We start from the raw sequence: 115,343 nt of genomic DNA on the forward strand, positions 1-115,343 counted from the left end.
CGTAGAATTTTGGAGTCAAGCATTAATCAAAACTATTGTACGTAGCTGCTATATAGATAGAAGCAACCGAAGGTTGCGCACTATATTGCACATCGCGCATTAGTTAAGCATGATGCTCAACTCGACCTCTAGCCCTCCAGACCCCCAGGCTCTCTACGTAAATGACTAAGCTCTCCCATAGCCTCTCGTCGACGCTATTACCTGTCGGCTTACTGCTGATCGCCATGGCCTCGATACAATCCGGCGCATCTCTGGCCAAAAGCATGTTCCCGATTGTGGGCGCCCAGGGCACAACCACCCTGCGCCTGATATTTGCCAGCATCATCATGCTGCTGATACTGCGGCCCTGGAGAGCAAAGTTCACCGCAAAATCCCTGAAGACCGTCATTGTTTACGGCGCAGCCCTGGGAGGGATGAACTTCCTCTTCTATATGTCATTGCGCAGTGTGCCACTGGGCATTGCTGTGGCACTGGAGTTCACAGGGCCTCTGGCCGTTGCCATTTACGCCTCCCGCAGACTGATCGACTTTATCTGGATCGGTCTGGCTATCACCGGACTGCTATTGCTCATACCCACAGGTGATAGCACACAAGGGATTGACCTGACAGGTGCCAGCTATGCATTGGGCGCGGGTGTCTGCTGGGCGCTATATATCCTTTTTGGGCAAAAGGCCGGAGCTGACAACGGTGTTCAAACAGCAGCCCTGGGCGTGATGATTGCCGCCCTGTTTGTGGCGCCCATCGGAATAGTTCACGCCGGGTCAGCGTTATTGACTCCAGGCTTGATCCCCATCGCCATTGCTGTAGCCCTATTGTCGACCGCCCTGCCCTACACACTCGAGATGGTCGCTCTGACACGCATGCCCACCCGCACATTCGGCACGCTGATGAGCATCGAGCCGGCCTTTGGCGCCCTCTCAGGCTTGTTGTTCCTGCACGAGGTTCTGTCTTTCGCTCAATGGATGGCCATCTCTTGCATCATACTGGCCTCGGTCGGTGCGACGTTAACGATGCGCAACCATTCAAAACCCATTATTGCGGACAAAAACTCACCTGTTTGACACAGTTCTGGTAATTGACTCTTATTTAAGCGATGTTTATCCCTCGTAAGATCGCCTGGGGTGGTTTCAGATAAGGCTATCGACAAGATCCATCAGAAAGATGGCTGACAGATACGCGCATCCCGCAAATCCGACGCAAACGCTTAAGGACAGGAATGAAACGATTTTTGGTAGCTTTGGCCGTGCTAGCTTTAACCGGCTGTGCTGCAACCTCGGAAACCTCTGTCAGGCACGGCAAAAGAGGCTTGCATATCAACTGCTCTGGACTGTCCTCATCCTGGAGCAAGTGCGACGCCAAAGCTGTCAAGGCCTGCGGGAAGAAGGGTTACCGGGTGATCGCCAAATCGGGTGACTCGGCCGAAGAGCCGGGTGACTATCCTTTCGGGTTGAACCCTGCCGGTTACACCAGCCGCAGCATGATTGTCATCTGCAAGTAAGCACCCATCCCTGTCGCGCAGTCGATCGAGACAACTGCGCAACAAGGGTGCGGTATCAAGCGGTGATCGAAAGCGGTACGGTTCTGGCCAGCAACCACTCCAGCGCAGCCCCTTCAAGCAACGGGCTCAAGCGGGCACGAACCTGTGCGTGATAAGCATCAAACCACTCCAGCTCTTCACCCGTCAGCAGCGACGGCTCCAGGCAGCGCGTATCGATCGGGCACAGGGTCAAGGTTTCAAAGTTCAAGAACGCCCCGAACTCAGAGGTGCCCGCCTCACGATTCAATACCAGGTTCTCGATTCTCACGCCCCAACGGCCAGGACGATATGTGCCTGGTTCGATGGAGGTGATCATCCCCGGCTGCATGGCCGTATGCGCTGCAGGAGCTGCCTGGTAGGCGATGACCTGAGGCCCCTCATGGACGTTCAGGAAATACCCGACCCCATGCCCGGTGCCGTGTCCGTAGTCGACACTCTCTGCCCAGATTGGCGCCCTCGCGATGGAGTCCAGCAAGGGCGACAGGATGCCTTTGGGGAATTGCGCCCTGGACAAGGCAATCACGCCTTTGAGCACACGGGTACAATCGCGCTTTTGCTCATTGCAGGGCGTACCGACAGGCACCATTCGGGTGATATCGGTGGTTCCCCCCAGATACTGCCCACCGGAGTCGATCAGCAGCAAACCGTCGCCCTCAATCACGGCATGTTCCTGCTCGGTCGCGTGATAGTGCGGCATCGCGCCGTTGGCATTAAAGGCCGCAATGGTATTGAAGCTCAGCGATACAAACCCGGGACGTCGGGCTCGTTCTGCAGTCAAGCGCTCATCAATTGTCAGTTCCGTGATGCGCTCGCGCCCCAGGGCAGTTTCAAGCCATGCGAAGAATTCGCACAGTGCGGCGCCATCTTGCTCCATGGCCTGACGAATATGAAACGCGTCATCGAGGCTCTTTTGCGACTTGGCCAGAGTGGTCGGGTTCACCCCCTCAACCAGCTTGACCTCATCTTGCAGGTGACCGAGCAGCCCGCAGGTCACACGCGCCGGGTCCACCAGCAACCGGGTCGATGAAGGCAATGCCGCCAGCGCCGCATTGATCTCGTTGTAGTCACGCAGCTCCACGCCATCCCGCTCAAGTGTCTGCTGCAGTTGCGCATTCACTTTGCCCGGGTCCACGAACAAGGTAGCCCGCCCCGACTCAACCAACGCAAACGAAACAAACACCGGGTTAAAGGAGACGTCCGAGCCCCGCAGGTTAAATAACCAGGCGATATCATCGAGGGTGGCGATGAAATGTGCGTCAGCATCACGTTGCTTGAGCGTTTCCCGCAGCCTGGCCAGCTTTTCGACCCGGCTTACCGTGGCCTGTGGTGGCAGATGCTCAAAAAGCGGGCGAACAGGAAGCCCGGGGCGATCCTCCCAAACCTGGCCCAGCAGATCCAGATCGGTCCGCAAAAAAGCACCACGCGCCTTGAGCTTGCTTTCCAGTGTTCGCGCCGACGCCAGCGCAAGTACCGCACCGTCAACCGAGACGGTCGCGCCCTCAGGCGTCTGTTCGGCCAGCCACTCCAGAGGGCCGGGCTGACCGGGCAGCAACTTGACCAGTTCGATTGTGCTGCCGCCAAGCTCTTTTGTGGCTTGCTCCCAGTAACGGCTGTCGGCCCATAGCCCGGCAAAGGTCGGGGTCACGATCAGCGTCCCGACCGAACCCTGGAACCCTGACAGCCACTGGCGGCCCTGCCAGTACGCAGGCAAATACTCCGAAAGATGGGGGTCGGCCGAGGGCACCAGCAGTGCATGTATACCGTGCTGGTTCATCAATGCACGGGTACGCGCCAAACGCGACACCACCGCTTCCGTGTTCAACAACTGAGTACTCATCCTGTCTCCTGCTGACAGCCACTGCTGATTATTGTTCGTCATGAATGATGGAGCAGACGCTAGGACTCGGCAACCGCCCAGAAAGGTGTCGGCGCCGTGATCGCTGCCTTGATTGCCTTTACCGCTTCGTCCACGTCCTGCTCGCGGGTGAAGCGCCCGAGACTCAGGCGAATGGTTCGGCTCGCCTGTTCAGCATCGTGCCCCAGTGCGAGCAGAACATGCGACGGGGCCTTGCTCGCAGAATTGCAGGCGGAAGTCGCCGAATAAGCCAGTTCGGCACTGAGCGCAGCGCTGTTGAAAGGCCCTTTGTCGAACGTCAGGCTCAAGGTATGTGGAATTCGTTGATCTGGACATCCGTTGCAGTGCAAACCCGGCACATCGATCAGCGACTCAAGCAAACGCTGGCGCAGACCTTTGATGTGGCTCAGTTCCTGGGCAAATGATTCACTGGCGACGGCAAAAGCAGCGCCCATACCTGCGATCTGGTGGGTTGCCAGCGTCCCGGAACGCAAGCCTGACTCATGCCCGCCCCCATGCATTTGTGCCTGCAAACGATGCTGAGCACGAGGCCCGACATACAAGGCACCCACCCCTTTAGGGCCATAAACCTTGTGCGCCGAAAACGACATCAGATCCACTGCCCACTCACTCAGGTCGATGGCGATTTTGCCCGCCCCTTGCGCAGCATCGACATGAAACAGCGCACCATGGTCACGAACCCGCCGGCCAATGGCCGGAATATCATTCACTGTTCCCAGCTCATTGTTGACCAGCATCAACGACACCAGCAGGGTGTCTTCGCGCAGTGCCGCACTGACGGCATCGGCACTGACAAGGCCCTTGGCATCGGGGGCCAGATATGTGACCTCAAAACCCGCTTGCTCCAGAAAACGGGCGGTATCCAGCACCGCCTTGTGTTCGATCTGGCTGGTGATGATATGACCGCGCGAGTGGCCGCTGGCCTGGGCAACGCCTTTTAAGGCCAGATTGTTCGACTCGGTGGCACCCGACGTCCAGATGATCTGCTCCGGGCCGGCATTGATCAGCGCTGCAACCTGCTCACGGGCGCGTTCGACCGCATCGCGGGCCTCCTGACCGAACACATGGGAGCCGGAAGCCGGATTGCCAAAATTACCTTCAAACCCCAGGCAATCGACCATCACCTGAATGACACGGGCATCCACAGGCGTGGTAGCAGCGTAATCGAAATAAAGCGGTCGTTTGTTCATGGTGAAAACCCACTTAGCGCGTTCCGGAATCAGGCTGTGCTTGATATCAGGAAAGTGAAGCCACGTTTGAAAGCGGCCATTAGAACCCGATTGAGCGGGACGAAAAAGGCGTGTCTATAAGAAAGACCGTAGGTCCATTCCCAAATCCATGTCAGCTTGGACTCTTGAATATCATCGCCTTATAAAGCGCCCAAAGAGGCCATTTGCGCAAGTCCCATATGCAATAAGGATATATAAATATGGAATTAGGTTAGTTTACGGAATAAACAAATTTCCTTATAAAACACCCATCGGCTTTCCTTTTGTGGGCAGAGCCCCGCGACCAAGGAGCCATGGATGCAGCTTTTAACCTTACCCCCCGCCCCGGCACTCGCCACGTCCATAAGGGCCACCGCCCAAGTGTTCGAAGACCCCGCGTCCAGGGCACTTCTCGCACACATGCAACAAATAGCCCCCAGCGACGCCAGCGTATTGATCATCGGCGAAACCGGCACCGGCAAAGAGTTGGTCGCCCGGCACATTCACCAACTCAGCCACCGCCATCAGCAGCCGTTCGTGGCCGTCAATTGCGGAGCGTTTGCCGAAACCCTGGTCGAAGCCGAATTGTTCGGGCATGAGAAAGGCGCCTTCACGGGCGCACTTGGCGCCAAGGCGGGCTGGTTTGAAGAGGCGGATGGCGGCACCCTGTTTCTCGACGAGATCGGTGACTTGCCGCTGCCGATCCAGGTAAAACTGCTACGTGTCCTGCAAGAACAGGAAGTGGTCAGGCTGGGCTCACGCAAAAGCACACCGATCAATGTGCGTGTGCTGGCAGCCACCAACGTGAATCTGGAGCAGGCCATCGATGCCGGGCATTTTCGAGAGGATCTGTATTACCGGTTGAATGTCATCCGCCTGAAACTGCTACCGTTACGGGAACGCCCGGGAGACATCTTGCCGCTGGCCCGGCACTTCCTGCAAACCTATCGCCAACGGCTGTCCCATGGCCCCACCCTGCTGAGCGGGGGCGCTGAAGAAGTCCTCAGGCATCATTCCTGGCAAGGCAATATCCGCGAGCTGGAAAACGTCATCCACCACAGCCTGCTACTGTGCCGAAATCAGACCATCACCGTTCAAGACCTGCGTCTTTCGCAATCTCGCTCCAGACGCCAGGATCATCCCGCTCAGCCTCAAGTCCCGGACACGGCTCAAGCGTTGTTGCAACGTGCATTCCAGCGGCTGTTCGAAGAAGCGCCAGGTGCGCTGCATGAATCCGTTGAAGACGCCCTGTTACGGGCGGCGTACATATTTTGCCATCACAACCAGGTGCACACAGCCAAGCTGCTGGGGTTAAGCCGCAATGTTACGCGTGCGCGCCTGGTCAAACTCGGCGCCCTGTCAGTTAACACACGTCAGCCTATAGCCAGTTCCGGCTCCTCCCCTGTGCAACAATCGGTCTGAAGGCGCCAGCAGCAGCTTATTACGACAGCTGCTGCTGAATTCGGCTTCAAGCTGCTGCAGATTCTTTGAGCCGACGCGCTTCCAGCTCACGAACCAACGGTAAAACCCGACGCCCGAAATATTCGACCTCTTCCTGAAAATGTAAAAAACCTGCCAGCACCAGATCCACGCCCAAGGCGTTGAGTGCCACGATTCGTTCGGCAATCTGCTGCGGGGTGCCGATCAAGTTGGTTTTGAATCCATCGTTGTACTGAACCAGGTCCTCGAACGTTGACTTGGCCCAGTTGCCCTCCCCTTCAAGCGAAGACTTGCCTGCTTGCTTCGCCGCATCTCCAAAGGCATGGACCGCCTCGACGTCGGCACTGTCGATGATCGCCTGCAAGACCCCACGCGCTTCTTCCTCGGTGTCACGGGCAATGACAAAAGCGTTAACCCCGATTTTCACTGAATGCTGATGGGCAGCCGCCTTGGCCCGAATGTCGTCGACCTGAGTCTTGATGCCTTCGGGTGTATTGCCATTGGTGAAATACCAGTCCGATACCTGCGCGGCCATGTCACGCGCCGCCCGCGAGCTGCCTCCCTGAAATATTTCAGGGTGCGGAACGGCCAGTGGTTTGGGTTTAAGGGTGTAGTTGTTGATTCGATAGAAGTCGCCCTTGAACGTGAAGTTGTCCTGGGTCCAGATCCCCTTGAGTACTCGAATGAACTCTTCGGAGCGACGATAGCGTTCATCGTGTTCCAGCCAATGCTCGCCGATGGCCTGGAACTCTCCTTTGAACCAGCCACTGACAATATTGACCGCGATCCGCCCCTGCGTCAGTTGATCGATGGTTGCCAACTGCTTGGCGGCCAAGGCCGGTTTCCACGGCCCGGGAAGGATCGCCGCGATCACCTTCAAGTGCGTAGTGGCCGCCAGCAAGGCGTGGCTGAACGCTACGGATTCATGCTGGAACTCGGCACCATAGCCTGCAGTAAAGCGGATCTGGGTCAATGCATAGTCAAAACCGGCGGCTTCTGCCAACTGCGCCAGCTTTCGGTTGTAATCGATGCTCCAGCTGGTGCGTTGCTCAATTTTGCTCACGACCAGGCCGCCGCTGACATTGGGCACCCAGTAGGCGAATTTTATGGCTTGCTGACTCATTGGCATGCTCTCGACATCAAGAAGGTGTCCTGTCAACAGAGCAGCATCCGTGCCAGCCGGGCGCAACAGCCTGTAAACCGGCGCCTGTCTGAACCGGGCTGCCATGTTTTACAACTGTTTGCTGGTGCACTGTTGGTTGAGCAACACGTGAAACCCGTAAAAGGCTTGTCGCCGCTCTACGGGGTTATCGGTAAGATGTCGCTCTACCCGCGCTCAGCGCTGTACGTCCCGCCGAATTAAGTCGAGCCCATGCCTTTTGAACTCAGCGTTGATTTGACCACCCTTGCCATTCTGGCTGCCGTTGCTTTCGTTGCCGGTTTTATCGATGCCATTGCCGGCGGCGGAGGTTTGCTGACCACACCTGCGCTGCTGACTGCAGGCTTGCCACCGCACCTGGTGCTGGGCACCAACAAACTCAGCTCAACCTTTGGTGCGGCCACTGCCAGTATCACCTTCTACCGGCGCAAGCTGTTCCATCCCCGGGAGTGGAAGCTGGCTATTTTCGGCACCCTCGCAGGTGCGCTGATCGGCGCCATCGTTGCCCACTACATGCCCGCCGAATGGCTCAACAAAATGTTGCCGGTGATTGTCTTTGCCTGCGGCGTGTACCTGTTGTTTGGCGGTACACCGAAAACCCCCATCGACAACGATGCGCCCATCAAGAAGAAATGGCAGCTGCCGCAAGGGTTTAGCCTGGGATTTTATGATGGTGTAGCCGGGCCGGGGACGGGCGCATTCTGGACCGTCAGCAGCATGCTGATGTACCCGATCGACCTGGTGAAGGCCAGCGGCGTCGCCCGCAGCATGAACTTCGTCAGCAACATCGCAGCGCTGTCGGTGTTCATTTTCTCGGGACACGTCGACTGGGTCATCGGCCTGACCATGGGTTTTGCCGTGATGGTCGGTGCTTTCTTTGGCGCTCGCAGCGCAATCAGCGGCGGGGCGAAGTTCATTCGCCCGGTGTTCATTACCGTAGTATTGGGGCTGACAGTGCGCCTAGCCTGGCAGCACTGGTTCGGCATGGCCTAGCCGACGCGCCACATACAGGTCGATGAGATAACGCGCAATCGAGCGCGATGCCGGCAACGGCGGCAACCGATGCACATTGAACCACTGAGCATCTTCGATCTCGTCGGCCTGGGGCACAATATCGCCCCCGGCATATTCAGCATGAAAACCCAGCATCATGGAGTGCGGAAACGGCCAGCACTGACTGCCCATGTACTGAATGTTCCTGACCTCCAGTTGCACTTCTTCACGCACCTCGCGAATCAGGCACTCCTCGGCTGATTCCCCAGGCTCGGCAAATCCCGCCAGCGTGCTGTACACCCCCGGTACAAAACGTGGCGAACGGGCCAGCAGCACTTCATCGCCGCGGGTGATCAATACAATCATGCTCGGCGAGATCCGCGGATAGCTGCGCATCTCGCACACCGCGCAATGCATTGCACGCTCCGTTGGCACCTGGACCATCAACCGGGCGCAGCTGCCACAATAACGGTGCTCCCGCGCCCACGTGCCAATTTGTGCAGCATATGCCAGCACCCGGTACAGGGTGTGATCGCCTTCAAGCATAAAGGCCCGCAACCCCTGCCACTGACAGCCTTCAACCTGCGTCGCGTGCTCCAGTTCCAGCAGGTACACCGGCTCGCCGTCCAGGTGCCCAATGCCATGCTCTGCCAACACGGGCAGCTCCTGGCGCTTGAGCCATTCCCTGGGGAACAGCGGGCCATTGCCGTCAATCAGAAAACCCTCAGGGCCGCGCGCCACCGCCCAGCCGCCGAGGAGTTCTGTGTCCAGTACTGCCGTGGTCCAACGCGGTGTCATTGAAACGATCCTTGATCAGGGTTGAAAGCAGACGCCGGGAAAACGTCAATCCAGAAATTCAGCTTTTTGTTTGGTCATATGCGCGGTCATGGCCAACCGCAGATCGTCGGACTGAAGCATGGCGGCGTTCCACGTTGCTACATACTCCAGCCCGTCGTCGACGCGATGATCGCGCATGTAGCTGATCATCTGTTTGGTGCCTGCGACGGCAATCGGTGACTTGCCGGCAATCACCCGCGCAATCTCCATGACGCCTTCAAGCAGGGTTTCGCCTGTGCTGTAGACCCGGTTCACCAGTCCGATGGCACGTGCCTCATCGGCTGCGACCATGCGTCCGGTATAAGCCAGCTCCCGCAGCATGCCATCACCGATGATGCGCGGCAAACGCTGCAGCGTCCCCACATCGGCAGCCATGCCCATGTCAATTTCCTTGATTGAAAACTGCGCATCTTCGGCCGCATAGCGCATGTCGCAGGCTGCAATCAAGTCAATCGCACCGCCCAGGCAATAGCCTTGAATGGCAGCCAGAACGGGTTTCCGGCACTGATCGACGGCATTGAATGACGCCTGCATGTGCACAATCTTGCGGCGCAGCAACCGGGCGTTACGCCCTACGTCCTTACCCATCTCGTTGGCCACCGAGGCCAGCAGCATCAGGTCGATACCGGCCGAGAAGTGCTTGCCGGCGCCGCTGAGCACCACCACCCGCACAGCATCGGTTTCATCGATCCACTGAAAGATCTCGACAATCTCGCTCCAGAACGCCGCATTCATTGCATTGACCTTTTCAGGTCGATTGATCTGCACGTGGGCGATATTGCCTTCTAGCTCAACCTTAAAAGCCTGGTAGTCGGACATAACCTGAATCCTTTTGGGGGCGCTGTCGCCGGTCAATAAGCGCCGGACTATAACAAGGGCTGCCAGCGCCAGGCAGGCCGTGATTACGCCATAATCCGGACAGAATGACCTGCCGGACGCGGCTCAACCCTCCAGGATCAAACGCTCGATGACCTGAGCGACACCGTCTTCGACGTTGCTGCCGGTCACATGCATCGCTTGCTCGCGCACCTGCGGCTCGGCATGCCCCATGGCGATCGAAAGCCCGGCACACTTGAACATGGCCGGGTCGTTGCCGCCATCTCCGATGGCCAGCGTGCGCGCCAGGGGCACATTCAACAGCTCTGCCAGCGTGACAAGCGCATCGCCCTTGTTGGCACGAATCGCCGTGATATCCAGATAGCAGGCCTGTGAACGGCTGGCGGATGCTTGCCCGCTCAACAGCGGCTGCAAACGCTGCTCGAGGTCCACCAAGAGCGCGGCATTACGGCTGGCGGCGACAATTTTATGCACGCCGTGCAAGTAGGGTTCAAAGCTCGTGACCACACGCGGGCCGTAGCCCAGGCCCCGCTGTTCTTGGCTCACCATCTCGCCCAGAGGATCGCGCAACAGCCACTCATCATCCGCAAACAGCCACACTTCCACATCATGCCCGGCCAGGAGCGCCAACGTCTGCAACACGGCTTCATAGGGCACAGGATTCGACTGCAGATAACTGCCATCGGGGTTGACCAGGATCCCGCCATTGAAGCCGGCGATCGGCAGTTCAATGCCCAATTGTTCGACGTGCTCGCGCATGGCCCGGGGCGGTCGCCCGCTGGCCAGCGTGAAATGCACACCCGCCGCCTGCAACGCCTTGACCGCCGCCAGGTTGCGGGGGCTGATACTGTGGTCGGGCAATAACAGGGTGCCATCCATGTCAGACAGCACCAGTTGAATCGAGTCGTCCTTCACGCCACTCATCCTATGTTCAGCCAGACCCGACCATCACGAGCCAGCAGTTCTTTAGCTGCCTGCGGACCGTCTTGGCCGGCTTCGTAGGGATGCACGTCATCCTTGTTTTCGCGCCATGCATCCAGAAACGGTTGCACCGCCTGCCAGCCGTTCTCGATGTTGTCGGCGCGCTGGAACAAGGTTTGATCGCCCGTCAGGCAGTCGTAGATCAGCGTTTCGTAGCCTGTGGAAGGCTGCATTTCGAAGAAGTCCTTGTAAGCAAACCCCAGCTCGATATTCGTCATCTTTAATCCGGGGCCCGGGCGCTTGGCCTGGAGATCGAACCACATGCCTTCATTGGGCTGGATCTGGATACGCAAATAGTTGGGCTGCAGGCGTTCGACTTCAGTGTCGCGGAACTGTGCATAAGGTGCAGGTTTGAAACAGATCGCAATTTCGGTATCGCGGGCACTCATGCGTTTGCCCGTGCGCAAGTAAAACGGCACACCGACCCAACGCCAGTTATCGATCATCACCTTGAGCGCTACAAAGGTTTCCGTGGTGCTGTCGGGGGCCACGTTGCTCTCTTCGTGATAGCCCGCGACCGGCTTGCCACCTGACTCACCCCGGGTGTATTGACCGCGGACCGAGTTTTTCAGTGCATCGCCCTTGGACCAGGGGCGAATAGCGCCAATCACCTTGGCCTTTTCACCGCGTACCGCATCCGCGCCAAATGCAGCGGGCGGCTCCATCGCCACCATCGCCAGCAACTGGAACAAGTGATTGGGCAGCATGTCGCGCAAGGCACCGGTGTTTTCGTAGAAACTGCCACGTGTTTCGACTCCGACGGTTTCAGCCGCGGTGATCTGCACATGGTCAATGTAGTGATTGTTCCAGAAAGCTTCAAAGAGCCCATTGGAAAAGCGGCTGACCAGGATGTTCTGGACGGTTTCCTTGCCCAGATAATGGTCAATCCGATATATCTGCTTTTCGCTCATGGCTGTCAGCAGGCAAGCATTCAACGCTTGTGCTGTCTGCACGTCCGAGCCAAAAGGTTTTTCAATGACTACCCGGCGAAATGCATCCGGGGTTTCTTTGAGCAGCCCGCTGGCGCCCAGCCGCTGCACCACTTCGCTAAAAAAGCGCGGCGCAGTGGCCAGGTAAAACACCGCATTGCCGGTGCCGCTGGCGAAGATTTTCTGTTCCAGCGCCGCATAGGTGCTGTCATCCAGAAAGTCGCCCTGCACATAGCTGATGTTTTTCGCCAACGAGGCCCACAAATCGGCATTCAAGCCTTGGCCATCGGGATGATCCACTTTGCTGGAGACTTCATTGCGAATGAAGTCCTCCAGCTTTTTGGCAAAACCTTCATCACTGATCGCATTGTGGTCAACGCCCACAATGCGCAGGCCGTCGTCCAGCAAACCGTCTCGACTCAAGTTGTACAACGCCGGCATCAGCAGGCGCTTGACCAGATCACCATGGGCTCCAAACAGAAACAGCGTGGTGGGCGGTGCGGGCTTAACGTCGGGTTTACTGGACAGTTCGGTCATTTTTTAGGCGTCTCCACATGGCCGCCGAAACCAAAGCGCATGGCCGACAACAATTTGTCGCCATACAGGCTCTGCTGACGAGAACTGTAGCGTGCAAACAAGGCGCTCGACAGTACGGGTACCGGTGTGGATTGTTCCATGGCCGCTTCGATGGTCCAGCGACCTTCACCGCTGTCTGCTACAGCGCCCGAATAACCGTCCAGCGGAGCATCCGTAGCCAGAGCGTCTGCGGTCAAGTCCAGCAACCAGGACGACACTACGCTGCCGCGACGCCATACTTCGGCGATATCGCCCAGGTTCAGATCAAAACGCTGGTCTTCCGGCAGGTTCTCGGAAGTCTTCATTTTCATCAGGTTGAAGCCTTCGGCGTAGGCTTGCATCAAGCCGTACTCAATGCCGTTGTGCACCATCTTGACGAAGTGACCCGCACCCGCCGGACCGGCATGGATATAACCGCGCTCAGCGCGATCATCGTCAGACACACGATCCTTGGTGCGAGGGATATCGCCCATGCCCGGTGCCAGCGTTGCGAACAGCGGGTCCAGGTGTTTAACCACCGCTGTATCACCGCCGATCATCATGCAGTAACCGCGCTCCAGGCCCCAGACGCCGCCCGAGGTGCCAACGTCGACATAGCGCAGGCCCTTCTCGGCCAGCGACTGCGAACGACGAATGTCGTCTTTGTAAAACGTGTTTCCGCCATCGATGATGATGTCATCGGCGTCGAGCAGTTGGCTCAGGGCCTCAATGGTGTCTTCGGTCGGTGCGCCGGACGGCAGCATGACCCATACCGCACGAGGCTTTTCCAGGCTGGCAACCAGCGCAGGCAAGTCGGCTACGCCGGTGGCGCCTTCTTGCTCGAGGGCGCTGACAAAGTCGGTATTGCGGTCAAAAACCACGGTTGTATGCCCATTGAGCATCAGACGCCGTGCGATATTACCGCCCATACGGCCCAACCCAATAATTCCCAACTGCATGTACTGTTGCTCCCAACGACAAATAAATAGGTGTACAGCACCTTAGTGCAACATTGCTCAAGGTGCCCGGCTCAGGGTTAGTCCTGGCACATGGCATATAGTTTCGCACATGCAGCAACCCATATTCGCGCTTCTATACGTAGAACAGACGGACGCGAGCCCTAAAAACTGAAAAAAACATGAAAGTCCACGGCATTGGCAAAAGAATCCATACACCCCAGCGGGCCTGACTTCGCTGTCATGTCTGACAAAGTTTTCACATTCCGTTAGTGATACTTGAACACTTTATGATGGCTGCTCACCCTTGAAGCAGTCTTCCTGTGTTGTGCCGGGCTTTCGGCACCCGCCTATCAAGTGGTTATCAGCTGGAGCGCTGTATGGGGATGTTTAAACGCAGTAACACATCTGCGAAAGGGTTCGACTGGGCCGGATTCGGCTGGCTGTTTTTATTCTTCTGGTACTTCTCTGGCATCACCCAACTGCTGATACAACTCACCGGCACCTCCGGCTTTTCAGGTTTTCGCCAGGCCTTTGTGATGAGTGCCGTGTGGCTGGCCCCCATGCTGCTGTTCCCTGCACGCACCCGAGTAATGGCTGCGGTCATCGGCATTGTGTTGTGGGCCTGTTCCATGGCCAGCCTCGGCTACTTCTTTATCTATCAACAAGAGTTCTCGCAAAGCGTCATCTTCATCATGTTCGAGTCGAACATTTCCGAAGCCGGCGAATACATGACTCAGTACTTTGCCTGGTGGATGGTATTCGCGTTCCTCGCTCACACCGCCTTCGCGATCTTCCTCTGGACTCGCCTGCGTCCGGTCTACCTGCCTCGCGCAAAGGCCTGGGCCGTCGCAATGGGGTTACTGGTGGCCGTGATCGGTTACCCGCTGATCAAGCAAACGCTCAAACACGATACTTTCGCCTCTGCCCTGGAGAGCTTCGAGAGCCGGGTTGAGCCCGCAGTGCCATGGCAGATGGTGGTGGCTTACCGCCGTTACCTGCAGCAACTGGACAGCATGCAAGGCATGCTAGCCAGCGCCAGCAAAATCCCGCCTCTGACCAACCTCAAGGACAACGAAGCCGGCAAGCCCACCACACTGGTGCTGGTCATCGGCGAATCGACCAACCGTCAACGCATGAGCCTGTACGGGTACCCGCGTCAGACCACCCCCAACCTCGACAAACTGCGCGACCAACTGGCCATTTTCGACAATGTGGTAACGCCGCGTCCGTACACCATTGAAGCCCTGCAACAAGTACTGACGTTTGCTGACGAAGAAAACCCCGACCTTTACCTCAGCACGCCTTCGCTGGTCAGCGTGATGAAGCAGGCCGGTTACAAAACCTTCTGGGTGACCAACCAGCAGACCATGACCAAACGCAACACCATGCTAACCACCTTTTCCGAGCAGGCCGACCAGCAGGTCTACCTGAATAACAACCGCAACCAGAACGCCCGCCAATATGACGGAGACGTGCTGGAACCGTTCTCGAAAATCCTGGCCGACAGTGCTCCGCGCAAATTGATCGTGATTCACTTGCTCGGCACCCACATGAGCTATCAGTACCGCTACCCACCGACCTTCGACAAGTTCACCGATCGGACCGGCGCACCGGTTGGCCTGAGCGATGATCAGGTCCCGACCTACAACAGCTACGACAACGCGGTGCTGTACAACGACTTCGTGGTGTCAAGCCTGATCAAGGACTTTGCCAAGACCGATCCCAACGGCTTCCTGCTGTACCTGTCCGACCACGGCGAAGATGTCTTTGACTCTGCAGGCCACGGCACACTGGGCCGGAATGAATCCAAACCGACAGCGCCGATGTACACCATTCCCTTCATGGTATGGGCCTCTCCCAAGTGGCGTGAGAGCCATGCCTGGAATTTTGCCAACGACCTCAGCCGGCCTTACAGCAGCTCGCAGTTCATCCATACCTGGGCCGATATGGCCGGGTTGAGCGCTGACGAACTGGATGACAAGAAAAGCCTGGTCAGCAACCAGTTCGTTGCCCGTCCGCAATTGATCGGCAACCCTTACTCTCGCCCGCAAAAGGCGTTGATCGACTTTAGCCTGATCAAGCCTAAACCGCCTGCTGCAGGCAATATGGCCAAACAGTAAGCCCTCCCCCTGCAGGGCGCTCATACCGCCCTGCCGCCTTTTAGTTCCACCTCAGACACATCAAGAAACAACAATCATTCGCAACAACGCTAACTCCTGCCCTTGTCATTCGTTTGAAGCACTAGACAACTTCACAACAATGACAAGGAGTCGGCAGCGATGTTCGCGCCAATCACCCGTTCCATGACGTTAACCCTCGGCCTCATCACCAGTGCCGCCAGCCCCTATCTGCTGGCGGACACCGATGCCCGGGACGACGTCGATAAAACCCCCGGTTCACTGGAACTGGGCAGCACCCGTGTCACCGCTGACGGCCTGGGAATGACCACCGAAAACACCGGTTCCTACACCACCGGTTCGACCAGCACCGCCACCAAGCTCAACCTGAGCATTCGTGAAACACCGCAGTCCATTTCGGTGGTCACTCGCCAGGAGATGGACGACTTCAACCTCAACACCCTGACCGAAGCCATGCGCCATACGACGGGCGTAGTGGTGCAACATAACGACTCGGACCGTGTCAGTTACTCGTCGCGCGGCTATAGCATCAGCAACTTCCAGATTGACGGGATGCTCAATACCTTCAGTTTCATGAAGTCTGACGCCGACACCATCATCTACGACCGCATTGAAGTGGTGCGCGGGGCCACCGGCTTGACCACCGGCGCGGGTGATCCCTCCGGCACCATCAACATGATCCGCAAACGCCCTACCCGCGAGCTGGCCGCCAAGGCCGGGGTCAGCGGCGGCAGCTATGACGACTATTACAGCTTTGTCGATGTTGGCGGCCCGCTGGCCTTCGACGGGCGCTTGCGCGGCCGTACTGTCCTGGCTTACCGCGACAGTAAGTCATTTCGCGACCACTACGCGCTCAAGCGCGAAGTCGCCTACGGCATTCTCGAAGCTGACCTGACCGACGACACCACCCTGGCGGTGGGTTACGACTATCAGGACAAACAGGTACAAGGCTCATCCTGGGGCACGACGCCTTACTGGACCGGCACCGGTGAAAAAGCCCGGTTTGGCCGCTCAACCAACATGGCCACTTCCTGGAGTTCGTGGCCGATGAAGGACAAGACCGCGTTTGCCACCCTTGACCAGCGACTGTTTGACGACTGGCGTCTGAAAGCGGCCTACACCCATCGCACCAGCGATGCCGAAGGCAAGGTGTATTACGCCGGTGGCGGCTTCCCCAATGCCGATGGCACCGGCATGTCGGCCTACAGCAGCCATTTCATCGGTGACGAGAAAATGACGGCGGTCGACGTCAACATCTCGGGAACGTACCCATTATTCGGGCGTGATCACGAACTGATGGTGGGTTATGGCGAAGCCAAGAATGACAACACCTCACCGTTGATGGTCGACCTCAACCCCGAGGACTACGGCACCATCCCGGACTGGCGCGACATGGGCGGCATTCCCAAATACCAGGACATCAATACCGGCATCCAGGGCAGCCGCGATGTGATCAAGCAGAAGTCCGGTTACCTGGCCACGCGCTTTAATCTGAGCGATGACTGGCACGCGGTGCTCGGTACGCGCTATGGCAGCTGGAAAAGCACCAACGCCAGTACCGAATTCGAAGCAGACAACAAAAGCCTCAAGCACTCAAAAGTCAGCCAGGAACACAACGACATGCTCACGCCTTACGCGGGCTTGTTGTATGACTTCACTGAGGAGCTGACGGCTTATGTGAGCTACACCGATATCTTCAAGCCCACCAGCAACAAGGATGTGAGCGGCTCTTACCTCGAGCCGGTAGTGGGCAGCAACTATGAAGTGGGCCTCAAGGGCAGCTTCCTTGAAGAGCGCCTGAACCTGTCGAGTGCGGTGTTCTGGAGCAAGCAGGACAACGTTCCGGAAGTCGATGCCTCCGTCCCCCGTGGACCGAACGGCGAGGAGTACTACACCTCCGGCGGCAAGGGCAACAAGGTCAAGGGCTTTGAGGTCGAGCTGGCCGGTGAGGTGCTGCGTGACTGGAACATGATGGCGGGCTACACCTATACCCATTCACGCAACGCTGCTGGCCAACGCATGAACACCGCGTCGCCGCTGAACCTGGTGAAAATCTCCACGTCTTATCGCCTGCCCGGCGAATGGCATGCCATGACCGTGGGGGCCGCCGTCAACTGGCAAAGTGATATCTATCGGGCAGCCAACCGCCCGACCGGTGCCAAAAATGATAAAGGCAACCCGATCACCTTCAAGGAAGACATTACCCAGAAGGCCTACACCCTGGTCGACCTGATGGCGCGCTACGAGTTCGACAAGCACGTCTCGGCATCCTTGAACGTCAAGAACCTGCTGGATCAGAAGTACTACGAAAACGTCGGGTTCTACAACGGCGTGTTCTGGGGCGATCCGCGAACCGTCAGCGTAGGCCTGGAATGGACCTTGTAAACCGGTAACCGAAGGCAGGAGCGACCAACCCGCTCCTGCCGACAACAACCCTTTACAGGTATTTGTTCCAGAACAGCATACGGCCGTGGGCCGGGTCGAGCTGCCCGTCGCTGAAACCGAACTTGCGATAAGACGCCTGGGCCACCGGATTGCCTTCGAGCACCTCGAGGGTAATTTTGCAGCAACCGCGCTCACGGGCAATCTCTTCAACCTTGAGCAGCATGCGCTGGCTCAGTCCCAACCCGCGAAATGTGTCCACCACCGACACGTCATGTACATTGATCAAAGGCTTTGCGGCAAAGGTCGAAAACCCCTCGAAACAGTTGATCAGCCCGGCCGCCTCGCCGTTGACAAAGGCCAGGACGCTGAACGCATGCGGGCGTTTGGCGAGCTCGGACGGCAACTGCTCCAGCACCTCTGGCGCCAGCCCTTCACCGCCCCCCATCGGGTCTTGAGCGTAGTGATTCAGCACCTGCCTGAGCGCCTCGGCGTGAACAGGATTGGCATAGTTGGCTTGCACGATCACGACATCCGGCATTGCGCGTATTCCTCGACGATTCACGTCTGTAATGTCCATTGATGACAGCGGCAAACCTTATCGTGCGCGAGCGTAGCGGTCTAGCATCTCGGCCAGGTGCTCCATGGCGCTGTGCAGAGCGTCGACGCAGGCCGTGATTTGCTGCAGATCACCCGCTGCGCACGCCGCTTCCAGTTGCTCACAACACTCAACCAGTCGAGCGGAACGAATCAGCATACCTCCGCCCTTGACCCCATGCGCGAGCGCCGCCAGGCCTTGATAGTCGTCGCGAACAAAGAGCGCCAGCAAACGAACAAGGTCCTCGCTGTTGCTGCTCGCCAGCTCCGCCAACAACCTGTGAACCAGTTGGTCGTCGCCCTGGCTCAATTGGCTCAGGTAGTTCAAATCAATCTCACCGTCCGCTGCAGAATCGTCATTGACTTCGGCCTCTTCCAGCGTGTCCGGTATGCCTGCAGCCAGACCCGTGCTCAAGTCCTTGAGGCTGATCGGTTTGAACAGGCACTGGTCCATCCCCGCTTCCCGGCAGCGTTCGACTTCCTCAGGTTGCGCATTGGCGGTAACCCCCAGAATCAGGCACGGTGCCTGGCCTCGTGCTGCTTCCTCAGCCCGTATGGCACGGGTCAATCCATAGCCATCCATAACCGGCATGCTGCAGTCGGTCACCACCCCGTCGAACGCCCCCGTACGCCATGCTGCCAAGCCCTGCGCACCGTTTTCAGCATCAGTCACGCGGTGCCCCAGATAACTCAGTTGCTGGGACAGCAGCATGCGGTTGGCCGGGTAATCATCCACTACCAGAATATTCAGTGAGCGTGTCTGCACAGGCCCTTCCTGCTCCGCGACCACCACCGCGTGCTCCGGCTCAAGCCGTGGCAACACCAACATGACCTCTACCCGGGTACCGATGCCCAAAACACTGCTCAGCTGCAGCTCGCCGTCCATCATTTCGCAAAGCGTGCGGCTGATCACCAACCCCAGGCCCGAGCCACTGCGAACGGATTGAGTGTTGTTACTGGCCTGTACGAACGGGCTGAACAATCGCCGCTGGTCCACGTCAGAAATGCCCATGCCGGTGTCTGTCACACACACGCGGATCGACACATGACCCTCATCGTGAGCGGGCGCCATGTCGACTGTCAGGCGGATCTGGCCTTTGTCCGTGAACTTGATGGCATTGCTTAGCAAGTTGGAGACAATTTGCTTGAAGCGCATCGGATCGAGCAGTACATCGGTGCTCGCTGCCATGCTGTTCAGCTCGCAAATCAGACTCAGGCGTTTCTGCCGCGCCAGCCCTTCAAACATGTGCATCACGCTTTTTACCAACGCCTGCACATTGGCGCGTTTCGGGCTCAATGACAGGTGCCCCGACTCGATGCGCGCGATATCCAGGATGTCACCGATCAAATCCAGCAGCTCCCGCGCCGAGCCGGATGCCACCTCAATGGCAAACCGGTCCATGACGCCCTGGTCGGCTTTTTTCATGGCCAGCTCCAGCATGCCAATCACCGCATTCATCGGTGTCCGGATTTCATGACTCATGGTCGCCAGGAAGGTGGTTTTCGCCCGGTTCGCTTCATCGGCGCTTTGTTTGGCCGCTTGCAGTTGTTCCAATAACTGCTGGCGCCTGGCGATTGCCCGACGCAAATAGGCAATCCACACCAGGGCAACTAACAGCAGACCCGCCGCGATGGTAAAGCCTCGAACAATCGCGGCGCGGTTGCGCAACCAATAGCTGTCGGGCTGCAACGTATCACTGCGCCAGCGATTGATCAGCGCCCCCATTTCTTCAGGGGGGATACTCAAGAGTGCTTTGTCCAGGAACGAGTTCAACTCAGGCGCATGGCTTGCCGTGGCAAAGCCCACTTGTGCTGGGTATGTCCCCACCGTGCTGGTGATGTGCAACTGCTGGCTAAAGTGTTGGGCAATCAAATAACGCGAACTCAGCAGCGGACTGATCGCCCCATCCGCCTTGCCCTCAGCCACCATGGTCAGTGCCGTCGCCGCAATATCGGCATTCAGCACCTGAACCTGCGGGTAGGTCTGGCGCACAAATTCACCCAGTACATTTCCGCGCACCATGGTCACTCGCTTGCCCGCCATCTGATCCAGCGTGACAGGGTTTTCAGGGCCGATGCGGGTCACCAGCACGAAAGGCGTTGTGACGTAAGGCCGGGTGGGTTGCAGCGCGCTGTTTAGACCCGTTTTAGGGATGAACGCACCCACCAGATCGGCCTTGCCGCTGATGACCAACTGTTCCATAGCTTCAACCGAATCCCCCCGTACCGGATCGAATTGAATGCCCGTACGCGCGCTGATCGTGGCGAGGACATCAGCCACTAACCCTTTGAATGTGCCTTGTTCATCGAAAAACGAAAACGGCAGAAACTGATCATTGATCGCCACTTTCAGGCGCGTATGCTCCCGCACCCAGCGCTGCTCATCGGGGGTGAAATCAAGCCGCCAGCGATTATTCATTTGCGGCCCTTCGGAGCTCCAGCGCCGCAGAATCGTCATCCGTTCACTGGTCGGGATCACGGCCAGCGCCGCGTTCACGGCAGACAGTAACCGCTTGTTACCGCGCCTCAAGGCAAACGTGAACGGGTTGGCCTCCAGCCGTGAAAAGTCTGCCAGCTGCACATTGTTCAGGTAGTTTTTTTTGATCAGGTAGTTCGCACTGATGAAGTCGCCGAGGTAGACGTCCGCCTGACCAAACGCCACGGCCCCGATCGCCGTCAGGGTAGAGGGATACAGTTGCAGCGTGGCATCGGGATAAAATGCGTGAACGCTTTCGGGTGGCAAGTAGTGATCCAGCATCGCCACGCGCAGGCCCGCCAGGTCGTCGGGCAGTTCCTCCCGAGGGCTGATGCGCGTCACCAGGGCGGGCGAATCGTCAGCATAGGCAAGACTCAGTACCAGCCCGGGGTCTGCCGCCTCAAAACCATTGGCACTGCTCAGCAGGTCGATTTCGCCACGCTTGAGCGCGGCTATCGCCAGCGGCCGCGTCGGATAGCACCTGACCTCGATGGGCACATTCAGCAACTGCGACAACAACGCGGCATAGTCAGCGGTCAGCCCTTCGAGTTCCTCGCCGCTGGACGTCAAATCAAAAGGCGGGTAGTCGGGTGCAGAAACACCCAGGCGCAGGGTGCCTTTATGTTTGAGCCATTGCCTGTCAGCGGGTGCAAGTTCCACGCTGTACCCTTCCACGCTTGAACGCCCCAACAGCCCTAGCGTTTGTACAGACGTGTCAGCTATTGCACTGTGCAGCCCGAAAATAAGAAGTAACAGTCCGGCCAGTCCTTGCCACACAAGGACCTTCATTTAAATCAGGTCATTGCGTTTGGCAAAATCTGCCAGATAAACCACCGACTTGATGTTGAGCTTTTCGATCAGGCGCGTTTTGTAAGTGCTGATGGTCTTGCTGCTCAACGTCATGTCTTCAGCGATTTTCTTGTTGCTCAGCCCTCGCGCCAGTTGCTGCAAGATGCTCAGCTCCCGGGCAGACAACTGTTCGATCAGCTCGAGATCGGACAACGTCCCGTCACTGTTGCGCACGGACGTAATGGTCAAGTTGGGGAAAAACATATAACCATCCATGACCACTTTGATAGCCCGCAGCAACTCACTGAGGTCCTGGGTCTTGGAGATGAAACCGGCGGCACCGGCCTTCATGCAGCGCTGTGAATAAAACAGCGGCGGTTGTGAAGTCAGCACCAGTATCCGGCTGTTCAGGCCAGAAGCCTTGATCCGGCTGATCACATCCAGACCATCCAGACCCGGCATCGTGATGTCCAGGATCACCATGTCCACTACATGCTGACGGGCCAGTTGAACCGCATCGATCCCATTGGTCGCTTCTGCCACGACGTTATAGCCCTGGTTTTGCAGGAGCACTTTTACCGCGGAGCGAATCAGCGAATGATCATCGGCAATCAGAACTTTAAACATTTAACCCCCCTGCCATTAACCCGGGCTACTGTTCGTATCGGCTGTATATCTATCGTTTTGAATAGAAACAACATCGCTGAAACGGAGAAAAATGCGCTAATGAATGATAGAAAAATTATAGGATATTTCCTACAAGCTTTCTCGTCACCCGCGACAAAAAATGAAGACTGCATACTGAGAACCGATTGAAATAAAGCCGCGCATAATCGCCATTTGAATCCCGTTTACATGAAGGGATTAATCTACCGAACTTGTAGGACTTTTCTCAAATCTACGAACTTCTGTGCCGCGCCGCCTTACTCTGTCGTGCTTGGGCTCCAGAAAGCCTGAACCACCAGGGTCGACGTCGAGATCCTCGCAATCAGGGCATCCAGTTCATCACCGTCCACCGAGGTCGCGACCAGCGTCGCTTCAATCTCGACGTCATCCTGGCCAAAGGGATGCATATCCAGATCACGTGCCGGGTAATTGCTGCGCTCCAGTTCGGCCTCCAGCAGAGCCAGTGCGGCCTTCTGCTGATGACGTCGGGCAATGACGTAAACCATGTAGGTCACTTCGGACGAGATCACGTCCAGCGGCTGGCGGTTGATGTTGTTCACGATCGGGCGCAACAACGTATTGGCCGCGAGCACAAACAGCGTGCCAAGCAAGGCTTCCACCACCAGGTCTGCACCGGCGCAGGCACCGATGGCGGCTGATGCCCATAATGTGGCCGCGGTGTTCAGCCCGCGGACGTTGCCCTCCTCGCGCATGATCACCCCCGCACCCAGAAAGCCGATGCCGGACACGACATACGCCACCACCCTCACCGCCCCTTCGGCACCGCCCAGGCGGTTGGCCATATCGACGAAAATGGCCGCACCCACCGCCACCAGAACATTGGTGCGCAAACCGGCCGTGCGCTGGCGATACTGACGCTCATAGCCGATCAGCCCGCCCAGAATAAATGCAGCGCTGAGACTGACCAGCGTATCGATCAAGGACGTCAGGTTAATGTTGTTAAGTGCTTGCATGTCGTTGTCCCCGGGCAGCGATACCGCCGCCGGTCGTACGTACGCGCCAGGTCATGAACACAGGCGTGCACGGTGTGTAGCGAGCCGCGAAAACAGGCGATCGCACACGTCGATATAAATGAGAGGACGTCGATGTTCAGGTCAGGACTGACCGATCAGGAGGCCGCTTCTCGCTGTTCAGCAAGAAGCGGCAGGAAAGTCTGCGCGCTAGCTTGCCGAGTAAGTACCGATGAATAGCATCGGAAGATGACTGTCACTCGAACTGGTAACCACTGAAGGGCTCCGCTATTGATGAAAACGCCGGCAGCTTACGCTCGGCGTTTTAGTGAGTAAACCGAAAATCCCTCTCGACCCGGCTGAACCGCAAGGTTCTTCAGCACAGGTTCAGCATGACCCCGCCAATGCCTGTCTGAGAACATCCGAGGGGCACGTTCGGGCGCTTTAGCTGGCGTTGGCCAGTAGCCTTTCGGCCAGTTCGTGGCGCGTGTGGCGGTTCTTGTCATGGGCGTACAGCGAGGCCGAAATGTCTTCGGCCCGAATCGGCAACACAGACAACAGCGTGTCGCTCAGGCCGTGACTGGCCTGGCTGAAACCCTGCATGTAGATCCCGGCCTTGCAACGCTCGTCGGTGATCACCCGATAATCGCGGCCCACCTCGAAGTCACCCAGGTACTCGGCCAACGGTGCCAGCAAATGACGGTGCATTTGCCGCTCATAGCCGGTGGCCAGGATCACCGCATCGTAGACCTGCTCGCTCAATTCACCGCTGGCCGTATTGCGCAGGGCAAGTGTGATGCCCTGCTCGCCCGCCTCAGCGTTTTCGATGCACGTCAGGCTGCGGAATGCATGACGCGCGATGCCTGAAACTTTCTGGCGATAGAAAATCCCGTAAATGCGCTCGATCAGGTCGATGTCCACCACCGAATAGTTCGTGCTCTGGTACTCGGTGATCAGACGCTCACGCTCAGCCGTATTTTGCGCAAACACCAGGTCGGTGAATTCAGGCGAGAACACTTCGTTAACGAATGGGCTGTCATCCGCAGGTTTCAGGGCCGAGCCACGCAGGATCAAATCGACCTGCACCGACGGGTAGCTGTCGTTCAGGTCGATAAAGGCTTCCGCCGCACTCTGCCCGCCGCCGATAATCGCGATGCGCATCGGTTTACCCGACACACAGGACTGCCGGGCCATGCGTTCAAGATAGTGCGAATGATGGAATACCCGGCTGTCATCCTTGAGTGCCTTGAACGCCTGTGGAATACGCGGCGTGCCGCCGGCGCTGACCACCACCGAGCGCGTGGTGCGCACCCATTGCTGGCCCTGGGTATCGCGGGAAATCACGCGCAGCGCTTCAACCTGCTGCTGGTGCAGCACCGGCTCAATGGCCAGCACTTCTTCACCATAACGGCTCTGCGCCTCAAAGTGCGACGCCACCCAGCGCAGGTAGTCATTGAACTCCATGCGGCATGGATAAAAGGTCCCAAGATTAATGAAATCCACCAGCCGACCGTGTGCCTTCAGGTAATTGACGAAGGAAAACGGGCTGGTTGGATTGCGCAAGGTAACCAGATCCTTGAGAAAGGAAATCTGCAATTCACTCTGGCTCACCAGCGTATTGCCATGCCAGCGATAATCGGCCTGCTTGTCCAAAAACAACACGTCCAAGGGGCCCTGAACCTGTCCTCGTTCTTCCAGGGCGATGGCCAGCGCCAGGTTGGAGGGCCCGAAGCCAATGCCGATCAGATCATGAACGACGGACGAAGCGATTGCCTGTGACATTTTCAGTGTCCTCTGGATGACCCCTCAACAGAGGGAAAAAAGCCCGTGACCTGAGTGATCCATGACAGAACAACAGGTCGTCTGTTGAGTAGGAACGAGCATCTGGAAATGAAATTTAGGCGTTGTCCCACATCCGGATTCGAACGCGACAATGCTTCATGGCGTTGACAATGTTCTTCTCGACCACACTGCGCGACACCCCCAGGCGCTCGGCAATCTCAAGGTGAGACAAACCCTCCAGCTTGCGCAGCAAAAAACTGTCGCGGCACGCCGCGGGCAATTCGGCCAAGGCTCGCTGAAGCATCTCCAGACGCTGGCCATGATCCATCAGGACCTGTGGCGAGGGGCTGAAAAATTGCTCTTCGGTGTCCAGGACATCCAGGGGTTCGACCTGGCGCAAGGTGTTGCGCCGATGGCCGTCGATCACCAGATTGAGCGCCGTGCGGTACAGAAATGCCCGAGGCTGCTCGATCGGTTCGCCAGCGGTACGCTCCAGCACCCGCACATAAGCGTCATGCACCACATCTTCGGCCGCGTGGGCATTGCCCAGCCTGGCACTCAAAAAGCTCACCAGCTCGCGATAGTAGTTTTCCAACATGACTCCTGACCGCAATGGCAGCGGCAACTTTCCATGAGCGCAGAACAGACTGAGTGGGATAGCGGCATGATGATGGCACTTTCGTTGATGTAATTTATAGTAATTCTCATATAGATTTAAAGCGTCAACACCGTAATGCCCCCGAAATATTCAGTAATAAGCTTGTGGGAACGCCGTTAAATTCCCGCTCCAGTCCTTCGTTTACTCAACAGCTCCCCGTGTCTGTCGTGCCATCGACAGCGTTTGCTCTTGGGCCTTGCCGCTCAACGGTATGACGACGGGCCGATTTCCATTGCCCGGAACCCTGCATGAAACGCCCTCGACAGACCCGCCGTGCACTGCTGATTGCCTTGAGTTTATTGCTTGTCGTTGCCCTTGCTGTCTGGTTTTTGCTCAAACCCGGCCGGGAGGCGTTTGACACCGTGCCTGTCACCCGCGGTGATATCGAAAGCAGCGTTACCGCTCTGGGCACCTTGCAACCCCGACAATATGTTGATGTGGGGGCGCAAGCGTCCGGGCAAATCCATAAAATCCATGTCGACGTCGGTCATGAGGTCAAGGAAGGCCAGTTGCTGGTCGAAATCGACCCCTCGACTCAAACCGCCAAGCTTGACGCCAGTCGCTACGCCATTGAGAACCTCAAGGCCCAGTTGCAAGAACAGCGCGCCCTGCACGATCTGGCCCGGCAAAAATACCAGCGCCAGCAGACCCTCGCCCAGGGCGGCGCCACCCGCCAGGAAGATATCCAGAGCGCACAGGCCGAAGTGCGCACCACCCAGGCCCGGGTCAACATGTTCCAGGCACAGATTCGCCAGGCGCAGGCGAGCTTGCGCAGTGACGAGGCTGAGCTGGGCTATACCCGCATCTATGCGCCCATGTCCGGCACTGTCGTGGCGCTGGATGCCCGCGAAGGCCAGACCCTCAATGCCCAGCAGCAAACACCGCTGATCCTGCGCATCGCCAAGTTGTCCCCCATGACGGTCTGGGCCGAGGTGTCGGAAGCCGACATCGGTCATGTCAAACCCGGCATGCCGGCGTATTTCACCACCTTGAGCGGCGGTAACCGGCGCTGGGCCAGCACCGTGCGCCAAGTGCTGCCCGTGCCGCCCAAACCCTTGAATGAAGCCAGCCAGGGCGGCGGCAGCCCGTCCAATTCCGGCAAGAGCGGAAGTGCACGCGTGGTGCTGTATACCGTGCTCCTCGACGTCGACAACGCCGATCAGGCACTGATGCCGGAAATGACCACGCAGGTGTTTTTCGTTGCCGGCCAGGCCAGGGAGACCTTGCTCGCGCCAATCGTGGCCTTGCAGGGCAGCACCGAGGGTGAGCGTCAGACCGCTTACGTGGTGACAAAAAACGGCAAGGTCGAGCCGCGCGATGTTCGCACCGGCCTCAGCGACCGCTTGCGGGTGCAAGTACTCGAAGGCCTGAACGAAGGTGATCACCTGCTCATCGGCCCCGCCACCGGCAATGGAGGCTGAATGCCCATTCCCTTGATTGACCTGCAGGACATTCGCAAGGTCTACGGCGGCGTCGACGCCCCTGAAGTGCATGTACTCAAGGGCGTCAGCCTGTCGATCCATGCCGGTGAATTCGTGGCGATCGTCGGGGCTTCAGGCTCGGGCAAATCGACCCTGATGAACATTCTCGGCTGCCTTGATCGCCCGACCAGCGGCCGCTATCTGTTTGCCGGCGAAGACGTCGCCGATCTCGATACCGATGAGCTGGCCTGGTTGCGCCGCGAGGCTTTTGGCTTTGTGTTTCAGGGCTACCACCTGATCCCTTCCGCCTCGGCGCAGGAAAACGTCGAAATGCCGGCGATTTATGCCGGTATGCCCGCCGCCGAACGGCATGCCCGCGCCGCTGCTCTGCTCGCCCGCCTGGGTCTGGCCGAGCGCACCGCCAACCGTCCGCATCAACTGTCGGGAGGTCAGCAACAGCGGGTGTCGATTGCCCGGGCGCTGATGAACGGCGGGCACATCATCCTCGCTGACGAACCCACCGGCGCCCTCGATAGCCACAGCGGTGCCGAGGTTATGACCCTGCTCGACGAACTGGCCAGCCAGGGGCATGTGGTCATCCTGATTACCCACGACCGCGAAGTCGCTGCCCGGGCCAACCGGATCATTGAGGTGCGCGACGGCGAGGTCATCAGTGACAGCGCCAACGGCGAGCCACCCGCGGCCACCGACAACCCCAAAGCGTTGCAAGCCATCGACCTGCGCCAGCGACTCAGTGCGGGCAGCGAGGCCCGGGGGGCCTGGAAAGGCGAGTTGGTGGATGCGGTGCATGCCGCGTGGCGGGTGATGTGGATCAATCGTTTCCGTACCGCCCTGACCTTGCTCGGCATCGTGATCGGCGTGGCCTCGGTGGTGGTGATGCTGGCGGTTGGCGAAGGCAGCAAACGCCAGGTAATGGCGGAAATGGGCGCGTTTGGCTCAAACATTATTTACCTCAGCGGCATGTCCCCCAGACCCCGTGCGCCACTGGGCATTGTGACGCTCAATGATGTGGCCGCCCTGTCGACCCTGCCGCAAGTGAAAATGATCATGCCGATCAATGGCGCCGACATTGGCGTGCGCTACGGCAACGTCGACCACACGATGTACACCGGCGGCAATGGCATCGACTTTCCGGCGATTTTCAACTGGCCGGTGGTGCAGGGCAACTTCTTCACCCAGGCCGACGAAGAGGCCGCTGCTGCCGTGGCGGTGATCGGTAAAAAGGTCCGCGACAAAGTGCTCAAGGATGTGCCCAATCCGATTGGCCAGTACATCCTGCTGGAAAACGTGCCCTTTCGCGTCGTCGGCATCCTCGCGGAAAAAGGGGCCAGCTCCGGCGATTCGGACAGCGACAGCCGCATCGTGGTGCCCTACTCCGCCGCCAGCGTGCGCCTGTTCGGCAGCCATAATCCAGAGTATGTGGTGATCGCCGCAGCCGATGCGAGCAAGGTCCATCAAACCGAACAGGCCATCGAGCAACTGATGCTCAAACTGCACCACGGCCAGCGCGACTTCGAAATCACCAACAACGCCGCGATGATTCAGGCAGAAGCCAAAACCCGTAACTCCCTGTCGCTGATGCTCGGTTCAATTGCCGCCATCTCGCTGCTGGTGGGCGGTATCGGGGTGATGAATATCATGCTGATGACCGTACGCGAGCGTACTCGCGAGATCGGCATCCGCATGGCGACCGGTGCGCGCCAGCGCGACATCCTGCGCCAGTTCCTGACCGAAGCCTTGATGCTCTCGGTGGTAGGAGGCGTGGCGGGTATTGCCCTGGCATTCATGGTCGGCGGCGTACTGCTGCTGTGCGATGTGGCCATCGCGTTTTCTCTGATCTCAGTCCTCGGCGCCTTTGCTTGCGCGCTGGTGACGGGTGTCATTTTCGGCTTTATGCCGGCCCGCAAAGCTGCCCGGCTCGACCCGGTCACGGCCCTTACCAGTGAATGATTTCTTGATGAAGCCGTCTTTGAGCCTGCTGTCCGCATGCCTGCTGCTGGCCGCGTGCAGCCAGTCCCCTGCGCGTAACGACAGCGGTATTGTGCCGCCCGCCGCCTGGCAATCCACGCACTCGCAGGCCTACCAGCAACTCGACCAGCACTGGTGGAGCGCGTTTGGCAGCCCTGAACTGGATCGCCTGATCGCCCAGGCAAAAGCTGGCAGCCATGACCTGGCTGCCGCCATGGCACGGGTCCGTCAGGCCCGCGCCAGCGCCACGATTGCCGGCGCTCCGCTGCTGCCGGAGGTCAAGTTCGGCGGCAGTGGCAATCGTGAAAAACTGCTGCGCGGCCAGGGCTACAGTCAGCTCGATGCCAGCGATGACGACAAGGCCGTGGACTATTTTGATGCCAGCCTGACCGCCAGCTATGAGGTGGACTTCTGGGGGGGCAAAGCCGCGGCCAGGAACAGTGCCGAGCAGGTGCTCAAGGCCAGCGAGTTCGATCGGGACACCGTTGAGCTGACCCTGCTCAGCGGCGTGGCCACCCTCTATGTGCAAACCCTGGCGCTTACCGAGCAAGTGCGCATTGCCCGGCTCAACCTGGCGAATGCACAACGCGTGTTACAAGTGGTGCAAACCCGTTATGACGCCGGATCAGCCACGGCATTGGAGCTGGCTCAGCAAAAGAGCCTGGTGGCCGCCCAGCAACGCCAATGGCCGCTGATGCAACAACAGGCGCAAGAAGCACGTATCAGTCTGGCGGTACTGCTCGGCCAGCCTGTGCAAAACCTTGAGCTGGACGGTACGGCATTTGCCCGGTTGCACTGGCCGAATATCGCCAGCGGCCAACCCGCTGACCTGCTGAGCCGCCGGCCCGACATTGCCAGTGCCGAAGCCAAACTGGCGGGCGCCCATGCCGACATCACCGTTGCCCGCGCCGCCATGCTGCCCGGCCTGACCTTGAGCGCCAGCCTGGGCTCCGGGGCGGACTCCTTCAGCGATATTTTGCGCAGCCCGTTCTACACCCTCACCGCAGGGCTCGCGGCCCCCATTTTCAATAACGGCCGCCTCAGCGCCGAACGCGACAAAGCCACAGCCCGCCAGCAAGAGCTGCTGCAAACCTATCGGGGGAGCATCATCAATGCTTTCGCTGACGTCGAAAAAGCGCTCAACAGTGCCCACGGGCTGGATCAACAGCGTTACTGGCAGGACGAGGAACTCAAACAGGCCCGGCAAGCGTTCGACATGGCCGAAAACCGCTATCAGGCGGGCGCGGAAATGCTGCTGACGGTACTGGAAACCCAACGCGCGCTGTATCAGGCTCAGGATCAACAGGTGCAACTGCGCATGGCGCGACTGCAAGCCAGCATCGCGCTGTACAAGGCGCTGGGGGGCGGCTGGCACTCACAGTAAGCCCGATGCCCATTCGCCCCGGGGGTTCACCCGAGCCGGCCTGAACGCCAAGGCTGTTCAGGCCTTGAGCGACAGGTGCCGTGCATACCAGGGCCGACGCGGCACCCGACGCAACAGGTGAGTGAGCGTGCTCTCCTCGCCAAACGTGATGCGCAATGCCAGCTTCATGGTTTCCGGGTCCATCTCCACGGTTTTGCCTGCGGCCAGACCCGGCACCGTGCTGCAGCCATGGGTAGTGGGCCCCAACCACGGATCATCCACTTCCACCCAACGGCCCGACGCAAACCACGGTACGCCATTGACCTCCTGGCGCTGCAATTCACCGGGATGAAAGCGCTCGTGGGCACGGAACCAGTCCTCCAGGCGATCATCAATCCAGCCGTGAAAACTCCAGAACACCGGATTGACATGGGAAGAGAACGGATCGCCCAAAAAATCGTTTTCAGGTACAAACCAGCGCGCCGCAAAATCAGCCGGATCGCGGGCCATGGGCACCGGCGCACCGTTGGAGGGATCGCGGGGCACAGAGGCCCAGCGCATGTGCAGCCAGTCATGCAGGCCCAGTTCCACCTCTGAACCAAACTGGCCGAGTGTCAGGGTCGACAGGTAGCGAGGGTCGCGATAGCGCGATTCCCAGACCTCAAAGTTAGCGTGGAAGGTTTCGGGCTGTTTGATATCGCTGAGCCATTGGGTATAGACCTCATCCCCCTCTGCCAGCCAGGTCGGCGGCAAGGCGCTGCCATCATGGTTGTCAAAATACCGGCCAAACCCTGCGCGGTCGCGCTCAAGCTCGGGTTGAGGCAGCGGGAAAGACGTCCACGCGGGCAAATCCTGCAGGGAACGCGCCGTGCGCAACATGTGCCGGTGCATAAAAAAGAAGTCCACACCCGAGCCATTGCGATCCTTGCGCGGGCCACGGGCATCGCGTTCTTTATCGCGTTGACCGGGCTGCCAGCCAATACCGCGCAAGGCATTGCGCTTGTCTTCCGACAGTTCGTGCCAGGTATCGCGAGAGGCATGCCAGAGCTGATGAAACAGCCGGTGTTCGGGCGCCACCAGCCAGGCCAATAGCGGCGTTTCCAGGGCAATACGTTCACGGGCTTCGGGAAAGGTGTGCTTGAGGGCGACGAAACGGTTGTCCTGTTCAGGCAGCCCCAGCGGGCGATCCAGGCGTTGCACGCGCCCGCTCAAGGTGCCGCTGCCCGCGTTGCCGTAGGTGCCCCAGACTTCGTCGAGGCTAAAACTGAATTCGTAATCAGGCTGGCCGTTGAGCGCATCGCTGCGGGTCAGACGCCAGTGCATTCGTTTGGCATCGGGGGCTACCAGATCGCCGAGGATGCGGTATTGCGGTGCGGTCTCTCCCTGCAACACCGCGGCGGTATCCAGATAACCGCGGACACCGCGTCCGCGGGGCGCGATGTCCAGCCATAGCTCCAGATCATCCGCGGGCAAGCCCTCAAGTCCGGCCTCACGGCCATTAAACTCGATGCGCCAGCGCCCACGCAGCTGATCCGCCAATTGCTGGCCGGCGGTGTCGGCCAGCTCGACCGTCGCCTCACCGGGCGTGACCGGTTCGTCTGCTTGCGTTAACGCTCGGTGCGCGTAGAACGCTGCTGGCGCTGCCGCGCCGGTGATCGCCAAACCTGCGATGAACCCTCGTCGAGAAATCGTCATTGCCCTACCTGTCCCAGCCCGAATGCAGGCGTTATCCAAGCTAGAACGTTTGCTCGACACTTAAATTTAAGCCACCTGCCCCCGGTACGTGGAAGGCAGCCCTGCAGGCCTTATCGCAGCCTTCGGCAGCGGCTACAGAAAACCGTGGATACCCAACTCCGTAACGCCCGGGGCTGACGACGGCTGCGCCGCCGGACGCGGGCTCGTTCTACTCGACCGCTGCTACACATGACCTTTGTCGCAGGCTGCGACTCCGCTACAGGGGCACCCAAAACCCGTAGCCGCTGACGAGCGGAGCGAGGCTGCGTCCGGGGCTGACGACGGCTGCGCCGCCGGACGCGGGCTCGTTCTACTCGACCGCTGCTACACATGACCTTCGTCGCAGGCTGCGACTCCGCTACAGGAGCACCCAAAACCCGTAGCCGCTGACGAGCGGAGCGAGGCTGCGTCCGGGGCTGACGACGGCTGCGCCGCCGGACGCGGGCTCGTTCTACTCGACCGCTGCTACACATGACCTTTGTCGCTGGCTGCGACTCCGCATTGGGCAGCGGTTAAAGGCCAAACCGTTGCAGTTGCATTTCCTGCAGGCGGCTCAGGGTGCGGCGGAAGGCAAACGCCAGGTATCCCTGGGTATAGAGTTCATCCATCGGCACCCGGGCCTCAACGCATACCGGCACTTTGCGGTCATAGCATTCGTCGATCAGGGCAATAAAACGCCTCACACTGTCGTCGAACCTGGACAACTGCGGCAGCTCACGGTCTCCGGCTTCGACCTTGACCGCGCCATCTTCCGTACCACGGGCAATCTTGCCTTCCCGTTGCTCGGCACTCAGGCACGGCACTTCGCTCAGCAAAATCACCTTGAAGCGGTCGCAAAGCTCCATAAATTCGGTCGCGGCCAACGGCTGCTCGCAGAGCTCATGGAAGTTGCACCACACCACGCTGTCGCTGGCACGCACCACCTGCAATGAACGATGCCCCACAGGCACTGGCTGGTCTGATACCGTCTGGCCCCGGGTCAACGTCTCAAACATGCCGGGCATCACACTTGGCTCATCCGGCTTCGTCACCCAATAGCGCTGATGGGCAACACCGGGGTGCAACCGGTGATCCTCGATCCCGTCCACCGACACCACGTCCATGTGGTTAAGAATGGCGGTGATTGCAGGGGCAAAACGGTCTCGATTGAAGCCATGACCGTAGAGCTGTTCAGGCGGTTGGTTGGAGGTACACACCAGCACCACGCCTTCGTCGAACATCACCTGAAACAAACGCCCCAAAATGATCGCGTCACCAATGTCATTGACGAACAATTCGTCGAAACACAGCACTTTCAGTTCTTTGGCCAGGCCCTGGGCCAACGCCTTGAGCGGGTCGGCAGTGCCGATCAACTGAAACAGACGCTGATGAACCCATTGCATGAAGTGATGAAAATGCTGGCGCCGGGCGGGCACCCGCAGACTCTGATAGAACTGATCCATTAACCAGGTCTTCCCTCGCCCCACCGGCCCCCATAAGTACACCCCGCTGACCGGCCCGGTTGCGAGGTGCAATGCATCATGGCAGCGCTGTAACGCCTGTACCGCCTGCCACTGAGCGGGATCATGAACAAAACCTTGTTCTTCAATGGCCCGTTGCCAGGCGCTGAGAGGGGACTCGACATTCATACCGATAGCTGGCTCCTGATTCAGACGCGGCAGTATGCCAGCAAGAAGAGCGTAAAGGCCTTGAAAAACCGCAAGTTCGCCGCACATTGTTACCCCTGCGGTAACAGAGCATTTTGCCATCTGGGGTTTTAAGTTTTTTGAATCGGCGTAGCATTTATTGCATGTTCCACGCATGACTTAACAGGCGTAAACGGCACTTCGTACGGGCATATTGATCACTCAAGTCGCACCGTAACTTCTTCCCGCCACACCGGCAAATGAAGTCAGTCAGTTTTAACGCTTGATTACTTTAGAGGCCACACTCATGAAAACCTTACTTGCACTGTTCCTTGCCGGTTTTGCTACCTTGGCGATGGCCGGCGAAACAACCCAGTCACCGCATTCGTCGATCGAGCATTACCGTTACGGGTCCAAACTGGACATTGCCAAAGTCATTAGCCTTTCCAGCATCCCCGATGTGTGTGAAGTGGTGCCGGCCACCATGACTTATGAAGACCATCAGGGTCAGCGCCACACCGTGGAGTATCAAGTCATGGGCAACGGCTGCAGCATGCACTAAACGCTCCTTGCTGGCCCCCGGCCCCCTCTTTCCAGGGGGCTTTTTTATTTAAAACAGGGTGACGGATCAAACAGTCTAGATGAGACTGAGGTGATCGAGGACAATCTGGATATTGCGTTTTTAGAACCCCGCACAAGTACTTGCTATCACTCCAACTCGCCTGATTTCTCAATCAAAACCAACACCCCCCATGTCCCCTGACAACCCCATGAGACACCCTGCATTATTACGATCTTAACTCTGAGTGCAGCAGGGAGTTCATTCAAGTCATCGATACTTAGCCCTCCTCTCTTGAGGTAGAAAGTCGGAAACGTAATAACCCCTGTAATCCCGCCCATTAATAAAATCCTCGCCCAAGGTCCACCCTGTTTTAATGGAGCGCGGGTCGTGACAGCCTTACTCTGTTTCAATAGTCCAGCATTACAAAAGGGCCTTTTGACGAGCGTCGTTCAGGGTTAATCTCGGCCCAGACAAATGGCAAGGAGCCACCCCGATGCGAATCATCCCCACCCTCTACACCCGGCAATTGCTGTTGCAACCCTTGACCCTGGCGGACGCCGACGCCATCCAGTTGCGTTTCGCACACTGGGAAGTGGTGCGTTACTTGAACGCTTTCGTCCCCTGGCCTTATCCGCAAGACGGTGCGTTAAGTTATTTGCGAGATGTGGCACTCCCGGCAATGGCGAAAGGCACAGAGTGGCATTGGACCCTCAGGTTGTTGTCACACCCTGACAACGTGATCGGTTGCATCAGCCTGATGGATGAAGTCGACAACAATCGGGGGTTCTGGCTGTCTCCACCCTGGCAAGGTCAAGGTTTGATGAGTGAAGCCTGTGAAGCCGTGGACAGCTTTTGGTTCGAGACACTGGGGCGCCCAATGATGCGCGTGCCAAAAGCCGCACCCAACGTGGCTTCGCGCCGGATATCGGTGCGAGGGGGAATGCGCCGGGTCAGCAGCCAGGAGAAAAACTTTGTCAGCGGCCGGTTTGTCTGCGACCTGTGGGAAATCACCCGCGAGCAATGGCTCTCGCGCCACGGGAAAGCCTGAAAAAATGCCCGATCCCGTGCTGAAACCATCAGCAGGCAGGATCGGGCCACCCTTGCTCAGCAAGCCATTCGTGTGACGCTGTCGAGCATCAGTCCTTCTTCTCGCTCAACACTTTGCCAGTGGCATCAAATGTGGTTTCAACGTCGACTTCAACGCCGTCAATCTTCTTGACCCCTTCGGTTTTCCAGATACCAGTGGCCGGGTTTTCCAGCTCGATGCTCTTGATCGTGGTGTAGCCGGCCTTGGTTTTGAAGACCTCTACAGCCTCTTTGGAGAACGCCCAGTTCGGATCAACAGGGGCTTGGGCCATTGCAGCGCCAGAGCTCAACAAAACAGCTGTGGTAATAGCGGCGGCAAACGTTTTCTTCAACATTGTCTTAACTCCATTAATTGATGTTGTGTCAGGCACTTCTCGTGCCGCAGTAACCGTAGCAGAGAAAAAAAAGACTATGCGGGGTAAATGACTCGCTTTTGACGCAGCTCATGTTCTCGTTCGCTCTGGCACAGGGTTAGAATGCACAAAATCAGGAAATGCCAATGAGCGAAACGCGCCTCACAGAAGCTGAATACGATGCCATCACCGAAGCTGCGGCGCAGTGGTGCATGCGCTTGCATGAGCCTGATTGCACAGACCGTGAGCGTGAAGCGTTCTCCGTTTGGCTGAACGCTGATCCTCGCCACGCGTCTGAATACGACGCCATGCTGGATATCTGGGACGTCAGCGAACACCTCCCGGCTCCCGTACCCGCCGCAACGCCGAAGCGCCAACGGCCACCGACAGCCCGGCGCAGCACCTGGCAGCGTTTCGGCATGGCGGCCGCCATCACCCTCCTCGGTATTCCCGCGGCGGCGTACAGCGGCTGGCAACTGGGCTGGGTACCCAACGCCTACGAGCGCCTGGAAGCCAGCACCAGTCGGCAGCAGATGACGCTGCCGGATGGCACTCAGGTCGAGCTCAACCTGGGCACGCAACTGACTTTCAGCAACTACAAGGACCAGCGCCAGGTCACCCTGGACAAAGGCGAAGCTTTTTTTAAGGTGAGCCACGATGCCGCGCATCCATTCGTGGTCCAGGCCGCTGAAGGTCGGGTGCGCGTCACTGGTACTCAGTTCAACGTCTGGCGCTACGAGGATCAGGTACGGGTTACGCTGCTGGAAGGCTCAGTGCTGGTAACCAGCAACAAGAACCTGAGTAGCGAAGGCTTGCACCTGGAGCCCGGGATGCAGGCCCGCTACAAGGCAGGCGATTATGCACCGCAAGTCAGCCAGACCCCGGCCACCACACAGGAGCTGGCCTGGCGCAACGGCAAGCTGGTACTGGATAACCTGACCCTGGCTGAAGCCTTGCCCTTGATCAACCGTTACCTGGACACGCCGGTCGCCCTGGCTGACAGCGCCACTGGCAAACTGCGTATCGGTGGCGTGTTCGATACTCAGGAAATCCACCGACTGGTCACCTCCCTGCCCAAAGTATTGCCGGTGTACCTGAGCCTGAACCCGGATGGCAGACCGGTGATCATCGCCAGACCCAAGGGTTGAAACGCAGCCTTGGCCGTGGCACTGCCGAGTAACCCGAGGCTACGTCCGGCAGCGGCCACGGGCCATGGGTTTAGTCAGTTTTCTCGCTGATCCGTACTGTTTGATACGCCGGATCGGCCTCGATCTGCGCGTCACTGAAGGGCAGTGGCCGCCACTGCTTTTTCGAGAACGCTAGCGTCTGATCACGCGAATGGCGAGCGCTCGGGTCGCTGGACAGGGAGAAAGCCAACAGTCCCTGTGCCTGCGGACCGCTCCGGTCGAAGGTCACGGTTTGCAGGTAACTGGTGCCGCTCACCACTTCGCGTGTACCCCCCTCCCCGGGCACGCTCTGCATGGCGTTATAGACACCCAGCTCCGCAGGCCCGCCATGAATCGGGATTTGCAGGCCACCTTTACCGACCCTTTGGATCTCGCCCCAGGTCACGTCCGGGCTCAGGCCGGATACTTTCACTGCGGTCGCCGAAGCCAGTAATGCCTCTCGCACCGCAGCCAGCACTGCCGGCTGTTGCAGGTTCAGCCCTCGCGGCGTGTGCTGCGGGTCGGCCGGATCAAACGGCACACGCCACACATCCGGCACTTCAAGCACATGCGCCATGATGTTCTGGAAATGCACCAGGCCGATGCCGCTGTCCAGGTCGGCCTGCTGGTCCCAGGCTTTGAGGCTGCTGCACAACGCCTTCAGCTCGGGTCGATCATCCCCCTCGCACACCGTCAATAAATCGGGCATCACTTGCCCCGCCAGGTACACCCGATTGTCCATCACCATGCCCTGGAGATCCGACAGACTGATCTTTCCCGGCTGATTCAGGCGCTGCAGGGCAAAACGCGCACGGGGCCCCAGAGGCTGGTTGTCCTGACTGATAAGGGGTGAAAAGCCGGTCAGTGGAGCCTCGGGATTGGCCATCCACGCCGAATCGTTGGAGTGTTGCACGTAATCACTGCGCCGCAATTGCGGCAACTGGCTTGCCGGGTAGATGCCTTTTTGCGCGGCCGCGGGGTCAACTGTCCAGCCGCAGGCGCTGCGGCTGCCATCGAGCAGAATCATTTCAAGCCCGGCGCGCGGGTCGCTGCAGGCCGCCAGTTTGGCGGCATCCACAAACGGTACCACCGACAGGTTCATGTACAGCGCCTGCCCCTGATCATCCACGGCAAGGGTGTTGACCCACGGGATGCCCTGGATCGTGTTCACCGAGGTTTGCAAGGCATCGACGCTGGATGCCTGATTCATCGCGTACCACTGTTGCAGCACGCGATCATTTTCAAGGTTGGCATCACGCAGGCTATACGCCACGTGTTCATTCCAGTCGAGCTTGCCAGGCCATTGCACAATCGGCCCGAACACCGAGCTGTAGATATCCCGCGATTGCTCGCGCACGCTGCCATCCGCTTGCTTGACGCTGACCGTCACCGTTTGCTTGTCCAGCGCCCGTGACTGGCCATCGAGCAAATAACGCGTCGGGTCCTTCGGATCCAGTTCAAGCCGGTACAGGGTGAAGTGCTTGGAGGTGTCGACGGTGTGGGTCCAGGCCATGTGCTGGTTGAAGCCGATGTTGATCAGCGGCAACCCGGGCAAGGCTGCACCCATCACATCCAGCTTGCCGGGGATCGTCAGCTGCATTTCATAAAAGCGCATGCCGCCCACCCACGGGAAGTGCGGGTTGGCCAGTAGCATGGCGCGGCCGGTTTGCGAACGCTCGCTGCCGATGGCCACCGCGTTGCTGCCGCGATCCAGGGCAAAGCGCTGCATGCGCTCAGCGGCCATTTGAAAGCCTTCAGGGGCTGCTCCGCCTTGTACCACGGCCTTGGGCGGACTGGCCGCCACCAGGGCCTCGGCAAATTTCCCGACCCCGCCTTCAACCAGTAAGCGGCGGGTCAGCTTGAGCAGATCCCCGGCCGTGATCGGTCGAACCGAGGCATTGTCGCAGTCCTCCGGCAGACGTGTCCGCTCGCTGAGCTGGCGGTTGTAACCGGCCACATAACCATCGATCAGATCCCGCACTTCAGGGGGCTGCGCCTGCCAGAAAGCATCCACCGCTTCGGGCGTATTGAGCCACTTGAAAAACATATCGCTAGACAGGTTATCGCGCTGTTCCAGGGTTAACGCCTGCGCCCCAAAAAACTGCGAGCGTTCGCCGTTGACCGTCGTCACTTCATTGGCCAGCAGGCACAGATTGTCCTGGGCATAGGCATAGCCGATGCCGTAGCCCAGGCTACGCTCATCGGCGGCGCGGATATGCGGCACACCAAAACTGGTGCGGCGAATGTCGGCACTCATGTCTGTCACGGGTGTCCGGGCCAGAGCTGAGAGACTCAGCCCCAGGCACACGGCTGCCAGGCACGCTTTGCTTAATGGCCGGGAAATAATCACGCACACTCCTGCTGTCTCGTTAGATAGACCGGGCAGCTTCACGCATTGAAAACCGCTGCCCGGCACACTAAAGACGAAGGGGGTGAAAAAAAATTAATCATTGCCTCAAACCCCGGCCACACTGAGGCCGCACGTGATTTCTCCAGGCTCACGACAAAATTTCTACATCCAATTGTTCATGATTCAGGCCGCTCATTCGTCTAGTTAACTAAGAGCGTTTTTTATTTTTCCTGATCAGGCTCTGAAAAGGAGTTTTTTGCATGCACAACCCGCAAATGCCAACGGACGGTAGCCAACAACAGTGCGCATCCACTTTTCAACCCGAGACCGGATTGCTGGATGCAACCACACCTTTGCAAGGTAACGAACGAATCCGCCACTTGCTCAAATGCTTCGGGTTGCGGACCAGCCTGGTGCGACTCAAGGTCATCGACGCGTTGTTGACCGCCGCCGGCAATGATCGCCGGCTGGGCGTGCGCGGCATGCACAGCCATTTGCTGGCACTGGATATACCGCTGTCATTTCTGAGTGTGCGCGAAGTGCTCAAGCGCTTGTGCAGCGAGGGGGTGGTGGTGCTCAACAGTGATAAAAGCTACAGCCTGCATCCACAGGCTGAAGCCGTACTGATCGAGACTTAAAGCTTGGTCTTGCGGCGCATCACTCCGTTGATGACCACCACGATGACTGCCACACCAATGGCGATGTACTGGAACATTTTTTCGGTGATCATGCCGGCGTTTTGCATGTACGAAAGACCAAACATGATCCCCAGGACCACAAGGGAAATCAGAATCGAGTATTTCAAGCGCTGCGAAGGAGTCATTACCGGTTCCTGAAAATTAGACTGAAAATCAAAGTCAAAAAGGTCGTAAGAGTTTCGGGTTTGCGGGATGGCCCGCCCTCAAGAGGTGGGCCATGTTACAACTGCAAACAGGTTTTAGCGACGAAACCCACTTTGCGGCCGCGCACACAGATCCACCAGCCAATCCACAAAGACCCGCACCCGCCGGGACAATTGCCGGTGCGCCGGGTACAAGGCCGTGAGGCCCATCGGCGGAGGCAGGCAATGGCCCAGCACTTCTTGCAAGCGTCCGTCGCGCAACCGTTGGGCGACATGATAATACGGCACTTGCACCAGCCCGTAGCCCGCCTCGCTGGCCGCCAGATACCCCAACGCGCTGTCGACCGAGACCTGCTTGGGCAGGTCGATCAAACGCACTTCATCGCCTATTTGAAACTCCAGGCCGTAACGCTTGCCTGTCATGCTGGAGAAGTATTCCACCATCCGGTGCCCGTCCAGCGCCTCAAGAGACTGCGGCACACCGTGGGCCTGCAAATAGCCGGGGCTGGCGCAGGTCACTTGATCCATCAGCACCAAAGGCCGCGCAACCAGCGAATCATCCAGCGTCAGACCACCGCGCAGCACACAGTCCACACCTTCACGGATCAGATCCACCGGGCGGTCGTTGAGGCCTATTTCGAGCTCGATCAATGGGTAGCGCCGGGTGAACTCCGGCAATGCCGGAAACACCACACGCTGGCCAACGGCCGCAGGCATCTCGACCCTCAGCATGCCCCGGGGCTGGCTGTCTTTGAACACCCCTTCGGCTTCTTCAAGGTCTGACAGCAAGCTGACGCACCGTTGGTAGTAAGCCGCTCCGTCGAGAGTCGGACTGACCTGTCGCGTGGTGCGGTGCAACAATTGCACGCCCAAATGGGCTTCCAGCTGCTTGATCAGCACCGTCACCGAGGCGCGGGGCATGTGCAGACTGTCGGCAGCTTTGGCAAAACCACCGAGTTCGACGATCCGGGTGAACACCCGCATCGCGTTGAATCGGTCCATAACTGATCCTCCTCCATTCGCATTGTCGGCCATCTACTATTTAGAAAATCCGAATAGTGATGATGTTTTTACCCGGTTTATCTTCTTTGTGTCGAGGTTAATACTCGCTCTACCCCCACTCAGGAGCACCTCGCATGATGACTCGCACACTCGGTAAAAACGGCCCACAGGTCAGCGCAATCGGTCTGGGCTGCATGGGCATGAGTGATTTCTATACCACCGGCAGCGACACCCGCGAAGCCGTGGCCACCTTGCACCATGCGCTGGAACTGGGCATCAACCTGCTCGATACCGCAGACATGTATGGTCCGCATACCAATGAAGAACTGATTGGCCTGGCCATACGCGGCAAACGCGACCAGGTATTCCTCGCCAGCAAGTTCGGCATTATGCGTGATCCAGCCAACCCCGCGGCCCGTGGCCTGAACGGTCGCCCTGAATACATTCGGCAGTCCATCGAGGGCAGTTTGAAGCGTTTGGGGGTCGACACCCTCGACCTGTATTACCAGCACCGCATGGACCCCGAAGTGCCGATTGAAGACACCGTCGGCGCAATGGCCGAGCTGGTCAAGGCCGGCAAGGTTCGTTATCTGGGCCTGAGCGAAGCGTCAGCGAGCACCCTCGAACGGGCGCACAAGGTGCATCCCATCAGCGCACTGCAAAGTGAATACTCACTGTGGAGCCGCGATCAGGAAGACAACGGTTGCCTCGACATGTGCCAGCGCCTGGGGATCGCCTTTGTGCCCTACAGCCCGCTGGGCCGGGGCTTTCTGACCGGTGCCCTGAAAAGCCCGGACGACTTTGCAGCCGATGACTACCGACGCTTCAATCCGCGCTTCCAGGGTGACAACTTCAACAAAAACCTGCGTCTGGTCGAACAGGTGCAAGCTCTGGCGGCCGATAAAGGTGTGACTGCCGGACAGTTGGCGCTGGCTTGGGTAATGGCTCAGGGGGACTACCTGATCCCGATTCCGGGCACCAAACAACGCAAGTACCTGGACGAGAACGTAGCGGCGCTGGAGGTCAAACTGGATGACCGGGAATTAGCCCGGCTAGACGCGATCTTCCCGGCTGGCGCCGCAGCGGGTTTACGCTATACCGAGGAATCGCTAAAGCAGCTCAATCGCTGACAGTGACCACCCTGCAGGCGCACGCACCTGCAGGGTTGGTCTGTCGCGGGGGCTAGAAGTCCCGCTTGTAGAAGATATCCAGCGAGCTGGCAATGCCGCTCGCGACCTCGACATACACCCGCTTGCTCAACTTGTAGCGCAGGGCAATGGTGCTGGCCGGCTCGAACACGCCCACACCGTAGCGCACGCTCAACCGTTCGTTGATCTTGCCACTGGCCACCACCGCGGTGTCGTTGCCGCTACCTTGAGTGTCGAGCTCAAACTCCTTGATCCCCAGGTGGTTGGCCAGACTGGTGGTGACCCCCGAACTGCCCATCAATCCCAGACCCAGGGCCGCTTGCGCCAGCATGTTTTCGTCTTCTCCCGTGCCGGTCAGCGGACGGCCCAGAATCAGGTACGACAATGCCTGCTCCTGGCTCATCGCCGGTTCCGAGAAAATCTGCGTCGTTGGCTGCTCGGCGCTGCCCGTCAGGCGAATCCCGGCAATGACGTCGTCGGTCTTGCGCACCGCTTCGATATCCAGATACGGCTGGTCGAGCGGCCCGGCAAACAACAGGCGCGCACGGCGAATGGTCAACTTCTGGCCATAGGCGCGGTAGCGACCGTTATTCAGGCGCAACTCGCCTCGGGTGTCCATGTTATTGCCGATGTGCACCTGACCGGCCAGATCGGCATTCAGGCCGAAGCCCGAGAACGTCAGCAGCTCTTGCCCGACCACCACATTGATGTCCATGTCGACCACCATGGGCGCTGCCGATTCCTGCACCTGCTGGCCAACGATCACTGTGTCATCCGACACTTTGACGGTCGAGGGCGGCAGCTCCCGAACCACAATCTCACCCTTGGGCACATTCACGGTGCCCGCGATCAACAAGGTGTTGTCCGGGCTCAGGGAAATCTTCAGGTCCGGTGCGACTTCCAGCTTGGCATAGGGTTCGACCGTGACCGGCAGATGGTTGCCCTTGAGCAACACATTGACCGCCAGTTGCTGGCCCCAGGCCACGTTACCGGCGATGCTGCCCTGGCCCTGCTTGCCGCTGGTCCAACCGCCATCGAGCTGCGCCGTTTCGCCCATGATCCGGGCTGTGAGCTGCATGTTTTCCAGATTGGTCGGCAATTGCGGACCGGAAATCTCGCCGCCGCTCAGCGCCACGTTGCCGTTGATCTGCGGCGCCAGCAACCCGCCACTGATCGTGCCCGATCCGTTCAGCAGGCCACTGACTTTCTCGACCATAGGCACGAACGGCCGAATCACCGACATGTCCAGTCCGGTCAGGCGGAACTCTCCGGAGACCGGCTTGTTTTTGGGCAACGGATTGATCCTTGCCGTCAGCATCAACTGGCCCAGCTTGCCGCCATTGAAGTCAAACCGGCTATCCACCCGGCTCGGGGTCAGATTACTGGTCAACTTGAATGTCTGGTACGGGAAGTCCAGCCATTGGCCCTTATCCTTGATCCGCAATGTGCCGCCGCTGGCATCCACCACCACCTGACCTTTTGGCCCGCTGGCCGGCAGGTCCAGCAGCAAGTCGGCATTGAGCTGGCCCTGCCATTGGAAGTCTTTGGGGAACCATTGCGCCAGGCTGTCGAGAGGGAACTGTTTAAGGTGGAAACGCAGTTTCGGCTCCGGCATCAAACGCTGGTCTTCGCTGCACAAACTGGCAGGCCCGGACATCCAGCACTGCGCCCCCAGGTTGATCCGGCCATCAGCCAGACGCTCAAGGCGCGCCGGGTCTTGCAGCACCCAGTCCTGCCCGCCAGCCTTGATGTCACCCTTGGCCAAGCGTCCGCGCCAGTTGCCTTTATCCAGCACACCGTCCAGCCCCAGACCGAGCTGCAGCTTTGGCCCTTGCAGAGCCAGATCGAGTTGCTGGCGCTTGATGTCGCCACTGCCGCTGGCCGTCAGCACACCGAGCGGGGTATCCCCTGCTTGAATCCCGCTGCCTTTCAGTTCGAACCGCCCGCGTTGATTGCGATCGAGGCTGGCGTCCAGCGTCAGGTTTTGCAGGCGATTATCGGCAAAGGCCAGTTGCTGCCCATTAAGCTTGGCCGTTCCTTGCGGCGCCTTGAGCGTACCGTCCATGTCGACCCGCCCGCTGAGCTGGCCGCGAAGCTCAGGCCAGAGCTGCCCCAGGCGCGGCATATTCAGGTCAAGGCGGGCCTTGAGTTGCTGCTGCACACTGGCGGTGCCGTTAATCCGGTTGTCGCCCAGACGAATGTCCAGCGCGTTGACGGTCCATGCCTCAGCGGCGCCCTGCACCTTGGCCTGGAGCATGGCCGGCAACCCCCGCAGACGACCTTTGAGATCAAGGTCTGCATCCAGCGCCAGATGCTCGTTCTTGAATGAGCCTTTGCTGCGCAAGGGGCCCGCCAGGTTACCCGGTAATTCTGCGACCCAATACGCGGGATCGATTGCGCTCAAGTCCAGCGCCGTGTCCCAGGCAATGCCTTCAGCAAACTGCACATTGACGTGCCCCTTGGCTTTGCCCTGCCCCGCGATCAGTTCCAGTTGCGGCAGGAAAATTTGCCCCAGATCGCCACTGAACGGGCTGTTGAGGCTGAACGCCCCGGCCGGGCCATCAAGGTCGGTCTTGAAGTTCCCCAGATAGTGACCATCGCGATAAGACACTTCGCCGTTGAACGTACGCAAATCAACATCGGGCTTGTCGATCAACGGGTACAGGTTGTGCCACGGAAACGCCAGCCAGTCGATCTTGGCCTCGGCACTCAAACCCTCCTGCCAATCAACTTGCCCGGTCAATTTCAAGCGTTGTTGTGGGCTGGCCGTCAAATCCAGGGTCGAAATTTGCGCACCCTTGGCATCCACACGTCCTTTAAGCAACAGGCTCACCGGGGCCTGCTCAGCGGGCAAGCTGGCGCTGCCGTTCAATTCATAACCGTCTTTGAGGTCGCCCTTGGCTGTCAGCAACAACTGATTGAGTTGCAGGGTGTCGGGCAGATCCGCAGAGGGTTTGAACTGCTTCGACGTGATGCTCAGTTGCGCAGGCAGGTGCTCCGCCAGCGGCTGCAGCTCACCCTTGAGATGTGCATTCAAATAGCCGGTGCTGTCTGCCGTGAGGTTTAGCGTTGTGCGCAAATTGCCTTCAACCTTGAGCGCCAGCGCTAAGGGTGCATCACCCGGTGCAGGCAGGTTGATGTTGCCTTGCAGCGTCAGCGGCCAATCGCCATTGGGCTGTAACAGGCCGGACAGTTCAACGTTGAGGTCATCGCGATCAACCCGCACCGAGTCGATCTGCAATCCCTTGGACGTCCATTGTGCAGCCATCTGCAGCCCCTTGAGCTGCTCGATGCCGTTAAACAGTACATTGCCGACCTTGATTTCACCCACCTCAAGCGACAGCGGCAGTTTCAGCTCGGGCAAGCTGATCGGCCCGCTGCTGCTGTCTTCGCTCGGCGGAAACTGCAGGCTGACCTGTTCGGCCTGCAACTGGTCAATGCACAAGGTCATGCGGGTCAGGCAACCCGGCGACCAGGCAAAGATCGGACGATTGACCTCAACGCGACTGGTTCCCTGCTCCCACAACAGATGATCCGCACTCCACTGCCCCCCCAGGCGCCCGGCAAAGTTATCGATCTGCAGCCCCGGCACCTGGCTCAGGGCCCAGCGGCTGCCCGCCTGAGTGCCAAGCACCAGGCCCAGCACAATCACCACCAGCATCACCACGGCCAACAACACCAGACCCGCTATTTTCAAACCACGAATCACAGTTCAGGCCCCATGGAGAAGTGCAAACGTACGCCGCCATCGTCATCCAGCGCATGCGCCAGGTCGAGACGTATCGGACCGACCGGAGAAATCCAGCGGATCCCCATCCCGACCCCGGTTTTCAGGCTGGGAAGTTCCAGCGTATTGAACGCATTCCCTTGGTCGACAAAGGTCGCCCAGCGCCATTTTTCTGCAAACTGATATTGGTACTCAACGCTGCCCGCCACCATGTAGCGGCCACCGATACGGTCACCGTCCGAGTTTTTCGGCGACAGGCTCTGATAGTCGTAGCCACGCACGCTCTGGTCGCCACCGGCGAAAAAGCGCAAAGACGGCGGAATCGATTTGTAACCATTGGTGGCACTACCGCCAAACTGGATGCGTCCCAAAAAGCGGTGTTTGTCCCAGACCGTCGTCAGCGCTTTGAATTGCACATTGCCGTGCAGCAGGTTGGTATCGGACATGAGCCCTTCCTTGGCCACCTTGGTATCCACCATCACGCTGTAGCCGTGGCTGGGGTCGACCCGGTTGTCACTGCGCAACACCGAATAACTCACACCCGGCATCAGCAAGGTACTCAGTCCCGAGTCATCGCCCAGTCGATACTCTTCATGCTGCCACTTGAGCGACACGATTCGCGTCCAGCCGTTATCCAGCTTGCTATGCCACTCAGGGCCCACCGTGAGCAATTTGCTCAGGGTGTCTGTGTTGGCGATTTCTTCATATTGATAGCCGGCCGCAAACCGCAATTTGTCTGTTAGCGGCGGATCCAGCGGGATGTCATACCAGGCACCGACGTTTTGTCGTGGCTGGGAGATTTCAGATTCGAAGCCATAGCTGTCACCGCGCGGGTTGTCCCAGTGGCGGGTCCAGCTGGCCTTGCCCCGCGGACCAATGTCTGTCGAATAACCGAGACCCAGGGTCATGGTTCGCGGTTTTCGGGTATGCAGGTCAACATCCACCGGGACCACTTGCCCCACGGCAGTACTCGGAGCGGCCTCCACTCGCACGGTTTCAAAGTAGCCGCTCGATTGCAGGTTTTGATTGAGTTCAGCGACCAGTTCCGAGTCGTACGGGGTGTCCGGTTTGAAGGGCACCATGCGTTGCAGCAGGACCTCATCGAACGGTGTGTCGCCGGCAAAGCTGACTTTCCCGAGCAAGAAGCGCGGCCCGCTTTCGTAGACCAGATTGATATCGGCGAACCCGCCTTTCGGGTCGACCCGTAGTTCGTGCTTGATAAATTTACCGTTGAAAAAACCGTAGCGCAGGGCCCGGTTTTGAATCATTCGCTTGGCATCTTCGTAGTTGCCCTGGTTGAGCACTGCGCCGGGCTTGAGGTCGTCACTGGCTGGAATCCGGAAGGCCTTGAGCTGGGCCGCAGGCCCCTCGACGCGCACATCGACGTTGCGCAGGCGCACCGGCTCACCGGGATCGATGCTCAGCTCCAGACGCGGCGGATCACCGGGTTTGACCTCGGCCTCTATGCTGGGCTGGTAATACCCCAAGGCTTGGGATGCTTTGAGAGCCTGCTCTTGCGCACCGCGCTTGAAACGCAGCAAGGCTTCCTCGTCGCGATCGCCGAGGCTGCCTATATAGCCTTCCACATTGGCCTTGAGGGCGTTATTTGCCGGCTTGACCTTGACCACCAGCTCGCTTTGGGCCGATGCCGCAAAACTGCTGAGGAACAGGACAACACCACTGGTAAATCTTCCTGGAAACTTCATAGGCGCAATGCTATCACGGGCAAGGGTGGTCATAGAGCGCGCCAATGGACAGAAAGTTCGTCCTAAGCGTTTGCTGTTTGTAACACCTGTGGATTGGCGTGGAAAAAAACATGTTCGACCACTGGCCCGACCGCCACTTGGCCGATCTCGACATAGCCCTGTTTTTTATAAAATTCGAGGTATCGCGGGTTACCGGTGTCGAGCACAACACCTTCGGAATGCTCATCTTCGGCACACCAGTTATGCACGGCGCCCAGCAATTGTTCACCATAGTGCAAGCCCTGGAATTCCGGATGGATGCCCAACAGAGGCAACATATGCACGGCATCACCCGGCACACAGGCCAGAACCGCTTGATGGTAGTCCAGATAGCGGCGCGTGCAACGTAAACCGGTACTGAGCAACATGCGCAATTGCCATGCCCAGCTTTCCGTAATGCCCAATCGGCGCTGCGGCGGCGCAATCAGCGCAATGCCCACCAGGCGGTCATTGGCCAGCAATCCCAAGGCAGGCAAGTCTTGCAAAAAATGCTGTTTGACCAGCTCGCGCACCGTCGCCCGAACGCGCTGTTCATAACCGCTGCGATCGGCATCGAACAGAAAACGGAAAGTGGGCTCATGCCGATAAGCCTGATACAGCAGCGATCGCGCCTCCCGTGAATATCCGCTGTCTAGCAGTAAGATCTCACCTGTGGCGTTCGGTGGTTGGCTCATGACGATTAATCTCCCTGACACCGTTTGAATGACGGTGCATCTAGTGAGTACGAACCCCGGAGCGCCTCGACAGTTCCATCTTGGCGTGTGCACCCTACGTTAGCAGGGCATTTACCCTACTGCATGCTGGCCGCTAAGGCCTCAGTCCGCTAGCATCTTAGTTTTGCTCAGGACTGCCCGCTCATGAAAATCGTTTCATTCAACATTAATGGCCTGCGCGCTCGGCCGCATCAGCTGGCAGCGCTGATCGAGAAACATCAGCCCGACGTGATCGGCCTGCAGGAAACCAAAGTCAGCGACGAACAGTTCCCTTTCGCTGACATCGAAGCACTGGGCTACCACGTGCACTTTCACGGGCAAAAAGGCCATTACGGCGTAGCCCTGCTCTCGCGCAAGCCACCTCTGGAGCTGCACAAAGGGTTCTCCACTGACGAGGAAGATGCCCAGCGACGTTTTATCTGGGGGACTTTCGCTGACGAAAATGGCCAGCCGGTGACCATCATGAATGGTTACTTCCCGCAGGGCGAAAACCGCGATCACCCCACCAAATTCCCGGCCAAGCAACGCTTCTATAGTGACCTGCAACAGTTGCTGGAAAACCAGTTCAGCAACGAACAACCGCTGGTGGTGATGGGCGACATCAATATCTCTCCTCAGGACTGCGACATCGGCATTGGCCCGGACAACGCCAAGCGTTGGCTGAAAACCGGTAAATGCAGCTTTCTGCCTGAAGAGCGCGAATGGATGGAACGTCTCAAGGGCTGGGGCCTGGTCGACAGCTTCCGCTACCTGCACCCGGACGTGGCTGACCGCTTCAGCTGGTTCGACTACCGCAGCCGCGGGTTTGAAGACGAACCCAAGCGCGGCCTGCGCATCGACGTGATCCTGGCCTCCCGCGGTCTGGTGCCACGGATCAAGAATGCCGGCGTCGACTACGACCTGCGCGGCATGGAAAAGCCCTCCGACCACGCCCCTATCTGGCTGGAGCTCAGCTAAAACGACTGCTGCGCAGCCGGACGCGGCCTCGCTCCGCTCGACCGCTGCTACAAACAGCCTTTGTAGCCGCTGCCGGCTTGAATTCGCAGCCTGCGGCAGCGGCTACGGACTCTCCTCACCCCGTAGCCGCTGACGAGTGCAACGAGGCTGCGTCAGCTTTTGATACCGCCAGATACTCATGCGGCAGCGGCTACAGGCTTCCCCGAATGCATCGGGGCGATGTCATGGGCTTGCAACACCTCCGGGTTAAATTGCTGGCACTGCTATGGCCCAGAGGAAGGTGCCCGTTGATGCTGCGTCTGATGCCGTTGTTCTTGTTGTGCGTGATGACGCGCCTGGCGTTTGCCGCGCCCGTTGCCGATTTGCGGATTCAGGGCTCGAATACCATAGGTGCCAGTCTGGGACCGGCGCTGGTCGCGGCGATGCTGGCGGAGCAAGGTCTGCACGATATCCACAGTGTCCCGACCACTGCGCCCAACGAACACAACATCATAGGGACCAACACTCAGGGCCAACAGGTCCGGGTGGCGGTCTCGGCGCACGGTTCAGGCACCGGGTTTAGCGCCCTTAAGGCCGGTGAGGCCGACCTTGTCGCGGCGTCGCGCAGCATCACTGATCAAGAGCTGGTCCAGCTCGATCCGCTGGGTGATCTGAAAAGTCCCGAGGCCGAGCATGTGATCGCCATTGATGGCCTGGCCATTATTGTTCATCCCGACAACCCGCTGAATCAGCTGAACACCGAGCAAGTGGCGCAGATTTTCAGTGGGCAACTCTCTACCTGGGAAGCTCTGGGTGGCGTCGGCGGGCCGATTCGCGTGTATGCCCGCGACGACCGGTCGGGGACCTATGACACCTTCAACCAATTGGTCCTGAGCCGCACCGGGCATCGCCTCAGCCCCCAGTCGCAACGTTTCGAGTCCAGCGAGCAATTGTCAGCAGCGGTCAGCCATGATCCGCAAGCCATCGGCTTTATCGGCCTGCCTTATATCCGCGAGGCGAAAGCCCTGGCCCTTGTCGACGGGGCCTCGCAACCGATGCTGCCTCTCAACAGCCTGATCGCCAGCGAAGATTATCCCTTGTCCCGGCGACTGTACTTTTACCTGCCTCCTTCATCGAATAACCCATGGGCCAAAGCGCTCATCAACTTCACTCAAGGCGCCCACGGACAAGCCATCGTTGCGCAACACGGCTTTGTCGCCCAAACCGTCCTGGCCAGTCGCGTGCATCCCGGCCCGCACATGCCTGAGGATTACCAGACGCTGACACAGCAGGCCGAGCGCCTGTCGGTTAATTTTCGCTTTGACGAAGGCAGCGCCTCGCTGGACAACAAGGCACGCCAGGATCTGCTACGTGTCGTGGCCTACTTAAAAGCCAGCAACAAGCTCAACAAACACGTCACCCTGGTGGGGTTCGGCGATGCCAAGGACAACCCCGAGCGGGCAGAACTGCTGTCAAAACTACGAGCCATGGCCGTGCGCCGTGAGCTGGTGAAAAGCGGCGTAGTGCTGCGTGAGATTCGCGGTTATGGCGCTCACATGCCGGTGGCGGCCAACACCGAAGATGAAGGCCGCTTGAAAAACCGCCGGGTTGAGGTGTGGGTGTATTGAGCCCCCTAGCGTTGTAGCCATGCTGACAGCGCAAGTACGTTAAACGCCCTGCCCCGCATATTTGCCCAACTCGTATTTGCCCACCGCCGCCCGGTGCACTTCATCCGGTCCATCGGCCAGGCGCAACGTGCGCTGCATGGCGTACATGTAGGCCAGCGGAAAATCCCCCGACACCCCGGCCCCACCATGGATCTGAATCGCCCGGTCGATAACCTTGAGCGCCACGTTCGGGGCGATGACCTTGATTTGCGCGATTTCACTTTTTGCGACTTTATTACCCACCGTGTCCATCATGTACGCCGCTTTGAGCGTCAACAACCGCGCCATGTCGATCTCCATCCGTGAGTTGGCGATCAGATCGATGTTGCCACCCAGCCTGGCCAGCGGCTTGCCGAAGGCGTTGCGCGTGAGCGCGCGCTTGCACATCAATTCCAATGCCCGCTCAGCCATGCCGATGGAACGCATGCAATGGTGAATACGCCCGGGCCCAAGGCGGCCCTGAGCAATTTCAAAGCCTCGCCCTTCCCCAAGCAGGACGTTGTCGTAAGGCACCCGCACATCTTCAAACAGCACTTCGGCGTGCCCATGAGGCGCATCGTCATAACCGAACACCGGCAATGGGCGCACGATGTGCACACCCGGCGTATCGACCGGTACCAGGATCATCGAGTGTTGCTGATGACGCGGGCCTTCAGGATTGCTCAAACCCATGAAAATCAGAATTTTGCAGCGTGGGTCGCAGGCGCCGGAGGTCCACCATTTACGGCCATTGATCACCCATTCGTCGCCATCACGCACGGCGCGGGCGTCCATGTTGGTGGCATCCGACGATGCGACATCGGGTTCAGTCATGGCAAACGCCGAACGGATCTCGCCGCGCAGCAGCGGTTCGAGCCATTGCTGTTTTTGCGCCGTGCTGGCGTAACGCACCAGCACTTCCATATTGCCGGTGTCCGGGGCGGAACAATTGAACGGCTCGGGGCCAAGCATTGAACGCCCCATGATTTCAGCGAGCGGCGCATATTCCAGGTTGGTCAAGCCGGCGCCGCGCTCCGACTCGGGTAAAAACAGATTCCACAGACCTTGCGCCCGGGCCTTGAGTTTCAGTTCCTCCATGATCGCGGTCGGCTGCCAGCGATCACCCTGCGCCACCTGTTGTTCGAAGACCGCCTCTGCCGGGTACACATGGGTGTCCATAAAGGCGGTGACGCGCTCGCGCAGCGCCTGAACTTTCGGGGAATAAGCGAAATCCATGGAGAGCTACCTTCATACCGGTCATGTCAAAAGTGATGTTCCGATCCTAGATCAGCCGACCTTCATTTACCTTGTCTATTTACCGCGTGTATTACCATTCATAAGCAATATATGATTCGGGCGCAGCCCCCTTTCAATCACCAGAGCCGTGCCATGAACCTGAGCAAGGTCGATCTCAATCTGTTTGTCGTGTTCGACGCCATTTACACCGAAGGCAACCTGACCCGCGCCGGGCAAATCATTGGTATCACTCAGCCGGCCGTGTCCAACGCTCTGGCGCGACTGCGCGAAAGCTTTAACGATCCGTTGTTCGTGCGCACGGCCCAGGGCATGGTGCCGACGCCGATGGCGCAAAACATCATCAGCCCGGTGCGCAGCGCCCTCGCGTTGCTGCGGGTCTCGGTGCAGGAAAGCCGCACCTTCAACCCGCTGCAGGCGAACAAGACATTCCGCATCAGCATGACCGACCTGTCCGAAGCGGTCATTTTGCCGCCGCTGTTTCAGCGCCTGCGACGCCACGCGCCCGCGGTAGTGGTTGAAAGTTTTCTCTCCCATCGTCGTGAAACCACCAGCGACCTGGCCGCCGGACGCCTGGACTTCGCAGTGGATGCACCGCTCAATACCGACCCGCAAGTGCGCCATGTCAAGCTGATGGAAGACCGCTACGTGTGTGCCATGCGCCAGGAACACCCGCTGGCCGACAAATCGGCGATCAGCCTCGATGACTATCTGGGATTGACCCATATCCATATTTCAACCCGACGCAACGGCCTCGGCGAGGTTGACCTGGCCCTGGGCAAAATGGGCCAGCAACGCAAAATCACCCTGCGCTCACAGCATTACCTGATGGCGTCCAACGTGCTGCAACAAACCGACATGGTCATGACCGTGCCCGAGCGTTTCGCCCGACGTCATGCCTTGCACTTCGTAGCGTTGCCGCTCAATGAGTTGCCTACCGTTGAAACTCATCTGTACTGGCACGAAAGCACTGAGCAAGACCCCGCCAACCGCTGGATGCGTGAGCAACTGATCGAGCTGTGCCAGCAACAGATCGCTCAGGAAAAGAAAGCTGAAGCCGCGCACCTGCTTGACGTATACGTCAAGCAGCCATTAGCTTAGGAATACGATTTTTCCAGAGCCCGCCCATGAGCAGCCAGACGTACAGTATTTCCGACCTTGCCCGCGAGCTGGACATCACCACACGCGCCATTCGCTTTTATGAAGAACAAGGCTTGCTCGCCCCTGAACGGCGCGGTCAGGAGCGGGTGTACTCCGCACGGGACAAAGTCAGCCTCAAGCTGATTTTGCGTGGCAAACGCATCGGCTTTTCGCTGGCTGAATGCCGCGAATTGATCGAGCTCTATGACCCGAGCAGCGGCAATCAAAAACAGCTGAACAGCATGCTCGGCAAAATTGCCGAACGCCGTCAGCAGCTGGAACAGCAGTTGCTGGATATCCAGCAAATGCAGCTGGAGCTGGACACCGCCGAGGAGCGCTGTACCCAGGCGCTCGAGCAAACCATTAAAAGCCAGACGGCCTCCCGGACCTCGACAGTTCTATAGGCATGGCCTGCGTGCCAGGACACGCCAACGCACTGCACCTTCGCGCCTATAAGGCTTAACGCTATTTAACAGGTGAACCCCCATGACACTCCCCACCCATGTGCGCCTGATCGAAGTCGGTCCGCGCGACGGCCTGCAAAATGAAGCCATGCCCATCAGCGTGGCAGACAAGGTGCAGCTGGTTGACGCGCTGACCGACGCCGGGCTTGGCTATATCGAAGTCGGCAGTTTCGTTTCGCCCAAATGGGTGCCGCAAATGGCAGGCTCCGCTGACGTCTTCGCCCGGATCCAGCACAAGCCCGGGGTGGTCTATGGCGCGCTGGCGCCCAATTTGCGCGGTTTTGAAGACGCCGTGGCGGCAGGCGTCAAAGAAGTCGCCGTGTTTGCGGCCGCCTCCGAAGCCTTCTCGCAACGCAACATTAATTGCTCGATCAGCGAAAGCCTGGCGCGTTTTGTACCCATCCTTGAAGCCGCACAACAGCACGGGATCAGCGTGCGCGGCTATGTGTCCTGCGTGCTCGGCTGCCCGTACGAGGGCAACGTGTCCCCGCAACAGGTCGCGGCCGTGGCCAAAGAGCTGTACGCGATGGGCTGCTATGAGGTGTCCCTGGGCGACACCATCGGCACCGGCACACCGAACGCTACACGGGCGATGTTCGAGGCGGTCACCGCGCACGTGCCGCGACAAAAACTCGCCGGGCATTTCCACGACACCTACGGGCAGGCGCTGGTGAATATTTACGCGAGCCTGCAGGAAGGGATCGCCGTGTTCGACAGCTCGATCGCCGGGCTCGGCGGCTGCCCCTACGCCAAGGGTGCCAGCGGTAACGTGGCCACCGAAGACGTGCTGTACATGCTCCAGGGCATGGGCATTGAAACCGGGGTCGACATGGACAAGCTGCTGCTGGCGGGGCAACACATCTGCAACGTGCTGGGTCGTGTTACCGGTTCACGGGTGGCCAGGGCGCGCCAGGGCTAAAAGTGTTCCGCGGTGTTACCGCTCTGTCACTGAAACGAGTAACACGGAAACAAACCGACCGGCCTCCAGGCCGGTTTTTTATTGCCATAAAACACAAGCTATTGATTTATAACGACTTTTAAAAGTTGGCACGGCTCCTGCTATCTCTATGGCATAACAAGAATAAAAATTGCAGCAACATAATAAAAACAATACGAAACGACTCTGACATAACAAAAACAACACGGCAGAGACGCAGCTAACAGATTTTTTTGGAGAAGGTTTACTTTTCCGGGGAGCTCACAAGCCACCTCGCAACCGGGCAGAGAATAATAAAACTACCTTCAGGTAGCACCCGCACAGGTTGGATCACAGGTTTGATAGCCCGTGATAAAAGTGGATCAGCGCTCAAAAAAATACGTTTGCTCTTGATCCCGGATGGGGATCACCAAAACAGCGACAAAGGGCCACGGTTCCAAAAACAACAATAGACCGCCCCTCAATAATAAAAAAAGAGCACGCAACGACAAATTAAAGGGGAGCCTCGGCTCCCCTTTGTGCTGTCTGGACAACCTGAAAACCGCAAACCTCTAGCACAGGAACGAGCGGCCAGCGGCAGCATTGCCACGTAATGCACACTCGCGCCTGCAAGGTTTCGCCGCCCTCTCAGCGCAGTTGCTGGCACTCCTGAATGCTGATTTCGCGCATCTTGAACTTCTGGATCTTGCCGGTCACGGTCATCGGGAATGCCTCGACAAACTTGAAGTAGCGCGGTGTCTTGAAATGGGCGATCCGTGATTTGCACCAGGTCTGCAATTCCAGTTCATTGGCCACGTGTCCCGGATGCAGCTTGATCCAGGCGACGATCTCTTCACCGTACTTGGCATCCGGAATCCCTACCACCTGCACATCGGCCACCGCCGGATGCGTGAAGAAAAACTCTTCAAGCTCACGCGGGTAAATGTTTTCGCCGCCACGAATAATCATGTCCTTGTTGCGCCCGACAATGCGCACATACCCCTGCTCGTTCATCTCGGCCAGATCACCGGTGTGCATCCAGCCTTCGCTGTCGATGGCTTCCCGGGTGGCCTGCGGATTGTTCCAGTACCCCAGCATCACGCTGTACCCCCGGGTACAGAGTTCACCTGTCTGACCGCGCTCAACGATGTTGCCTTCTGCATCGACCAGTTTGTTCTCCAGTTGCGGCTGGGTACGTCCCACCGTCGTCACCCGCAGCTCCAGATCATCCGTCGGGCCGGTCTGGATCGATACCGGGCTGGTCTCGGTCATGCCATAGGCAATTTGCACCTCGCCCATGTGCATCTCGCGAATCACCCGACGCATCACTTCGATGGGGCACGTTGCCCCGGCCATGATCCCGGTGCGCAGGCTCGACAGATCAAACCCGGCCCGTTGCGGATGGTCGAGCATGGCGATAAACATGGTGGGCACGCCGTACAACCCGGTCGCGCGCTCTTCGGCAACCGCTTGCAAGGTCAGGCCCGGGTCGAAAGCATCACTGGGATAAATCATGGTCGTGCCATGAGTCACGCACCCCAGATTACCCATGACCATGCCAAAGCAGTGATACAGCGGCACCGGGATTACCAGCCGATCGCTGGATGTCAGCCCGAGGCTTTCGCCGACCATATAGCCATTATTGAGAATGTTGTGATGACTGAGGGTGGCCCCTTTCGGGAAACCTGTGGTGCCGGAGGTGTACTGAATATTCACCGGCTGATGGAACTGCACACTGGCCTGACGGGCATAGAGCTGGCTGACCGGCACCCCGGCGCCTGCCGTCGCGAGTTGCGACCAGGGCATGAAACCGCACGGCGGTTGCTCGCTGAGGCTGATGACCCCGCGCAACGCTTCAAAGCGCTCACTCTTGAGGTGCCCTGTCGGTTGCCCGGCCAGCTCCGGGATCAACGTCTGGAGCATGGCGTGATAATCGGATGTCTTGAACGCACCCGCGCACACCAGCCACTGACAGGCCGACTGTTTGAGCACGTACTCCAGCTCGGCGAGACGATAGGCCGGGTTGATATTGACCAGAATCACGCCGATTTTGGCACTGGCAAACTGGCAGATGAACCATTCAACACAGTTGGGCGCCCACACCCCGAGCCGGTCACCCGCTTCCAGCCCCAATGCCAGTAGCGCTCTGGCGTGCAGATCAACCGCCTGCCCCAGTTGCGCCCAGGTATAGCGCTGGCGCTGATGGCAGACGACCAGCGCCTCGCCTTCAGAATAACGTGCAACCGTTTGATCGAAAGCCTGACCGATGGTCATCGCCAGCAGGGCCTTATCTTGAGCGCCCTGGCTGTAACTGGGGACAGATTGCGACTTCATGGCAACTCCTCTTGTGATTGTTTTGGGAGCATGAGCAACGCGGATCTCGGCGCTGTCTCTAGAGGGAGAACGGTCATTACTCTGGCCTAAGTTGACGTTAACGTAAAGGTCATTGACAGCCTTGATCGCCAAGTTTACGTTAACGTAAAGCATACCCGTGGCGATGCCGCCATCGCCCCCAATAAGAACAACGATCAAGGTGCACCATGAGCTACCCGACTTTGAACTTCGCCCTGGGCGAAACCATCGATATGCTGCGCGATCAGGTCCAGGCCTTCGTCGCCGCTGAACTGGCGCCGCGAGCGGCGCAAATCGACAAGGACAACCTGTTCCCCGCAGACATGTGGCGCAAGTTCGGAGACATGGGCCTGCTGGGCATCACCGTCCCTGAAGAATACGGTGGCACCGGCCTGAGCTATTTGGCCCACGTGGTGGCGATGGAAGAAATCAGCCGCGGCTCCGCCTCCGTCGCCCTCTCCTACGGCGCGCACTCCAACCTGTGCGTCAACCAGATCAACCGCAACGGCAGTCACGCGCAAAAACTCAAATACCTGCCCAAGCTGATCAACGGTGAACATGTCGGCGCGCTGGCCATGAGCGAGCCCAATGCCGGCTCTGACGTGGTGTCGATGAAACTGCGCGCTGACAAGCGCGGTGACCACTTTGTGCTTAACGGCAGTAAAACCTGGATCACCAACGGCCCAGACGCCAGCACCTACGTCATCTATGCCAAGACCGACCTGGAAAAAGGCGCACACGGTATCAGCGCCTTCATCGTCGAGCGTGACTGGAAAGGCTTCAGCCGCAGCAGCCACTTCGACAAGCTCGGCATGCGCGGTTCGAACACCAGTGAACTGTTCTTCGACGATGTTGAAGTGCCTGAAGAGAACCTGCTCGGCACACTGAACGCCGGGGTCAAGGTATTGATGAGCGGCCTCGACTATGAACGCGTGGTGCTGTCGGGTGGCCCTACCGGGATCATGCAGGCCTGTATGGATCTGGTGGTGCCGTATATCCACGACCGCAAACAGTTCGGCCAGAGCATCGGTGAATTCCAGCTGATCCAGGGCAAGGTGGCGGACATGTACACCCAGCTCAACGCCAGCCGCGCCTATCTGTATGCCGTGGCTGCTGCATGCGAACGGGGTGAAACCACGCGCAAGGACGCGGCCGGGGTGATTTTATACAGCGCCGAACGCGCCACACAAATGGCCCTCGACGCGATCCAGATCCTGGGCGGCAACGGCTACATCAATGAATTCCCGGCCGGGCGCCTGCTGCGTGACGCCAAGCTGTATGAAATCGGTGCCGGAACCAGCGAAATTCGCCGCATGCTGATTGGTCGCGAACTCTTTAACGAAACCCGCTAAGGAGCGCGTCCATGTCCATTCTGCACACCACCCTCAACCCGCGCTCGGCCGAGTTCGCCGCTAACCGTGACGCGATGCTCAAGCAAGTCGACGCTCTGCACCGGCTACTGGCCGAGGTGCAACAAGGCGGAGGCGCCAAAGCCCAGGAGCGTCATACGTCACGCGGCAAATTACTGCCCCGCGAGCGTATTGACCGCCTGCTGGACAGTGGCTCGCCTTTTCTAGAGCTGAGCCAGTTGGCGGCGTATGGCGTTTACGGCGAAGACGTTCCGGCCGCCGGAATTATTGCCGGGATTGGTCGGGTCGAAGGTGTGGAGTGCATGATTGTCGCTAACGATGCGACGGTCAAAGGCGGCTCGTACTACCCGCTCACGGTCAAAAAACACTTGCGGGCACAGACGATTGCCGAGCAGAACCGTCTGCCGTGCATCTACCTGGTGGACTCGGGCGGCGCCAACCTGCCCCGTCAGGATGAGGTGTTCCCGGATCGCGAGCACTTTGGCCGGATCTTTTTCAACCAGGCTAACCTGAGCGCAGCGGGCATCCCGCAAATTGCCGTGGTCATGGGCTCATGTACCGCAGGCGGCGCCTATGTGCCGGCCATGGCCGACGAAGCAATCATGGTGCGCCAGCAAGCGACGATTTTTCTCGCCGGCCCGCCTCTGGTCAAAGCCGCCACCGGTGAAGTGGTCAGCGCTGAGGAGTTGGGTGGCGCCGATGTGCACTGCAAGATTTCCGGGGTCGCCGATCATTACGCCGACAGTGACGAGCACGCGCTGGCACTGGCCCGACGCAGCGTGGCCAACCTCAACTGGAGAAAACTGGGGCAGTTGCAGCAGCGCACGCCGCTGGCACCGCTGTACAGCAGTGATGAGCTGTACGGGATAGTCCCCGCCGATGCCAAACAGCCCTTTGATGTACGCGAAGTGATTGCACGGCTGGTCGACGGGTCGGTCTTCGACGAGTTCAAAGCCCTGTTCGGCACCACGCTGGTGTGCGGCTTCGCGCATCTTCACGGGTATCCGGTCGCGATCCTGGCCAACAACGGCATTTTGTTTGCCGAGGCCGCGCAAAAAGGCGCGCACTTTATCGAGCTGGCCTGCCAGCGCGGTATTGCGCTGGTGTTTCTGCAGAACATCACGGGCTTTATGGTCGGGCAAAAGTACGAAGCCGGCGGCATTGCCAAGCACGGTGCCAAACTGGTGACTGCCGTGGCCTGCGCCCGGGTTCCCAAGTTCACGGTGATCATCGGCGGCAGCTTTGGTGCAGGTAACTACGGCATGTGCGGCCGGGCCTACGACCCACGCTTTCTGTGGATGTGGCCCAACGCACGCATCGGCGTAATGGGGGCAGAACAGGCCGCCGGGGTTCTGGTACAGGTCAAGCGTGAGCAGGCGGAGCGCAATGGCCAGACGTTCTCGGCACGCGAAGAGGCTGAACTCAAACAGCCGATTCTTGACCAGTACGAACAGCAGGGCCACCCCTACTATTCCAGCGCCCGCTTGTGGGATGACGGAGTCATCGATCCGGCGCAAACCCGTGACCTGTTGGCGCTGGGCCTGTCAGCGGCGTTGAACGCACCGGTCGAGGCGACGCGCTTCGGTGTGTTCCGCATGTAACCGCAGCCCCAGACATTCCCTTTGCGTGCAGCCATTAAGGACTGACGGACATGATCGATTTCAACACCCTCGAACTGCAAACCGATCCACGGGGCTTTGCCACCCTGTGGTTGAGCCGTGAACAAAAGAACAACGCCTTTAACGCCGAGATGATTCGCGAGTTGATCCTCGCCCTGCATGCGGTGCAGGGTGATCCCGACGTACGTTTTCTGGTCCTGCGCGGACGCGGCAAGCATTTCAGCGCCGGTGCCGACCTGGCCTGGATGCAGCAATCGGCCGAGCTCGACTACCACACCAACCTCGACGACGCCCGGCATCTGGCCGAACTCATGTACAACCTGGCCAAGCTGAAAATACCGACCCTGGCCGTGGTTCAAGGCGCGGCTTACGGTGGAGCGCTGGGCCTGATCAGCGCCTGCGACATGGCCATCGGAACGCATGACGCACAGTTTTGCTTGTCAGAGGTGCGCATCGGACTGGCGCCTGCCGTCATCAGTCCGTTTGTGGTGCAGGCCATCGGTGAACGCGCCGCGCGGCGCTACGCCCTGACCGCCGAACGCTTCAGTGGCGAACGCGCCCGCGAACTGGGATTGCTGTCAGAAAGCTATGCGGCTGACGCGCTTGAACAACAGGTCGCGCACTGGGTCGACAACCTGTTGCTCAATAGCCCGCACGCCATGCGTGCCTGCAAGGATCTGCTGCGTGAAGTCAGTCACGGCGCACCGACCCCGGCCATTCGCCGCTATTGCGAAAACGAAATCGCCCGGATCAGGGTCAGCCCCGAAGGCCAGGAAGGCTTGCGCGCCTTTCTGCAAAAACGCACACCCAACTGGCAGTCTGCCCCATTGACCCAGGAACCACGCCCATGACTTCCCCCATGCTGACAACGCTGCTGGTGGCCAACCGGGGCGAGATTGCCTGCCGGGTGATGCGCACGGCCAAAGCCCTGGGCCTGACCACGGTTGCCGTCCACAGTGCGACCGACCGGGATGCCCGGCATTGCCGCGAAGCCGATATCTGTGTCGACCTGGGCGGCAGCAAGGCCGCTGACAGCTACCTGAAAATCGACAAAATCATCGCCGCTGCCAAAGCCAGCGGCGCTCAGGCGATTCACCCCGGTTATGGTTTTCTGTCAGAGAATGCCGGCTTTGCCCGCGCCATCGAAGCCGCCGGGTTGATCTTCCTCGGCCCCCCGGCCTCGGCCATTGATGCGATGGGCAGCAAGTCAGCGGCAAAAGCCTTGATGGAGATCGCCGGGGTGCCTTTGGTACCGGGTTACCACGGCGAAGCCCAGGATCTGGAAACCTTTCGCGCTGCCGCCGAACGCATCGGCTACCCGGTGTTGCTCAAGGCAACCGCCGGCGGTGGTGGCAAAGGCATGAAAGTGGTCGAGGACGTCAGCCAACTGGCCGACGCACTGGCCTCGGCGCAGCGTGAGGCACTGTCATCCTTTGGCGATGCGCGCATGCTCGTGGAAAAGTACGTACTCAAACCCCGTCATGTCGAGATTCAGGTCTTTGCCGACCAGCACGGTCACTGCCTGTACCTGAACGAGCGCGACTGCTCGATTCAGCGCCGCCACCAAAAAGTCATTGAAGAAGCCCCGGCGCCAGGCCTGAGTGCCGCGCAGCGCCAGGCCATGGGTGAGTCCGCCGTCCGTGCGGCACAGGCCATTGGCTATGTCGGCGCCGGCACCGTTGAGTTTTTGCTCGATGCGCGGGGTGAGTTCTTCTTTATGGAGATGAATACCCGGCTCCAGGTCGAGCACCCTGTCACGGAAGCCATCACCGGGCTGGACCTGGTGGACTGGCAAATCCGGGTGGCCCGCGGCGAAGCGTTGCCGCTCACTCAGGCTGAAGTGCCATTGCATGGGCACGCGATTGAAGTGCGCCTGTATGCCGAAGACCCGGGCAATGACTTTCTGCCTCAAACCGGACGGCTTGAGGTGTACCGCGAGTCGGCGGCTGGCCCGGGGCGTCGGGTGGACAGCGGGGTTTGCGAGGGCGACGAGGTGTCACCGTTCTACGACCCCATGCTGGGCAAGTTGATCGCCTGGGGCGAAGACCGTGAGCAGGCGCGCCTGCGGCTGCTGGCCATGCTTGATGAGTTCGCCATTGGCGGCCTGAAAACCAACCTGAGCTTTTTACGACGCATCCTCGGACACCCGGCCTTCGCCGCGGCAGAACTGGATACCGGATTCATCCCGCGTTACCAGGAACAATTGCTGCCCGCCATTGAGCCTTTGCCCACAGCCTTTTGGACAGCGGCCGCTGAAGCCTTCCATCAAACCCGGCCCCACCCGGTTCGCCTCGATGACCCGGCTTCGCCCTGGTCGGCGGGTAACGGGTTTCGCAACGGTTTGCCTGCGCGCACGCTGTTGGCGCTGAACTGCAATGGCGAGCATCGGGTTATCCATCTCAGTGGCCAAACGGCCGTGCTGCAAGATGACCAACTGATCATTGAGCAGGCCGGCATACGCCGCCAGCACCTGGCCGTTCGCCGGGCAGATACGCTGTACCTGCGCTGGGAAGGTGAGCTGCACGGCATACGTACCGATGACCCGATTGCTGCCGCCAGCGCCAGCCACGCGGTGCAAGGCGGCCTGACGGCTCCAATGAATGGCAGCATCGTGCGCATACTGGTCGAGGTCGGCCAAGCCGTCGAGGCCGGCACCCAACTGGTGGTGCTCGAAGCGATGAAGATGGAACACAGCTTGCGGGCACCGCACGCGGGGGTGGTCAAAGCGCTGTTTTTCCAGGAAGGCGAGATGGTCAGCGAAGGCACTGCGCTGGTTGAACTGACCGAGTTGCAATAAGGCCCATAAAAAAGCGGCTACCGTTACCGGTAGCCGCTTTTTTGATGCTGGCGGGGCTGCTTAAAACTTGGCGGTTGCCTGTACCACCACCCCGATAATCCGGCACTGATCATCGAACAGCGTCTTGGGGTAGGTCGGGTTCAGGGGCTTGAGATAACGCTGACCGCTTTCTTCGATCAACTGGCGAAAGGTGGCGGCTTCAGACTCGGGCGTACGCGCAATCACCATTTTCCCCGGCCTGGCTTCGATGTCCGGGTCGACCAGGATCATCATGCCTTGCGGAATACTCACGCCGACCGGAGCCGTCATGGCATCGCCCGTCACCTGCAGCCAGAACGCCGGCCCTTTGGCGTAATGATCGCTGACTTCGAACACCGTGCCCGGTGCATAGCCCGCCTGCGCTTTCTCATTGACTTGACCTGCCGACACCCAGTCACTCACCGGATAACGGAAGGCTGATGTGATGTCGTAGGTATATTCATCAGGACCGGCCTCTTCGTTCGCACCACTGCGCTCACGAATGACCAGGGCCACTTCAAGGTGCTCCAGCCCAAGGGCATGCAGCACAGCGTTCATCGTCGGCAGATCAGGCTGACGACGCTTGTTAAGCCAATGTCCGACCCCGCCCTGGGAGGCCCCAACGCGTTCGGCTAGTTTTTCTTGCGTGAGTTTCAACTCGCGCAATTTGGTTCTGACTAAAGCGATCCATTTATCCATCTGCCGAACAATACGGATTGAATTCGGCGCAACAATACACATTATGTATTATTTGACCTATAGATAAAAATACCTAACGTACTAATCTGGATTTGCTGATTCGATTAACTTCCGAAATGCAGGTAAATCATGACTTCCATAACCCAGATGCCGCTTAAAACCGATCCGGATCCTGAGCTCGAAGCGTTGAAGGACAGCGCTGCCACGCAGCGCGCACTCGACTATTATTTGAAACCATCTGTTTCCCAACAGCTCAATGACCAGAAAGTGTTCCTGTTGCGCGAGGGCGTGAGTCAGGAAGAAGCGATGGTGCATGCTTCGGAACTGCTGCGTTGCGTCATCGCCACGGCACAGGGCTCCAGCGAGAGCCTGCAGGGCTCGCACCGCGACCTTGTGCTGGGCATGGTGTACTTCGTCGAGCTGGCCAAGACCTGCGTGGACAGCGTCGTTGATGCCCAGCAACTGCCTGCACGCTGACACGCGCAAACGGCGCTGGTGGCCCGCAGAGGGCACCAACGCCCTTCCCTCAGGCGTTCAGACGTTCCAGAGCAAGACTGTCAGCGATGCGGGTCGTGTTGCAATCCTCTGCCTTGGCTCGCAAAAAGATCTGACGCAGGGTTTCTCCGATCCGCTCAACATGCTCGCGCACTTGCTCAGGCGTCCCGCCGTTGTACTCGTAGGACACATCGATAATGCCGCCCGCATTAATGGCGTAATCCGGCGCGTGCAGACACCCTCGACGCCACAATTCATCGGCATGGGACGCTTTGGCCAGTTGGTTGTTGGCAGCCCCGGCGATGACCGGCGCCCGTAACAGTTGCAGGGTCTGATCATTGATGATCGCCCCCAGCGCGCACGGTGCGAACACATCCACATCCAGCCCGTAAATATCTTGCGCACTCACCGCATGGGCCCCCAGCTCATCGACCGCACGTCGCACATTGGCGTCCTGGATATCGTGTACCCACAATTGTGCACCTGCGGCTTTCAGTTGGCGTGCCAGGTCGAATCCCACCTGGCCCAGCCCCTGAATCGCGACCCGCAAACCGGTCAGGTCAGCGGTGCCCAAGCGTTGCAGGACGGCTTCGCGCAGCCCGATAAAAACCCCCAGCGCCGTCGAGGGCGATGGATCGCCACTGCGCAATCCGCCACCCAGTTGTTCACGCGTGCCAGCCCCTACGACATGGCGCGTACGCTGCCCCATCTGCGCCATTTCGGTCACTCCGGTGCCCGAATCAGCTGCCGTGATATACCGTCCGCCCATGCTTTCGACAAACCCGCCCATGGCCTGGAACAACGCTTCGCTCTTGTCCTTGCGCGGATCCGCGATGATCACCGCCTTGCCCCCACCCAACGGCAACCCGGCCAGCGCCGATTTATACGTCATGCCCCGGGACAAGCGCAGCACATCGTTCAAGGCCTGCTGCTCGTCGGCGTAGGGCCACATGCGACAGCCTCCCAACGCGGGGCCAAGCCGGGTGTTATGCACCGCGATAATGGCCTTGAGGCCCGTCGCCGGGTCGTGACAAAACTGAACCTGCTCGTGCTGATCGAATTCAGGGTGAGTAAAAATCGGCATTTCATTTCTCTCTTGTTTTAGCCTGCGGGTGGGCCAGACCGAAAAGTCAGTTTCTGACCCGACACACGGATACGCGACCCGTAGCAAAAGAGTGAAGGTTTAACGTGGGATTTTTCTTTCTAAATTGAAGGAAATCTTCTGATAATCTGCATGAAACCACCTAAAAAAATAAGAAAGCAGATCAGTTCATGCAGATCAAATTAAGCGCCATAGACCGCAAGATCCTTCGCTTGCTTCAGCACAATGCTGACCTCTCAGCGGCCGAAGTGGCAGAGCATGTGGAGTTGTCGCAATCACCCTGCTGGCGACGTATTCACCGACTGCAAGAGGAAGGCCTGATCGAGCGCAAGGTCGCCCTGCTCAATCCGAAAAAACTCGGGCTTAACGTCGTAGTGTTCGTCAATGTGCGCCTGTCCGGCCATGGGCGACGCCATTTGACTGAGTTCGAAGAAGCCATCACCGATTACCCCGAGGTGATCGAGTGCTACACGATGGCAGGCGACATGGATTACTTGCTGAAGGTCGTGACCCATGACATCGACAGCTATGAGCGTTTTTTACGCGATCACTTGCTGCAGAAGCCACACGTCCAGGAAGCGCACTCGAATATCGCCATGAGCGAGGTCAAACGCACCACAGAACTGCTACTGGACTGAGAAAGGTCGCGTATACAAGCCCCGGAATAGAGCCTTTAAGCGAGGAATGGAAAATAAATTTCCGAATAGCGCGGGAAAACACTTGATTTGCAAATGATAATGATTATTATTGCATGCAGCTGGTCGCGAGATCAGTCGATAATTCAAAGGACCTTAGGTCGGTCTTTTGAATTACCTCCTCATCAGGCTAATCACGGTTATTTGACCCGGCTCATGGCCGGGTCTTTTTTTTGTGGCCAGTTATCTGGCTCAGCGTGCTTCAGGCTAATGAAGTCGGGTGTGCGGCCGGTTTTTTTCGGTGGCCGCTACGATGCGCAGGATGATAGCAAAAGAACATCGACCAACGGAAGCCTGAAGTCCTGGACTATGGCGGTAATGGCAATTTAGCACTTGAGAATCAGTCGCAAAAACTCTATTCTGGCGCAGCGTCAGGGATGACGCCCCCCTGCGCTCATCTCACCTCTCCTGCAAACCGTCAAAACCGTATTGGCCTGTCGCCATTGCGATGTACAGTAGTGCCCACATTTATCAGATTCCAGGATTTGGACGATGACCGGGGCGCCCTCTTCACTTCATATCAGCAGTGACTTCGACAGTGGCAACATCAAGGTACTGGACGTCAGCAATCCGCTGCAGGTTCAGTTGGCAATCAAACCTGATACCAAAAGCCCGCACTTTCAGTGGTTCCACTTCAAGGTTGACGGCCTGACACCCGGCCAGACTCACCATTTCCAGTTGTGCAACGCCAGCCAGTCTTCCTACAACAAAGCCTGGGACGGTTACCAGGCCGTCGCATCCTACGATCACGAAAACTGGTTCCGGGTGCCCACCTCGTTTGACGGCACGGCATTGAACATCAGTCTGCAGGCCGAGCATCCTCAGGTCTGGTTTGCCTACTTCGAGCCTTACAGCCGCGCACGCCATGAGCAATTGATCCAGCGTGCCCTCAAATGGGCAGGCTGCGAACTGCTGAGCCTTGGTAAAAGTGTCGAGGGACGCGACATTCCGTTGCTGCGCAAAGGCTCCGGCGCGCCCCACAAGCGCAAGATCTGGATCATCGCCCAGCAGCATCCCGGTGAGCACATGGCCGAATGGTTCATGGAGGGCCTCATCGAGCGTCTGGAACAGGGCAGTGATCCGCAAATCCGTAAATTGCTGGACTTCGCCGACCTGTACCTGATCCCGAACATGAACCCGGACGGTGCCTTTCACGGGCATTTACGCACCAATGCCAATGGCCAGGACTTGAATCGCGCCTGGCAGAACACCCGTCAGGAGATCAGCCCTGAAGTGTTTTTTGCGTTGGAGCAGATGCACACCTACGGCGTGGACCTGTTTCTGGATATCCATGGCGATGAAGAAATCCCTTATGTCTTTACCGCTGGCTGTGAAGGCAATCCTGGATACACCCCGCGCCTGGCCGGCCTCGAAGAGCGTTTTCGCACTCACCTCAGCAACCTGACCCGTGACTTCCAGACCGTGCATGGCTACACCCGCGACGAGCCGGGCCAGGCCAACATGACCCTGGCCTGCAACAGTGTGGGCGAACGTTTTGACTGTCTGTCGCTGACCCTTGAGATGCCTTTCAAAGACAACAATGACGCACCGGATGCACTCACCGGCTGGTCGGGCAAACGCTCGATGCAATTGGCCAAGGACGTGCTGACGACGCTGTCAGCCATGGTTCGCGAGTTGCGCTGACTCACCCGCAAGGCAATCCTGCTGCACCTGAGCCGCGCTACTGCGCGGCTTTTTCTAGCGACTCTACGAGAAGCTGTGCCTGCATATGAACACCCTCGCCCAACTGCGTGCCGGCCAACTGGCAGGTCAAAAACGTCTCGACCTTTGCTGTGACCTCACCGAGTTCCCGGACGAAATTTTTCAACTGGCCGACTCGCTGGAAATCCTCAACCTGAGCGGCAACCGTTTAAGCCAACTGCCCGAGGACTTGCATCGCCTGACCCGGTTGCGAATCCTGTTTTGCTCGGACAACCAGTTCACCGAATTGCCCGCCTGCCTGGGCCAGTGCCTGGAACTGAGCATGATTGGCTTCAAGGCCAACCAGATCAAATCCGTACCTGGCGCAGCACTGCCGCCGCAGTTGCGCTGGCTGATCCTGACCGATAACTGCATCGAACATTTACCTGTCGAATTGGGCGAGCGACCACGCCTGCAAAAGCTGATGCTGGCCGGTAATCGTCTGCAACAACTGCCCTCCAGCCTGGCCAACTGCGAACGTCTGGAGCTGATCCGGCTCGCCGCCAATCAGCTCAGCGAACTGCCCGAATGGTTAGTGCGTCTGCCACGTCTGAGCTGGCTGGCCTATGCCGCGAATCCACTGTGCGATGACACCCGCGCTCCGGGCGCTGCCGAGCACGCGCAGCACATCGATTGGTCACAGCTCGAACTCGGTCAGCGACTGGGCGAAGGTGCCTCCGGGGTGATTTATCAGGCGCTGTGGCGCGTTAGCGGTCAACCGACCCGGTCAGTGGCGGTCAAACTGTACAAAGGCAGCATCACCAGCGATGGCTCGCCCCTCAACGAAATGAACGCCTGCATTGCCGCCGGGGAGCATCCGAACCTGATCCAGGTGCTGGGGCGCGTCACGGGGCATCCGCAGAACACCGCGGGTCTGGTCATGGCCCTGGTCGCCCCGTCGTTCGCCAACCTCGCCGAATTACCCAGCTTCGATAGCTGCAGTCGTGATGTGTATGCGCACAGCCTGCGCTTCAGCGCTGACCACGCCCTGCATATCGCTCGCGGAGTTGCGGCCGCTGCCGGTCACCTCCACGCGCAAGGCATCGGTCATGGTGATGTGTACGGGCACAATATTTTGTTCAATGCAGAGGGCGAATGCCTGCTGGGAGATTTTGGCGCCGCGTGTTTCCACGCCACAGACGACAGCCCGCAAACGCGCGCGTTGCAACGGTTGGAAGTTCGGGCGTTCGGGATCTTGCTGGGGGAGTTGCTGGAGCGGATTGACTCAGGCCTGAGCGATCAATCGCGCACTGTCCTGGAAGATCTGCAACGGCGCTGCATGCAGCCAGAGGTACTGGCACGCCCCGGATTCACCGAGGTCAGCGAAGTATTGCGCGCCATCCGGTAGGCGCCGGCTCGCCTCGCGCAGGTGTCACTTCTGCGCGAGACAAACTCAAAGCTTGCAGGGCAACGGCTCAGGCCAGTGCCACAAACATTTCCTGCACGTCGTCCTGGTTGTCCAGGGTTTCGAGGAAGGCTTCAACTTCGGCCATTTGTTCGTCGCTCAAGCCACTCACCGGATTTTTCGGCTGGTAGCCCAACTTGGCCGACAGCACCGTGAAGCCTTGTTCCGGCAGGGCTTTTTGTACGGCGTCGAGGTCAGTCGTTTCGGTGATGAACAAGGTCGTACCTTCCTCTTCACCCGGCTCGAAGTCCTGGGCACCGGCTTCGATGGCGGCCATTTCGGGGTCGGCATCGGGGGTATCCGGCTTGGCCTCGATCATGCCCACATGGTTGAAATCCCAGGCAACCGAACCCGAAGCACCCAGTTGGCCCTTGCGGAATGCCACACGAATTTCAGCGACGGTGCGGTTGACGTTATCGGTCAGGCACTCAACGATCAGCGGCACCTGGTGCGGGGCAAAACCTTCGTAGGTCACGCGATGGTATTGCACGGCATCGGTACCGATACCGGCACCCTTGTTGATGGCGCGCTTGATGGTGTCCGCTGGCATCGACGCTTTTTTGGCCTGTTCGTAAACCAGACGCAGGTGCGAGTTCATGTCCGGGTCTGCGCCGTTACGGGCAGCAACCGTCAGCTCCTTGGCCAGTTTGCCGAAAATTTTGCCGCGTGCATTGGCGGCGTCCGCTTTGTGTTTAACCTTCCACTGTGCGCCCATTACTCACTCTCTCAATCGGGTGTGTCGCGGCGGGTAAGCCGTCGAATGGGCGCAAGTTTATACGGCAAAAAGAGCTCAATCGACCAAAAAATCCAATCTACTCTGCCTTAAGCCTTATCAGCCTTGCCCGCCGCGGCTGCAAATTTGGCCAGCCGTACATCCAGATGCCGGGGCCGGCGCCCATGATCCTCCGCCCGTTCCTTGCGCCGGATAGCGTTACGCACCATCAACGACCCGAGGTAACGAATGGGCTCAGGCGGGAAATACCCCAGAGGCCCGTCGACCAGCGGCGAGCGCGTCCAGTCATTGTTTTGGCCTTGCACCAGCGATGCCAGGATTTGTCCGCCCATATGGCATGGCCCGACGCCACTCCCCGAATAGCCAAAGCCATAGAACACATTGCCGTAGGGGCTCATCTGCCCAAAGAACGGCAAGCCGGTAACCGATCGATCCGAAGGGCCGTTCCAGGTGGCTTCGACCTCCACCCCGGCAAAGGCAGGAAAAAACTGCTGCAGACTTTTTTGCAGTAACCCTGCATAGGGGGAAGGTCGATCAAATGCTGGCGACATCCGCCCGCCATAAGCAAACGTATTGCCGCCTTTGCCGAGCATGATCCGGCCGTCCGGGGTGTTGTGGTAGTAGTGCACGAAAATCCGCGAATCCAGCACCGTGACACCGCTGGTCAGGCCGATTTCCTGCAGCAAGTACGGGCGCGGCCTGGTGATCAGCATGTCACTGGAGACAATCGCCACACTGCGCTCGAACTGCGGGAACGCCCGCGCCATCCAGGCGTTCATCCCCAACACCACGCGATCAGCACGAATACTGCCATCAGGGGTTCGGATCAACGCTGGCGTTCCTTCTTCCAGCCCAATCATTGGTGTGTTCTCGTGGATTCTCACGCCCAATTGCAACGCTACCCGTCGCAAGCCCCGCACCAGCTTGCCCGGCTGCACGCTGGCCGCGGCGGGAGAAAACCAGCCTTCCAGATGCTGGGCCGAGCCGGCCCGACGCTGCACCTCCTCTACCGCCAGCTTACTGAACGAGTTGATCGACTGACGCTCCAGCGCAGCGATCACGCTATCGGTTGAGCCCACCTGCGCCGCATTGGTCGCGGTATACAAAGTGCCATCCAGTCGAAAATCGGCATCGATGGCGTACTTCTCGCAGAACGCGCCAATGGCATAAATGCTCTGCTCCGACGCTTTAACCAGGCGTACCGCCTCCTCGACGCCGAACAGACGCTCAAGGGTGAAGTACTTGGCCGACCACGACAGCGCGCAGCCGCCATTACGCCCGCTGGCACCGGCCCCGCAGATGTCGGCTTCAATCAGCAGCACGTCCAGCTCCGGGTTCTGCTCCTTGAGCATGATCGCCGTCCACAATCCGGTGTAACCGCCTCCCACAATGCAGACCTGGGCACGGGTGTCACCGGTCAACGTTTCGCATGGGGCGCCACTGTCTAACGCAAGCGCCTGTTCCAGCCAAAAAGGTCGCATGGGTACTTCTCCCGATCAGGTACGCAAAGGTTTGATCAACAGCGGGTTGTTGGGCACGAACGGACATTCCTGCTTGTACCCGGCAGGACGACTGTTCCAGTGCGGAATCAGCACCAGCGAAGCGAACAGCGCGCACCCGGCAAAGACGATAAACACCGTAACCGTGTCGAAATACCCCGGCAGCAGCCCTCCAAGAATCGCGCCCACCGAACCACAGCCATTCACAAAACCGGCAGCAGTGGCACCCGCCTTGGCCGTCCCGAAGTCAATGGCCGCTGCTCCGCTGATCATCGAGTCAGGTCCGTAAAGCGTCAGGCCCATGATGAACAACAGCGCCACCACCAGCATCACGCTGCCGGAATGCAGCGCCCCCATAAAGAAGGCCAGCGAGATCGTCAGCGCAAACAGACTCAAAATGCAGGCGGGCATCCGCCGCGCACCGAAAATTTTGTCGGAGGCCAGGCCAATCATGATCGGCCCCAGTAACCCGGCCAATTCAAACGCCGTCGGAATAATCGCCGCACCGACTTTGCCCACCTGGGGCATCTGCTCAAATACGATCACCGGCCCCCAGAGCAAAATGGCGTAACGCGCCGGCTTCAACATGAAATACGCCAGCCCCAGGGTCAGCACCGTACGATTGCGCATGATCTCGCGCAGCGGAGCCCAGACACTGATGCGCTTTTCGGCTGCACGTTCTTCATCGCTCATTTCAGGTTCGGGTTCGACCGCTGGCAAACCTACGTCTTCGGGTTTATTGCGCTGGAAGATGAAAAACAACACGGCAACCAACCCAACCACCGCGGCGCTGGAGATGAACGCGGCGTGCCAGGAGCCTATGAGGGTATACGCCCACCAGCCGGCAAAGGGCGAAGCCACCAGTCCGCCAAAGGCGTAGCAGGAACTCCATAACCCCAATACCCGCCCGCGCTGCTGGGCCGGGAAAAAGCTTCCGATGTTTTTGCACAGTCCTGACCAGCCCGTGGATTGCGCCAGACCTTGAATCAGCATGCACGTAGCGAAAATCGGCAATGTGGCGTAGGTGCCCATCACCAGCGCCGCCAGGGCCGAGATGATCAACCCGCCCAATACCACGACTCTGGGGCCGAAGCGGTCCGCGAGGATGCCCCAGGTGAACTGTCCGACGGCGTAGGCGGCGAGATAGATGGCATCCAGGTTCGCCATCGCCATCTTGTCCATATGGAACGCTGGGTCCTCTCCGATGCCGAGTTTGGCGACCGAAAACGCTTTGCGAGTGAAGTAGAAGGCTGCATAGGCCAGCCAAGTGATGGCAAAAATCTGCACGCGCCAACGCTTGATAGTGGCAATGGACTTATTCATGTCAGGTACGACCTCAGAAGTGAATGTGCCGGCAGAATCAAAAAAGAACGCCTGTTTTTTTATTGTGTTGAGCACTTCAATCCAGCCCTCAGACAAGGGCGGGACAAATCAGACAAACCATGACGATCCGTATTTTTATTGGGTTTCAGGATCGCGCTGGGGCAAGTCACGACCCGGTGTTATCGAGGACATAACGCCGGGCTGAGGTCGATAAAAGCAATTACTGACTAATAGGTAAAATCGATTTATCGTATTTCACTAATAAGCTCAGCTTGTGAGAGGTGGTCCGATGTCGGTTTCCCACGCACAGTTAAAAGCGTTTCATGCGGTTGCTGTACACGGCAGTTTCACTCGCGCTGCCGAGCGGTTGTTTTTGAGCCAGCCGGCCATCTCCGATCAAGTCCGAAAACTCGAAGAACGATTTGGCGTGCAACTGTTCCACCGCAACAAGCGCTCGGTACGTCTGACCGATCTGGGTGAGCGGCTGCTGAGTGTCACCCAACGCCTGTTTGTGGTGCAGGCCGAAGCCCATGAGCTGCTGCAGGATTCCCGGGCGTTGCTGACGGGCAGTCTGGTTCTGGCCGTGGACGCCCCCGTTCATGTTTTGCCACAGATTGCCCGTTTCTGCGAACGCTACCCGGGGATCACCGTCAAAATCGAAACCGGCAACACCGATGAGTCATTGGCGCGCCTGTTCAACTACCAGGCTGACCTGGCGTTGCTGGGGCGCGATGTCAATGATGAGCGCCTGCTCAGTGTGCCGTTGCGCAGCGACCCGATGCTGGCATTTGTAGCGCGCACCCACCCCTGGGCTGGACGCAGTTCCATTTGCCTGGCCGACCTGGATGACACGCCGTTGGTCTTGCGTGAAGTCGGCTCGGTGACCCGGCAAACCCTCGAGGAAGAAATGAGCCGTGCGGGCCTGCGCATTCGTGCGGCGATTCAGGTCGAGGGACGCGAAGCCGCACGGGAAGCCGTGGTCGTCGGCATCGGCGTGGGGGTGGTGTCGGCGGCCGAATTCGGCTCGGACTCGCGGGTCTGCGCCCTGCCGATCACCGATTGCAACAGGCGCCTGACTGAAACCCTGGTCTGTCTGCGGGAGCAGGGTTCACGTCGGGTGGTGGCCACCTTTCTCGATATCGTGCGTGAGGACCTTATGGCTGGTGCTCCTGCGCCAGCCCCATGAACGCCTTGATCAACCGCAGCTCGGCACGGCGTTCCATGCACCCGAGCATATGCCGGTTGACCAGCCCTTCGCCCTTGATCGGTACCGCCCCTACGCGCGGATCATGGCTGACCTCGATAGACGATACGATCCCGACCCCGAGCTGCGCGGCCACGGCCTCGGTGACTGCTTCACGGCTGTCCAGCTCCAGCAGGACACGCGGGTTAACCCCGGCCTTGTTGCACGCCTCATCAAAGGTGCGCCGGGTGATGGAAGTGGGTTCACGCAACACCATGATGATCTGATCCAGCTGCGCAATGTCGATCCCTTCCGGCAGCGCCAGCCACGGATGGTTCGCCGGGACCAGAGCGCAGATCCGTGACTCGATGAGGGGGCGCAAGGTCAATCCTTTGCGCGGTTCTATCTCCGTCAGCACCGCCACATCAACGTGCTCCGACAGCAGTGCCGCCAGGGTTTCCTGTGCGTTGCCCAATCGCAGATTGACCGTAATCCCCGGATAACGTGCCCGCAGGCTCGCCAGCATCGGCATCACCATATGCGGACCATCGGCCGCCACCTCAAGTCGCCCGGTCAATAACTGGCGATTGGCCTCAAGCATGACCTGCGCCTCATCAACCAGACCAAACATGGCGCGGGTGATGGCGGCCAGCTTGATGCCCTCTTCCGTCAGCTCAACCCGCCGTGCAGTTCGGCGCAGCAAGGTGATCTGGTAATGCTCCTCAAGGGTCTTGATGTGCCCGGTGACCGCCGGCTGGCTGATAAACAATCGGGCCGCGGCACGGGTAAAGCTGCCTTCACGGGCCACTGCGTCGAACGCACGAAGCTGGAACAAATTCACATGCATAACCCTCACTGATGGCTGGCATAACAACAAACAATTTGATTGATATCAACTCAAACTGCAATTTATGCCGTGTATCCAGTAGCCATCCCAACGCTTGTGAGGAAACCAGAATGAGTACTGCCGCGCCGATCCTGTTGACCCCTGGCCCACTGACCACCTCGGCGCGCACACGCCAGGCCATGATGGTCGACTGGGGCTCGTGGGATGACCGTTTCAACCAACTGACCGCCAGCCTGTGCGAACAATTGCTGGCCATTATCAATGGCAGCGACAGCCATTACTGCGTGCCGCTTCAAGGCAGCGGCACCTTCGCCGTCGAAGCCGCCATTGGCACCCTGGTGCCACGCGATGGCAAGGTTCTGGTGCTGATCAACGGCGCCTACGGCAAGCGTCTGGCCAAAATCTGCGAGGTGCTGGGGCGTCGCTTCAGCACCTTCGAAACGGCCGAAGACGAACCCACCACAGCCAGCGACGTGGATCGCTTGCTGAGCGCGGATCCTGGCATCACCCACGTCGCCCTGATTCACTGCGAAACCAGCACCGGGATTCTTAACCCGCTGCCAGAAATCGCCAACGTCATTGCCCAACATGGCAAGCGCCTGATCATCGACGCCATGAGTTCTTTCGGCGCCCTGCCCATCGACGCGCGGCAAGTCCCCTTCGATGCACTGGTCGCAGCCTCCGGCAAATGCCTGGAAGGCGTGCCGGGCATGGGCTTTGTCTTTGCCCGTAAAGAGGCACTGAGCAATGCCGCAGGCAACTGCCATTCTTTGGCGATGGACCTGCATGATCAGCACACTTATATGGCCAAGACCGGGCAATGGCGCTTCACCCCGCCCACCCACGTCGTGGCCGCCCTGCATGAGGCACTGCTGCAATACAACGAAGAAGGCGGTTTGCCAGCTCGTCATCAGCGCTATGCCAACAACTGCCAGGCCTTGCTCGACGGTATGGCCAGCCTGGGCATCCGCAGCTTTCTGCCCGAGGCGATTCAAGCCCCCATTATCGTTACCTTCCACGCCCCCAAAGATCCTCGCTACCAGTTCAAGGATTTCTACGAACGGGTTAAAGCCAAGGGTTTCATCCTGTACCCAGGCAAGTTGACTCAGGTCGAGACCTTCCGGGTCGGCTGTATCGGCCACGTTAACCAGGCCGAAATGCGGGCGGCGGTCAATGCCGTGGCCGAAGTGCTGCAGGAAATGGAAGTGCTGGAAATCTGAACCTCATCGCCGTGGTTCCACCTTTGATTTTTCCGTGCGGCACAGCCCGCTCACACAGGATTTAATGACATGAACTACACCAATCCAAGCAAGCTTCAGGCAGCCATTCTCGACTGGGCTGGCACAGTGGTCGATTTCGGCTCCTTCGCCCCGACCCAGATCTTTGTCGAGGCCTTCGGCGAGTTCGACGTGCAGGTCTCCATCGAAGAGGCCCGTGGCCCGATGGGCATGGGCAAGTGGGATCACATCCGGACGCTGTGCGATCAGCCGCAAATCACTGAGCGCTACAAAAAAGTCTTTGGCCGCGCTCCGACCGACGACGACGTGACTGCCATTTATGAGCGTTTCATGCCGCTGCAAATCGAAAAAATCGCCGAGCACTCGGCACTGATTCCCGGCGCGCTGGACACCATCGCTGCCCTGCGCGCTCAAGGTATCAAGATTGGCTCTTGCTCGGGCTATCCGGCACAAGTGATGGCCAAAGTGGTTGAACTGGCTGCCACCAATGGCTACGTCGCCGACCACGTGGTGGCCACCGATGAAGTGCCGAACGGTCGTCCCTGGCCGGCCCAGGCACTGGCCAACGTGATCGCGCTGGGTATTGATGATGTCGGCGCCTGCGTGAAGATCGACGACACGGTTCCAGGCATTCTCGAAGGCCGTCGCGCCGGCATGTGGACGGTCGCTCTCGTGTGCTCAGGTAACGCTCTGGGCCTGACCCATGCGCAATACAAGGCACTGGCCCCTGAAACCCTGGCCACGGAACGCAAGCGCATCCACGCCCTGTTCGAAGGTTCGCGCCCGCATTACTTGATCGACACCATCAGCGACCTGCCGGAGGTTATTGCTGACATTAACAAGCGCCTGGCCCAGGGTGAGATGCCGCAAAGCAGCTGAGCACGCTGACAAAAAAACGCGGCAGCCCTGAGTCAGGCCTGCCGCGTTTTTTATGAGTCTGATGGATCAGGCCTTGTAATGCTGTTCGACCCACCGGGCAAACTCGTCGATGAACTTCTGCAGAAACGGACGCGTTTTTTCGGACAGTTTCCCCGAGGCATCGAATGCATCCCCTGCGCCCCCCAAATAGGCTTCTGGCTGCTGCATGCAGGGCACATTGAGGAAAACCAGCGACTGGCGCAAATGATGGTTCGCCCCAAACCCGCCGATGGCACCCGGTGAGACGCTGATCACTGCGCCCGGCTTGGCGTTGAATACACTTTGCCCATAAGGGCGCGACCCCACATCGATGGCATTCTTCAGCACACCCGGCACCGAGCGGTTGTATTCGGGTGTCACGAACAGTACGGCATCCGCCGGGCGTATTTGATCGCGAAAAGCGGTGTAGGACGCAGGTGCCGGCGTAACGTCAATGTCTTCGTTATAAAGTGCCAGATCCCCTATTTCGACAATTTTCAGTTTAAGACTGGCCGGGGCCAGTTCCGCCAGTGCAAGGGCCACTTTTCGGTTGAGGGAATCTTTTCTCAAACTGCCGACCAATACTGCAACATCGAAGACCTTGCTCATGGAAAACCCCAAGTCTGTGACTGAAAGAAGATTAGTTATAGATGATTGGAAGCCTTTCTTGCACCCCAGTTCACCCTATCAGCCTGCAAGCCTGTAAAGTAGCCGGACTATTTTTTTCACATTGCTAAACTTCCCCTACTGAACAACGGTCTACAGAACCGAAAATTGGGTGTTTATCTCCAGAGGTTCTCTACAAATGTCGGCAGTTCTCGTTGGGCAATTTCATGCAAGGGATGCGGAAGGCCGCGTCTATTCCGTGCATGAGTTTCAAAATTCCACCCCAGGAGTAGACGGTCAGCCTGTCGTCACTTACAAATTGGCGATTGGCGACCGTGTTGCCAGGATCAGTGGCAATCAGTTCCAGTTGGTGCAATCGGGCGTCGAACTGATTCGCGAACCGGAATTCCCTGTGACCGAGGCGCCTGTCGCTCCTGTCGTACAGGCTTAATTGCCCGGCATATCGCTGAAGTCATGGGATAAGACTTGGATCAGGCTTCTCAACACTGAAACCTCATCTGCTGCACATGGACTTCAAGCATGCGTTTACGCCATATCGAAGTAATTCAGGCTATTTTGCAAACAGGTAACCTCGGCCATGCGGCCGAGTTGCTGCAGCTGCCTGCGAGCACCCTCAGCGCCACGCTGCAGGAGGCAGAACAACACCTTGGCTTCATGTTGTTCGCCAGCGTTCGCGGGCGGCTGCAGGCCTCGCGTGAAACCCTTCTGCTGCAACCCCGCATCGACCAGTTGTACCTGGAGCTCGAGCCGCTGAAACGGCTCGGCGATTCGTTGCGCCAACACCAGGAGCCGGCATTACGCGTGGTCTGTAGCGAAACACTGGCTCAACCCTTGCTACCCCAATGTATCGCTGCACTCAGACGCCGCTTCCCCGATACGCCGACCACGCTGAGCAGTCAGCCCTGCACGGAAATCGCGAGACGCTTGTTGATGGACGAGTGCGATATTGGCCTCAGCCTGCACCCCTCCACGCAGTCAGGTATCGACTGCCTGAAGCTGACCCAGGGCAAGGTGCAGTTTCTGGCCCCGCACGGCTGGCTCTCCCCCCGGCAAAAATACATCGCGCTGCAGGATCTTGCCGGACAAGCGATGATTGGCCTGGAACAGCACGACCCCCTGAGCCGCATGCTGGACAGCAAAGTACAAACCTTGCATCCGGTGCCGGTGATACAGATTCAGGTGCAGAACTATCAGATGATGCGCAGCATGGTGGAAGCCGGTGAAGGGCTGGCGCTGGTCGATCCGTTTACGGCGGTGGGAGCCAGAAACAGCGGGCTGGATGTATGCCCGTTATCCCCAGCCATACCCGTGACGCTGTATGCCTTGACACGCAAAGGTTGCGAATCCGGGCTCGCATTGAATGCCTTGCTGGATATCGTGCGCCAGAAAGCTGAAAGCATGCTCGCTGACCAGGGAGTGGTGGCGCTGTAAAAGCGCTGCACCGGCCTCCCGCTGCAAGGGCAGGTATTGCAGGTCAGTCGCGGCTCTCGAACAACAAATACCAGAAAATGGCCACTTCAGCGGTCTGCGGGTCGATGCCGCGATAACGCAGATAGTCGATCCCCCCCACCTGATACCCGCACCGCTCATACAAACGGCAGGCACCCAGGTTGTTGTTTTGGGTTTCTAGCACGATGCCGGGCAGGTTTTTTTTGTGGCTCCAGAACTTGACGACATCCAGCAACGACCGGGCTACGCCATGACGACGGGCCGGAGCGGCCACAGCCAGTTCATCAACATGGGCAAAACCGTTCCAGTTGGTGCTGACCACCACGTGACCGACAGGCTGATTATCCAGATAAGCCATGAAGATCGCGCTATCGGGTGCTCCTCGATAGCTCGCAAACTCATCAGGATCGATGCCGTAGCACTTGCGGTAAGGGGTGATCATATCCAATGGCCACTGCTCGACCTTTTTGTGCCGGTCGACGCGGGCATAGGCACGCACTTCAAAGCTGAAGTCGTTGCCCCAGATATAGGGTGCGAAACCTTCATCGGCCAAACGTACCGAGACTTCAGGGTCCTTGGGGTTCATAACCAGATGCATGAAAAATCCTTATTTCCGGTCACGGATAACCCCTGAACGATGTCGGTTTACCGCCACAAAAACAAACAGTGGCGACAACAATCGCGGTTACTGCAACGTCTGCCCTTTGGCGTCGAGAAGCTGCGTCCACAGCGATGGACCACCCGCCGATTTTGCAATGGCGTCAAGTCGCGCCGCATGCTCGGCCAAGTCGCTTTCACTTGCACGAATAATCCGGCCTGGCTGACGATCAGCCGACAGACGGCGTATTTCAGTGGCCTGGTTGCCCGAACCTTCACCGGAACCATTGCCATCAGAGGCATTGCCCGCCAGTGACAGACTGGTCTGGCCACCGGTCATGGTCAGGTAAACGTCTGCAAGAATCTCGGAGTCGAGCAAAGCGCCGTGCAGCTCACGGCCCGAGTTGTCCACACCGTAGCGTTTGCACAAGGCATCGAGGCTGTTGCGCTGCCCCGGGTGCCGCGCCCGTGCCATGGCCAAGGTATCGAGGATGCTGCAGTGCTGAGTCAGGTCGGCCCGGTCTGTCTGCCCGATCAAGGCAAACTCGTTATTCAGAAAGCCCACGTCAAACGCAGCGTTATGAATGATCAGTTGCGCGCCCTTGATGAAGTCAAAAAACTCATCGGCGACTTCTGCGAAGCGGGGTTTGCCCACCAAAAACTCGTTGGTAATGCCGTGGACGCCTATCGCGCCCTCGTCACTTTCACGGTCCGGTTGCAGATAGACGTGAAAATGCCGCCCGGTCAGGCGGCGGCCCATCAACTCGACGCAACCGATCTCGATCACCCGGTGGCCATCGGTGACCGGCATACCGGTGGTTTCAGTATCGAGTACAACACTACGCATGCTTGAGGCCCCTCATTTCATCCACGCCGCGATTGGCCAACTGGTCGGCACGCTCGTTACCGTGATGACCAATGTGGCCGCGAACCCACTGCCACTTCACGGTGTGGCGATTGACCTGCTCATCGAGCAACTTCCACAGATCGGCATTTTTTACCGGTTCTTTGGCAGCAGTTTTCCAGCCGCGTTTTTTCCAGTTGACCATCCATTCGGTGATGCCCTTCATCACGTACTGTGAGTCGGTCACCAGCAGCACTTCGCAGGGGCGCTTGAGTTCTTCAAGGCCACGAATCGCTGCCATCAGTTCCATGCGGTTGTTGGTCGTATCGGGTTCGCCGCCCCAGAGTTCTTTCTCGACACCCTGGCAAACCAGCAAGGCTCCCCAACCGCCCGGGCCCGGATTTCCCTTGCAAGCACCATCGGTGAACATCTCAACGCTATCGGTCATTACAAACTATCCAAAAAGGGTAATGTGGCCTGCCAATAATCATCGGCAGCACCAGAGGCCGGAATGATCCGGCCCTGAATTGATCAGGAGTGGCTCAAGGATCACTATGACGCCGATTGAGCTTGGCCATCGGCAATGGGATCAGCTTGCCCATCGGTTCACGACGCGACGGATTGACAGGCCGCAAGCCCACAACCATTTTGCGGGCGACCAGTATATAGAAGCCGCCACCGGCCAATTGCCAGCTGCTCGCCCTGCGTTCCCAGCCGGCCAAACGGTTCTGCCAGGCAGCGGAGGCCAGCGGCGGACGATAGCACCCGAAGCGGCGTTTCTCCAGCGCAAAGCCCAGCAGATTCAACCAGTCGACGACGCGCGAAGGCGGAATACAACGCGCCTGGCGCAGCGCATCCTTGGCAAATGCATGCTTGAGCCCCCAACTGCTCCACGGGTTAATGCCGACAATCAACAAGTGCCCGCCCGGGCGCACACTGCTGGCCGCTTCACGCAGCAAACCATGGGGTGACAGGCAGAAATCCAGACCGTGCTGCAACACCACCACATCGGCGGCATGCTCGCATAAAGGCCATGCCTGCTCTTCACAGATGATTTCGACGCCAGGCAAAGGTGCCCCGAGCCGTACATTGCGCTGCACCTGAGGGGCCTTTGGCGGCGTGTCGGCGCCGGGGCCATAGTGCACCAGATAACCACCGAAATAGCGTCCAAGCTCGTCCTCGAGCACGCGTTGCTCCTCTGCAAGCAACAACTGCCCATGGGGACCCGACAGCCATTCGCGGGCCGAACTCATCAGCGCCAGCCACTCAGGATCAGCCTGAGCCAATGCTTTATCGGTCATTGCTCCCTCCAACTCGCCATCCACCTATCACACGCTCTAAGATGCGCCATTGTTTCGTACTTGGGAATTGCACCATGTTACAGATCGACGCCCTGCCCGCCTTTAGTGACAACTACATCTGGTTGTTACAGGACACCCTCCACAAGCGCTGCGCCGTGGTCGATCCAGGTGATGCCGCGCCGGTTCTGGCCTGGCTGGACCTGCACCCGGACTGGGTCCTGAGCGACATTCTGGTTACCCACCATCACTCCGATCATGTCGGCGGTGTCGAACAACTGCATAAACACACTAACGCGAAGGTCTGGGGTCCGGCACAGGAGAACATCCCGGCCCGACAAGTGGCCCTCGGCGACAATGACCGCATTGAAGTGCTGGGCCTGGCATTCGAGGTTTTCCTCGTACCCGGTCACACCCTCGGGCATATTGCCTACTATCACGCTGACGCAACGGCACCGTTGCTGTTTTGTGGTGACACGCTGTTCGCCGCTGGCTGCGGACGGTTATTCGAAGGAACGCCCGAGCAGATGCACCACTCGCTGAGCCGCCTGGCGGCACTCCCCGGCAACACCGGCGTGTATTGCACCCATGAGTACACCTTGAGCAATTTGCGCTTTGCCCAGGCGGTAGAACCCAACAACCCCGAAGTTGCCATGCGCATGGCCCAAGTGACGCAATGGCGCGCCGAGGGACGCATCAGTTTGCCATCAACTATGGCCCTCGAATTGCGTACCAATCCCTTCCTGAGAGTCGGTGAAACATCCGTTAAAGAAAAAGCTGACGAGTGGAACAAGCTCGACAATACGTCGCCCTGCTCGGTCTTTGCCAGCCTGCGCAGCTGGAAAGATAAGTTCTAATCAGGGTCGCGGTTGGCACAAAAATTCTGAACGGTTGACCGCGCCCCATGTGCTTTCTAGAATCCCCCGACATTTTTGCCCGGAACTAACTTCCAGCCAATGTCGTCATCCATACGTAAATCCATCAATTCAGACGCATTGACGCGCTTGGTTAAAGCCATCGCGCTGGCTGTGTCCGCGACGCTCGCGGGCTGCCAAAGCATCGATCATTCGGCACAAACCGCCGAAAGGCCAAGCCTCAAACTGACCAAGCGTATCCCGCAGGAGCCGATCTGGCTCAGCGAGAAACCTGGCCCCGTAGCCCCACAGGATGTGTGGGAGCGGATGCGCCAGGGCTTCAAGTTGCAGGACGGCCAGAACGTCAACCCGCGTATTGAACAGCAGCGCCTGTGGTTCGCCAGTAATCCCTCGTTCCTCGAGAACGCCGGCGAGCGCGGCAGCCTGTACATCCACTACATTGTTGAACGCCTCGAAGAACGCAACATGCCGCTGGAACTGGCGCTGTTGCCAGCCATCGAAAGCGCCTACAACCCAATGGCGTATTCCCACGCCAATGCGGTAGGGCTCTGGCAGTTCATTCCATCGACCGGCCGTTATTTCAACTTGCGCCAGACCCGCGCCTACGATGGACGCCGCGACATTACGGCTTCGACCCTGGCCGCCTTGAACTACCTGAACCGTCTGCACGACATGTTCAACGGGGACTGGTTGCTGGCCCTGGCTGCCTACAATGCGGGTGAAGGCACGGTCAGCCGGGCCATCGAGCGCAACGAAAAGCTCGGTCTGCCCACCGATTACTGGAACCTGCCATTGCCGCAGGAAACCAAGGACTACGTCCCTAAACTGCTGGCCCTGTCCCAAGTAGTTCTGGCCCCTGAAGCCTATGGCATCAATCTCAACCCGATTGCCAACGAACCCTACTTCGAAATGGTCGAGATCAAACAGTCCATGGATCTGTCACGCGTGGCAGCGCTGGCTGAGATCGACGAAGACGAGATGTTCCAGCTGAACCCTGCGTACAAGCAACGAGCCACTATCGATGGCCCGCAGCACTTGCTGGTACCCACCTCCAAGGCGCAATTGCTGACCGCCAGCCTGTCCAGCCTGAAGCCCGAAGAGCTGATCAGCCTGCGTCCGAAAAAACCGGTCTTCGACAACCTTGCCAGCAAGCAACCCGCCCGGCTCAATCGCAAGTACCGCGTCAAAAGTGGCGATAACCTGACGCTCATTGCCAAGAACAACAAGGTCAATGTCAAGGATCTGCAACGCTGGAACCAGCTCACCGGCAAAAACCTCAAGGTCGGCCAGACGCTGGTCATGCAAGACACGCGCAAGGCAACCGTCAAAACAGCCACGAAGTACAAGGTAAAAAAAGGTGACTCGCTGTACATCGTCGCCAAGCGTTTCAACGTCGAAATGCAGCATCTCAAGCGCTGGAATCCAAACAGCGCCAAAGCCCTCAAGCCCGGGCAAGTGCTGACAGTGTCAAAACCGCGCTAAGCGCAATACGCGCCGATCTACGGGCGAGCTGAATCTTACATATAGGTAGGAAGCAGCTTGCCCGTAGTGCTTTCCAGCACGGCCTTTTTCCTACAGATACAAGCTGTTACTGTACGAAGACCAAAAGCCCAATGCCTGGATCGGATCTCTGACTTGATGCGTCCCCTCCTTCCGCTATTCATCAGCCTGGCCTTGAGCTTCCCCGCCAGCGCAAACCTCAGCGAAAGCCATGGTTACGCGCAATTTGGAACCCTCAAATACCCGGCCACATTCACCCATTTTGACTGGGTAAATCCTTCTGCGCCCAAAGGCGGGACGCTGAAGGTCATGGCCTTCGGCACCTTCGATACGCTCAACCCCTACACATTCAAGGGCTCCAGCCCTGTCTCGACGCCAAATTTCTTGCAATATGGGGTCAATGAGCTCAACGAAACCCTGATGGCGGGTACTGGCCAATATGCGCCTTCCGGAGATGAGCCAACTTCCAGTTATGGCTTGATCGCGCAATCGGTCGAGTACAACGAAAGCCGTAGCTGGGTGGTGTTCAACCTGCGTCCCGAAGCACGCTTCCACGATGGCGCCCCCATCACCGCCTACGATGTAGCGTTTTCTTACAACCTGTTGCGCAAAGAAGGCCATCCGCAATACCGAACCCACCTTCAGGAAGTGCAACGGGTCGATATCCTGGGCCCCAAGCGTATTCGCTTCGTGTTCAACCGTGGCGGCAACCCCTTGCTGATCCTGCGCCTGGGCGAGCTGCCGGTATTGCCTCAGCATTACTGGGCCAAACGCGACTTTAAGGCCACGACCTTTGAGCCGCCGCTGGGCAGCGGCCCTTATCGCATCACCACGGTCACTCCGGGTCGGCAACTGGTCTTTGAGCGCGTTAAACAATGGTGGGGCGCCGACCTGCCGGTCAATCGCGGCAAATACAATTTTGACCGGGTTCAGGTGGAGTTCTACCGCGATAGCGATGTCGCATTTGAAGCATTCAAGGCCGGGGAGTTCGATATCTATATCGAGCATCAGGCCAAAAACTGGGCCAATGGCTACAATTTTCCGGCTGCGCGCCGAGGCGATGTGGTCAAGGCAGAGATCACGCACCAGATCCCGACGCAAACCCAGGGGCTGTTCATGAACAGCCGTCGCGCCACCTTCAACCAGGCCCGAGTGCGCGAAGCGCTGGGTCTGATGTTCGACTTTGAATGGACCAATCGCACGCTGTTCAACAGCGCCTATCAGCGCGCCCTCAGCTATTACCCCAACAGTGAGTTCTCGGCCCACGGCATTCCCGTAGGGCATGAATGGCTGATGCTCTCTCCCTGGCGCAGCCAGCTGCCACCTGAACTATTCAGTCAGGCCTTTACCCTGCCTGAAACCGACGGCAGGGGCATCCCGCGCGCCACCTTGCGCCGCGCGCTGGGGTTATTGGAACAAGGTGGATGGAAACTCTCCGGGCAGCGTCTGCTCAATCGTGAAGGCCAGCCGCTCAAATTCGAAATATTGCTGGTAAACCCCAATCTTGAGCGCATCCTGCAGCCCTATGTGGAGAACCTGGCCAGTATCGGGATTGAAACCCGGCTGCGTACCGTGGATCGCGCTCAATACAAGCAACGGCTGGACCAGTTCGATTTCGACATGATTCTGATGACGCTCAACCAGACCCTGAGCCCGGGCCTTGAGCAATGGCAGTACTTCCACTCCAGCCAGGTCAACGTCAAGGGCAGCAAGAACTATGCAGGCGTCTCTGATCCGGTAGTCGATCAACTCCTTGAGCGATTGCTGGCGGCACGGACCCGCGAAGAACAATTGGCGGCTGGGCGGGCGCTGGATCGCGTCCTGCTCTGGCAGCACTACAGCATCCCCAACTGGTATCTGAATTATCACCGCCTGGCGTACCGCAACCGGTTCGCCTTCGTGACCACGCCGCCCTATACGCTAGGCCTGAGTGCGTGGTGGATAAAGCCTACGGAGAAAACCCAATGATGCCTCTGCGTACATTGTTAAAACCGCTCTGTGGCCTGTTGCTGTCCAGCCTGGCCTGCATGGCGCTGGCGGCTCCGCAACATGCACTGACGCTGTATGACGAACCACCCAAATACCCGGCCAACTTCAAGCATGTCGACTACGTGAATCCGGACGCCCCCAAAGGCGGCACGTTCCGCAAGTCGGATTTCGGCAGTTTTGACAGCCTGAACCCCTTTATCAACAAGGGCGTTCCGGCGGCTGATATCGACCTGACTTTCGACACCCTCACCCGCCAGAGCCTCGATGAGCCCTTCACCGCGTATGGCCTGATCGCCGAGAAGATTGAAAAAGCCCCGGACAACAGCTGGGTGCGTTTTTACCTGCGCCCTGAAGCCCACTTCAACGATGGGCACCCTATCCGTGCCGAAGACGTGGTGTTCAGTTTCAACACCCTGATGACCAATGGTTCGCCACTGTTCAAGGGCTATTACAGCGACGTCGACCAGGCCATCGCAGAAAGTCCGCTGCAAGTGAAGTTCACGTTCAAACACAACAAAAACCGCGAGCTGCCGCTGATCCTAGGCCAGCTTCCGGTGCTGCCCAAACACTGGTGGGAAACCCGCGAATTCGACAAAAGCAACCTGGAAATACCTGTAGGGAGCGGTCCTTACAAGGTTGCAGAGATCAACCCCGGGCGTTCGATCCGCTATGAGCGCGACACCCACTACTGGGGCAAGGATCTGCCCATCAACAAGGGACTGTTCAACTTTGATGCGATCACAGTCGATTACTTCCGTGACAACACCGTTGCACTGGAAGCACTCAAAGCCGGTCAGTTCGATTATTGGCTGGAGATCAGCGCCAAAAACTGGGCCAGCGCTTACAACGTCCCGGCGGTGAATCAGGGCCGCTTGAAGAAAGAAGAAATCCGCAACGGCAACCCGACAGGCATGCAGGGTTTCGTGTTTAACCTGCGCAAACCAATGTTTCAGGATGTACGTGTGCGGGAGGCGCTCAGTCTGCTGTTCGACTTTGAATGGACCAACAAACAATTATTCAGCGGCGCCTACGCGCGTACCGGCAGTTATTTTGAAAACTCGGAGATGGCCGCCAAGGCACCTCCAACAGAAGCAGAGCTGGCCATTCTGGAGCCTCTGCGCGGACAGGTCCCCGACAAGGTCTTTACTGACACCTTCAAGCCCAGCGTCACCGATGCCAGCGGCATGATTCGCGACCATCAGCGTCGCGCCTGGAAACTGCTGCAGGACGCGGGCTGGCGCATCGTCGACGACAAAATGGTGGACGCCCAGGGCAAGCCGGTCCAAATCGAGTTTCTGCTGGCACAAACCGAGTTCGAACGGATCCTGCTTCCCTACAAGCGCAACCTCAGCGACCTGGGAATCGACTTGCAGATCCGCCGGGTCGACGTCTCCCAATACCTGAACCGCCTTCGCTCGCGGGACTACGACATGATCGTCGGCAGTTTCCCGCAGTCCAACTCCCCTGGCAGCGAACAGCGCGACTATTGGGAATCGCTGAGTATCGATAAACCCGGGAGCCGCAATTTCATAGGTCTCAAGGACCCGGCCATTGATCAACTGACCGAAGGTTTGATCCACGCCGAGTCGCGACAAAGCCTGATCAATCATGCCCGGGCGCTGGATCGTGTCTTGCAGTGGGGCTTCTACGTGGTACCCAACTGGCATATCAAAACCTGGCGTGTCGCGTATTGGGATCACATCGCTCACCCATCGGTCACTCCGCTGTACGACATCGGCACCAACACCTGGTGGATAAAACCAGATGCGAAACCTGCCGCGCCGACTGACACCCCAAGTCCGAGCCAGGAGCCTTAAATGCTGGCCTATATATTCAGGCGACTGCTGCTGATCATTCCGACGCTTTTCGGGATCCTCCTGATTAACTTCATCATCATTCAAGCGGCGCCTGGCGGCCCGGTGGAACAGATGATCGCCAAGCTCGAAGGCTTCGACGGAGCAACCAGCCGCATCGCAGGCGGCGGCTCTGAAGTCTCGGTGGCCGGTTCCAACTATCGGGGAGCGCAAGGACTCGACCCGGAGCTGATTCACGAAATCGAAAAAATGTACGGCTTCGACAAATCAGCCCCCGAGCGACTGTGGATCATGATCAAGAACTACGCCCGACTGGACTTCGGCGAGAGCTTCTTCCGCGATGCCAAAGTCATCGACCTGATCAAGGAGAAGATGCCGGTGTCCATCTCTCTGGGACTGTGGAGCACCCTGATCATGTACCTGGTGTCGATCCCGCTGGGCATCGCCAAGGCAACCCGACACGGCAGCCCTTTTGATGTCTGGACCAGCTCGGCGATCATCGTGGGGTATGCCATTCCAGCGTTCCTGTTCGCCATCCTGCTGATCGTGGTGTTTGCCGGTGGCAGTTATTTCGACTGGTTCCCGTTACGCGGCCTGACCTCCAACAACTTCGACGAGCTCAGCTGGAGCGGCAAGATCCTCGATTATTTCTGGCACTTGGTGCTGCCGGTGACCGCGCTGGTTATCGGCAACTTTGCGACCATGACCTTGCTCACCAAAAACAGCTTCCTGGACGAGATCAACAAGCAGTATGTGGTCACCGCCAAAGCCAAAGGGCTCAGTAACAACCGCGTGCTCTACGGCCATGTTTTCCGCAACGCCATGTTGCTGGTCATCGCCGGCTTCCCGTCGGCTTTCATCGGCATTTTCTTTACCGGCTCATTGCTGGTCGAGGTCATATTCTCGCTGGACGGCTTGGGGCTGATGAGCTTCGAGGCCGCAATCAACCGTGATTATCCGGTGGTCTTTGGCACCCTGTTTATCTTCACCCTGCTCGGGCTGTTGGTGAAACTGATCGGTGATCTCTCATACACCCTGGTTGATCCGCGCATCGACTTTGAAAGCAGGGAGCATTGAGATGAAGCTATCGCCTCTGAATCGAAGACGCTTCGAGCTCTTCAAGCGAAACAAGCGTGGCTGGTGGTCACTGTGGATCTTTCTGGTGCTGTTCGGGCTAAGCCTGGGAGCTGAGTTGATCGCCAACGATAAGCCATTGGTTATCCATTACGACGGCGACTGGTATTTTCCCGCCCTCAAGCGCTACCCCGAGACAGACTTTGGCGGTGAATTCCCCCTCGAAGCCAACTACAAAAGTCCGTATATCCGTGAATTGCTGGCCAAGAAAGATGCCCTGGTCATTTGGCCGCCCATCCCCTATAGCTACCAGAGCATCAATTACGACCTGAAAGTGCCCGCCCCTGCACCGCCTTCGGCGGAAAACTGGCTGGGGACCGATGATCAGGGGCGCGATGTTCTGGCCCGGGTCATCTACGGCTTCAGGATCTCGGTGCTGTTCGCGCTGACCCTGACCCTCCTGAGCTCGGTCATTGGCGTCATTGCGGGCGCGCTCCAGGGTTTTTATGGCGGCTGGGTCGACCTTGTCGGCCAGCGCTTTCTTGAGATCTGGTCAGGCTTGCCCGTGCTTTACCTGCTGATCATTCTGGCCAGCTTTGTCCAGCCCAACTTTTGGTGGTTGCTGGGGATCATGCTGCTGTTCTCGTGGATGAGCCTCGTAGACGTGGTGCGGGCCGAGTTCCTGCGTGGGCGCAACCTGGAATATGTGCGGGCTGCCCGCGCCCTGGGCATGCAAAACATGGCGATCATGTACCGCCACATTTTGCCCAACGCCATGGTTTCAACCATGACCTTCATGCCGTTTATTTTGACCGGGGCGATCGGCACGCTCACGGCCCTCGACTTTTTGGGGTTCGGTCTGCCGCCGGGCGCGCCCTCACTGGGTGAGCTGGTCGCCCAGGGTAAATCCAACCTGCAAGCGCCCTGGCTGGGGATGAGCGCCTTCGCGGTGCTGGCGATAATGCTCAGCCTGCTGGTATTTATCGGTGAGTCCGCTCGCGATGCCTTCGACCCGAGGAAATGAGATGACGCAGGACAACCTGATCGAAGTGCGCGATCTCTCTGTTGAATTTGCAAGCGATGGAAAACCGCAGCGCGTGGTGCAAGGCATCAGTTTTGATATCAAGCGCGGGGAAACGCTCGCGCTGGTCGGCGAAAGCGGCTCGGGCAAATCGGTCACCGCACACTCTATCCTGAGGCTGCTGCCCTACCCCATCGCCCGCCATCCGAGCGGCAGCATCCTGTATTCGGGACACGACCTGCTGACCCTGAACGAGAATAAACTGCGGCATATTCGTGGCAACCGGATTGCGATGATTTTTCAAGAACCCATGACCTCGCTGAACCCCTTGCACTGCATTGAGAAGCAAATCAATGAAGTTCTCGGGATTCACAAAGGACTCACGGGCAAGGCGGCCACACGCCGTACCCTGGAGCTTCTTGAGCTGGTTGGCATACCTGAACCCGTAAAGCGCCTCAAAGCATTGCCACACGAGCTCTCAGGCGGCCAGAGACAGCGAGTCATGATCGCCATGGCCCTGGCCAACGAACCAGAGCTGTTGATTGCCGACGAACCGACCACGGCGCTGGACGTTACGGTCCAACTGAAAATTCTCGATTTATTGAAAGATCTGCAAGCCCGGCTGGGCATGTCATTGCTACTGATCAGTCACGATTTGAACCTTGTTCGACGAATTGCCCACCGAGTATGTGTCATGCAGCGCGGTTGCATCGTCGAACAAGCATCGTGCGAACAGTTGTTCCGTTCGCCGCAACATCCCTACACCCGGGAACTGCTCAGTGCAGAGCCCAGTGGAGGCCCCGCCAGCACTGTTGCCGGGCCACCCTTGCTGGACGTCGAGGACTTGAAAGTCTGGTTCCCGATCAAAAAAGGGCTGTTGCGCAAGACGGTCGACCATGTGAAGGCCGTCGACGGCATCAACTTCAGCCTTCCACGTGGGCAAACCCTGGGTATCGTGGGAGAAAGCGGCTCAGGCAAATCGACCCTGGGCCTGGCAATTTTGCGCTTGATTGCCAGCAAGGGCTCGATCCGTTTTGGAGACAAACGATTAGACTGTTTGTCGCAGCAAGAAGTCAGACCGCTGCGACGGGAAATGCAGGTGGTGTTCCAGGACCCTTTCGGCAGCCTCAGCCCACGCATGAGCGTGAGCGAGATTGTCGGTGAAGGCTTGCGTATTCACCGCATGGGCACCGCCCAGGAGCAAGAAACCGCTATTATTGAAGCCTTGCGAGAAGTAGGCCTGGATCCGGAAACCCGGCACCGCTACCCTCACGAGTTTTCAGGCGGACAACGGCAAAGAATCGCCATTGCCCGCGCATTGGTGTTAAAGCCGGCGTTGATTTTGCTGGACGAGCCAACCTCAGCGTTGGACCGGACCGTACAACGTCAGGTAGTCGAGCTGTTGCGCTCACTGCAAGCCAAGTACAACCTGACATATTTGTTTATCAGCCATGATCTGGCGGTAGTCAAAGCGCTGAGCCACCAATTGATGGTGGTCAAGCATGGCCAAGTGGTCGAACAGGGTGAAGCGCAAAGTATCTTTGCCTCACCGCAACATCCATATACACAACAGCTGCTGGAAGCCGCCTTTTTGGCACCAGTGGCTGTCGATTAACCTGATAGAGGAACAACACATGGGTTTTCTCGCCGGTAAGCGCGTCCTGATCGTCGGTGTCGCTAGCAAATTGTCCATCGCTTCTGGCATTGCTGCCGCCATGCACCGTGAAGGCGCCGAACTTGCCTTCACTTATCAGAACGAAAAGCTTAAAGGCCGCGTTGAAGAGTTCGCTGCAGGCTGGGGCTCCAGCCCTGAACTGTGCTTCCCTTGCGACGTTGCCAGCGATGAAGAAATCGCTAAGGTTTTCGAAGAACTGAGCAAAAAGTGGGATGGCCTGGACTGCATCGTTCACTCCGTAGGTTTCGCCCCGGGCGACCAACTGGACGGTGACTTCACTGACGCCACCACCCGCGAAGGTTTCCGCATTGCTCACGACATCAGCGCCTACAGCTTCGTGGCCCTGGCCAAAGCTGGCCGCCCGATGATGAAAGGCCGCAACGGTAGCCTGCTGACCCTGTCCTACCTGGGCGCAGAGCGCACCATGCCTAACTACAACGTGATGGGCATGGCCAAGGCCAGCCTGGAAGCCGGCGTACGCTATCTGGCTGGCAGCCTGGGCCCTGAAGGCACCCGCGTTAACTGCGTATCGGCAGGCCCGATCCGCACACTGGCAGCATCCGGGATCAAGAACTTCCGTAAAATGCTGGCGGCCAACGAAGCGCAAACACCCCTGCGTCGCAACGTCACCATCGACGAAGTCGGCAATGCCGGCGCCTTCCTGTGCTCGGACCTCGCGTCGGGCATCAGCGGCGAAATCATGTACGTAGACGGTGGCTTCAACACCACCGCAATGGGCAACATCGAAGAATAAACCCTTCGCCATCGCCACAAAAAACGCCCGGGGCATTAATTGCACCGGGCGTTTTTCGTTCTGATGTCCAGGGACTAACCGCCGGGGCTACTTTACCGCCCATAAAAAATGGCCGCTCAATGAGCGGCCATTTTTAGTGAGGCTACGAAGAACGCTTAGTAGCGCTCGACCTTGGCCTCGTTTTCCAACTGCTTGCGGTAGGCTGCAAAGTCTTGCTGGCCAGCACGCGAAGCGAGGAAGCGGCGATAGGACGCTTTCTCTTCTTCGGTGGGTTGCGCAGCATCGTTAACGCCGTTCAAACGCAGAACAACCACACTGCCATCGGCCAGGGTGACACTGCCAAACGTCGGCTTGTCCTTGGACTCAGGTCTGGCCATGCGGAACACGGCTTGCAGGACCGCAGGATCAATACCTTCCTGGCTCCGGGCAACCGCTTCTTGCGCCTTCCACGACTGACCATCAACCGGCTGATTCAACGGCAGCTTGCCATCGCGCAGCCCTTTGATGATGTCTTCAGCCCTGGTCTTGGCCGCAGCACTTGCATGCTCCTTGACCAGTTGCGCACTAATGCTCGAGGCAACGGCTTCCAGAGGCAACTGCTCAGGCTTGCGGTGCTCCTTGACGCGCAATACAACCACGGTCTCGGGATCGAGTTCGATCGCAGTGCTGTTCGCACCCTCATCCATCACCTCAGTGCTGAATGCAGCCTGGATCACAGCACGATTGGCCGTAATGCCATCACCCCCTTCACGCCCAAATGGCTCAGAGGTATGCACAGTCAGCTTCAACTCCTGGGCAGGCTGGGCCAGATCCGATGCTTCAAAAGCCGAATCCTCAAGCTGCTTGGTCGCGTCAACGAAGCTGCGCTCAACCTGTTGCGTTTTCAGATCACGCGTCAGCTTGTCTTTCAAACTGGCGAAGCTCGGCACTTCAGGTGCTTCAACACCCAGCAGCTTGATCAGGTGATAACCGAAGCTGGTACGCACCGGCTCGGAAACCTGATCCTTGTTCAGAGCATAGAGCGCTGTTTCGAACACTGGATCATAGACACCCTGACCCGCGAAGCCCAGATCGCCGCCATTGGCAGCAGAACCCGGATCCTGGGAGAACTCCTTGGCCAATGCCTCGAAGCTTTCGCCCTTGGCCAATCGCTGCTGAATCTCGACGATTTTCGCTTTGGCTTGCTCGTCGCTGACCTTGTCGCTGACTTCGATCAGAATGTGTGCAGCACGACGCTGTTCTGCCAGGTTGGCAATTTCTTTCTGATAAAGCGCTTGCAGCTCATCATCTTTAACAGTCACCTGATCAAAGAAAGCCGACTTCTTCAATTCGATGTAGTCGATCACGACCTGATCCGGCGTCATGAACTCTTTGGCATGCTCGTCGTAGTAGGCCTTGATCTCTTCGTCACTGAGTTTCACCGCGGCCGGGTCGGCCTTGATGTTCAGAGAAGCGAAATCACGGGTTTGCTTTTCAAGACGGGCAAACGCATTCACCTGTTCGTCGGTCACAAAGCCGCTGCCAGCCAAACCGGCACGGAGCTGACCGATCAGCATTTCCTGACCCAGCATGTCGCGGAACTGCAGACGGCCGTAGCCCAGCTGACGAATCACCTGATCGAAACGCTCAGGGCTGAACTTGCCATCTTCCTGAAACTCGGGAGTCAGCAGAATCACTTGATCCAGTGCCGCCTCGGAGAAGGAGAACTTCGCTTCATTGGCGCCTTGCAGCAACAGCTTGCGATCGATCAACCCCTTGAGGGCCGCTTCGCGCAGCATCTTCTCATCCAGCAGAGAAGCGTCGAAATCCTTGCCCAACTGCTGCATCAGCTGACGACGTTGCATGTCGACGGCCTGGCTCAGTTCGGTCTGAGTGATTTCTTCACCGTTTACCTTGGCGGCATCCTGGCTGGTAGAGGTGGCTTGGAAAATGGCATCGAAACCTGTCAACGCCATTAACGCGACGATGACTCCGATGATGGTCTTGGCAATCCAACCTTGTGAATTGTCCCTGATATTTTGCAGCATGCTTCCCCCAGAAACGGTCTTACGTAATGAACAACCGTGGAGCGTGGGTAGAGTCCGGATAGAAGAAAGGCGCATCCGAGGATGCGCCTTCTCGTAACTGGCGGAGCGGACCGGGCTCGAACCCGCGACCCCCGGCGTAACACGACGATGTCATCATCGACGGCACTACCGCTCCGCTGCCAAGCCTGGCGTGCGCCTGACCCGGTTGGGTAAAAGGTGTTACAGAAACTTAGTTAACCGCTTCTTTCAGTGCTTTGCCGGCTTTGAAACCAGGCTTTTTAGCAGCAGGAATTTCCAGCGTTTTACCGGTCTGTGGGTTACGACCAGTGCGAGCAGGACGATCGGTTACAGAGAAAGTACCAAAGCCAACCAGTACCACAGAGTCGCCAGCCTTAAGAGCACCAGTGACGGATTCGATTACTGCGTCCAGTGCACGACCAGCTGCAGCTTTCGGGATATCAGCAGATGCAGCGATAGCATCAATCAGTTCCGACTTGTTCACTCTAAGTCCCCTTATATCTGTTTGAGTATGTTTCTAAAGTTTTTTGGTGAAAGCAAAAACGATTGCTGAAGCACTTATTGACACTTATAGAGCCGCTTTATAACAAGGGCTCTAAAAAGCGTCAAGAAAGCACATCAGGCAAATCCGTATTAATGCGTGCTAATTCTTTCCTTAGAGTCAGACTCTCGCTTGTCGTCCTTGGCAACAATCTCGGGAGCCACATCCGGCAAGGGCTCCGGCGCGTATTGCAGCGCAATTTGCAGGACCTCGTCAATCCATTTAACCGGTTTGATTTGAAGATCCTGTTTGATGTTGTCAGGAATTTCCTTCAGATCGCGAACATTCTCTTCAGGAATAATTACCGTCTTGATCCCACCACGGTGAGCCGCCAATAACTTTTCCTTCAAGCCTCCGATCGCCAATACCTGACCACGCAGAGTAATTTCACCGGTCATTGCAACATCTGCACGCACAGGAATAAGTGTCAATGCCGAGACCAGCGCCGTGCACATGCCGACACCCGCACTTGGGCCATCCTTGGGCGTAGCGCCTTCCGGCATGTGAATGTGAATGTCTCGTTTCTCGTGGAAATCCAATGGGATACCGAGGCTCTTGGCGCGGCTTCGTACCACCGTCAAAGCCGCGGTAATCGACTCAAGCATCACGTCACCGAGCGAGCCGGTCTTGATCAACTGTCCTTTACCCGGCACAACAGCGGCTTCAATCGTCAGCAATTCACCCCCCACCTGAGTCCAGGCCAACCCGGTCACTTGACCGATCTGGTCCTGCTGCTCGGCGAGGCCGTAGCTGAATTTTCTTACACCCAGGAAGTGCTCCAGGAGCTCCGGAGTCACGGTCACCGTGAAGCGTTTTTCCATCGCATGTTCTTTGACCGCCTTGCGGCAAATCTTCGCGATCTGGCGCTCAAGGCCCCGCACACCGGCTTCACGCGTGTAATAACGAATGATGTCCCGAATCGCTTCGTTGTCGAATGCCAGCTCACCCTTCTTCAGGCCATTGGCCTCAATTTGCTTGGGCGCGAGGTATTTGACCGCGATATTGATTTTTTCGTCTTCGGTGTAGCCCGGCAGACGAATGACTTCCATCCGGTCCAGCAAGGCCGGCGGGATGTTCATCGAGTTGGAGGTGCACAGGAACATTACATCGGACAGGTCGTAGTCGACCTCCAGGTAATGGTCATTGAAGTTGTGGTTTTGCTCGGGATCCAGCACTTCGAGCAATGCAGAGGCCGGATCGCCACGCATGTCGCTGCCCATCTTGTCGATTTCATCGAGCAGGAACAACGGGTTGCGAACACCCACCTTTGTCATTTTTTGAATCAATCGACCTGGCATCGAACCGATGTAGGTGCGGCGATGACCACGGATTTCCGCCTCATCACGAACGCCACCCAAAGCCATGCGTACGAACTTGCGGTTCGTTGCATGAGCAATGGATTCTGCCAGCGAGGTTTTACCCACACCAGGAGGTCCGACCAGACACAGAACCGGACCACGAATTTTCTTCACGCGCTTCTGCACGGCGAGGTATTCGAGAATCCGCTCTTTGACTTCGTCCAGACCGTAGTGATCCGCGTCAAGAATGTCCTCAGCACGCTTCAGGTCAAGGCGTACCTTGCTCTGGGCCTTCCACGGCACCTGAACCAGCCAGTCGATGTAGGAGCGCACCACGGTGGCTTCTGCAGACATCGGCGACATTTGCTTGAGTTTGTTCAACTCGGCCTGGGCCTTGGCCATTGCATCCTTTGGCAAGCCCGCAGCATCGATACGCTTTTTCAGCTCTTCGATTTCGTTGTGACCTTCGTCACCATCGCCCAGCTCTTTCTGAATGGCCTTCATCTGCTCATTCAGGTAGTACTCGCGCTGGCTGCGCTCCATTTGCTTTTTGACACGGCCACGGATGCGTTTTTCGACCTGCAACAGGTCAATTTCGGCATCCAGCAACGCCAGGACGTGCTCGACCCGGGTTTGCAGGTCAATGATTTCGAGAATTTCCTGCTTCTGTTCGATCTTGAGCGCCATGTGGGCAGCCATCGTATCGACCAGACGACTTGGCTCATCAATGCTGTTAAGCGAAGACAGAACTTCGGCCGGGACTTTTTTCCCCAGCTGCACATACTGCTCGAACTGCGAGAGCAGGCTGCGTACGAATACTTCGGACTCTCGTTCCGGTGCTGCCTCTTCATCGATCAAAGAGACTTCGGCACTCAGGTAACCATCCGCCTGGCCAAAATGCTCGACAGCACCACGCTGCTCGCCTTCGACCAGTACTTTAACGGTGCCATCCGGGAGTTTGAGCAACTGCAGGACCGTGGCGATAGTACCTACGCGATAAAGGGCATCTTCACCCGGATCATCGTCCGCAGGATTTTTCTGAGCCAACAGCAGAATCTGCTTGTCGCCCGTCATCGCAGCCTCAAGGGCCTCGATTGATTTCTCGCGTCCCACGAACAGTGGGATCACCATGTGCGGATACACCACAACATCGCGCAATGGCAGGAGAGGCAATTCGATGGTTGTCTTCATGATTTCGCCTCTACGGCGGCCATAAGGCCGTAATCAGATGGATGTAAGCTTGGAGCCAAGATGGGGGCAGTGTCGAAAAAAAACAAGCGTTGAACGACAGGAAAAAAAAAGGGGCCCGAAGGCCCCTTCTTTAACACGCAGCGTGTAATACAAAGCAATACACTTACGCGTCAGGTGCAGCCTTGGCAGTCGCTTCGTTGTTTTCATAAATCAACAACGGCTTGGACTTGCCTTCAATAACGCTTTCGTCGATCACCACTTTACTCACCTCGGACTGCGAGGGGATTTCATACATGGTGTCGAGCAGCACGCCTTCAAGAATCGAACGCAGGCCACGTGCGCCAGTCTTGCGCTCAAGCGCACGCTTGGCGACGGCTTTCAAGGCATCGGCACGGAACTCAAGATCAACGCCTTCCATCTCGAACAACTTGCCGTACTGCTTGGTCAACGCGTTTTTCGGCTCGGTAAGAATCTGCATCAATGCAGCTTCATCAAGCTCATCCAGCGTCGCCAAAACAGGCAGACGACCCACGAATTCCGGGATCAGACCGAACTTGACCAGATCGTCAGGCTCGACTTCACGCAGGGATTCGCCAACCTTCTTGCCCTCTTCTTTACTGCGAACTTCAGCACTGAAGCCGATGCCGCCACGTGTCGAACGAGCCTGTACAACCTTTTCCAGACCCGAGAACGCGCCACCACAGATAAACAGGATGTTGCGGGTATCAACCTGCAAGAATTCCTGCTGTGGATGCTTGCGACCGCCCTGAGGCGGCACGGAAGCCACGGTGCCTTCAATCAGCTTGAGCAAGGCCTGCTGGACACCTTCGCCGGAAACATCGCGGGTAATCGAAGGGTTGTCGGATTTGCGCGAAATCTTGTCGATTTCATCGATATAGACAATACCCATCTGGGCCTTCTCTACATCGTAATCGCATTTCTGAAGCAGCTTCTGAATGATGTTTTCCACATCTTCGCCCACGTAACCGGCTTCAGTCAGCGTGGTTGCGTCAGCAATGGTAAACGGTACATTCAGCAGACGGGCCAGTGTTTCAGCCAGCAGGGTTTTACCCGAGCCGGTCGGGCCGATCAGCAGGATGTTGCTCTTGCCGAGTTCGACGTCGTCATTCTTTTTGTCACGTTGGTTAAGGCGCTTGTAGTGGTTATACACCGCTACAGCCAAAACCTTTTTGGCACGTTCCTGACCAATGACGTATTGATCAAGAATGCCGCTGATTTCTTTTGGCGAAGGTAATTTATGCGCGCTGCTTTCGGCCTGGGCTTCCTGCACCTCCTCACGGATGATGTCATTGCACAGGTCGACGCATTCGTCGCAGATAAAGACCGAGGGGCCGGCAATCAATTTGCGCACTTCATGCTGGCTTTTGCCACAGAAGGAGCAATAGAGCAATTTGCCGTTGTCCTCGCCGTTGCGGGTGTCAGTCATTCGATCGATCCAAATCCGATAGGCTTGCAACACAAGATGAAGGCAACTGCGGGCTTTTTCAAGCCCACAGGTGGTCAGTTAACCCGACCGGCCACACTTGTACTGCTTAAGCGGGCATTTGACGCTTGCTGAACACAGAGTCGATCAGACCATATTCGGCTGCACGCTCGGCGCTCATGAAGTTGTCACGTTCGGTATCGCGCTCGATGGTTTCGAGCGTTTGACCGGTGTGGTGAGCCAACAGCGAGTTCAAACGATGACGAATGTTGAGGATTTCCTTGGCATGGATGTCGATATCCGAAGCCTGCCCCTGGAAACCGCCCAACGGCTGGTGAATCATCATGCGCGAGTTAGGCAGGCAGTGACGCTTGCCTGGCGCGCCGCCAGCCAACAGGAATGCACCCATGCTGCACGCTTGACCGATACAGATGGTCGACACGTCCGGCTTGATGAACTGCATGGTGTCGTAGATCGACATGCCAGCAGTTACCGAGCCACCCGGTGAGTTGATGTAAAGATGGATGTCCTTGTCCGGATTTTCGGCCTCAAGGAACAACAGCTGCGCCGCCACCAGGTTGGCCATGTAGTCTTCTACAGGGCCTACCAGGAAGATGATTCGCTCCTTCAACAGGCGCGAATAGATGTCATAGGCACGTTCGCCACGGGCAGACTGCTCAACAACCATCGGGACCAGGCCGCCTGCGGCCTGGATGTCAGAGTTCTGCTGAATATAAGAATTGCGGGACATGTCCGGCAGTCACTCCCAAATAGTCATGTCTGGAATACGCATAAGCCAGCTCGAGGCTGGCTTATGGTTGTGTTTTCTAACGATTCAGAAATCAGTCGGCTTGTGGAGCTTCCACCGGCTTAACAGCTTCTTCGTAAGAGACCGCTTTATCGGTCACCTTAGCCTTCTGCAGAACAGTATCCACAACTTGCTCTTCCAGCACAACCGAACGCACTTCGTTCAATTGCTGGTCATTTTTGTAGTACCAAGCTACAACCTGCTCCGGCTCCTGGTAAGCGGAAGCCATTTCCTGAATCATTTCGCGAACGCGATCTTCGTCAGGCTTGAGGTCGAACTGCTTGACCACTTCAGCCACGATCAGACCCAGCACTACACGGCGCTTGGCTTGCTCTTCGAACAGCTCAACCGGCAGTTGGTCCGGCTTGATGTTGCCACCGAACTGCTGAACAGCCTGAACGCGCAGACGATCAACTTCGCTGGACAGCAATGCCTTAGGCACTTCGATCGGGTTGGCAGCCAGCAGACCGTCCATTACCTGATTCTTGACCTTGGATTTGATCGCCTGACGCAGCTCGCGCTCCATGTTCTTGCGAACTTCAGCACGGAAACCTTCCAGACCCGTTTCCTTGATACCGAACTGGGCGAAGAACTCTTCGTTCAGTTCCGGCAGCTTGGGCTCGGATACAGTGTTGACCGTTACAGTGAACTCAGCGGCTTTGCCAGCCAGGTCCAGGTTCTGGTAGTCAGCCGGGAAAGTCAGGTTCAGAACGCGCTCTTCGCCAGCCTTGGCACCCACCAGACCTTCTTCGAAGCCAGGGATCATGCGGCCCGAACCCAGAACCAGCTGGGTAGCCTTGGCGGAACCGCCAGCGAATACTTCGCCATCAACCTTGCCAACGAAATCGATGTTCAGCTGGTCTTCGTTCTGAGCAGCACGCTCAGTCACTTCAAAGCGGGTGTTCTGCTTGCGCAGCACGTCCAGCATTTTATCCAGGTCGGCATCAGCCACTTCGGCGCTCAGGCGCTCGATGGCGATGGTGTCCAGACCGGTCACTTCGAATTCAGGGAAAACTTCGAACGTGGCAACGTATTCCAGATCCTTGCCTTTTTCAAAGACCTTAGGCTCGACCGAAGGCTGGCCGGCAGGGTTCAGCTTTTGCTCAACCACTGCTTCATAGAAGGATGCCTGGATCACATTGCCCAGAGCTTCTTGACGTGCATCAGCTTCGTAACGCTGACGAATCACGCTCATTGGCACCTTGCCTGGACGGAAGCCCGGGATCTTGGCCTTTTGGGCAGTCTGTTGCAGACGCTTGTTGACTTCAGCCTCAATACGCTCAGCTGGCACGCCAATGGTCATGCGACGCTCAAGAGCGGAAGTATTTTCAACAGAAACTTGCATGGATATTCCTCGTTGCACAGACGTTAGCCGGCCGTTTCCGACCCCATAATCAAGGGCATGCATTCTAGAGGGTCAAACTCAAGAAGTCACCCTACCGGAATCGAGCAAAGAAACAGCAGGTACATTATTAAGCGGAAGCAATCATTTGCTTAACCACCTCAGAACACACAAACCTTTACACACAGACCCTAATTCAGAGCCTTCTATATAGAAGCAAGCATCAGACAGGCGCCCGGCAAGCTCTCTACGGCGCATGAAGATCAAAAAACCGCATAATGCAGCAACACAATGCAGCTCACCTCAACGCCGGAAAATCGCCCGACACCCCTATCAGAACCAAAAACCGCCAGAACGAAAAAGGCGCAGCCCTTTTCAGGTGCTGCGCCTTTTTGTCAAACAGTGGATGAACCACTAAATTTGGTGCGGACGGAGAGACTCGAACTCTCACACCTTGCGGCGCTGGAACCTAAATCCAGTGTGTCTACCAATTCCACCACATCCGCATTTCAAACTTTTGAAGCAAAGACGCCAGATGATTAATCTGGCGTCTTTCTAAATATGGGGTGGACGAAGGGGATCGAACCCTCGACAACGGGAGTCACAATCCCGTGCTCTACCAACTGAGCTACGCCCACCATATTGCCTGTGTTGCCTTACTTGTGCCAAAGCTGCCTAATGGCGCACCCGGCAGGACTCGAACCTGCGACCATCCGCTTAGAAGGCGGATGCTCTATCCAGCTGAGCTACGGGCGCCTTGTTAATCTGTACTCTGTGACGACTACAAACTAAGTGCTTTCAGTATCACCAAGCTAGACATCAACTTCGCTCTACCTTCTTAACCAGTGCTAGGCTGTGCCCGACAAGTGCGACGAATGTTATAGGTGAGTCGGGAAGTCGTCAACACTTTTTTGAAAAAAGTTTAGAAATATAAAGGGGTTAGGGGAATAAGCAGACCAAGCGCCTTTGCCCTTACGCCACGGCATGCGAGAATGCACGTCCTTTTTCCACCCTTTACGATGGTTAATCACGCGTAATGACTGCACAACTAATCGACGGCAAAGCGATCGCCGCCAGCCTGCGCCAGCAGATTGCCAAACGTGTCGCCGAGCGCCACGAGCAAGGCCTGCGCACCCCTGGCCTGGCAGTGATTCTGGTAGGCAGCGATCCTGCCTCCCAGGTTTATGTTTCGCACAAGCGTAAAGACTGCGAAGAGGTAGGCTTCCTTTCTCAAGCCTATGACCTGCCTTCCGATACGACCCAGCAAGCCCTGACCGATCTGATCGACCGCCTTAATGAAGACGCGAACATCGACGGCATCCTGCTGCAACTGCCCCTTCCGGAACACCTGGATGCGTCCAGACTGCTGGAGCGCATTCGCCCGGACAAAGACGTTGACGGTTTTCACCCTTATAACGTCGGCCGCCTGGCACAGCGCATCCCCCTGCTGCGCCCGTGCACGCCTAAAGGCATCATGACCTTGCTGGAAAGCACCGGTCAGGACCTGTACGGAATGGACGCAGTGATTGTGGGTGCCTCCAACATCGTGGGTCGCCCAATGGCCATGGAGCTGTTGCTGGCTGGCTGCACCGTGACCGTCACCCACCGCTTCACCAAGGATCTGGCGGGCCACGTCGGCCGAGCCGACCTGGTGGTTGTAGCCGCCGGCAAGCCGGGCCTGGTCAAGGGCGAATGGATCAAGGAAGGCGCCATCGTGATCGACGTTGGCATCAACCGTCAGGCTGACGGCAAGCTGGTGGGCGACGTGGTTTACGAGACCGCCCTGCCCCGCGCCGGCTGGATCACCCCGGTGCCGGGCGGCGTAGGCCCGATGACTCGTGCCTGCCTGCTGGAAAACACCTTGTACGCAGCTGAAACATTGCACGGCTGATTATTGTGCAAACCGCTGCAGATAACGGCACCTTCGGGTGCCGTTTTTAGTAGCGACGGTAAAAGACAGGCAAACAAAAGCCCGCACTGGGCGGGCTTTTGTTCATACAACGGGCAACCTAGTCAGCCAGACGCCAGGTAGTACCGCCTTTACCGTCTTCCAGCACAACACCCATTGCCGTGAGCTGATCGCGAATCCGATCAGACTCCGCCCAGTCCTTACCGGCACGGGCGGCCAAACGCGCATCAATCAAGACCTGAACCTGAGCGGCATCGACTTTGCCTTCGGCACCCGCCTGCAGGAAGTCATCGGCCTCCAACTGCAGAACACCCAGCACATCCGCCAGTTGCTTGAGGCGCGCAGCCAGACCGGCCGCAGCCTGCAGATCGGTTTCGCGCAACCGGTTGATCTCGCGAACCATCTCGAACAGCACTGCACAGGCTTCCGGCGTACCAAAGTCGTCGTTCATTACCTGGGTAAAGCGCTCGACAAATGCTTCGCCACCGGCTGCAGCCACCTTCGGCAAGCCTTTAAGTGCGTTGTAGAAACGATCAAGGGCTGCTTTCGCATCCTTGAGGTTGTCTTCTGAGTAGTTGATCGAGCTACGGTAGTGGCTCGACACCAACAGATAACGCACCACTTCCGGGTGATATTTCGCCAGAACATCGCGAATGGTGAAGAAGTTGTTCAAGGATTTGGACATCTTCTCGCCATTGATGCGAATCATCCCGCAGTGCATCCAGGCGTTGGCGTAGGTTTTACCGGTCGCCGCCTCGCTTTGGGCGATTTCGTTTTCATGGTGCGGGAACTCAAGATCACTGCCCCCCCCATGAATATCGAACGTCTCACCCAGGCAGCAGGTCGACATCACCGAGCACTCAATGTGCCAGCCCGGACGCCCTGCTCCCCATGGCGACTCCCAGCTCGGTTCGCCGGGCTTGACGCCCTTCCACAGCACGAAGTCCAGCGGATCATCCTTGGCCTCGTCGACCTCGATGCGTGCACCGATGCGCAGGTCTTCGATCTTTTTGCGTGACAGCTTGCCGTAACCCATGAACTTGGCAACGCGGTAATACACGTCACCATTGCCCGGAGCGTAGGCGTAACCCTTGTCGATCAAGGTCTGGATCATCGCGTGCATGCCCGGGATATGATCCGTGGCACGAGGCTCCATATCCGGCTTGAGGATATTGAGCCGCGCTTCATCTTCATGCATCGCCGCGATCATGCGCTCGGTCAGCACCTCAAAAGGCTCGCCGTTTTCACGGGCACGATTGATGATCTTGTCTTCAATATCCGTGATGTTTCGCACATAGGTCAGGTTGTAACCGCTGAAACGCAACCAGCGGGTCACCAGATCGAAAGCGATCATGCTGCGGCCATGGCCAATGTGGCAGTAGTCGTACACGGTCATGCCGCACACGTACATGCGCACATTGTTACCGTCCAGCGGCTTGAAAACTTCTTTGCTCTTGGTGAGCGTGTTGTAGATCGTAAGCACGGCTTGTTCCTTCAAAACTTGATCACTGGCCCCACGAATCGCGCAGGGTCACAGTACGGTTGAATACCGGGTGACCGGGTTTCGAGTCCTTGATATCCGCGCAGAAGTAACCTTCGCGCTCGAACTGGAAACGGTCTTCCGGCTGTGCATTGCCCAACGAAGGCTCAGCACGACAACCAGTCAGTACCTGCAGCGAATCAGGGTTGATGTTTTCCAGGAAGCCCGCGCCATCCTCAGCCTTTTCAGGGTTCGGCGAACGGAACAGACGATCGTACAAACGCACTTCGCACTCGACACTGGCGGCCGCCGGCACCCAGTGCACAACACCTTTGACCTTGCGACCTTCCGGATTCTTGCCCAGGGTCTCAGGGTCGTACGAGCAACGCAGCTCAACGATATTGCCGTCAGCATCCTTGATCGCTTCGTCGGCACGAATCACATAGCTGCCGCGCAGGCGCACTTCGCCACCTGGCTCAAGACGCTTGTAGCCTTTTGGCGGCTCTTCCATGAAGTCGTCACGATCGATGTAGATTTCACGGGCGAATGGCAAAACCCGCACACCCATGTCTGCTTTCGGATGGCAAGGCAGCTCAAGGTTCTCGACCTTGCCTTCGTCGTAGTTGGTGATCACGACTTTCAACGGACGCAGCACGCACATGGCACGCGGGGCGCTGTGGTCCAGGTCGTCACGAATGCTGAATTCGAGCATGCCGAAGTCGACCACGCCATCGGAACGGTTGGTACCGACCATGTCGCAGAAGTTGCGGATCGATTTAGGCGTGTAACCGCGACGACGGAAACCCGACAGAGTCGACATGCGCGGGTCATCCCAGCCATTGACGTGCTTTTCATCGACCAGCTGCTTGAGCTTGCGCTTGCTGGTGATGGTGTAGTTCAGGTTCAGGCGGCTGAATTCGTACTGACGCGGTTGCGCCGGAACAGGCAGGCTGTCAAGAAACCATTCGTACAGGGGGCGATGGCTTTCGAACTCCAGGGTGCAGATCGAATGGGTAATACCCTCGATTGCATCCGACTGACCATGAGTGAAGTCATAGTTCGGATAAATGCACCATTTGTCACCGGTCTGGTGGTGATGGGCATGGCGGATGCGGTACATGATCGGATCACGCAGGTTCATGTTCGGCGAAGCCATGTCGATCTTGGCCCGCAGCACGCATTTGCCGTCTTCGAACTCACCGGCGGTCATACGGGCGAACAGGTCCAGGTTCTCTTCGACGCTGCGATCGCGGAACGGGCTGTTCTTGCCCGGCTCGGTCAGGCTGCCGCGGTATTCCTTGGCCTGCTCAGGGGTCAGGTCGCAGACGTAGGCCTTACCCTCTTTGATCAGGTAATTTGCCCATTCGTGTAACTGGTCGAAATACTGCGAGGCATAGCGCACTTCACCAGACCACTCAAAGCCCAGCCATTTCACGTCGCTTTCAATTGCGTCGATGTATTCCTGGTCTTCCTTGGCCGGGTTGGTGTCGTCAAAACGCAAATGCGTCACGCCGCCAAATTCCTGAGCCAGCCCAAAGTTCACGCAAATGGATTTGGCATGACCGATGTGCAGGTAGCCGTTGGGCTCTGGCGGAAAACGGGTCACGATCTGCTTGCATTTACCCGAGTCAAGGTCCGCCTGAACGATAGGACGCAGGAAATTGGCCGGGACAGCTGGGCCAGCCTTTGGATTCAGAGTGGGGTCGACAGTGGGCTTGCTCATAGGATCCTTGGACATAACAGGTGCGCGGCCTGGGTCGGCCGACTAAATCAAAGCGCCTATCATAGCCGATGCTGTCAAGTCCCTGACAGAGCAGAGTCTCAATCCGAATGGCTAAAACCGCTGCATTTAATGCCCATATCGCAAAACCCCATCGAAATGTCCGGCGAGCACGCTAAACTCCGCCACGCGGCTGTATCTACCCAGCCAGCTCAGGGGTTGAGGCGATTCCTGCCACTCCCGAGCCCGACGAATTCTTTGATAGAGCGATAAAGACCATGTCAAAAGTAAAACTGAGCACCAACCACGGCGACATCGTGATCCAGCTGAACGCTGAAAAGGCGCCGATTACCGCTGCCAACTTCATCGAATACGTAAACGCCGGCCACTACGAAAACACTGTTTTTCACCGTGTAATCGGCAACTTCATGGTCCAGGGCGGCGGTTTTGAGCCTGGCATGAAAGAAAAGAAAGACAAGCGCCCAAGCATCCAGAACGAAGCTGACAACGGCCTGCCGAACAAGAAGTACACCGTTGCCATGGCTCGCACCATGGAACCGCATTCGGCCTCCGCCCAGTTCTTCATCAACGTGGCTGACAACGATTTCCTCAACCACAGCGGCAAAACCGTTCAGGGCTGGGGTTATGCAGTGTTTGGCGAAGTGATTGAAGGCAAGGACGTGGTCGACAAGATCAAAGGCGTTCAGACCACTTCCAAAGCCGGCCACCAGGACGTGCCAGCTGAAGACGTGATCATCGAGAAAGCCGAGATCATTGAGTGATATTACTGATTTCAGATTTGCATCTGGAAGAGGAGCGCCCGGATATAACCCGGGCGTTTCTGGATTTCCTGGCCGGACGCGCTCGTTCGGCACAGGCGCTGTACATTCTCGGCGACTTTTTTGAAGCCTGGATTGGCGACGATGCAATGACGCCCTATCAGCGCTCCATTTGCCAAGCGCTGCGAACACTGAGCGATACCGGCACCCAGGTCTTCCTGATGCACGGCAACCGCGACTTCCTGCTGGGCCAGGCCTTCTGCAAGGCGGCTGGCTGCACCTTACTTAAAGACCCGAGCGTTGTAGATTTTTACGGCGAACCGGTTCTGCTGATGCACGGCGACAGCCTGTGCACCCGCGATGAAGCCTACATGCGTCTGCGACGCTACCTGCGCAACCCAGTGACCTTGTGGGTATTACGCCACCTGCCACTGAGCACCCGCCATAAACTGGCGCGCAAGCTGCGCAGCGAAAGCCGCGCCCAGACCCGCATGAAAGCCAACGACATTGTCGATGTGACCCCCGAGGAAATCCCGCGGATCATGGCGCACCATGGCGTCCACACCTTGATTCATGGTCACACCCATCGCCCGGCCATTCACAAGCTGCAAATCGGCGATCACGCCGCCAAGCGCATTGTGCTCGGCGACTGGGACCGCCAAGGCTGGGCCTTGCAAGTGGACGAGCAAGGCATGCAACTGGCGCCGTTTGAGTTTGCGCCAGCCTAGAATCAACAGCCCCTGACCCTCGACAGAGGGTGGGGCAAGCGCACAAGCCCGCCGATCAATGCCCGCTCGCCGCCGGACCCGGCTTGGCGGTAAATGGCGGTTTGGCCAGCCACACCAGCAAAATCAAGCCCATGAACAACCAGCCCATCAGCGTGAAATAGTCCACGGTGGAGAACATATAGGCCTGGCTGTTGAGGATCTGCTCCATCTGCGCATATGCCCGCTGACTCGCGCCCCCCAAGCTTTCCAGCGTGCTTCGCGTCACCGGATCGTAGGCACTGATGCTTTCGCTCATGTAGGCATGATGCTGATCAGCCCGACGAATCCAGATCCAGGTTGTCAGTGACGCCGCAAAACTACCGCCCAACGTCCTCAGGAACGTCGCCAGCCCTGCTCCATCGGCAATTTGATGAGGCGGTAAATCCGACATCAAAATGCTCAAGGTCGGCATAAAGAACAACGCGACGCCAATCCCCATAAACAGTTGCACCATGGCAATACGCTGGAAATCCACCTCATGGGTGAAGTCGGCGCGCATAAAGCAACTCAGGCCAATGGCCAGGAATGCCAGTCCGGCGAGCAGGCGCAAGTCAAATTTGTGCGCGTACTTACCCACGAACGGTGACAACACCACAGGCAAAATCCCGATAGGTGCCACCGCCAACCCTGCCCAGGTCGCGGTATACCCCATCTGGGTTTGCAGCCACTGCGGCAAGATCAGATTGATCCCGAAAAAGCCGGCATAGCCCAGCACCAGGACGATGGTACCGATGCGGAAGTTGCGGTGTGAAAACAGGCGCAAATTGACAATCGGATGCTTGTCGGTCATTTCCCAAATGACAAAAGCGGCCAGCGCCACCACGGACAATGCTGTACCCAAGAGAATGAAACTGGATTCGAACCAGTCCAGATCATTGCCCTTGTCGAGCACGATCTGCAGGGCTCCCACACCGATGATCAGGGTAATCAAGCCCACGTAATCCATCGGTTGACGGGTAATCACAACCGGCCGGGCCTTGAGCTGCTGGCGAACCACCATCACTGCGAAAGCGCCAATCGGGATATTGATAAAGAAGATCCACGGCCAACTGTAGCTGTCCGTAATCCAGCCCCCCAAAATCGGCCCGGCAATGGGCGCAACCACCGTGACCATGGCCAGCAATGCCAATGCCATCCCCCGTTTCGCAGGGGGATACACCGCAATCAACAAGGTTTGGGTCATGGGATACAGAGGCCCCGCGACCAGCCCCTGCAGCACCCGGAACCCCACCAGCTCAGGCATTGAGGTCGAGATACCGCACAAAAAGGAGGCCAGCACGAACAGAATGGTCGCCCACAAGAACAACTTTACCTCGCCAAAACGACGGCTCAGCCAGCCGGTCAGCGGCAATGCAATCGCGTTACTTACAGCGAATGAGGTGATGACCCACGTGCCCTGCTCTGAACTCACCCCCAGGTTGCCGGAGATAGTAGGCAGAGCGACGTTGGCAATAGTGGTGTCGAGCACCTGCATGAAGGTCGCCAGCGAAAGCCCGATGGTGGCCATCAGCAAGCTGGGGGGGGTAAATGATGCGTTCGTACTCATCGCAAATCCTTTAAAACCGGGTGTACAGCCCCGCCAGTGGGCAGGGGCTTATGGATTGGCGAATCAACGTTGAGCGGCAGTGTTACCGGAGACCGAGCTATTGCTGTCAATCAAGCGCGTAATGAGCGCTTCGGCATCGGCCAGTTGCTGCTGGTAAACATTGGTGGTGAATGCCGCTTTCTGCGGCGGCAACTGCGCAAGCACCGGACCGCTCTGGTCGCGCAGGTTCACCTCGACCATCGTTGACAGCCCGACTCGCAGCGGGTGCTCGGTCAGTTGCTCAGGGTTGATATGAATGCGCACAGGCACACGCTGGACGATCTTGATCCAGTTACCCGTAGCGTTTTGTGCTGGCAACAACGCAAACGCGCTACCCGTACCGGCCCCGATGCTGTCGACAGAACCGCTGTACTTCACGCTACTGCCGTAGATGTCCGCCTCAATGTCCACCGGCTGGCCAATGCGCATGTTGTGCAATTGGGTTTCCTTGAAGTTGGCATCGATCCACAGCTGATTCAGCGGAATGACCGCCATCAACGCTGTGCCTGGCTGAACCCGTTGGCCCAACTGAACCGTACGCTTGGCTACGTAGCCCGTGACCGGTGCGATCAGCGTGGTACGGGCATGCGCCAGGTAGGCTTGGCGCAACTGTGCCGCAGCCGCCATCACATCCGGGTGATTGACCACCGCGGTGTTATCCACCAGCGCCCGCGAGGTATCCAGTTGCTGCTCGGCATTGCGCAAGGCGCTACGCGCAGAAGACAGGTCATCCCGGGCATGAGAAAGCTCTTCCTGAGAGATTGCCCCGCCTGCCGCCAGACTTTTACGCCGGCTGTAGTTGTCCTGAGCTTTTTGCACTTCGGACTTTTGCGCAGCCACCTGTGCCTTCATGCCATCAACATTGCTGAACAGGCCACGAACCTGACGCACCGTACGGGCCAGGTTGGCCTCGGCACTTTGCAAGCCCACCAGGGCATCACTCGGGTCGAAGCTGACCAGCGTCTGGCCCTCATGTACCAGATCGCCATCATCGGCCCCGATACTCACCACAGTCCCCGTTGCCAACGGCGTGATTTCAACCACGTTGCCGTTTACATAGGCATCGTCGGTGCTCTCATTCCAGCGACCATACAGTTCGTGCCAGGCCCAGACACCCAGCCCGAGCAGAATGACCACTACGGCCAGCCCGCCCAGCCAGCGCTTGCGGTTACGCTGATTGGCAGCGTCCTCTTGGTGTTGCGTTTCGTTTGGTGTTTGCACAGTAGCCATGGATCAGTACCTGAAATTATTTTGCCAGCGAGGCTTGAGTGGGAGCAGCCAATGCCGTGTGGGCAGGTTCAAAGCCGCCGCCGAGGGCCTGCATCAATTGAATCGAGAGGTCGATCCGGTTTGCATTCAGATCCGCCAGCAAGCGCTGGGCCTGAAGCAGTTGCTGCTCAATGCTGAGCACGTCCAGATAGTTGCCGACGCCCGAGCCGTACCGCTGCAGGACCGTGTCATACGAGTCCTGGGCGATCGCGGTGGCGCGCTGTTGGGCGTTGATTTGCCGGCCCACCGCGCTTAGCTGTCCAAGGGTGTCGCTGACATCACCCAGCGCACCGACCAGCATCTTGTTGTACTGCGCAACGGCCACATCGTAATTGGCGTCTTCTGCATCCAGCCCGGCACGCAGTCGCCCGCCGTCAAAGATCGGCAACGAGACAGCCGGAGCGATGTTGAAGAAACGACTGGCGGAGCCAAACAGCGCATCCCCCAGCAACGACTGGGTGCCAGCAGCTGCGCTCAAGTTGAGATTGGGGTAAAAGCGGGTTTTAGCGGCGGCAATGTTTTTGCTGGCGGCTTCAACCCGCCAGCGCGCGGCCACCAGATCCGGACGTCGACCAAGCAACTCGGCCGGCAACGTGCCCGGCAGCGCGACAGCCCCCGGGGAAAGGGGGTCGGGACGCGCGATATCAGCACCTCGATCAGGCCCTTTGCCCAACAATACGGCCAAGGCAATCCGTGCGCTGCCGAGCTGTTTTTCAGCGTCTATCAGTTGTGCTTGCGCACTGGCCTCAAGGCTCTCGGTTTGTTGATACTGATAGTGACTGTCGATCCCCGAAACCAGACGACGCTGGCTCAGGCTCAGCATTTTGCGGGTGCGTTCGAGGTCTTCCCCGGCCAGATCGCGAACGCTATAGGCATGCCCGAGCGCACTGTAGGCGCGCGCCACATCAGCCGCGAGGGTCAGGCGTGCCGCCTGATTGTCGACCTCTGCGGCACGCGCTTCACCCACTGCGGCTTGCCATGCATCGCGCTGGCCGCCCCACAGGTCGAAGGTGTAATTGAATGTCAGATTCAGATCTCGCTCAGTGCCGTAACGCCCACCCTGCCCCGTGGGATCTTGTACACGGGACAAACGGGAGCGTGTGACATCCGCGCCGGCATCCAGGGTCGGCATGCGCTGTGCATTGGCCGCACTGGCCGCTGCCGTTGCCTGATGCGCACGGGCACTGGCCACTTGCATATCAGGGCTGTCGCGCAGCGCTTCTTTAATCAAGCCGTCGAGCTGTTCATCCCCCAGCCGCTTCCACCAGTCCTTTTCAGGCCAGGCCGCCGGGGTCACGGTAACGCCCTCCAGGGAGTGTGCAGCCTTGAGGGTATTGGCCTGCAGATTGACGCCTTCGGGATTCAACCCGCTGTAGCTGGCGCAACCGGCCAGGGCCATGGCGATGCCCATCAGGCTCAGGTCAGCTCGCAATGTTCTAATGCTCATTTTTCACCCAAGCGCTGAACGGTGATCGGGTCACCCGCCGCCAGCAGTATTTTTTTGAGAATCTGTTCAAGGCTTTGCAGCTCTTGAGGGGTGATCGCGGCCGCCAACTCGTTCATCGCATCGGCACCAATCTGCGGCAGCAAGTCAGCCAGTGCCTGGCCATCAGCGGTGAGCACCAGTTGCACCTGGCGCCTGTCGGCCTCGGAGCGCTGGCGAAGCAACAGGTTTTTCTGCTCAAGGCGATCGAGCATGCGGGTCATCGAACCACTGTCCAATGACAGGTGGCGACACAGGTCCGCCGGCGTATCAACAGCGAATTGCGCCATGATGATCAGCACTTTGAACTGAGCCGCCGTGATGCCGTACGGCTCCATGTGGCTATCAATAATGCGGTCTTTGAGCAACGCAGTACGCCCCAGGAGCAAACCCAGGGTGCAGTTTTGAAACGTATCGGGATGGAAATGCTTCATCTGGGCACCAGAACGCCACACAGGCAATAATGTTTCCAGATGTTACTGCCTAGGCAGCTAATGTCAAGGCGGTAGATAGGACGCTATCTAGTTGAGCGTGTCATATTCCTGCAAATGCCCGTGCGCACGGCACAACCGCTGCGATTTACCCAGTGCACCGCAGCGTCTGTATCACAAATAAAGCGGGCTTATACCGGGGCGGGCACACCACTGTGGAAGCGGAACTCAACATCAGGGGTTTCGATCAATTCCTGTTCGGCCGCTCTGACACGCTCGATCACCTGAGCAATGTCCTTGGCATCGCCATATTGATAAGCCAGCTTCAGGTATCCCTGAAAGTGCCGCGCCTCGCTCTTGAGCAATCCGAAGTAGAACTTGCCGAGCTCATCGTCCAGATGAGGCACCAATGCTTCGAAACGCTCGCAACTACGGGCCTCGATAAATGCACCCACCACCAGTGTATCGACGAGCTTGACCGGCTCGTGATTGCGCACAACCTTGCGCAGCCCGGAAGCGTAGCGGCCGGCCGAAAGCTGGCGCAGTTCGATCTTGCGCTTTTTCATCAGGCGCATGACCTGCTCGTGATGAACCAGCTCTTCACGCGCCAGACGCGACATCATAGTGATCAGGTCAACATGGGAGTGGTACTTCGCGATCAGGCTCAAGGCAGTGCTGGCGGCCTTGAACTCGCAGTTCTTGTGATCGATCAGCAGCGTTTCCTGATCCGCCAGGGCTGCCGTAATCCAGCCATCAGGGGTTCGGCAGCCCAGAAACTCGTGAATTTCAGGAAGAATCACGCGCACACTCCCGACCAAGGGGAATTGCACAGCAGACAGGCGGTGTTTTGAAGAATCGCTGACATGAGGCTCACAAAGACTGGATTGAAGGCGTTTTCAATGGATTGCCCCTAACGGGCCCTGCATTGATCAAGCCCCAAGGCAAAACGGCTGATTATACGGGCCGTAACGCGTAGCACCAACCGCACAACTTGATATGCATCAACGCAGGCACTCCTGCCGAGCAACTATAGTCAATACAGTCGCCTTTATTACTTGTGGAGTCTTCGGTCATGCAAACCATTCGCAGCCTGCTGGTCGTCATTGAACCCGAGCTCATGGAAAGCCTCGCACTCGAACGCGCCAAATACATCGCAAGGACCACCAAAGCCCATTTGCACCTGCTGATTTGCGATAAAAAACACGAACACGCCGACCTGCTCAGCGTGCTTGAAGCCAAACTGGCAGACGAAGCCTTTAACGTGACCAGCGAACAGGCCTGGCATGAAAGCCGGCATGCCACCATCCTCCAGGTGCAACAAGCCAAAGGCTGCGGGCTCGTGATCAAACAGCACGTCCCTGATAACCCCCTGAAAAAAGTCCTGCTGACACCCGAAGACTGGAAACTGCTGCGCTACTGCCCCTGCCCGGTACTGCTGGTAAAGACCGACCGCGACTGGGAGCACGGTGTGGTGCTGGCGGCCGTCGACGTGGGCAACAACGATCCCGAGCATATGGCGCTGCATTCAAGCATTGTTGACCACGGGTTTCGCATCGCCAGCCTGGCCCATGCACAATTGCACGTCATCAGCGCACACCCGGCGCCGACACTGGCCATGGTCGACGAGGTCTACCCCATGGACACCCAGTTGCAAGCCAGCTACCGCGCTGAATGCCAGGTGTTCCAGCAACGCTGCGAGGTTGAAGACGATCGCCTGCATATTGAGGAAGGCCCGGCGGACATGGTCATTCCACGGGTCGCCAAGTCACTCGGCGCGGTCGTCACCGTGATGGGCACCGTGGCCCGCACCGGACTTTCCGGGGCGCTGATCGGCAACACGGCTGAAGTCGTCATCGACAAACTGGACAGCGACATTCTGGTGCTCAAGCCCGATGACATGATCGAGCACCTTGAAGAACTGGCGGCCAAACGCTGACTGGCCAGCGGTCTATTCGTTGAAGGCCTCTTTCAGGAAGCCTGGAGCGATGTACCGCTCATAGTGGGCTTCCGAAAGCAGGAAAAACTCCCGATCAATGGCATCGCGCAATTCCGGCAGGCCCCAGTTGCGAAACTCCGGGAGCAGCACCATGCCATACAACTCCAGCTGATTGATCACCCGCGCACCCCGCGCAATCAGTTGGTAGGCCCAGCAATATTCAGACTGCGTCGGCACAAAGCGAATCTTGCGCCCCACCAGTTGGGCACGCAGCGCCGCCGGGTCGAAAACCTCTACCTTGCCCGACATCACCTGCACCAGAAGCTGCTCCAGCCGACACCAGACGGCACGCTTCTGCTCCTCGTTGTAACCGTTCCAATGGATCACTTCGTGATGGAAACGCTTGCAGCCGCGGCACACGAGGTCACCATAAACCGTTGAGCAAAGGCCTATGCAGGGAGTCTTGATGGTTTGATTGGACATGGCGAAATAGAGCACTGGAGAGCGAAACAGGCGCCCATGTTAGCCCTTTGTCTAACGCAGATCACCCCTCAACCTTCAGGGGCTAACTTACCTTCCACGCATTTTTGCCGTAGAATCGGCCTGCCTTTTAAGGCGCCAATGTCCGTTAGAAGCTGTTTTCAAAGCGTCACGAGCACAGTTGATCCCGAAGAACGGTGTTGGTGAGGGGTGTTTGCTCTGCAAATACCCGCACCAACATTCATCATCCTCCCCGTTCGGAAGGCGTAAAACTTTGAAAACAGCTTCTGTTGGGAATCCTTGCAACTCTGGCTAAGCGGCCCAAAAAGCCCCGCAGCGCATGAGTGCCCGGCATTCCTGGATGAGCGTCCCGGACACCCATTTGGGACCAATG

General features: G+C 58.1%; 95 protein-coding genes and 3 tRNA genes. 45 read left to right on the forward strand and 53 right to left on the reverse strand.

Features of this window, described 5'->3' with window-relative positions:
• Positions 1–161 precede the first annotated feature (161 nt).
• Both rhtA and AWM69_RS03140 read left to right on the forward strand, forming a co-directional pair.
• Complete coding sequence (gene rhtA, locus AWM69_RS03135; RefSeq protein WP_131652900.1) at positions 162–1,061, forward strand: threonine/homoserine exporter RhtA; 900 nt, start codon at positions 162–164, stop codon at positions 1,059–1,061.
• A gap of 155 nt (positions 1,062–1,216) precedes the next feature.
• Complete coding sequence (locus tag AWM69_RS03140; RefSeq protein WP_218725747.1) at positions 1,217–1,498, forward strand: hypothetical protein; 282 nt, start codon at positions 1,217–1,219, stop codon at positions 1,496–1,498.
• A gap of 55 nt (positions 1,499–1,553) precedes the next feature.
• On the opposite strand, the gene AWM69_RS03145 is transcribed toward AWM69_RS03140, so the two are convergent.
• Complete coding sequence (locus tag AWM69_RS03145; protein ID WP_218725748.1) at positions 1,554–3,374, reverse strand: aminopeptidase P family protein; 1,821 nt, start codon at positions 3,372–3,374, stop codon at positions 1,554–1,556.
• Between the two features lie 59 nt (positions 3,375–3,433).
• The gene (locus tag AWM69_RS03150; protein ID WP_218725749.1) at positions 3,434–4,603 is read right to left on the reverse strand and encodes a cysteine desulfurase family protein; all 1,170 of its coding nucleotides are present in this window, start codon (positions 4,601–4,603) and stop codon (positions 3,434–3,436) included.
• A gap of 336 nt (positions 4,604–4,939) precedes the next feature.
• Here AWM69_RS03150 and AWM69_RS03155 point away from each other — a divergent pair, with 336 nt between their 5' ends.
• A complete protein-coding gene (locus tag AWM69_RS03155) occupies positions 4,940–6,043 on the forward strand; it encodes a sigma-54-dependent Fis family transcriptional regulator (RefSeq protein ID WP_218725750.1) in 1,104 nt (367 codons plus the stop codon).
• A 46-nt stretch (positions 6,044–6,089) separates the two neighbouring features.
• Here the strand turns inward: AWM69_RS03155 and sfnG are convergent, their stop codons facing one another.
• On the reverse strand, positions 6,090–7,190 hold the full coding sequence (gene sfnG / locus AWM69_RS03160; RefSeq protein WP_218726003.1) for a dimethylsulfone monooxygenase SfnG: 1,101 nt from the start codon (positions 7,188–7,190) through the stop codon (positions 6,090–6,092).
• A gap of 243 nt (positions 7,191–7,433) precedes the next feature.
• Here sfnG and AWM69_RS03165 point away from each other — a divergent pair, with 243 nt between their 5' ends.
• Complete coding sequence (locus AWM69_RS03165) at positions 7,434–8,213, forward strand: TSUP family transporter (protein ID WP_131652894.1); 780 nt, start codon at positions 7,434–7,436, stop codon at positions 8,211–8,213.
• Here the strand turns inward: AWM69_RS03165 and nudC are convergent.
• From nudC to gnd, 5 genes are all read right to left on the reverse strand, one after another.
• The gene (nudC, locus tag AWM69_RS03170; protein WP_218725751.1) at positions 8,181–9,011 is read right to left on the reverse strand and encodes an NAD(+) diphosphatase; all 831 of its coding nucleotides are present in this window, start codon (positions 9,009–9,011) and stop codon (positions 8,181–8,183) included. The two genes, AWM69_RS03165 and nudC, sit on opposite strands and share 33 nt — an antisense overlap.
• Positions 9,012–9,056: 45 nt before the next feature.
• Positions 9,057–9,869: a crotonase/enoyl-CoA hydratase family protein gene (locus AWM69_RS03175; protein ID WP_218725752.1), complete on the reverse strand. Its 813-nt coding sequence runs from the start codon at positions 9,867–9,869 to the stop codon at positions 9,057–9,059.
• A gap of 123 nt (positions 9,870–9,992) precedes the next feature.
• On the reverse strand, positions 9,993–10,811 hold the full coding sequence (locus AWM69_RS03180; RefSeq protein ID WP_218725753.1) for a Cof-type HAD-IIB family hydrolase: 819 nt from the start codon (positions 10,809–10,811) through the stop codon (positions 9,993–9,995).
• Positions 10,808–12,334 (reverse strand): glucose-6-phosphate dehydrogenase, encoded by a 1,527-nt coding sequence (gene zwf, locus AWM69_RS03185; protein ID WP_218725754.1) that lies wholly within the window; start codon positions 12,332–12,334, stop codon positions 10,808–10,810. The genes AWM69_RS03180 and zwf overlap by 4 nt, the downstream gene beginning before the upstream one ends.
• The gene (gnd, locus tag AWM69_RS03190) at positions 12,331–13,311 is read right to left on the reverse strand and encodes a phosphogluconate dehydrogenase (NAD(+)-dependent, decarboxylating) (protein ID WP_048379501.1); all 981 of its coding nucleotides are present in this window, start codon (positions 13,309–13,311) and stop codon (positions 12,331–12,333) included. Before gnd ends, zwf begins: the two co-directional genes overlap by 4 nt.
• A 377-nt stretch (positions 13,312–13,688) precedes the next feature.
• Here gnd and AWM69_RS03195 point away from each other — a divergent pair, with 377 nt between their 5' ends.
• Both AWM69_RS03195 and AWM69_RS03200 read left to right on the forward strand, forming a co-directional pair.
• Positions 13,689–15,431 (forward strand): phosphoethanolamine transferase CptA, encoded by a 1,743-nt coding sequence (locus AWM69_RS03195; protein ID WP_131652888.1) that lies wholly within the window; start codon positions 13,689–13,691, stop codon positions 15,429–15,431.
• 159 nt (positions 15,432–15,590) lie between these two features.
• Positions 15,591–17,834 (forward strand): TonB-dependent siderophore receptor, encoded by a 2,244-nt coding sequence (locus AWM69_RS03200; protein ID WP_218725755.1) that lies wholly within the window; start codon positions 15,591–15,593, stop codon positions 17,832–17,834.
• A gap of 52 nt (positions 17,835–17,886) precedes the next feature.
• Here AWM69_RS03200 and AWM69_RS03205 read toward each other — a convergent pair whose 3' ends face one another.
• The 6 genes from AWM69_RS03205 to AWM69_RS03230 all read right to left on the reverse strand — a co-directional run bounded on the left by AWM69_RS03205 (position 17,887) and on the right by AWM69_RS03230 (position 25,710).
• Positions 17,887–18,372 (reverse strand): GNAT family N-acetyltransferase, encoded by a 486-nt coding sequence (locus tag AWM69_RS03205; protein ID WP_131652886.1) that lies wholly within the window; start codon positions 18,370–18,372, stop codon positions 17,887–17,889.
• Positions 18,373–18,429: 57 nt separating this feature from the next.
• Positions 18,430–21,693 carry an ATP-binding protein gene (locus AWM69_RS03210; RefSeq protein WP_218725756.1) on the reverse strand — a complete coding sequence of 1,088 codons (3,264 nt, stop codon included), beginning with the start codon at positions 21,691–21,693 and terminating at the stop codon, positions 18,430–18,432.
• Positions 21,694–22,320: a response regulator transcription factor gene (locus AWM69_RS03215; RefSeq protein WP_048379492.1), complete on the reverse strand. Its 627-nt coding sequence runs from the start codon at positions 22,318–22,320 to the stop codon at positions 21,694–21,696. It lies immediately after the preceding gene.
• 296 nt (positions 22,321–22,616) lie between these two features.
• Complete coding sequence (locus AWM69_RS03220; protein WP_131652884.1) at positions 22,617–23,333, reverse strand: MgtC/SapB family protein; 717 nt, start codon at positions 23,331–23,333, stop codon at positions 22,617–22,619.
• A gap of 441 nt (positions 23,334–23,774) precedes the next feature.
• Positions 23,775–25,112 (reverse strand): lysine N(6)-hydroxylase/L-ornithine N(5)-oxygenase family protein, encoded by a 1,338-nt coding sequence (locus AWM69_RS03225; RefSeq protein ID WP_218725757.1) that lies wholly within the window; start codon positions 25,110–25,112, stop codon positions 23,775–23,777.
• A 115-nt stretch (positions 25,113–25,227) separates the two neighbouring features.
• A complete protein-coding gene (locus AWM69_RS03230) occupies positions 25,228–25,710 on the reverse strand; it encodes a sigma-70 family RNA polymerase sigma factor (protein WP_306299220.1) in 483 nt (160 codons plus the stop codon).
• A gap of 308 nt (positions 25,711–26,018) precedes the next feature.
• Between AWM69_RS03230 and AWM69_RS03235 the strand changes: the two genes are divergently transcribed.
• Genes AWM69_RS03235 through AWM69_RS03245 form a run of 3 tightly spaced genes read left to right on the forward strand, consistent with a single transcriptional unit; the run spans position 26,019 to position 30,564 of the window.
• Positions 26,019–27,191, forward strand: a complete 1,173-nt coding sequence (locus tag AWM69_RS03235; protein WP_218725758.1) for an efflux RND transporter periplasmic adaptor subunit — start codon at positions 26,019–26,021, stop codon at positions 27,189–27,191.
• On the forward strand, positions 27,192–29,162 hold the full coding sequence (locus AWM69_RS03240; protein WP_218725759.1) for a MacB family efflux pump subunit: 1,971 nt from the start codon (positions 27,192–27,194) through the stop codon (positions 29,160–29,162).
• A gap of 7 nt (positions 29,163–29,169) precedes the next feature.
• Positions 29,170–30,564 (forward strand): efflux transporter outer membrane subunit, encoded by a 1,395-nt coding sequence (locus AWM69_RS03245; RefSeq protein ID WP_218725760.1) that lies wholly within the window; start codon positions 29,170–29,172, stop codon positions 30,562–30,564.
• Between the two features lie 57 nt (positions 30,565–30,621).
• Here AWM69_RS03245 and AWM69_RS03250 read toward each other — a convergent pair whose 3' ends face one another.
• Together AWM69_RS03250 and zapE are read right to left on the reverse strand one after the other, a co-directional pair.
• A complete protein-coding gene (locus AWM69_RS03250) occupies positions 30,622–32,238 on the reverse strand; it encodes a PvdJ/PvdD/PvdP-like protein (RefSeq protein ID WP_218725761.1) in 1,617 nt (538 codons plus the stop codon).
• 551 nt (positions 32,239–32,789) lie between these two features.
• Positions 32,790–33,905, reverse strand: coding sequence for a cell division protein ZapE (gene zapE, locus AWM69_RS03255; protein ID WP_218725762.1), 1,116 nt, complete (start codon positions 33,903–33,905; stop codon positions 32,790–32,792).
• Positions 33,906–34,209: 304 nt separating this feature from the next.
• On the opposite strand from zapE, the gene AWM69_RS03260 reads away from it, so the two are divergent.
• Both AWM69_RS03260 and AWM69_RS03265 read left to right on the forward strand, forming a co-directional pair.
• On the forward strand, positions 34,210–34,464 hold the full coding sequence (locus AWM69_RS03260) for a DUF2790 domain-containing protein (RefSeq protein ID WP_218725763.1): 255 nt from the start codon (positions 34,210–34,212) through the stop codon (positions 34,462–34,464).
• Between the two features lie 493 nt (positions 34,465–34,957).
• Positions 34,958–35,512, forward strand: a complete 555-nt coding sequence (locus tag AWM69_RS03265) for a GNAT family N-acetyltransferase (protein ID WP_218725764.1) — start codon at positions 34,958–34,960, stop codon at positions 35,510–35,512.
• Positions 35,513–35,600: 88 nt separating this feature from the next.
• Here AWM69_RS03265 and AWM69_RS03270 read toward each other — a convergent pair whose 3' ends face one another.
• A complete protein-coding gene (locus AWM69_RS03270; RefSeq protein ID WP_131652875.1) occupies positions 35,601–35,885 on the reverse strand; it encodes a PepSY domain-containing protein in 285 nt (94 codons plus the stop codon).
• 164 nt (positions 35,886–36,049) lie between these two features.
• On the opposite strand from AWM69_RS03270, the gene AWM69_RS03275 reads away from it, so the two are divergent.
• The gene (locus tag AWM69_RS03275) at positions 36,050–37,051 is read left to right on the forward strand and encodes a FecR family protein (RefSeq protein ID WP_131652874.1); all 1,002 of its coding nucleotides are present in this window, start codon (positions 36,050–36,052) and stop codon (positions 37,049–37,051) included.
• Positions 37,052–37,121: 70 nt separating this feature from the next.
• On the opposite strand, the gene AWM69_RS03280 is transcribed toward AWM69_RS03275, so the two are convergent.
• On the reverse strand, positions 37,122–39,419 hold the full coding sequence (locus AWM69_RS03280; RefSeq protein ID WP_218725765.1) for an acylase: 2,298 nt from the start codon (positions 39,417–39,419) through the stop codon (positions 37,122–37,124).
• A 260-nt stretch (positions 39,420–39,679) separates the two neighbouring features.
• Here AWM69_RS03280 and AWM69_RS03285 point away from each other — a divergent pair, with 260 nt between their 5' ends.
• On the forward strand, positions 39,680–40,057 hold the full coding sequence (locus tag AWM69_RS03285) for a fe2+ zn2+ uptake regulation protein (RefSeq protein ID WP_131652872.1): 378 nt from the start codon (positions 39,680–39,682) through the stop codon (positions 40,055–40,057).
• On the opposite strand, the gene AWM69_RS03290 is transcribed toward AWM69_RS03285, so the two are convergent.
• Both AWM69_RS03290 and AWM69_RS03295 read right to left on the reverse strand, forming a co-directional pair.
• Positions 40,054–40,242, reverse strand: coding sequence for a hypothetical protein (locus AWM69_RS03290; protein ID WP_048379468.1), 189 nt, complete (start codon positions 40,240–40,242; stop codon positions 40,054–40,056). The two genes, AWM69_RS03285 and AWM69_RS03290, sit on opposite strands and share 4 nt — an antisense overlap.
• Positions 40,243–40,356: 114 nt before the next feature.
• On the reverse strand, positions 40,357–41,262 hold the full coding sequence (locus tag AWM69_RS03295) for a LysR family transcriptional regulator (protein WP_131652871.1): 906 nt from the start codon (positions 41,260–41,262) through the stop codon (positions 40,357–40,359).
• Between the two features lie 134 nt (positions 41,263–41,396).
• Here AWM69_RS03295 and AWM69_RS03300 point away from each other — a divergent pair, with 134 nt between their 5' ends.
• Positions 41,397–42,392 (forward strand): aldo/keto reductase, encoded by a 996-nt coding sequence (locus tag AWM69_RS03300; RefSeq protein WP_218725766.1) that lies wholly within the window; start codon positions 41,397–41,399, stop codon positions 42,390–42,392.
• A 52-nt stretch (positions 42,393–42,444) separates the two neighbouring features.
• Here the strand turns inward: AWM69_RS03300 and AWM69_RS03305 are convergent, their stop codons facing one another.
• From AWM69_RS03305 to AWM69_RS03315, 3 genes are all read right to left on the reverse strand, one after another.
• Positions 42,445–46,119 (reverse strand): translocation/assembly module TamB domain-containing protein, encoded by a 3,675-nt coding sequence (locus AWM69_RS03305; protein WP_218725767.1) that lies wholly within the window; start codon positions 46,117–46,119, stop codon positions 42,445–42,447.
• Positions 46,116–47,843, reverse strand: coding sequence for an autotransporter assembly complex family protein (locus tag AWM69_RS03310; RefSeq protein ID WP_218726004.1), 1,728 nt, complete (start codon positions 47,841–47,843; stop codon positions 46,116–46,118). The genes AWM69_RS03305 and AWM69_RS03310 overlap by 4 nt, the downstream gene beginning before the upstream one ends.
• A gap of 62 nt (positions 47,844–47,905) precedes the next feature.
• Positions 47,906–48,556 (reverse strand): N-acetyltransferase, encoded by a 651-nt coding sequence (locus tag AWM69_RS03315; RefSeq protein ID WP_048379460.1) that lies wholly within the window; start codon positions 48,554–48,556, stop codon positions 47,906–47,908.
• Positions 48,557–48,739: 183 nt separating this feature from the next.
• Here AWM69_RS03315 and xthA point away from each other — a divergent pair, with 183 nt between their 5' ends.
• Both xthA and AWM69_RS03325 read left to right on the forward strand, forming a co-directional pair.
• On the forward strand, positions 48,740–49,552 hold the full coding sequence (gene xthA, locus AWM69_RS03320; RefSeq protein ID WP_131652868.1) for an exodeoxyribonuclease III: 813 nt from the start codon (positions 48,740–48,742) through the stop codon (positions 49,550–49,552).
• A 290-nt stretch (positions 49,553–49,842) separates the two neighbouring features.
• Complete coding sequence (locus AWM69_RS03325; RefSeq protein ID WP_218725768.1) at positions 49,843–51,159, forward strand: substrate-binding domain-containing protein; 1,317 nt, start codon at positions 49,843–49,845, stop codon at positions 51,157–51,159.
• Positions 51,160–51,198: 39 nt separating this feature from the next.
• On the opposite strand, the gene AWM69_RS03330 is transcribed toward AWM69_RS03325, so the two are convergent.
• Positions 51,199–52,413: an acyl-CoA dehydrogenase gene (locus AWM69_RS03330; RefSeq protein ID WP_218725769.1), complete on the reverse strand. Its 1,215-nt coding sequence runs from the start codon at positions 52,411–52,413 to the stop codon at positions 51,199–51,201.
• 153 nt (positions 52,414–52,566) lie between these two features.
• Between AWM69_RS03330 and AWM69_RS03335 the strand changes: the two genes are divergently transcribed.
• The 3 genes from AWM69_RS03335 (at position 52,567) to AWM69_RS03345 (ending at position 54,954) form a co-directional block, all read left to right on the forward strand.
• Positions 52,567–53,532 carry a LysR family transcriptional regulator gene (locus AWM69_RS03335; RefSeq protein ID WP_131652866.1) on the forward strand — a complete coding sequence of 322 codons (966 nt, stop codon included), beginning with the start codon at positions 52,567–52,569 and terminating at the stop codon, positions 53,530–53,532.
• 26 nt (positions 53,533–53,558) lie between these two features.
• A complete protein-coding gene (locus tag AWM69_RS03340) occupies positions 53,559–53,975 on the forward strand; it encodes a MerR family DNA-binding transcriptional regulator (protein WP_131652865.1) in 417 nt (138 codons plus the stop codon).
• 82 nt (positions 53,976–54,057) lie between these two features.
• Positions 54,058–54,954, forward strand: coding sequence for a hydroxymethylglutaryl-CoA lyase (locus tag AWM69_RS03345; protein WP_218725770.1), 897 nt, complete (start codon positions 54,058–54,060; stop codon positions 54,952–54,954).
• Between the two features lie 645 nt (positions 54,955–55,599).
• On the opposite strand, the gene AWM69_RS03350 is transcribed toward AWM69_RS03345, so the two are convergent.
• Entirely contained in the window at positions 55,600–57,285 is a 1,686-nt protein-coding gene (locus AWM69_RS03350; RefSeq protein ID WP_218725771.1) for an AMP-binding protein, read from the reverse strand.
• A 206-nt stretch (positions 57,286–57,491) separates the two neighbouring features.
• Between AWM69_RS03350 and AWM69_RS03355 the strand changes: the two genes are divergently transcribed.
• From AWM69_RS03355 to AWM69_RS03370, 4 genes are read left to right on the forward strand one after another with little or no spacing between them, the layout of a single operon-like run.
• Complete coding sequence (locus AWM69_RS03355; protein ID WP_218725772.1) at positions 57,492–58,655, forward strand: isovaleryl-CoA dehydrogenase; 1,164 nt, start codon at positions 57,492–57,494, stop codon at positions 58,653–58,655.
• An 11-nt stretch (positions 58,656–58,666) separates the two neighbouring features.
• A complete protein-coding gene (locus tag AWM69_RS03360; protein WP_131652861.1) occupies positions 58,667–60,274 on the forward strand; it encodes a carboxyl transferase domain-containing protein in 1,608 nt (535 codons plus the stop codon).
• Positions 60,275–60,324: 50 nt separating this feature from the next.
• Positions 60,325–61,143: a gamma-carboxygeranoyl-CoA hydratase gene (locus tag AWM69_RS03365; RefSeq protein WP_218725773.1), complete on the forward strand. Its 819-nt coding sequence runs from the start codon at positions 60,325–60,327 to the stop codon at positions 61,141–61,143.
• Positions 61,140–63,089: an acetyl/propionyl/methylcrotonyl-CoA carboxylase subunit alpha gene (locus AWM69_RS03370; RefSeq protein WP_218725774.1), complete on the forward strand. Its 1,950-nt coding sequence runs from the start codon at positions 61,140–61,142 to the stop codon at positions 63,087–63,089. The genes AWM69_RS03365 and AWM69_RS03370 overlap by 4 nt, the downstream gene beginning before the upstream one ends.
• A 60-nt stretch (positions 63,090–63,149) precedes the next feature.
• On the opposite strand, the gene AWM69_RS03375 is transcribed toward AWM69_RS03370, so the two are convergent.
• Positions 63,150–63,806: a LexA family transcriptional regulator gene (locus AWM69_RS03375; protein ID WP_048379437.1), complete on the reverse strand. Its 657-nt coding sequence runs from the start codon at positions 63,804–63,806 to the stop codon at positions 63,150–63,152.
• 129 nt (positions 63,807–63,935) lie between these two features.
• Here AWM69_RS03375 and AWM69_RS03380 point away from each other — a divergent pair, with 129 nt between their 5' ends.
• Positions 63,936–64,283 (forward strand): DUF6124 family protein, encoded by a 348-nt coding sequence (locus AWM69_RS03380; RefSeq protein WP_131652858.1) that lies wholly within the window; start codon positions 63,936–63,938, stop codon positions 64,281–64,283.
• 49 nt (positions 64,284–64,332) lie between these two features.
• On the opposite strand, the gene AWM69_RS03385 is transcribed toward AWM69_RS03380, so the two are convergent.
• Positions 64,333–65,385, reverse strand: coding sequence for a Glu/Leu/Phe/Val dehydrogenase dimerization domain-containing protein (locus AWM69_RS03385; protein WP_218725775.1), 1,053 nt, complete (start codon positions 65,383–65,385; stop codon positions 64,333–64,335).
• Positions 65,386–65,573: 188 nt separating this feature from the next.
• On the opposite strand from AWM69_RS03385, the gene AWM69_RS03390 reads away from it, so the two are divergent.
• The 3 genes from AWM69_RS03390 (at position 65,574) to AWM69_RS03400 (ending at position 69,147) form a co-directional block, all read left to right on the forward strand.
• A complete protein-coding gene (locus tag AWM69_RS03390; RefSeq protein WP_016782348.1) occupies positions 65,574–66,041 on the forward strand; it encodes an Lrp/AsnC family transcriptional regulator in 468 nt (155 codons plus the stop codon).
• A 549-nt stretch (positions 66,042–66,590) separates the two neighbouring features.
• A complete protein-coding gene (locus AWM69_RS03395; RefSeq protein ID WP_218725776.1) occupies positions 66,591–67,742 on the forward strand; it encodes a M14-type cytosolic carboxypeptidase in 1,152 nt (383 codons plus the stop codon).
• An 85-nt stretch (positions 67,743–67,827) separates the two neighbouring features.
• On the forward strand, positions 67,828–69,147 hold the full coding sequence (locus tag AWM69_RS03400) for a leucine-rich repeat-containing protein kinase family protein (protein WP_218725777.1): 1,320 nt from the start codon (positions 67,828–67,830) through the stop codon (positions 69,145–69,147).
• Between the two features lie 67 nt (positions 69,148–69,214).
• Here the strand turns inward: AWM69_RS03400 and AWM69_RS03405 are convergent, their stop codons facing one another.
• The 3 genes from AWM69_RS03405 to AWM69_RS03415 form a co-directional block, all read right to left on the reverse strand.
• Positions 69,215–69,919, reverse strand: a complete 705-nt coding sequence (locus AWM69_RS03405; protein ID WP_048379427.1) for a YebC/PmpR family DNA-binding transcriptional regulator — start codon at positions 69,917–69,919, stop codon at positions 69,215–69,217.
• Positions 69,920–70,026: 107 nt separating this feature from the next.
• Positions 70,027–71,418 (reverse strand): FAD-dependent oxidoreductase, encoded by a 1,392-nt coding sequence (locus AWM69_RS03410; protein WP_218725778.1) that lies wholly within the window; start codon positions 71,416–71,418, stop codon positions 70,027–70,029.
• A gap of 15 nt (positions 71,419–71,433) precedes the next feature.
• Positions 71,434–72,759: an MFS transporter gene (locus AWM69_RS03415; protein ID WP_218725779.1), complete on the reverse strand. Its 1,326-nt coding sequence runs from the start codon at positions 72,757–72,759 to the stop codon at positions 71,434–71,436.
• Here AWM69_RS03415 and AWM69_RS03420 point away from each other — a divergent pair.
• Positions 72,758–72,964: a hypothetical protein gene (locus tag AWM69_RS03420; RefSeq protein WP_131652852.1), complete on the forward strand. Its 207-nt coding sequence runs from the start codon at positions 72,758–72,760 to the stop codon at positions 72,962–72,964. The two genes, AWM69_RS03415 and AWM69_RS03420, sit on opposite strands and share 2 nt — an antisense overlap.
• 84 nt (positions 72,965–73,048) lie before the next feature.
• Complete coding sequence (locus AWM69_RS03425) at positions 73,049–73,945, forward strand: LysR substrate-binding domain-containing protein (RefSeq protein WP_131652851.1); 897 nt, start codon at positions 73,049–73,051, stop codon at positions 73,943–73,945.
• On the opposite strand, the gene AWM69_RS03430 is transcribed toward AWM69_RS03425, so the two are convergent.
• A complete protein-coding gene (locus AWM69_RS03430) occupies positions 73,914–74,783 on the reverse strand; it encodes a LysR substrate-binding domain-containing protein (RefSeq protein WP_131652908.1) in 870 nt (289 codons plus the stop codon). The genes AWM69_RS03425 and AWM69_RS03430 overlap by 32 nt on opposite strands.
• A gap of 116 nt (positions 74,784–74,899) precedes the next feature.
• Here AWM69_RS03430 and AWM69_RS03435 point away from each other — a divergent pair, with 116 nt between their 5' ends.
• Both AWM69_RS03435 and phnX read left to right on the forward strand, forming a co-directional pair.
• The gene (locus AWM69_RS03435) at positions 74,900–76,009 is read left to right on the forward strand and encodes a 2-aminoethylphosphonate--pyruvate transaminase (RefSeq protein ID WP_218725780.1); all 1,110 of its coding nucleotides are present in this window, start codon (positions 74,900–74,902) and stop codon (positions 76,007–76,009) included.
• A 69-nt stretch (positions 76,010–76,078) separates the two neighbouring features.
• Positions 76,079–76,906: a phosphonoacetaldehyde hydrolase gene (phnX, locus tag AWM69_RS03440; protein WP_048379415.1), complete on the forward strand. Its 828-nt coding sequence runs from the start codon at positions 76,079–76,081 to the stop codon at positions 76,904–76,906.
• A 66-nt stretch (positions 76,907–76,972) separates the two neighbouring features.
• On the opposite strand, the gene AWM69_RS03445 is transcribed toward phnX, so the two are convergent.
• A complete protein-coding gene (locus AWM69_RS03445; protein ID WP_131652848.1) occupies positions 76,973–77,533 on the reverse strand; it encodes an NADPH-dependent FMN reductase in 561 nt (186 codons plus the stop codon).
• Positions 77,534–77,729: 196 nt separating this feature from the next.
• Between AWM69_RS03445 and AWM69_RS03450 the strand changes: the two genes are divergently transcribed.
• Positions 77,730–77,981: a hypothetical protein gene (locus AWM69_RS03450; RefSeq protein WP_048379411.1), complete on the forward strand. Its 252-nt coding sequence runs from the start codon at positions 77,730–77,732 to the stop codon at positions 77,979–77,981.
• An 89-nt stretch (positions 77,982–78,070) separates the two neighbouring features.
• The gene (locus AWM69_RS03455) at positions 78,071–78,982 is read left to right on the forward strand and encodes a LysR substrate-binding domain-containing protein (RefSeq protein WP_218725781.1); all 912 of its coding nucleotides are present in this window, start codon (positions 78,071–78,073) and stop codon (positions 78,980–78,982) included.
• A 43-nt stretch (positions 78,983–79,025) separates the two neighbouring features.
• Here the strand turns inward: AWM69_RS03455 and AWM69_RS03460 are convergent, their stop codons facing one another.
• The 4 genes from AWM69_RS03460 to AWM69_RS03475 form a co-directional block, all read right to left on the reverse strand.
• A complete protein-coding gene (locus tag AWM69_RS03460) occupies positions 79,026–79,598 on the reverse strand; it encodes a GNAT family N-acetyltransferase (RefSeq protein WP_218725782.1) in 573 nt (190 codons plus the stop codon).
• An 87-nt stretch (positions 79,599–79,685) separates the two neighbouring features.
• Positions 79,686–80,444, reverse strand: a complete 759-nt coding sequence (gene dnaQ, locus AWM69_RS03465; protein WP_218725783.1) for a DNA polymerase III subunit epsilon — start codon at positions 80,442–80,444, stop codon at positions 79,686–79,688.
• A complete protein-coding gene (gene rnhA, locus AWM69_RS03470) occupies positions 80,437–80,889 on the reverse strand; it encodes a ribonuclease HI (protein ID WP_048379403.1) in 453 nt (150 codons plus the stop codon). Before rnhA ends, dnaQ begins: the two co-directional genes overlap by 8 nt.
• Before the next feature lie 94 nt (positions 80,890–80,983).
• On the reverse strand, positions 80,984–81,742 hold the full coding sequence (locus AWM69_RS03475) for a class I SAM-dependent methyltransferase (protein WP_218725784.1): 759 nt from the start codon (positions 81,740–81,742) through the stop codon (positions 80,984–80,986).
• A gap of 74 nt (positions 81,743–81,816) precedes the next feature.
• On the opposite strand from AWM69_RS03475, the gene gloB reads away from it, so the two are divergent.
• The 8 genes from gloB (at position 81,817) to fabI (ending at position 92,441) form a co-directional block, all read left to right on the forward strand.
• The gene (gene gloB, locus AWM69_RS03480; protein WP_218725785.1) at positions 81,817–82,596 is read left to right on the forward strand and encodes a hydroxyacylglutathione hydrolase; all 780 of its coding nucleotides are present in this window, start codon (positions 81,817–81,819) and stop codon (positions 82,594–82,596) included.
• Between the two features lie 99 nt (positions 82,597–82,695).
• Positions 82,696–84,096 (forward strand): lytic transglycosylase domain-containing protein, encoded by a 1,401-nt coding sequence (locus tag AWM69_RS03485; protein ID WP_131652844.1) that lies wholly within the window; start codon positions 82,696–82,698, stop codon positions 84,094–84,096.
• 156 nt (positions 84,097–84,252) lie between these two features.
• On the forward strand, positions 84,253–86,082 hold the full coding sequence (locus AWM69_RS03490; RefSeq protein ID WP_131652843.1) for an extracellular solute-binding protein: 1,830 nt from the start codon (positions 84,253–84,255) through the stop codon (positions 86,080–86,082).
• Positions 86,079–87,920 carry an extracellular solute-binding protein gene (locus AWM69_RS03495; protein WP_218725786.1) on the forward strand — a complete coding sequence of 614 codons (1,842 nt, stop codon included), beginning with the start codon at positions 86,079–86,081 and terminating at the stop codon, positions 87,918–87,920. The genes AWM69_RS03490 and AWM69_RS03495 overlap by 4 nt, the downstream gene beginning before the upstream one ends.
• A complete protein-coding gene (locus tag AWM69_RS03500) occupies positions 87,921–88,994 on the forward strand; it encodes a microcin C ABC transporter permease YejB (RefSeq protein ID WP_048379390.1) in 1,074 nt (357 codons plus the stop codon).
• A gap of 1 nt (position 88,995) precedes the next feature.
• The gene (locus AWM69_RS03505) at positions 88,996–90,015 is read left to right on the forward strand and encodes an ABC transporter permease (RefSeq protein ID WP_131652841.1); all 1,020 of its coding nucleotides are present in this window, start codon (positions 88,996–88,998) and stop codon (positions 90,013–90,015) included.
• A gap of 1 nt (position 90,016) precedes the next feature.
• Positions 90,017–91,627, forward strand: a complete 1,611-nt coding sequence (locus tag AWM69_RS03510) for an ABC transporter ATP-binding protein (protein WP_218725787.1) — start codon at positions 90,017–90,019, stop codon at positions 91,625–91,627.
• Between the two features lie 19 nt (positions 91,628–91,646).
• Complete coding sequence (gene fabI / locus AWM69_RS03515) at positions 91,647–92,441, forward strand: enoyl-ACP reductase FabI (RefSeq protein ID WP_048379384.1); 795 nt, start codon at positions 91,647–91,649, stop codon at positions 92,439–92,441.
• Between the two features lie 155 nt (positions 92,442–92,596).
• On the opposite strand, the gene AWM69_RS03520 is transcribed toward fabI, so the two are convergent.
• The 9 genes from AWM69_RS03520 to AWM69_RS03560 form a co-directional block, all read right to left on the reverse strand.
• Entirely contained in the window at positions 92,597–94,468 is a 1,872-nt protein-coding gene (locus AWM69_RS03520) for a SurA N-terminal domain-containing protein (protein WP_218725788.1), read from the reverse strand.
• Positions 94,469–94,697: 229 nt separating this feature from the next.
• Complete coding sequence (locus AWM69_RS03525) at positions 94,698–94,970, reverse strand: HU family DNA-binding protein (protein ID WP_003183171.1); 273 nt, start codon at positions 94,968–94,970, stop codon at positions 94,698–94,700.
• Positions 94,971–95,119: 149 nt separating this feature from the next.
• Positions 95,120–97,516 carry an endopeptidase La gene (lon, locus tag AWM69_RS03530; protein ID WP_131652838.1) on the reverse strand — a complete coding sequence of 799 codons (2,397 nt, stop codon included), beginning with the start codon at positions 97,514–97,516 and terminating at the stop codon, positions 95,120–95,122.
• Positions 97,517–97,679: 163 nt separating this feature from the next.
• Complete coding sequence (gene clpX / locus AWM69_RS03535) at positions 97,680–98,963, reverse strand: ATP-dependent Clp protease ATP-binding subunit ClpX (RefSeq protein ID WP_048379377.1); 1,284 nt, start codon at positions 98,961–98,963, stop codon at positions 97,680–97,682.
• Positions 98,964–99,069: 106 nt separating this feature from the next.
• Positions 99,070–99,711, reverse strand: a complete 642-nt coding sequence (gene clpP, locus AWM69_RS03540; RefSeq protein WP_019408040.1) for an ATP-dependent Clp endopeptidase proteolytic subunit ClpP — start codon at positions 99,709–99,711, stop codon at positions 99,070–99,072.
• Between the two features lie 91 nt (positions 99,712–99,802).
• Entirely contained in the window at positions 99,803–101,113 is a 1,311-nt protein-coding gene (gene tig / locus AWM69_RS03545; RefSeq protein ID WP_048379374.1) for a trigger factor, read from the reverse strand.
• A gap of 418 nt (positions 101,114–101,531) precedes the next feature.
• A tRNA-Leu gene (locus AWM69_RS03550) sits at positions 101,532–101,616 on the reverse strand.
• A gap of 56 nt (positions 101,617–101,672) precedes the next feature.
• Positions 101,673–101,748: transfer RNA gene (locus AWM69_RS03555), tRNA-His, on the reverse strand.
• A gap of 41 nt (positions 101,749–101,789) precedes the next feature.
• Positions 101,790–101,866: transfer RNA gene (locus AWM69_RS03560), tRNA-Arg, on the reverse strand.
• Positions 101,867–102,146: 280 nt separating this feature from the next.
• Here AWM69_RS03560 and folD point away from each other — a divergent pair.
• Entirely contained in the window at positions 102,147–103,001 is an 855-nt protein-coding gene (gene folD, locus AWM69_RS03565) for a bifunctional methylenetetrahydrofolate dehydrogenase/methenyltetrahydrofolate cyclohydrolase FolD (RefSeq protein WP_218725789.1), read from the forward strand.
• 118 nt (positions 103,002–103,119) lie between these two features.
• Here folD and cysS read toward each other — a convergent pair whose 3' ends face one another.
• Both cysS and AWM69_RS03575 read right to left on the reverse strand, forming a co-directional pair.
• On the reverse strand, positions 103,120–104,502 hold the full coding sequence (gene cysS / locus AWM69_RS03570; protein WP_218725790.1) for a cysteine--tRNA ligase: 1,383 nt from the start codon (positions 104,500–104,502) through the stop codon (positions 103,120–103,122).
• Between the two features lie 22 nt (positions 104,503–104,524).
• Entirely contained in the window at positions 104,525–106,222 is a 1,698-nt protein-coding gene (locus AWM69_RS03575; RefSeq protein WP_131652834.1) for a glutamine--tRNA ligase/YqeY domain fusion protein, read from the reverse strand.
• Between the two features lie 275 nt (positions 106,223–106,497).
• Here AWM69_RS03575 and AWM69_RS03580 point away from each other — a divergent pair, with 275 nt between their 5' ends.
• Both AWM69_RS03580 and lpxH read left to right on the forward strand, forming a co-directional pair.
• Positions 106,498–107,001, forward strand: a complete 504-nt coding sequence (locus AWM69_RS03580; RefSeq protein ID WP_048379365.1) for a peptidylprolyl isomerase — start codon at positions 106,498–106,500, stop codon at positions 106,999–107,001.
• Positions 106,998–107,726 carry a UDP-2,3-diacylglucosamine diphosphatase gene (gene lpxH, locus AWM69_RS03585; protein ID WP_131652833.1) on the forward strand — a complete coding sequence of 243 codons (729 nt, stop codon included), beginning with the start codon at positions 106,998–107,000 and terminating at the stop codon, positions 107,724–107,726. Before AWM69_RS03580 ends, lpxH begins: the two co-directional genes overlap by 4 nt.
• 55 nt (positions 107,727–107,781) lie before the next feature.
• On the opposite strand, the gene AWM69_RS03590 is transcribed toward lpxH, so the two are convergent.
• The 5 genes from AWM69_RS03590 to AWM69_RS03610 form a co-directional block, all read right to left on the reverse strand.
• Positions 107,782–109,311, reverse strand: coding sequence for a DHA2 family efflux MFS transporter permease subunit (locus AWM69_RS03590; protein WP_131652832.1), 1,530 nt, complete (start codon positions 109,309–109,311; stop codon positions 107,782–107,784).
• A gap of 63 nt (positions 109,312–109,374) precedes the next feature.
• Positions 109,375–110,580 carry an efflux RND transporter periplasmic adaptor subunit gene (locus tag AWM69_RS03595; RefSeq protein ID WP_131652831.1) on the reverse strand — a complete coding sequence of 402 codons (1,206 nt, stop codon included), beginning with the start codon at positions 110,578–110,580 and terminating at the stop codon, positions 109,375–109,377.
• Between the two features lie 16 nt (positions 110,581–110,596).
• The gene (locus tag AWM69_RS03600) at positions 110,597–112,066 is read right to left on the reverse strand and encodes an efflux transporter outer membrane subunit (RefSeq protein WP_218725791.1); all 1,470 of its coding nucleotides are present in this window, start codon (positions 112,064–112,066) and stop codon (positions 110,597–110,599) included.
• Positions 112,063–112,536 carry a MarR family winged helix-turn-helix transcriptional regulator gene (locus AWM69_RS03605; protein ID WP_131652829.1) on the reverse strand — a complete coding sequence of 158 codons (474 nt, stop codon included), beginning with the start codon at positions 112,534–112,536 and terminating at the stop codon, positions 112,063–112,065. The genes AWM69_RS03600 and AWM69_RS03605 overlap by 4 nt, the downstream gene beginning before the upstream one ends.
• A 188-nt stretch (positions 112,537–112,724) precedes the next feature.
• Positions 112,725–113,333 (reverse strand): tRNA isopentenyl-2-thiomethyl-A-37 hydroxylase MiaE, encoded by a 609-nt coding sequence (locus AWM69_RS03610; RefSeq protein WP_218725792.1) that lies wholly within the window; start codon positions 113,331–113,333, stop codon positions 112,725–112,727.
• A gap of 272 nt (positions 113,334–113,605) precedes the next feature.
• Between AWM69_RS03610 and AWM69_RS03615 the strand changes: the two genes are divergently transcribed.
• Positions 113,606–114,469, forward strand: coding sequence for a universal stress protein (locus AWM69_RS03615; RefSeq protein ID WP_218725793.1), 864 nt, complete (start codon positions 113,606–113,608; stop codon positions 114,467–114,469).
• Positions 114,470–114,481: 12 nt separating this feature from the next.
• On the opposite strand, the gene AWM69_RS03620 is transcribed toward AWM69_RS03615, so the two are convergent.
• Positions 114,482–114,952, reverse strand: a complete 471-nt coding sequence (locus AWM69_RS03620; protein WP_048379349.1) for a DUF1289 domain-containing protein — start codon at positions 114,950–114,952, stop codon at positions 114,482–114,484.
• Positions 114,953–115,343 lie beyond the last annotated feature (391 nt).

This window comes from Pseudomonas sp. D1HM (assembly GCF_019266105.1).
GTDB classification, from domain to species: domain Bacteria; phylum Pseudomonadota; class Gammaproteobacteria; order Pseudomonadales; family Pseudomonadaceae; genus Aquipseudomonas; species Aquipseudomonas taetrolens.

Coding starts and splice junctions, on each gene's coding strand:
- AWM69_RS03420 (WP_131652852.1), top strand. CDS start 72,758: ATGTCAGGTACGACCTCAGAAGTGAATGTGCCGGCAGAATCAAAAAAG.
- AWM69_RS03215 (WP_048379492.1), bottom strand. CDS start 22,320: ATGTTTAAAGTTCTGATTGCCGATGATCATTCGCTGATTCGCTCCGCG.
- AWM69_RS03345 (WP_218725770.1), top strand. CDS start 54,058: ATGACACTCCCCACCCATGTGCGCCTGATCGAAGTCGGTCCGCGCGAC.
- AWM69_RS03175 (WP_218725752.1), bottom strand. CDS start 9,869: ATGTCCGACTACCAGGCTTTTAAGGTTGAGCTAGAAGGCAATATCGCC.
- AWM69_RS03605 (WP_131652829.1), bottom strand. CDS start 112,536: ATGAAGCATTTCCATCCCGATACGTTTCAAAACTGCACCCTGGGTTTG.
- AWM69_RS03500 (WP_048379390.1), top strand. CDS start 87,921: ATGCTGGCCTATATATTCAGGCGACTGCTGCTGATCATTCCGACGCTT.
- AWM69_RS03405 (WP_048379427.1), bottom strand. CDS start 69,919: ATGGGCGCACAGTGGAAGGTTAAACACAAAGCGGACGCCGCCAATGCA.
- AWM69_RS03355 (WP_218725772.1), top strand. CDS start 57,492: ATGAGCTACCCGACTTTGAACTTCGCCCTGGGCGAAACCATCGATATG.
- AWM69_RS03205 (WP_131652886.1), bottom strand. CDS start 18,372: ATGCCGGATGTCGTGATCGTGCAAGCCAACTATGCCAATCCTGTTCAC.
- AWM69_RS03230 (WP_306299220.1), bottom strand. CDS start 25,710: ATGTTGGAAAACTACTATCGCGAGCTGGTGAGCTTTTTGAGTGCCAGG.
- AWM69_RS03510 (WP_218725787.1), top strand. CDS start 90,017: ATGACGCAGGACAACCTGATCGAAGTGCGCGATCTCTCTGTTGAATTT.
- dnaQ (WP_218725783.1), bottom strand. CDS start 80,444: ATGCGTAGTGTTGTACTCGATACTGAAACCACCGGTATGCCGGTCACC.
- AWM69_RS03435 (WP_218725780.1), top strand. CDS start 74,900: ATGAGTACTGCCGCGCCGATCCTGTTGACCCCTGGCCCACTGACCACC.
- AWM69_RS03375 (WP_048379437.1), bottom strand. CDS start 63,806: ATGGATAAATGGATCGCTTTAGTCAGAACCAAATTGCGCGAGTTGAAA.
- AWM69_RS03385 (WP_218725775.1), bottom strand. CDS start 65,385: ATGCCGATTTTTACTCACCCTGAATTCGATCAGCACGAGCAGGTTCAG.
- AWM69_RS03520 (WP_218725788.1), bottom strand. CDS start 94,468: ATGCTGCAAAATATCAGGGACAATTCACAAGGTTGGATTGCCAAGACC.
- AWM69_RS03590 (WP_131652832.1), bottom strand. CDS start 109,311: ATGAGTACGAACGCATCATTTACCCCCCCCAGCTTGCTGATGGCCACC.
- AWM69_RS03580 (WP_048379365.1), top strand. CDS start 106,498: ATGTCAAAAGTAAAACTGAGCACCAACCACGGCGACATCGTGATCCAG.
- AWM69_RS03275 (WP_131652874.1), top strand. CDS start 36,050: ATGAGCGAAACGCGCCTCACAGAAGCTGAATACGATGCCATCACCGAA.
- AWM69_RS03180 (WP_218725753.1), bottom strand. CDS start 10,811: ATGAGTGGCGTGAAGGACGACTCGATTCAACTGGTGCTGTCTGACATG.
- AWM69_RS03290 (WP_048379468.1), bottom strand. CDS start 40,242: ATGACTCCTTCGCAGCGCTTGAAATACTCGATTCTGATTTCCCTTGTG.
- AWM69_RS03270 (WP_131652875.1), bottom strand. CDS start 35,885: ATGTTGAAGAAAACGTTTGCCGCCGCTATTACCACAGCTGTTTTGTTG.
- AWM69_RS03260 (WP_218725763.1), top strand. CDS start 34,210: ATGAAAACCTTACTTGCACTGTTCCTTGCCGGTTTTGCTACCTTGGCG.
- AWM69_RS03485 (WP_131652844.1), top strand. CDS start 82,696: ATGTCGTCATCCATACGTAAATCCATCAATTCAGACGCATTGACGCGC.
- nudC (WP_218725751.1), bottom strand. CDS start 9,011: ATGACACCGCGTTGGACCACGGCAGTACTGGACACAGAACTCCTCGGC.
- AWM69_RS03235 (WP_218725758.1), top strand. CDS start 26,019: ATGAAACGCCCTCGACAGACCCGCCGTGCACTGCTGATTGCCTTGAGT.
- AWM69_RS03450 (WP_048379411.1), top strand. CDS start 77,730: ATGTCGGCAGTTCTCGTTGGGCAATTTCATGCAAGGGATGCGGAAGGC.
- AWM69_RS03220 (WP_131652884.1), bottom strand. CDS start 23,333: ATGCAAGCACTTAACAACATTAACCTGACGTCCTTGATCGATACGCTG.
- AWM69_RS03285 (WP_131652872.1), top strand. CDS start 39,680: ATGCACAACCCGCAAATGCCAACGGACGGTAGCCAACAACAGTGCGCA.
- AWM69_RS03350 (WP_218725771.1), bottom strand. CDS start 57,285: ATGAAGTCGCAATCTGTCCCCAGTTACAGCCAGGGCGCTCAAGATAAG.
- AWM69_RS03340 (WP_131652865.1), top strand. CDS start 53,559: ATGAGCAGCCAGACGTACAGTATTTCCGACCTTGCCCGCGAGCTGGAC.
- AWM69_RS03325 (WP_218725768.1), top strand. CDS start 49,843: ATGCTGCGTCTGATGCCGTTGTTCTTGTTGTGCGTGATGACGCGCCTG.
- AWM69_RS03315 (WP_048379460.1), bottom strand. CDS start 48,556: ATGAGCCAACCACCGAACGCCACAGGTGAGATCTTACTGCTAGACAGC.
- AWM69_RS03495 (WP_218725786.1), top strand. CDS start 86,079: ATGATGCCTCTGCGTACATTGTTAAAACCGCTCTGTGGCCTGTTGCTG.
- AWM69_RS03165 (WP_131652894.1), top strand. CDS start 7,434: ATGCCTTTTGAACTCAGCGTTGATTTGACCACCCTTGCCATTCTGGCT.
- AWM69_RS03295 (WP_131652871.1), bottom strand. CDS start 41,262: ATGGACCGATTCAACGCGATGCGGGTGTTCACCCGGATCGTCGAACTC.
- AWM69_RS03365 (WP_218725773.1), top strand. CDS start 60,325: ATGATCGATTTCAACACCCTCGAACTGCAAACCGATCCACGGGGCTTT.
- AWM69_RS03210 (WP_218725756.1), bottom strand. CDS start 21,693: ATGAAGGTCCTTGTGTGGCAAGGACTGGCCGGACTGTTACTTCTTATT.
- AWM69_RS03335 (WP_131652866.1), top strand. CDS start 52,567: ATGAACCTGAGCAAGGTCGATCTCAATCTGTTTGTCGTGTTCGACGCC.
- AWM69_RS03380 (WP_131652858.1), top strand. CDS start 63,936: ATGACTTCCATAACCCAGATGCCGCTTAAAACCGATCCGGATCCTGAG.
- AWM69_RS03200 (WP_218725755.1), top strand. CDS start 15,591: ATGTTCGCGCCAATCACCCGTTCCATGACGTTAACCCTCGGCCTCATC.
- xthA (WP_131652868.1), top strand. CDS start 48,740: ATGAAAATCGTTTCATTCAACATTAATGGCCTGCGCGCTCGGCCGCAT.
- AWM69_RS03265 (WP_218725764.1), top strand. CDS start 34,958: ATGCGAATCATCCCCACCCTCTACACCCGGCAATTGCTGTTGCAACCC.
- AWM69_RS03445 (WP_131652848.1), bottom strand. CDS start 77,533: ATGAGCAAGGTCTTCGATGTTGCAGTATTGGTCGGCAGTTTGAGAAAA.
- AWM69_RS03415 (WP_218725779.1), bottom strand. CDS start 72,759: ATGAATAAGTCCATTGCCACTATCAAGCGTTGGCGCGTGCAGATTTTT.
- rnhA (WP_048379403.1), bottom strand. CDS start 80,889: ATGACCGATAGCGTTGAGATGTTCACCGATGGTGCTTGCAAGGGAAAT.
- gloB (WP_218725785.1), top strand. CDS start 81,817: ATGTTACAGATCGACGCCCTGCCCGCCTTTAGTGACAACTACATCTGG.
- AWM69_RS03155 (WP_218725750.1), top strand. CDS start 4,940: ATGCAGCTTTTAACCTTACCCCCCGCCCCGGCACTCGCCACGTCCATA.
- AWM69_RS03250 (WP_218725761.1), bottom strand. CDS start 32,238: ATGACGATTTCTCGACGAGGGTTCATCGCAGGTTTGGCGATCACCGGC.
- AWM69_RS03505 (WP_131652841.1), top strand. CDS start 88,996: ATGAAGCTATCGCCTCTGAATCGAAGACGCTTCGAGCTCTTCAAGCGA.
- phnX (WP_048379415.1), top strand. CDS start 76,079: ATGAACTACACCAATCCAAGCAAGCTTCAGGCAGCCATTCTCGACTGG.
- AWM69_RS03370 (WP_218725774.1), top strand. CDS start 61,140: ATGACTTCCCCCATGCTGACAACGCTGCTGGTGGCCAACCGGGGCGAG.
- AWM69_RS03390 (WP_016782348.1), top strand. CDS start 65,574: ATGCAGATCAAATTAAGCGCCATAGACCGCAAGATCCTTCGCTTGCTT.
- AWM69_RS03410 (WP_218725778.1), bottom strand. CDS start 71,418: ATGCGACCTTTTTGGCTGGAACAGGCGCTTGCGTTAGACAGTGGCGCC.
- AWM69_RS03310 (WP_218726004.1), bottom strand. CDS start 47,843: ATGAAGTTTCCAGGAAGATTTACCAGTGGTGTTGTCCTGTTCCTCAGC.
- AWM69_RS03575 (WP_131652834.1), bottom strand. CDS start 106,222: ATGAGCAAGCCCACTGTCGACCCCACTCTGAATCCAAAGGCTGGCCCA.
- AWM69_RS03240 (WP_218725759.1), top strand. CDS start 27,192: ATGCCCATTCCCTTGATTGACCTGCAGGACATTCGCAAGGTCTACGGC.
- AWM69_RS03620 (WP_048379349.1), bottom strand. CDS start 114,952: ATGTCCAATCAAACCATCAAGACTCCCTGCATAGGCCTTTGCTCAACG.
- AWM69_RS03615 (WP_218725793.1), top strand. CDS start 113,606: ATGCAAACCATTCGCAGCCTGCTGGTCGTCATTGAACCCGAGCTCATG.
- AWM69_RS03225 (WP_218725757.1), bottom strand. CDS start 25,112: ATGTCACAGGCAATCGCTTCGTCCGTCGTTCATGATCTGATCGGCATT.
- AWM69_RS03140 (WP_218725747.1), top strand. CDS start 1,217: ATGAAACGATTTTTGGTAGCTTTGGCCGTGCTAGCTTTAACCGGCTGT.
- AWM69_RS03245 (WP_218725760.1), top strand. CDS start 29,170: ATGAAGCCGTCTTTGAGCCTGCTGTCCGCATGCCTGCTGCTGGCCGCG.
- AWM69_RS03150 (WP_218725749.1), bottom strand. CDS start 4,603: ATGAACAAACGACCGCTTTATTTCGATTACGCTGCTACCACGCCTGTG.
- zapE (WP_218725762.1), bottom strand. CDS start 33,905: ATGAATGTCGAGTCCCCTCTCAGCGCCTGGCAACGGGCCATTGAAGAA.
- AWM69_RS03145 (WP_218725748.1), bottom strand. CDS start 3,374: ATGAGTACTCAGTTGTTGAACACGGAAGCGGTGGTGTCGCGTTTGGCG.
- fabI (WP_048379384.1), top strand. CDS start 91,647: ATGGGTTTTCTCGCCGGTAAGCGCGTCCTGATCGTCGGTGTCGCTAGC.
- AWM69_RS03395 (WP_218725776.1), top strand. CDS start 66,591: ATGACCGGGGCGCCCTCTTCACTTCATATCAGCAGTGACTTCGACAGT.
- zwf (WP_218725754.1), bottom strand. CDS start 12,334: ATGACCGAACTGTCCAGTAAACCCGACGTTAAGCCCGCACCGCCCACC.
- AWM69_RS03475 (WP_218725784.1), bottom strand. CDS start 81,742: ATGACCGATAAAGCATTGGCTCAGGCTGATCCTGAGTGGCTGGCGCTG.
- AWM69_RS03300 (WP_218725766.1), top strand. CDS start 41,397: ATGATGACTCGCACACTCGGTAAAAACGGCCCACAGGTCAGCGCAATC.
- clpP (WP_019408040.1), bottom strand. CDS start 99,711: ATGTCCCGCAATTCTTATATTCAGCAGAACTCTGACATCCAGGCCGCA.
- rhtA (WP_131652900.1), top strand. CDS start 162: ATGACTAAGCTCTCCCATAGCCTCTCGTCGACGCTATTACCTGTCGGC.
- AWM69_RS03490 (WP_131652843.1), top strand. CDS start 84,253: ATGCGTCCCCTCCTTCCGCTATTCATCAGCCTGGCCTTGAGCTTCCCC.
- AWM69_RS03600 (WP_218725791.1), bottom strand. CDS start 112,066: ATGAGCATTAGAACATTGCGAGCTGACCTGAGCCTGATGGGCATCGCC.
- AWM69_RS03360 (WP_131652861.1), top strand. CDS start 58,667: ATGTCCATTCTGCACACCACCCTCAACCCGCGCTCGGCCGAGTTCGCC.
- AWM69_RS03400 (WP_218725777.1), top strand. CDS start 67,828: ATGAACACCCTCGCCCAACTGCGTGCCGGCCAACTGGCAGGTCAAAAA.
- AWM69_RS03460 (WP_218725782.1), bottom strand. CDS start 79,598: ATGCATCTGGTTATGAACCCCAAGGACCCTGAAGTCTCGGTACGTTTG.
- folD (WP_218725789.1), top strand. CDS start 102,147: ATGACTGCACAACTAATCGACGGCAAAGCGATCGCCGCCAGCCTGCGC.
- gnd (WP_048379501.1), bottom strand. CDS start 13,311: ATGCAGTTGGGAATTATTGGGTTGGGCCGTATGGGCGGTAATATCGCA.
- AWM69_RS03330 (WP_218725769.1), bottom strand. CDS start 52,413: ATGGATTTCGCTTATTCCCCGAAAGTTCAGGCGCTGCGCGAGCGCGTC.
- AWM69_RS03425 (WP_131652851.1), top strand. CDS start 73,049: ATGTCGGTTTCCCACGCACAGTTAAAAGCGTTTCATGCGGTTGCTGTA.
- AWM69_RS03195 (WP_131652888.1), top strand. CDS start 13,689: ATGGGGATGTTTAAACGCAGTAACACATCTGCGAAAGGGTTCGACTGG.
- AWM69_RS03595 (WP_131652831.1), bottom strand. CDS start 110,580: ATGGCTACTGTGCAAACACCAAACGAAACGCAACACCAAGAGGACGCT.
- clpX (WP_048379377.1), bottom strand. CDS start 98,963: ATGACTGACACCCGCAACGGCGAGGACAACGGCAAATTGCTCTATTGC.
- lon (WP_131652838.1), bottom strand. CDS start 97,516: ATGAAGACAACCATCGAATTGCCTCTCCTGCCATTGCGCGATGTTGTG.
- tig (WP_048379374.1), bottom strand. CDS start 101,113: ATGCAAGTTTCTGTTGAAAATACTTCCGCTCTTGAGCGTCGCATGACC.
- AWM69_RS03455 (WP_218725781.1), top strand. CDS start 78,071: ATGCGTTTACGCCATATCGAAGTAATTCAGGCTATTTTGCAAACAGGT.
- sfnG (WP_218726003.1), bottom strand. CDS start 7,190: ATGCCAATGAGTCAGCAAGCCATAAAATTCGCCTACTGGGTGCCCAAT.